This is a genomic window from Acetobacterium fimetarium, from assembly GCF_014284475.1.
GTDB lineage: Bacteria > Bacillota > Clostridia > Eubacteriales > Eubacteriaceae > Acetobacterium > Acetobacterium fimetarium.
In genome coordinates, this window is sequence record NZ_WJBC01000002.1 from 173,015 (window position 1) to 288,357 (window position 115,343).

At 46.7% G+C, this 115,343-nt stretch carries 104 protein-coding genes, 4 pseudogenes and 3 other annotated features (2 of these 111 running past the window's edge); of the genes and pseudogenes, 36 read left to right on the plus strand and 72 right to left on the minus strand.

All coding sequences use genetic code 11. The features are described from left to right. The 24 genes from GH808_RS02130 to GH808_RS02245 all read left to right on the plus strand — a co-directional run. Nucleotides 1-7: the end of a YhbY family RNA-binding protein gene (locus GH808_RS02130; RefSeq protein ID WP_186841159.1), read on the plus strand. The gene continues 353 nt to the left of window position 1, outside the view; only the last 7 of its 360 coding nucleotides appear in the window; its start codon lies beyond the left edge, outside the window; the stop codon is at nucleotides 5-7. 15 nt (nucleotides 8-22) lie between these two features. Then, nucleotides 23-637 carry a nicotinate-nucleotide adenylyltransferase gene (gene nadD, locus GH808_RS02135; RefSeq protein WP_186841160.1) on the plus strand — a complete coding sequence of 205 codons (615 nt, stop codon included), beginning with the start codon at nucleotides 23-25 and terminating at the stop codon, nucleotides 635-637. Between the two features lie 14 nt (nucleotides 638-651). Next, entirely contained in the window at nucleotides 652-1,242 is a 591-nt protein-coding gene (gene yqeK / locus GH808_RS02140) for a bis(5'-nucleosyl)-tetraphosphatase (symmetrical) YqeK (protein WP_186841161.1), read from the plus strand. Then, entirely contained in the window at nucleotides 1,239-1,583 is a 345-nt protein-coding gene (rsfS, locus tag GH808_RS02145; RefSeq protein ID WP_186841162.1) for a ribosome silencing factor, read from the plus strand. The genes yqeK and rsfS overlap by 4 nt, the downstream gene beginning before the upstream one ends. A 35-nt stretch (nucleotides 1,584-1,618) precedes the next feature. Beyond that, nucleotides 1,619-2,302 (plus strand): ABC transporter ATP-binding protein, encoded by a 684-nt coding sequence (locus GH808_RS02150; RefSeq protein ID WP_186841262.1) that lies wholly within the window; start codon nucleotides 1,619-1,621, stop codon nucleotides 2,300-2,302. A gap of 21 nt (nucleotides 2,303-2,323) precedes the next feature. Further along, nucleotides 2,324-3,175 carry a COG1361 S-layer family protein gene (locus GH808_RS02155; RefSeq protein ID WP_186841163.1) on the plus strand — a complete coding sequence of 284 codons (852 nt, stop codon included), beginning with the start codon at nucleotides 2,324-2,326 and terminating at the stop codon, nucleotides 3,173-3,175. A 12-nt stretch (nucleotides 3,176-3,187) separates the two neighbouring features. Beyond that, on the plus strand, nucleotides 3,188-4,480 hold the full coding sequence (locus tag GH808_RS02160; protein WP_186841164.1) for an ABC transporter permease: 1,293 nt from the start codon (nucleotides 3,188-3,190) through the stop codon (nucleotides 4,478-4,480). A 16-nt stretch (nucleotides 4,481-4,496) separates the two neighbouring features. Continuing rightward, a complete protein-coding gene (locus tag GH808_RS02165; RefSeq protein ID WP_186841165.1) occupies nucleotides 4,497-5,126 on the plus strand; it encodes a Yip1 family protein in 630 nt (209 codons plus the stop codon). Between the two features lie 97 nt (nucleotides 5,127-5,223). Further along, entirely contained in the window at nucleotides 5,224-6,321 is a 1,098-nt protein-coding gene (gene ychF, locus GH808_RS02170; RefSeq protein ID WP_186841166.1) for a redox-regulated ATPase YchF, read from the plus strand. A gap of 31 nt (nucleotides 6,322-6,352) precedes the next feature. Further along, entirely contained in the window at nucleotides 6,353-8,062 is a 1,710-nt protein-coding gene (locus tag GH808_RS15605; RefSeq protein WP_186841167.1) for a B12-binding domain-containing radical SAM protein, read from the plus strand. A gap of 58 nt (nucleotides 8,063-8,120) precedes the next feature. After that, nucleotides 8,121-8,333: a binding site (T-box leader), on the plus strand. 52 nt (nucleotides 8,334-8,385) lie between these two features. Beyond that, nucleotides 8,386-10,302 carry a threonine--tRNA ligase gene (thrS, locus tag GH808_RS02180; protein ID WP_186841168.1) on the plus strand — a complete coding sequence of 639 codons (1,917 nt, stop codon included), beginning with the start codon at nucleotides 8,386-8,388 and terminating at the stop codon, nucleotides 10,300-10,302. A gap of 55 nt (nucleotides 10,303-10,357) precedes the next feature. Further along, nucleotides 10,358-10,601, plus strand: a binding site (T-box leader). Nucleotides 10,602-10,682: 81 nt separating this feature from the next. Continuing rightward, nucleotides 10,683-11,669, plus strand: coding sequence for an ABC transporter substrate-binding protein (locus GH808_RS02185; protein WP_186841169.1), 987 nt, complete (start codon nucleotides 10,683-10,685; stop codon nucleotides 11,667-11,669). A 41-nt stretch (nucleotides 11,670-11,710) separates the two neighbouring features. Next, nucleotides 11,711-12,607 carry an ABC transporter permease gene (locus tag GH808_RS02190; protein ID WP_186841170.1) on the plus strand — a complete coding sequence of 299 codons (897 nt, stop codon included), beginning with the start codon at nucleotides 11,711-11,713 and terminating at the stop codon, nucleotides 12,605-12,607. 1 nt (nucleotide 12,608) lies between these two features. Continuing rightward, nucleotides 12,609-13,403, plus strand: coding sequence for an ABC transporter ATP-binding protein (locus GH808_RS02195; protein WP_186841171.1), 795 nt, complete (start codon nucleotides 12,609-12,611; stop codon nucleotides 13,401-13,403). 129 nt (nucleotides 13,404-13,532) lie between these two features. Next, nucleotides 13,533-14,129: a translation initiation factor IF-3 gene (gene infC, locus GH808_RS02200; protein WP_207722229.1), complete on the plus strand. Its 597-nt coding sequence runs from the start codon at nucleotides 13,533-13,535 to the stop codon at nucleotides 14,127-14,129. 113 nt (nucleotides 14,130-14,242) lie between these two features. Continuing rightward, nucleotides 14,243-14,437, plus strand: coding sequence for a 50S ribosomal protein L35 (rpmI, locus tag GH808_RS02205; RefSeq protein ID WP_186841172.1), 195 nt, complete (start codon nucleotides 14,243-14,245; stop codon nucleotides 14,435-14,437). Between the two features lie 24 nt (nucleotides 14,438-14,461). Continuing rightward, a complete protein-coding gene (gene rplT / locus GH808_RS02210) occupies nucleotides 14,462-14,815 on the plus strand; it encodes a 50S ribosomal protein L20 (protein ID WP_207722230.1) in 354 nt (117 codons plus the stop codon). Between the two features lie 147 nt (nucleotides 14,816-14,962). After that, a complete protein-coding gene (locus GH808_RS02215) occupies nucleotides 14,963-16,339 on the plus strand; it encodes a TrkH family potassium uptake protein (protein ID WP_186841173.1) in 1,377 nt (458 codons plus the stop codon). Between the two features lie 15 nt (nucleotides 16,340-16,354). Further along, nucleotides 16,355-17,023 (plus strand): potassium channel family protein, encoded by a 669-nt coding sequence (locus GH808_RS02220; RefSeq protein ID WP_186841174.1) that lies wholly within the window; start codon nucleotides 16,355-16,357, stop codon nucleotides 17,021-17,023. A gap of 2 nt (nucleotides 17,024-17,025) precedes the next feature. Then, complete coding sequence (locus tag GH808_RS02225; protein WP_186841175.1) at nucleotides 17,026-17,829, plus strand: TrmH family RNA methyltransferase; 804 nt, start codon at nucleotides 17,026-17,028, stop codon at nucleotides 17,827-17,829. A 76-nt stretch (nucleotides 17,830-17,905) separates the two neighbouring features. Beyond that, nucleotides 17,906-18,140, plus strand: a binding site (T-box leader). 44 nt (nucleotides 18,141-18,184) lie between these two features. Then, on the plus strand, nucleotides 18,185-19,207 hold the full coding sequence (pheS, locus tag GH808_RS02230) for a phenylalanine--tRNA ligase subunit alpha (protein ID WP_186841176.1): 1,023 nt from the start codon (nucleotides 18,185-18,187) through the stop codon (nucleotides 19,205-19,207). A gap of 12 nt (nucleotides 19,208-19,219) precedes the next feature. Further along, nucleotides 19,220-21,598 carry a phenylalanine--tRNA ligase subunit beta gene (pheT, locus tag GH808_RS02235; RefSeq protein WP_186841177.1) on the plus strand — a complete coding sequence of 793 codons (2,379 nt, stop codon included), beginning with the start codon at nucleotides 19,220-19,222 and terminating at the stop codon, nucleotides 21,596-21,598. Nucleotides 21,599-21,610: 12 nt separating this feature from the next. Then, on the plus strand, nucleotides 21,611-22,501 hold the full coding sequence (locus tag GH808_RS02240) for a DNA-processing protein DprA (RefSeq protein WP_186841178.1): 891 nt from the start codon (nucleotides 21,611-21,613) through the stop codon (nucleotides 22,499-22,501). Nucleotides 22,502-22,583: 82 nt separating this feature from the next. Then, nucleotides 22,584-23,144 carry a cell division protein ZapA gene (locus GH808_RS02245; RefSeq protein ID WP_243166065.1) on the plus strand — a complete coding sequence of 187 codons (561 nt, stop codon included), beginning with the start codon at nucleotides 22,584-22,586 and terminating at the stop codon, nucleotides 23,142-23,144. Nucleotides 23,145-23,251: 107 nt separating this feature from the next. Here GH808_RS02245 and lexA read toward each other — a convergent pair whose 3' ends face one another. The 5 genes from lexA to GH808_RS02270 form a co-directional block, all read right to left on the minus strand. After that, entirely contained in the window at nucleotides 23,252-23,896 is a 645-nt protein-coding gene (lexA, locus tag GH808_RS02250; RefSeq protein ID WP_186841179.1) for a transcriptional repressor LexA, read from the minus strand. 80 nt (nucleotides 23,897-23,976) lie between these two features. Further along, nucleotides 23,977-24,963, minus strand: a complete 987-nt coding sequence (locus GH808_RS02255; protein ID WP_186841180.1) for a tyrosine recombinase XerC — start codon at nucleotides 24,961-24,963, stop codon at nucleotides 23,977-23,979. A gap of 748 nt (nucleotides 24,964-25,711) precedes the next feature. Beyond that, nucleotides 25,712-27,031: a ribosome biogenesis GTPase Der gene (gene der, locus GH808_RS02260; RefSeq protein ID WP_186841181.1), complete on the minus strand. Its 1,320-nt coding sequence runs from the start codon at nucleotides 27,029-27,031 to the stop codon at nucleotides 25,712-25,714. Nucleotides 27,032-27,082: 51 nt separating this feature from the next. Next, a complete protein-coding gene (locus tag GH808_RS02265) occupies nucleotides 27,083-28,414 on the minus strand; it encodes a DUF512 domain-containing protein (protein WP_243166066.1) in 1,332 nt (443 codons plus the stop codon). A 141-nt stretch (nucleotides 28,415-28,555) separates the two neighbouring features. Next, nucleotides 28,556-29,275, minus strand: coding sequence for an epoxyqueuosine reductase (locus tag GH808_RS02270; RefSeq protein WP_186841182.1), 720 nt, complete (start codon nucleotides 29,273-29,275; stop codon nucleotides 28,556-28,558). Nucleotides 29,276-29,397: 122 nt separating this feature from the next. On the opposite strand from GH808_RS02270, the gene GH808_RS02275 reads away from it, so the two are divergent. Continuing rightward, nucleotides 29,398-29,919, plus strand: coding sequence for a DUF4364 family protein (locus tag GH808_RS02275; RefSeq protein WP_186841183.1), 522 nt, complete (start codon nucleotides 29,398-29,400; stop codon nucleotides 29,917-29,919). Between the two features lie 112 nt (nucleotides 29,920-30,031). Here the strand turns inward: GH808_RS02275 and GH808_RS02280 are convergent, their stop codons facing one another. The 15 genes from GH808_RS02280 to dxs form a co-directional block, all read right to left on the minus strand. Further along, nucleotides 30,032-32,695: a calcium-translocating P-type ATPase, PMCA-type gene (locus tag GH808_RS02280; protein ID WP_243166067.1), complete on the minus strand. Its 2,664-nt coding sequence runs from the start codon at nucleotides 32,693-32,695 to the stop codon at nucleotides 30,032-30,034. A 293-nt stretch (nucleotides 32,696-32,988) separates the two neighbouring features. Beyond that, complete coding sequence (locus GH808_RS02285) at nucleotides 32,989-35,637, minus strand: valine--tRNA ligase (RefSeq protein ID WP_186841184.1); 2,649 nt, start codon at nucleotides 35,635-35,637, stop codon at nucleotides 32,989-32,991. A 4-nt stretch (nucleotides 35,638-35,641) separates the two neighbouring features. Further along, nucleotides 35,642-36,781, minus strand: a complete 1,140-nt coding sequence (locus tag GH808_RS02290; RefSeq protein WP_186841185.1) for an MGDG synthase family glycosyltransferase — start codon at nucleotides 36,779-36,781, stop codon at nucleotides 35,642-35,644. A 7-nt stretch (nucleotides 36,782-36,788) separates the two neighbouring features. Further along, entirely contained in the window at nucleotides 36,789-36,944 is a 156-nt protein-coding gene (locus GH808_RS02295; RefSeq protein ID WP_186841186.1) for a stress-responsive transcriptional regulator PspC, read from the minus strand. 39 nt (nucleotides 36,945-36,983) lie between these two features. Further along, on the minus strand, nucleotides 36,984-37,793 hold the full coding sequence (proB, locus tag GH808_RS02300; protein WP_186841187.1) for a glutamate 5-kinase: 810 nt from the start codon (nucleotides 37,791-37,793) through the stop codon (nucleotides 36,984-36,986). Between the two features lie 258 nt (nucleotides 37,794-38,051). After that, a complete protein-coding gene (locus GH808_RS02305) occupies nucleotides 38,052-40,997 on the minus strand; it encodes a vitamin B12-dependent ribonucleotide reductase (RefSeq protein WP_243166068.1) in 2,946 nt (981 codons plus the stop codon). Nucleotides 40,998-41,182: 185 nt separating this feature from the next. After that, nucleotides 41,183-41,839 (minus strand): glycerol-3-phosphate 1-O-acyltransferase PlsY, encoded by a 657-nt coding sequence (gene plsY, locus GH808_RS02310; protein ID WP_186841189.1) that lies wholly within the window; start codon nucleotides 41,837-41,839, stop codon nucleotides 41,183-41,185. A gap of 28 nt (nucleotides 41,840-41,867) precedes the next feature. Further along, nucleotides 41,868-42,137, minus strand: a complete 270-nt coding sequence (locus tag GH808_RS02315) for a cysteine-rich small domain-containing protein (protein WP_186841190.1) — start codon at nucleotides 42,135-42,137, stop codon at nucleotides 41,868-41,870. Beyond that, the gene (locus GH808_RS02320) at nucleotides 42,138-42,710 is read right to left on the minus strand and encodes an indolepyruvate oxidoreductase subunit beta (RefSeq protein ID WP_186841191.1); all 573 of its coding nucleotides are present in this window, start codon (nucleotides 42,708-42,710) and stop codon (nucleotides 42,138-42,140) included. After that, nucleotides 42,711-44,492, minus strand: coding sequence for an indolepyruvate ferredoxin oxidoreductase subunit alpha (gene iorA, locus GH808_RS02325; protein ID WP_186841192.1), 1,782 nt, complete (start codon nucleotides 44,490-44,492; stop codon nucleotides 42,711-42,713). Then, the gene (locus GH808_RS02330) at nucleotides 44,489-45,436 is read right to left on the minus strand and encodes a phosphate acyltransferase (RefSeq protein WP_186841193.1); all 948 of its coding nucleotides are present in this window, start codon (nucleotides 45,434-45,436) and stop codon (nucleotides 44,489-44,491) included. Before GH808_RS02330 ends, iorA begins: the two co-directional genes overlap by 4 nt. 240 nt (nucleotides 45,437-45,676) lie before the next feature. After that, on the minus strand, nucleotides 45,677-47,044 hold the full coding sequence (locus tag GH808_RS02335) for a citrate/2-methylcitrate synthase (protein WP_186841194.1): 1,368 nt from the start codon (nucleotides 47,042-47,044) through the stop codon (nucleotides 45,677-45,679). A 352-nt stretch (nucleotides 47,045-47,396) separates the two neighbouring features. Further along, nucleotides 47,397-47,855, minus strand: a complete 459-nt coding sequence (locus GH808_RS02340) for a chemotaxis protein CheX (protein ID WP_186841195.1) — start codon at nucleotides 47,853-47,855, stop codon at nucleotides 47,397-47,399. Further along, on the minus strand, nucleotides 47,846-48,712 hold the full coding sequence (locus GH808_RS02345) for a response regulator (RefSeq protein ID WP_186841196.1): 867 nt from the start codon (nucleotides 48,710-48,712) through the stop codon (nucleotides 47,846-47,848). The genes GH808_RS02340 and GH808_RS02345 overlap by 10 nt, the downstream gene beginning before the upstream one ends. Nucleotides 48,713-48,806: 94 nt before the next feature. Beyond that, the gene (dxs, locus tag GH808_RS02350; protein WP_186841197.1) at nucleotides 48,807-50,681 is read right to left on the minus strand and encodes a 1-deoxy-D-xylulose-5-phosphate synthase; all 1,875 of its coding nucleotides are present in this window, start codon (nucleotides 50,679-50,681) and stop codon (nucleotides 48,807-48,809) included. A 276-nt stretch (nucleotides 50,682-50,957) separates the two neighbouring features. Here dxs and GH808_RS02355 point away from each other — a divergent pair, with 276 nt between their 5' ends. Then, nucleotides 50,958-51,413: a ferritin-like domain-containing protein gene (locus tag GH808_RS02355; RefSeq protein ID WP_186841198.1), complete on the plus strand. Its 456-nt coding sequence runs from the start codon at nucleotides 50,958-50,960 to the stop codon at nucleotides 51,411-51,413. A 27-nt stretch (nucleotides 51,414-51,440) separates the two neighbouring features. On the opposite strand, the gene GH808_RS02360 is transcribed toward GH808_RS02355, so the two are convergent. The 11 genes and pseudogenes from GH808_RS02360 to GH808_RS02410 form a co-directional block, all read right to left on the minus strand. Beyond that, complete coding sequence (locus tag GH808_RS02360; RefSeq protein WP_186841199.1) at nucleotides 51,441-52,145, minus strand: response regulator; 705 nt, start codon at nucleotides 52,143-52,145, stop codon at nucleotides 51,441-51,443. Further along, entirely contained in the window at nucleotides 52,135-54,849 is a 2,715-nt protein-coding gene (locus GH808_RS02365; RefSeq protein ID WP_186841200.1) for a sensor histidine kinase, read from the minus strand. The genes GH808_RS02360 and GH808_RS02365 overlap by 11 nt, the downstream gene beginning before the upstream one ends. Before the next feature lie 28 nt (nucleotides 54,850-54,877). Beyond that, nucleotides 54,878-55,438: a K(+)-transporting ATPase subunit C gene (kdpC, locus tag GH808_RS02370; RefSeq protein ID WP_186841201.1), complete on the minus strand. Its 561-nt coding sequence runs from the start codon at nucleotides 55,436-55,438 to the stop codon at nucleotides 54,878-54,880. A gap of 9 nt (nucleotides 55,439-55,447) precedes the next feature. Next, nucleotides 55,448-56,176, minus strand: a pseudogene (locus GH808_RS02375) (HAD-IC family P-type ATPase); the annotation flags it as partial. Nucleotides 56,177-56,342: 166 nt separating this feature from the next. After that, nucleotides 56,343-57,887, minus strand: coding sequence for an IS1182 family transposase (locus GH808_RS02380; protein ID WP_186841202.1), 1,545 nt, complete (start codon nucleotides 57,885-57,887; stop codon nucleotides 56,343-56,345). Between the two features lie 173 nt (nucleotides 57,888-58,060). After that, nucleotides 58,061-59,392, minus strand: a pseudogene (gene kdpB / locus GH808_RS02385) (potassium-transporting ATPase subunit KdpB); the annotation flags it as partial. Between the two features lie 10 nt (nucleotides 59,393-59,402). Continuing rightward, nucleotides 59,403-61,091 (minus strand): potassium-transporting ATPase subunit KdpA, encoded by a 1,689-nt coding sequence (kdpA, locus tag GH808_RS02390; RefSeq protein WP_186841204.1) that lies wholly within the window; start codon nucleotides 61,089-61,091, stop codon nucleotides 59,403-59,405. Nucleotides 61,092-61,405: 314 nt separating this feature from the next. After that, entirely contained in the window at nucleotides 61,406-63,301 is a 1,896-nt protein-coding gene (locus GH808_RS02395) for an APC family permease (RefSeq protein ID WP_186841205.1), read from the minus strand. A 291-nt stretch (nucleotides 63,302-63,592) separates the two neighbouring features. Next, nucleotides 63,593-66,097: a Lon protease family protein gene (locus GH808_RS02400; protein WP_186841206.1), complete on the minus strand. Its 2,505-nt coding sequence runs from the start codon at nucleotides 66,095-66,097 to the stop codon at nucleotides 63,593-63,595. A gap of 145 nt (nucleotides 66,098-66,242) precedes the next feature. After that, nucleotides 66,243-66,434: a YjfB family protein gene (locus GH808_RS02405; RefSeq protein WP_186841207.1), complete on the minus strand. Its 192-nt coding sequence runs from the start codon at nucleotides 66,432-66,434 to the stop codon at nucleotides 66,243-66,245. Nucleotides 66,435-66,619: 185 nt separating this feature from the next. After that, nucleotides 66,620-67,426: an MBL fold metallo-hydrolase gene (locus GH808_RS02410; protein ID WP_207722231.1), complete on the minus strand. Its 807-nt coding sequence runs from the start codon at nucleotides 67,424-67,426 to the stop codon at nucleotides 66,620-66,622. 174 nt (nucleotides 67,427-67,600) lie between these two features. Here GH808_RS02410 and GH808_RS02415 point away from each other — a divergent pair, with 174 nt between their 5' ends. Then, a complete protein-coding gene (locus GH808_RS02415; RefSeq protein WP_186841208.1) occupies nucleotides 67,601-68,041 on the plus strand; it encodes an Hsp20/alpha crystallin family protein in 441 nt (146 codons plus the stop codon). 176 nt (nucleotides 68,042-68,217) lie between these two features. Here GH808_RS02415 and GH808_RS02420 read toward each other — a convergent pair whose 3' ends face one another. The 4 genes and pseudogenes from GH808_RS02420 to GH808_RS02435 form a co-directional block, all read right to left on the minus strand. Beyond that, nucleotides 68,218-69,450: an NAD(P)/FAD-dependent oxidoreductase gene (locus GH808_RS02420; RefSeq protein ID WP_186841209.1), complete on the minus strand. Its 1,233-nt coding sequence runs from the start codon at nucleotides 69,448-69,450 to the stop codon at nucleotides 68,218-68,220. Further along, nucleotides 69,447-69,896, minus strand: a complete 450-nt coding sequence (locus GH808_RS02425) for a 4Fe-4S dicluster domain-containing protein (RefSeq protein WP_186841210.1) — start codon at nucleotides 69,894-69,896, stop codon at nucleotides 69,447-69,449. The genes GH808_RS02420 and GH808_RS02425 overlap by 4 nt, the downstream gene beginning before the upstream one ends. A gap of 19 nt (nucleotides 69,897-69,915) precedes the next feature. After that, nucleotides 69,916-71,786, minus strand: a pseudogene (cooS, locus tag GH808_RS02430) (anaerobic carbon-monoxide dehydrogenase catalytic subunit). Between the two features lie 243 nt (nucleotides 71,787-72,029). Then, on the minus strand, nucleotides 72,030-72,941 hold the full coding sequence (locus GH808_RS02435) for a ketopantoate reductase family protein (RefSeq protein WP_186841211.1): 912 nt from the start codon (nucleotides 72,939-72,941) through the stop codon (nucleotides 72,030-72,032). Nucleotides 72,942-73,271: 330 nt separating this feature from the next. On the opposite strand from GH808_RS02435, the gene GH808_RS02440 reads away from it, so the two are divergent. Then, a complete protein-coding gene (locus tag GH808_RS02440) occupies nucleotides 73,272-74,507 on the plus strand; it encodes an EAL domain-containing protein (protein ID WP_186841212.1) in 1,236 nt (411 codons plus the stop codon). 103 nt (nucleotides 74,508-74,610) lie between these two features. Here GH808_RS02440 and GH808_RS02445 read toward each other — a convergent pair whose 3' ends face one another. The 11 genes from GH808_RS02445 to GH808_RS02495 all read right to left on the minus strand — a co-directional run bounded on the left by GH808_RS02445 (nucleotide 74,611) and on the right by GH808_RS02495 (nucleotide 85,164). Further along, nucleotides 74,611-75,111: a hypothetical protein gene (locus tag GH808_RS02445; protein ID WP_186841213.1), complete on the minus strand. Its 501-nt coding sequence runs from the start codon at nucleotides 75,109-75,111 to the stop codon at nucleotides 74,611-74,613. Nucleotides 75,112-75,302: 191 nt separating this feature from the next. After that, nucleotides 75,303-75,977: an urease accessory protein UreH domain-containing protein gene (locus tag GH808_RS02450; RefSeq protein ID WP_186841214.1), complete on the minus strand. Its 675-nt coding sequence runs from the start codon at nucleotides 75,975-75,977 to the stop codon at nucleotides 75,303-75,305. A 1-nt stretch (nucleotide 75,978) separates the two neighbouring features. Next, a complete protein-coding gene (locus GH808_RS02455; RefSeq protein WP_186841215.1) occupies nucleotides 75,979-76,767 on the minus strand; it encodes an acyl-CoA dehydratase activase in 789 nt (262 codons plus the stop codon). Then, nucleotides 76,760-78,115 carry a 2-hydroxyacyl-CoA dehydratase subunit D gene (locus GH808_RS02460; RefSeq protein ID WP_186841216.1) on the minus strand — a complete coding sequence of 452 codons (1,356 nt, stop codon included), beginning with the start codon at nucleotides 78,113-78,115 and terminating at the stop codon, nucleotides 76,760-76,762. Before GH808_RS02460 ends, GH808_RS02455 begins: the two co-directional genes overlap by 8 nt. Then, nucleotides 78,087-79,340, minus strand: coding sequence for a 4Fe-4S binding protein (locus GH808_RS02465; protein WP_186841217.1), 1,254 nt, complete (start codon nucleotides 79,338-79,340; stop codon nucleotides 78,087-78,089). Before GH808_RS02465 ends, GH808_RS02460 begins: the two co-directional genes overlap by 29 nt. Continuing rightward, complete coding sequence (locus tag GH808_RS02470) at nucleotides 79,337-80,608, minus strand: 2-hydroxyacyl-CoA dehydratase subunit D (RefSeq protein ID WP_186841218.1); 1,272 nt, start codon at nucleotides 80,606-80,608, stop codon at nucleotides 79,337-79,339. Before GH808_RS02470 ends, GH808_RS02465 begins: the two co-directional genes overlap by 4 nt. Before the next feature lie 218 nt (nucleotides 80,609-80,826). Beyond that, on the minus strand, nucleotides 80,827-81,636 hold the full coding sequence (locus GH808_RS02475) for a nitroreductase family protein (RefSeq protein ID WP_186841219.1): 810 nt from the start codon (nucleotides 81,634-81,636) through the stop codon (nucleotides 80,827-80,829). A 21-nt stretch (nucleotides 81,637-81,657) separates the two neighbouring features. Further along, nucleotides 81,658-82,074, minus strand: a complete 417-nt coding sequence (locus GH808_RS02480; protein WP_186841220.1) for an MmcQ/YjbR family DNA-binding protein — start codon at nucleotides 82,072-82,074, stop codon at nucleotides 81,658-81,660. A 174-nt stretch (nucleotides 82,075-82,248) separates the two neighbouring features. Further along, a complete protein-coding gene (locus GH808_RS02485) occupies nucleotides 82,249-82,689 on the minus strand; it encodes a GNAT family N-acetyltransferase (protein ID WP_311135740.1) in 441 nt (146 codons plus the stop codon). Nucleotides 82,690-82,858: 169 nt separating this feature from the next. Beyond that, on the minus strand, nucleotides 82,859-84,325 hold the full coding sequence (locus GH808_RS02490; protein WP_186841221.1) for a helix-turn-helix domain-containing protein: 1,467 nt from the start codon (nucleotides 84,323-84,325) through the stop codon (nucleotides 82,859-82,861). 125 nt (nucleotides 84,326-84,450) lie between these two features. Next, entirely contained in the window at nucleotides 84,451-85,164 is a 714-nt protein-coding gene (locus tag GH808_RS02495; protein ID WP_186841222.1) for a flavodoxin family protein, read from the minus strand. A gap of 198 nt (nucleotides 85,165-85,362) precedes the next feature. On the opposite strand from GH808_RS02495, the gene GH808_RS02500 reads away from it, so the two are divergent. Both GH808_RS02500 and GH808_RS02505 read left to right on the plus strand, forming a co-directional pair. Further along, entirely contained in the window at nucleotides 85,363-86,256 is an 894-nt protein-coding gene (locus GH808_RS02500) for a PLP-dependent cysteine synthase family protein (protein ID WP_186841269.1), read from the plus strand. Nucleotides 86,257-86,880: 624 nt separating this feature from the next. Next, complete coding sequence (locus tag GH808_RS02505) at nucleotides 86,881-89,532, plus strand: methyl-accepting chemotaxis protein (protein ID WP_243166069.1); 2,652 nt, start codon at nucleotides 86,881-86,883, stop codon at nucleotides 89,530-89,532. Between the two features lie 108 nt (nucleotides 89,533-89,640). On the opposite strand, the gene msrB is transcribed toward GH808_RS02505, so the two are convergent. Continuing rightward, nucleotides 89,641-90,594, minus strand: coding sequence for a peptide-methionine (R)-S-oxide reductase MsrB (msrB, locus tag GH808_RS02510; protein ID WP_186841224.1), 954 nt, complete (start codon nucleotides 90,592-90,594; stop codon nucleotides 89,641-89,643). 257 nt (nucleotides 90,595-90,851) lie between these two features. Between msrB and GH808_RS02515 the strand changes: the two genes are divergently transcribed. Continuing rightward, a complete protein-coding gene (locus tag GH808_RS02515) occupies nucleotides 90,852-91,664 on the plus strand; it encodes a 4Fe-4S binding protein (RefSeq protein WP_186841225.1) in 813 nt (270 codons plus the stop codon). 71 nt (nucleotides 91,665-91,735) lie between these two features. Here the strand turns inward: GH808_RS02515 and GH808_RS02520 are convergent, their stop codons facing one another. From GH808_RS02520 to GH808_RS02535, 4 genes are all read right to left on the minus strand, one after another. Continuing rightward, nucleotides 91,736-92,701 (minus strand): aromatic ring-hydroxylating oxygenase subunit alpha, encoded by a 966-nt coding sequence (locus GH808_RS02520; protein ID WP_186841226.1) that lies wholly within the window; start codon nucleotides 92,699-92,701, stop codon nucleotides 91,736-91,738. Nucleotides 92,702-92,900: 199 nt separating this feature from the next. Continuing rightward, nucleotides 92,901-94,283 (minus strand): MATE family efflux transporter, encoded by a 1,383-nt coding sequence (locus GH808_RS02525; RefSeq protein ID WP_186841227.1) that lies wholly within the window; start codon nucleotides 94,281-94,283, stop codon nucleotides 92,901-92,903. A gap of 86 nt (nucleotides 94,284-94,369) precedes the next feature. Then, nucleotides 94,370-94,828, minus strand: a complete 459-nt coding sequence (locus GH808_RS02530; RefSeq protein WP_186841228.1) for a MarR family winged helix-turn-helix transcriptional regulator — start codon at nucleotides 94,826-94,828, stop codon at nucleotides 94,370-94,372. Nucleotides 94,829-94,905: 77 nt separating this feature from the next. Continuing rightward, nucleotides 94,906-95,241, minus strand: a complete 336-nt coding sequence (locus tag GH808_RS02535) for a YciI family protein (protein WP_186841229.1) — start codon at nucleotides 95,239-95,241, stop codon at nucleotides 94,906-94,908. 68 nt (nucleotides 95,242-95,309) lie between these two features. Between GH808_RS02535 and GH808_RS02540 the strand changes: the two genes are divergently transcribed. Beyond that, entirely contained in the window at nucleotides 95,310-95,591 is a 282-nt protein-coding gene (locus tag GH808_RS02540) for a hypothetical protein (protein ID WP_186841230.1), read from the plus strand. Nucleotides 95,592-95,674: 83 nt separating this feature from the next. Here the strand turns inward: GH808_RS02540 and GH808_RS02545 are convergent, their stop codons facing one another. Both GH808_RS02545 and GH808_RS02550 read right to left on the minus strand, forming a co-directional pair. Further along, complete coding sequence (locus GH808_RS02545) at nucleotides 95,675-96,442, minus strand: DUF2089 family protein (RefSeq protein WP_186841231.1); 768 nt, start codon at nucleotides 96,440-96,442, stop codon at nucleotides 95,675-95,677. Between the two features lie 322 nt (nucleotides 96,443-96,764). Further along, nucleotides 96,765-97,046, minus strand: a complete 282-nt coding sequence (locus tag GH808_RS02550) for an alpha-isopropylmalate synthase regulatory domain-containing protein (RefSeq protein WP_186841232.1) — start codon at nucleotides 97,044-97,046, stop codon at nucleotides 96,765-96,767. Between GH808_RS02550 and GH808_RS15280 the strand changes: the two are divergent. Further along, nucleotides 96,992-97,390: pseudogene (locus tag GH808_RS15280) on the plus strand (4Fe-4S binding protein); the annotation flags it as partial. The gene GH808_RS02550 and the pseudogene GH808_RS15280 overlap by 55 nt on opposite strands. A gap of 9 nt (nucleotides 97,391-97,399) precedes the next feature. Continuing rightward, entirely contained in the window at nucleotides 97,400-98,188 is a 789-nt protein-coding gene (locus GH808_RS15160; protein ID WP_338000860.1) for a UDP-2,3-diacylglucosamine diphosphatase, read from the plus strand. Between the two features lie 133 nt (nucleotides 98,189-98,321). Here the strand turns inward: GH808_RS15160 and GH808_RS02560 are convergent, their stop codons facing one another. Together GH808_RS02560 and GH808_RS02565 are read right to left on the minus strand one after the other, a co-directional pair. Continuing rightward, nucleotides 98,322-99,779: an amino acid permease gene (locus GH808_RS02560; protein ID WP_186841233.1), complete on the minus strand. Its 1,458-nt coding sequence runs from the start codon at nucleotides 99,777-99,779 to the stop codon at nucleotides 98,322-98,324. Nucleotides 99,780-99,879: 100 nt separating this feature from the next. Then, the gene (locus GH808_RS02565) at nucleotides 99,880-100,314 is read right to left on the minus strand and encodes a MarR family winged helix-turn-helix transcriptional regulator (RefSeq protein WP_186841234.1); all 435 of its coding nucleotides are present in this window, start codon (nucleotides 100,312-100,314) and stop codon (nucleotides 99,880-99,882) included. Nucleotides 100,315-100,461: 147 nt separating this feature from the next. Here GH808_RS02565 and GH808_RS02570 point away from each other — a divergent pair, with 147 nt between their 5' ends. After that, the gene (locus GH808_RS02570) at nucleotides 100,462-101,727 is read left to right on the plus strand and encodes an MFS transporter (protein WP_186841235.1); all 1,266 of its coding nucleotides are present in this window, start codon (nucleotides 100,462-100,464) and stop codon (nucleotides 101,725-101,727) included. Between the two features lie 20 nt (nucleotides 101,728-101,747). Here GH808_RS02570 and GH808_RS02575 read toward each other — a convergent pair whose 3' ends face one another. After that, nucleotides 101,748-103,268 (minus strand): methyl-accepting chemotaxis protein, encoded by a 1,521-nt coding sequence (locus GH808_RS02575; protein ID WP_186841236.1) that lies wholly within the window; start codon nucleotides 103,266-103,268, stop codon nucleotides 101,748-101,750. 245 nt (nucleotides 103,269-103,513) lie between these two features. On the opposite strand from GH808_RS02575, the gene GH808_RS02580 reads away from it, so the two are divergent. Continuing rightward, on the plus strand, nucleotides 103,514-104,803 hold the full coding sequence (locus GH808_RS02580) for a metallophosphoesterase (protein ID WP_186841237.1): 1,290 nt from the start codon (nucleotides 103,514-103,516) through the stop codon (nucleotides 104,801-104,803). A 122-nt stretch (nucleotides 104,804-104,925) separates the two neighbouring features. Here GH808_RS02580 and GH808_RS02585 read toward each other — a convergent pair whose 3' ends face one another. The 16 genes from GH808_RS02585 to GH808_RS02650 all read right to left on the minus strand — a co-directional run. Further along, complete coding sequence (locus tag GH808_RS02585; protein WP_186841238.1) at nucleotides 104,926-105,555, minus strand: hypothetical protein; 630 nt, start codon at nucleotides 105,553-105,555, stop codon at nucleotides 104,926-104,928. Between the two features lie 57 nt (nucleotides 105,556-105,612). Beyond that, nucleotides 105,613-107,037, minus strand: coding sequence for an RNA-binding domain-containing protein (locus GH808_RS02590; RefSeq protein WP_186841239.1), 1,425 nt, complete (start codon nucleotides 107,035-107,037; stop codon nucleotides 105,613-105,615). Nucleotides 107,038-107,090: 53 nt separating this feature from the next. After that, on the minus strand, nucleotides 107,091-107,240 hold the full coding sequence (locus GH808_RS02595; protein WP_186841240.1) for a virulence RhuM family protein: 150 nt from the start codon (nucleotides 107,238-107,240) through the stop codon (nucleotides 107,091-107,093). A gap of 156 nt (nucleotides 107,241-107,396) precedes the next feature. Then, on the minus strand, nucleotides 107,397-107,978 hold the full coding sequence (locus tag GH808_RS02600; protein ID WP_243166082.1) for a GDSL-type esterase/lipase family protein: 582 nt from the start codon (nucleotides 107,976-107,978) through the stop codon (nucleotides 107,397-107,399). A gap of 272 nt (nucleotides 107,979-108,250) precedes the next feature. Next, nucleotides 108,251-108,808, minus strand: a complete 558-nt coding sequence (locus tag GH808_RS02605; protein WP_186841242.1) for an NADPH-dependent FMN reductase — start codon at nucleotides 108,806-108,808, stop codon at nucleotides 108,251-108,253. Between the two features lie 120 nt (nucleotides 108,809-108,928). After that, nucleotides 108,929-109,702, minus strand: coding sequence for an EFR1 family ferrodoxin (locus tag GH808_RS02610; RefSeq protein WP_186841243.1), 774 nt, complete (start codon nucleotides 109,700-109,702; stop codon nucleotides 108,929-108,931). 69 nt (nucleotides 109,703-109,771) lie between these two features. Then, entirely contained in the window at nucleotides 109,772-110,173 is a 402-nt protein-coding gene (locus GH808_RS02615; protein ID WP_186841244.1) for a MerR family transcriptional regulator, read from the minus strand. 81 nt (nucleotides 110,174-110,254) lie between these two features. After that, entirely contained in the window at nucleotides 110,255-110,611 is a 357-nt protein-coding gene (locus tag GH808_RS02620) for a VOC family protein (RefSeq protein ID WP_186841245.1), read from the minus strand. Between the two features lie 79 nt (nucleotides 110,612-110,690). Next, entirely contained in the window at nucleotides 110,691-110,978 is a 288-nt protein-coding gene (locus GH808_RS02625) for a YciI family protein (RefSeq protein WP_186841246.1), read from the minus strand. 46 nt (nucleotides 110,979-111,024) lie between these two features. Beyond that, on the minus strand, nucleotides 111,025-111,393 hold the full coding sequence (locus GH808_RS15165) for a Fic family protein (RefSeq protein ID WP_207722234.1): 369 nt from the start codon (nucleotides 111,391-111,393) through the stop codon (nucleotides 111,025-111,027). Next, a complete protein-coding gene (locus tag GH808_RS15170; RefSeq protein WP_207722235.1) occupies nucleotides 111,353-111,739 on the minus strand; it encodes a Fic family protein in 387 nt (128 codons plus the stop codon). Before GH808_RS15170 ends, GH808_RS15165 begins: the two co-directional genes overlap by 41 nt. A gap of 332 nt (nucleotides 111,740-112,071) precedes the next feature. Further along, the gene (locus GH808_RS02635; RefSeq protein WP_186841247.1) at nucleotides 112,072-112,524 is read right to left on the minus strand and encodes a LytS/YhcK type 5TM receptor domain-containing protein; all 453 of its coding nucleotides are present in this window, start codon (nucleotides 112,522-112,524) and stop codon (nucleotides 112,072-112,074) included. Nucleotides 112,525-112,736: 212 nt separating this feature from the next. Then, the gene (locus GH808_RS02640) at nucleotides 112,737-113,207 is read right to left on the minus strand and encodes a GNAT family N-acetyltransferase (protein WP_186841248.1); all 471 of its coding nucleotides are present in this window, start codon (nucleotides 113,205-113,207) and stop codon (nucleotides 112,737-112,739) included. A 34-nt stretch (nucleotides 113,208-113,241) separates the two neighbouring features. Beyond that, the gene (locus tag GH808_RS15725; RefSeq protein ID WP_420797516.1) at nucleotides 113,242-113,496 is read right to left on the minus strand and encodes a Fic family protein; all 255 of its coding nucleotides are present in this window, start codon (nucleotides 113,494-113,496) and stop codon (nucleotides 113,242-113,244) included. Between the two features lie 2 nt (nucleotides 113,497-113,498). Then, the gene (locus GH808_RS02645) at nucleotides 113,499-114,608 is read right to left on the minus strand and encodes a glycosyltransferase (RefSeq protein WP_186841249.1); all 1,110 of its coding nucleotides are present in this window, start codon (nucleotides 114,606-114,608) and stop codon (nucleotides 113,499-113,501) included. A gap of 238 nt (nucleotides 114,609-114,846) precedes the next feature. Then, nucleotides 114,847-115,343, minus strand: the 3' portion of a protein-coding gene (locus tag GH808_RS02650; protein ID WP_186841250.1) for a macro domain-containing protein. The gene runs 244 nt beyond the window's last position; the window shows 497 of its 741 coding nt (coding positions 245-741); its start codon lies off the right edge, out of view — the gene reads right to left on this strand; the stop codon is at nucleotides 114,847-114,849.

Below are 115,343 nucleotides of genomic sequence, written 5' to 3' on the forward strand. Positions count from 1 at the left end.
TAATTAAAAGCAAAGGTTTGAGATGAAGAAAAAAATCGGTCTTCTGGGAGGAACATTTAATCCCATACATACTGGACATCTGCTGTTGGCAGAATCGGCCAGGGATCAATTTAAACTGGATAAGGTTTTGTTTATTCCGACAGGAAATAATCCGTTCAAACAGTCTCAGGAAGAAATTTCCAAGGAACATCGTCTGAAAATGGTTGAGCTTGCCATTGCCGGAAATCCCTATTTTGAGATCATGACCTATGAAATTGATCAAACTGGTCTTACCTATACGATTGACACGGTAAATAAAATTAAGGTGCTTTATCCTGACAGCGACTTGTACTTTATTGCCGGTGCTGATTTGATGTTTGAAATCAATCTCTGGAAGGGCGCGGATGAGCTCCTGAAGGCAGTGAATTTTATTACTACCTTTCGACCGGGTTACAGTCATAAAAAGCTCGATATCCGCATCAGAGAACTAAAGAAAATTTATGGTGCGTCAATTAGTAAATTACGCACGACAGAGATGGACATTGCATCATCTGATATTCGTTTGCGAATCAGAAACGGCAACTCCATTCGATATTTGTTGCCTGAAGCTGTGGAAAATTATATCTATATGCATCAGTTGTATTTATCAAAAACATGAGCAGAGAGTAAAAAATGAATTGGAATGAAATTGAATCAGATTTAAAAAGAAAATTGACAAAAAAGCGATATCAGCATACATTAAATGTAGTAGAAGCAGCCAGAGAACTGGCGTTGAAATATGGGTGTAATGTTGAGAATGCTGCTATTGCAGCAATGCTCCATGATTGTGCCAAGTGTTTTTCAAATGATGAATTGCTGGATTATGCAAAGAAACACAATATTGAAATAGATGCTGTGAGTTTAGAGGATCCCCAATTGCTGCATGGCCCAGTTGGAGCAATGGTAGCAGGAGAATTATACAGCGTGGAAGATCCGGAGATTCGGGATGCTATTTGTTATCATACAACCGGTCGAAAGGCAATGACAAAACTCGATAAGATTATTTATCTGGCTGATTTTATTGAGAAGGGCAGAACCTATCCTGGCGTGGAAAAGGCGCGAAGAAAAGCCTTGACTGATCTCGATGCGGCGACGATACAGGCGCTTACAAACAGCATCTGTCATGTGGCGCAGATGGGTGCACTTATTCATAAAAGATCGATCTGCGCCAGAAATGATCTGATTATAAAAAAATTAAAAAAAATTAAAAATGAAAGCGAGTGATTATTATTATTCCGGAAGAATTTGTTGAAAAAATTAAAGGCTGGATTGAAGATAAAAATGGGTTCGATATTGAAATTATCAATATTACTGAAATGTCTACAATTGCAAATTATTTTGTGATTGCCAGCGGAAGCTCAGAGCGACAGGTGAAAGCCATTGCTGACAATATCGAATATGAAACAAAAAATCTTGAAATCTTTCCCAAAGGCATTGAAGGACAACGGGAGGGTCGTTGGATTCTGTTGGATTACTACGATGTCATTGTTCATATTTTCCATGCTGATGAACGTGGATTTTATAATTTGGAAAAACTCTGGAAAGACAGTCCCGTTACACGATAAATGTAGTAGTTGAAAATTGAAAGGGGTAGAGCGCAATTTTTATTACTGTCAAAAACCTGCATAAGGACTTTAAAATCGGTAAAAATAGCATAAGCATACTCAAAGGAATTAACCTAAGCATTGAACAAGGCGAAATGGTGGCACTTCTTGGTCCTTCCGGATCAGGAAAATCCACCTTTTTGAACGTTCTAGGGGGACTTGTGCCACCAACATCAGGTGAAGTCATAATTAAAGACTATCGGATTAGTGATATGACTGAAAATGAACTTTGCCTTTTTAGAAGAGAACACCTTGGTTTTATTTTTCAATCTTATAATTTGATTTCCACCATGAATGCCATCGAGAATGTTGCTTTAGCCCTGACTTTTGCAGGTGTGAAAAAAGAAATTCGCCTAAAGCGAGCAAAAGAAGCACTTGAGATCGTCGGTCTTGTCGATCGCATGGAACATAAACCCAGTGAATTATCAGGAGGACAGCAGCAAAGAGTGAGTATTGCGCGGGCTTTGGTCAATCATCCGGAAATAATACTTGCTGATGAGCCCACTGGAAATTTGGATTCGAAAACGAGTTCTGATATCATGGAAATGATTACTAAGCTCAACCGTGAAGAAAAGCAGACATTTGTAATTGTCACCCATGATCCGGAAGCTGCAAAATATTGTACTAAGGTCATTCACATGCGAGATGGCCTTATTGAACGTTGGGAAGATCAACGATAATAATCGAAATGGAGTATTTTAATGAAAGAAAAAACGATTCTGCCTATCCTCATTCTGTCATTGTTCATATTATTTTGTTTCACACCATGCGTTTTTGCTGCTCCGGAACAACCGCTGCTCCAAATCAGTTCGGTGACTTATTCCCCGGAAACTGTTTCACCAGGTAAAGAATTCAAACTGACTGTCACGCTTGCCAACCACGGTGATTATGACGCTAAAAATGTTACCTTGGACGTGCTTTCAATTGCCGGCAGCCAGGACCTGGGTGTTTTTTCGATGGTTGGCAGCGGAAGTCATTTCTATGTCGAAAAGATTCCTTCGGGAGAAAGCTCGGCCATTGAAATTCCGATGGTTTCTTCTCCCAATGCGGAAGCAAAGAATTACAATTTAAACCTTCAAATCAATTGTGAAGACAGCGACGGCGATGACTATAGTTTTGCTGAAACGGTTGGTATTTTTGTAAATGAAAGTGATTCGATGTCCATTATCGTGCCGGATCGATATACCCTTACGGCCAATGATCAGGGTGTCACAAAACTTGATTTTGAAATTGCGAATTACGGTTCGAATCCTGTCAAAGGGGTGCAGTTGAATGTTTCCGGTGATGGCCTGAATTTCACCAGCAGCTCCCAGTATTACGGCACATTTGAAAAAGATGATAATGATGATTTTTCTACGGAAGTTACTGCAAATGGTCAAGGTGAGTATCCTGCAAAAATCACCCTTAAATATGTGGATAGCTTCAATAATGAACGCACGCTTGAAAAGAACGTCACAATTATTTCACAGGAAGCCACAGCTCAAAAAAACGATAACGCGGATGAAAATATATTCCAGAAATTTCTACGCGTTGTATTCGGAATTGGAGCATAGCGAGGTGATATTGTGAATAAGCAAGAACTCCTGCGGTTATCCTGGGAGAATCTCTGGCGCATGAAATTCAGAACCATTCTTACGATTATCGGCGTTGTGATTGGAACCGCTTCCATTATCGTGATGGTTTCCATTGGAAACGGCGCTCAAAAAAGTATCACCGATGAATTATCCGGCGCGGGATCAGTGACCACCATCCAGGTTTATAAGGATATTGGATCGACTGGAATGACCATGATGGCTGGTGGAAAAAAGGAAGACGAGAAAATCCTCAATGACGACGCGCTGAAAGATCTGAAAAGAATCGATGGGGTTGTGGCAGTCACACCGGTTGTCAATCTCAGTGGCGCGACCGTTGATTACGATCGGGAGCAGTACGGGGTTTCACTTATGGGCGTTGACTACAACGTGATGGAAGACATGCGTTATAATACAACCAGCGGGAAAAAGCCGGGGGCAAATGATCATAATTCCGTCATTTTAGGAAAAGAAGTATTGTCCAGCTACACATTAAGCTCGACCGGCGCCCAGGCTCAGGAAAACACAGTTGCTCCGGAAGATCTGATTGGTCAAAATATCAGCCTGGTGATATCGAAAACGAATGCGAACGGTGATGAAGAAACCCGAACTGAGAAAGTTAAAGTTACCGGTGTTCTGGAATCGACCGGCGGCTCGGAAGACTATTCCATCATTGCCGATTATAAACTGGTTACTGACCTCAATCAATGGCAAACCGGGACAAAAGTCAATGTGAAAAAGCAGGGCTATTCCGAAGCTTTGGTGACCGTTGAGGATTCGTCCGTTGTCAATACTGTTACCGCGCAAATTGAGGATTTCGGTTTCACTGTGTTTTCCATGCAGCAGATTTTGGAATCAATGGGAAGTGTTTTCCAGATGCTCCAAATACTTTTAGGCGGTATCGGAGGGGTAGCGCTCCTGGTCGCCTGTATCGGTATTGTCAACACCATGACGATGTCAATTTATGAACGGACAAAGGAAATTGGCATTATGAAAGTTATTGGCGCATCGATCTCTGATATCCGCAATATGTTCATTGCGGAATCCACCATGATCGGTCTGATCGGGGGGATTGTCGGTATCATTATCAGCTTTATTCTTTCAATCCTGATTAACCTGATAGCCGGTTTGTTCATCACGACGGGTAATGTGACAATTTCATACATTACGCCCGGTTTAGTTGTTTTCGCGCTGCTTTTCTCAGCCATTGTCGGTCTTTTATCTGGTGTTCGTCCAGCTATTAAAGCGGCTAATTTAAGCTCGCTGGATGCTATCAGAAGTGAATAATAGAAATGGAGTCAACATGAATTATTTAAATCTATTAATCCATCCGGTTCAATTTTTCAAACAATTAATGAGTAGAGAGAAAATATCACTGCTCGTTCCCATTATCATTCTGATCGTTATCGGTATTTTTTCAGGACTGATTGCCGGCAATGCGGTATCGACGATGGATATGGGGATTGCGGAAGACCAAATGTCAATGGTCAAATGGATTACCATCGGCACGGGTGTTTTTTCTGGGATCATCGGACTTGGCATTGCCGTTGTCGTCAAAGCGGGTATTTTCAATTTTGTGCTGAACAAAATGGGTGGCGCTGGAAACTTCAAAACAGCAGTCTATGTGGTTGGATTGTCCTATTTTCCGAAAATCATCCAGAGTATTTTAAGCCTGATCTTTCAGAAACCGATCGATTTAACCAAGGCGTATGAATTCGACTGGGTCGCTTTTCTGGGGGGCATTTTCAGCATCTTCAATATTTGGCAAATCATCATCGTCATCATTGGCCTAAGTGTAGTTTATGGCCTGTCATACAAGAAAACCGCAATCCCGGTGATTGGACTGGAATTGCTGGCAGCAGGACTGAGTCTGGGAACATCTTTGCTGACAGCAAGCTCAATGGCGGGCATTTCGACAACCGGCATTAAATAAAATTCAAGAAAAAGTGAGATTCAAAACGCAACATAACTGGCGGCGAAACGCTTGATGCTTCGCAATCGCCTGATCAAAAATATTTAGGAGATTATTTATGAAAATAGGAATCGTTGGTTTACCCAATGTCGGAAAAAGCACAATTTTTAATGCATTAACAAAGGCGGGCGCTGAATCCGCCAATTATCCATTTTGCACCATTGATCCCAATGTCGGGGTCGTCACCGTTCCGGATCCGCGATTAACAGTATTGGAAAAAATGTACACTTCAAAAAAAGTTGTTCCAACAACGATTGAATTCGTGGATATTGCAGGTCTCGTCAAGGGCGCCAGCAAAGGGGAAGGACTGGGAAATAAGTTTTTGTCCCATATCCGGGAAGTGGACGCGATCGCTCATGTCGTTCGTTGTTTTGAGGATGATAATGTCGTTCATGTTGAAGGAAAAATCGATCCCATCGATGATCTGGAAACCATTAATCTGGAACTGATTTTTGCAGATATTGAAATGCTGGATCGACGAATCGATAAAAATAAAAAGATTGCCAAGACGAATGCCCAGGAAAAAGCAAATCTGGAAATAGCCATGCGCCTGCGGGAAATCCTTGAAGGCGGCAAAATGCCGAATGAGAGCGATTTTAATGCTGATGAGTGGGATTTTATCCAGACCATCCAACTTATTTCAACCAAACCGGTACTGTACATCGCCAACGTATCGGAGGATGATTTGCTTGAAGACAATGAGATGGTCAAACGCCTGAAAGCGACGGTAGCAGAGAATTATTCGGGTGAACATAAAGAAATTATCAAAATATCGGCGAAAATTGAGGAGGAAATTGCGCAATTTGACGATGAGGAAAAAGCGGAATTTCTGGCAGAATTGGGCCTGGCATCCTCAGGTCTCGATCAGGTTATCCAGGCCGGCTATAAACTTTTGGGATTGATAACCTTTTTAACAGCCGGTCCGGATGAATGCCGAGCCTGGACTGTCACCGCAGGGACAAAAGCGCCTCAGGCGGCTGGGAAAATCCACAGTGATATTGAACGTGGTTTTATTCGTGCAGAAATTACCAGCTATGATCAACTGATCGCGGCTGGTTCAGATGTCAAGGCAAGAGAGACCGGCGTTACCCGGATTGAAGGAAAAGAGTATGTCATGAAAGACGGCGATGTCACGTTCTTTAGATTCAACGTTTAAAATCAAATAAGAAATATTACAGGAGGTTGCCGTGAAAGATCTTGTTCTTGTCGGTATCAATTCAAAGTATATCCATACGAATCTTGCAGTACGGTCTTTAAAGGCTCAACTTCCTGAATTTGATGTTCAGATCGTTGAGCTGTCCATCAACGATTCGCTGCATCGAATCGTGCAGCATTTATTATCATCAGAAACAAAAATATATGGCTTTTCCTGCTATATCTGGAACATGGAGTTGACTCTGAAACTGGCGGAAATCATCAAGAAAGCCAGACCTTTTTCTAAAATACTGTTTGGCGGTCCAGAAGTGAGTTATGATTCACCAGCTCTGTTGAAGAAGCATTCTTTTATCGATCTGATCATTCAGGGAGAAGGAGAGCTGAAATTAAAAAAGCTTCTTGAAACCGGGGAAAATGAAAGCAGCCTTGGTCAAATTCCCGGTCTTTGTTTTAGAAGTCAAATCGGCGGAATCATGACAATTCCGGATGAAAAACTAATTTCATTGGACCTCCTGGCATTTTCGTATAATCGGGACGCACTGGAAATGTATGGCAATAGGATTATCTATTATGAAACCATGCGGGGATGTCCGTTTTCCTGCTCCTATTGCCTGTCGTCGACCACTCACGGCATGCAGATGCTTTCTTTGGAACGGGTTTTAAGAGAAATGGACTGCTTCATCAAGGCAGAGGTCAAACAGGTAAAACTTGTGGATCGAACCTTTAACTGTGATATAAAACGGGCCAAAGCTATTTTCAGACATTTGATTTCGCGTGGGGGTAAGACAAATTTTCATTTTGAAATGACCGGGGATCTTATCGATGACGAGATGATTGAAATTTTAAAAGAAGCACCGCCAGGGCTGATTCAATTTGAGATTGGCGTCCAGAGCACAGAGACGAAGACGCTGGCAGCCATTGGACGAAAAATCAGTTTGACAAAGACTGAAGCGAATGTCCGAAGACTGCTGGCGGGTAAAAACATTCATATTCATCTGGACCTCATTGCCGGCTTGCCGTTTGAGAGCTATGATATTTTTAAAGCTTCCTTCAATCGCATCATTGCCCTCGCGCCGGATATGCTTCAGCTCGGTTTCCTCAAATGTTTGAAAGGAACCAGAATCCGCGGTGAAGAAGCTGTCCATGAATATGCCTATGCCCAATTTCCGCCCTATGAGATTATTTCCAGCAAGTATATCAGCAGTGATGAGCTCTATCGTCTACGCGATATTGAAATGCTGGTTGATCGGTATTATAACAGCGGCTATTTCAAAATGACAATCAATTATGTCATGGAGCTGGATTCCTTCAAAACACCGTTTGAATTTTTCGAGAAATTTTCTGACTTCTGGACAGTTCAGGGATACTTTGATGTTGGCAAATCAAGAGATCAACTTTTTGAAATTCTGTTGATGTTTTTAAAGCCGTATGATCAAACCAATCGTTTGACTGAATGGATCAAGTTTGATTTTCTCAGTCTGGGCGTGACGAGACTGCCGGAATATCTGAAAGACCATACCCCGGACAAGGAATGGATTTTTGAATTTCTCAAAGAACCGACGAATATTAGTCGGTATTTACCGGAATATAACCATTTAGCCGCCAAAAAGGTCTTTACCAAAGTAAAATTCCAGTATTTTTCAAGCGAATTTATGCATTGTCTAACTGGAAAATATCCATTGGAGAACAAAACTGAAGGCCTGATCGTTTTTGCAGAAAAAAAATATCGAATATTGAAATAAAAAGTTTTAAAAGTATTGATTCTTTATAAAAAAAGGGATATACTTTTAACCATTAAATAAAAAAATGTTGATGAGGACGAGTAAATCATTTGGATGGTTCAGAGAATAGGCAACTTGGCTGTAATTGCCGATACAGAAGATGATTGAAAACCACCTTGGAGTTGAAACCTGAAAGCAGTAAGGTTTTACGGAGCTGACCGTTATCCAGAACTTGAGTGGATTCATCATGATGAATCAAATTGGGTGGAACCGCGTTATTTACGTCCCTTTGTTTTACAAAGGGGCTTTTTTTATTTTAGAAGAAAATTGAAAAGGAGACAAAAATGATTACAATTACGTTAAAAGACGGATCCATAAAGACTTATGAACCCGGGATCACAGTGCTGGAGGTTGCAAATGACATCAGCACCGGACTTGCCAAAAATACACTGGCAGGTGAATTAAACGGTGAGGTGGTTGATGTTCGTCAGCCGATTACTGAAGATTCCTCGTTAAACTTACTGAAATTTGAAGATGAGGGCGGCAAGCATGCGTTCTGGCATACCGGTTCCCATCTGTTGGCTCAGGCTATCAAGCGGCTTTATCCACAAGCAAAACTGGCGATTGGTCCCGCCATCGACAACGGCTTCTACTACGACATTGATGTTGATGTGATTATTACACCAGAAATTATGGAAGCCATCGAAAAGGAAATGGGCAAAATAGTGAAAGAAGGCTTTGAACTGAAGCGCTTTGAACTCAGCCGCAATGAAGCCCTTGATAAGGTCAATAAAGAAGGCGAAATCTACAAGGCTGAGCTGATCGAAAACCTGCCGGAAGATGCCATCATCAGCTTCTATTCACAGGGAGAATTCAGCGATCTTTGCGCTGGACCGCATCTTCAGAATTTGAGCCCGATCAAAGCCATCAAACTTTTAAGTCTTGCCGGGGCCTACTGGCGCGGCGACGAAAAAAATAAAATGCTGCAACGAATCTATGGCATCACCTTTCCCAAGAAAAGCCAACTGGAAGAGTATTTAGTCCGACTGGAAGAAGCCAAAAAACGTGACCACCGTAAACTGGGCAAAGAGCTTGATCTCTTTTCTTTACACGAAGAAGGACCCGGATTTCCCTTCTTTCACCCCAAGGGTATGATCATCCGAAACGAACTGGAAAATTTCTGGCGCGAAGAACATCAAAGCCGCGGCTACCAGGAAATAAAAACGCCGACCATTCTGAATTCTGAACTCTGGAAACGTTCCGGTCATTGGGATCACTACCAGGAAAATATGTATTTCACTGAAATTGATGAAAGTGAATATGCGATCAAACCGATGAACTGTCCTGGGGGAATGCTGGTCTATAAAACAAAAGGCCACTCCTACCGTGATTTGCCATTAAAAATGGGTGAATTGGGTCTGGTCCACCGCCATGAACTGCATGGGGCGCTTCATGGGCTGATGCGGGTACGTGCGTTTACTCAGGATGATGCACATATTTTCATGACACCGGATCAGATTGAAAAAGAAGTCACCAACGTTATTGAATTAGCGGATGATATCTATAAAATATTCGGATTTAAATATAAAGTTGAGTTATCGACAAAACCGGAAAATTCGATTGGATCGGATGAAGTTTGGGAAATTGCGACTGAAGCGCTCCGAAAAACATTGGAGGATAAAAAAATCGATTACCGTATCAATCCTGGCGATGGCGCATTCTACGGTCCTAAGATCGACTTCCATTTAGAAGATAGCCTGGGTCGTACCTGGCAATGTGGAACCATTCAGCTTGATTTCCAGATGCCGGAACGTTTTGATCTGAATTATATTGGAGCCGATGGCGAAAAACATCGCCCGGTTATTATTCACCGGACGATTCTGGGAAGCATCGAACGATTCTTCGGAATCATCACTGAACACTTTGGTGGAAAATTCCCGGTTTGGCTGGCACCGGTTCAGGTGATGATCATTCCGGTTGCCGATGCGCACCATGACTTTGCAAAAGGCATCGCAAAAGAGCTTTCTGACATTGGGGTCCGGGCATCAGTTGATGTCCGCGACGAAAAACTGGGTTACCGCATCAGAGAAGCCCAGATGCAAAAAACACCTTACATGCTGGTAGTTGGTGATAAAGAGGCCCAAGGCGGTGATTTGGCGCTGCGAGTCCGTGACTGCGGAGATGTCGGCCAGATCAGTATTGATGATTTGAAAGAAAAATTAATCGAGAAGATTAAAACGAAATCCTTAGTATTGGATTAAACAAACAACGTAATAGTAGTTGACAAAAACGAAAAGGATAAATATAATGAAACTTGAAAAAGTTATGACCAGGAACAAGTAGCAGTATAATAATCCTTGTAGAGAGCTTTCGGCTGGTGTGAGAAAGCAGGGTTTGTACCGTGAATACATCCTGAGAGCTGCGTACTGAAAGGCGTGTGCCCGGTAGGCTATGTCGGATTCCATCCGTTACAATGGAAAAGCGATGTCTGTCGCTTGCTGAGATTGATGTGAAAACATTGAAGACTAGGTGGTACCGCGAAATTATATTCGTCCCTGTTATACAGGGACGTTTTTTTTATTTTAAACAATTCAACCGCTACCGGTTTGATTGAATATAATTAAAATAATGGAGGAAAGAAATGAAAAAGTATGGAAAAAGAATAATGGTTGTTTTTACGGCGATGCTGATTGTCGTTTTGGCTGCAGGCTGTTCCAGCAGTGGCAAGAGCTCCGATAAATCCGATCTCAAGATCGGTATTATTCAGTATATGGATCATGTTGCGCTGGATAATTCACGTGAAGGTTTCATTGCTGCATTGGCCGATAATGGTTATGTTGATGGGGACAATATTACAATTGATTTACAGAATGCACAGGGCGATCAGAGTAATCTGTCAACCATCAGTGACCGCTTTGTCAGCAACAAGGAGGATCTGATTCTGGCAATCGCTACGCCTGCCACCCAAGCTGTCGCAGGAAAAACGACTGAAATTCCAATTCTGGCAACTGCCGTTACCGATTATGAATCGGCGCGACTGGTGAATTCAAATGAAGCGCCGGGAGGAAATGTCACCGGAACTTCGGATATGAATCCCGTCAAAGAACAGATTGATTTATTGGTTAAATTAGTGCCAACGGCAAAAACGGTAGGTGTACTTTATACTTCAAGTGAAGTTAATTCTGTCACACAAGCTCAAATTGCGAAAAAAGCCATTGAAGCATTGGGCCTCAAATATGTCGAAGTAACCATATCAAATTCGAATGATGTTCAGCAGGCAACTCAGACACTTGTCGGACAGTGCGACGCTATTTACATTCCCACCGACAACGTGCTGGCTTCAGCGATGCCGCAGGTTCACAGTGTCACTGCTCAGTCTAAAACACCCGTTATCTGTGGAGAGTCCTCAATGCTTGACGGTGGCGGATTGGCTACGCTGGGAATCAATTACACAGATTTAGGATATCAGACAGGCTTAATGGCCGTAAAAATTCTTAAAGGCGAAGCAAAACCGGCTACAATGCCAATTGAAACAGCAACCAAGTTCGACTTTAAAATCAATGGCACAATCGCCGAAGAAATCGGTCTGACCATTCCAGCTGATCTGCAACAATACGTCACTAAATAAGTAACCATTTATCTAACCACTAACAGAAACGAGGAAAAACAATGTTACAGATTATACTAGGCGCCATTTCGCTCGGTCTTATATGGGCAATACTGACAATCGGCGTTTACATTACATTCAGAATACTTGATATTGCCGATATGACAGTTGAAGGAAGTATCGCCATGGGGGCTGCCATTGCAGCCACAGCCATCGTCAACGGCATGAATCCTTTTGCAGCGACAGTTCTAGCTTTTTTAGGAGGGATGGCGGCAGGGCTTATAACGGGGTTTCTTCATACAAAACTTAAAATTCCTGCGCTGCTGGCAGGGATCCTGACCATGATCGCGTTATATTCCATTAATCTGCATATCATGGGAAAAGCAAATGTTTCAATTCTTCGGATGCATACCATATATACCCCGATGGAAAATTTGGGGGTGAGTCCGACCAATTCAGTGATGCTGTTTGCTTTTATCAGTGTCATTGCGATCGTTGGCATTCTATACTGGTTCTTTGGCACGGAAGTGGGCTGTGCCATCCGTGCGACCGGTAACAATCCACAAATGGCGAGAGCCCAGGGAATCAATACCAACAACATGATCACGCTGGGTTTGATTATCAGTAACGGTTTAGTTGCTCTATGCGGAGCCCTGATTGCTCAGAGCCAGAGCTTTGCCGATGTGCAGATGGGGATTGGATCCATCGTCATCGGTTTGGCTTCAGTTATTATCGGGGAAGTTATTTTCGGCAAACGAAATTTTTTAAATTGCCTGATTTCATTGGTTCTTGGTGCCATCACTTATCGTATCATCATTGCGTTAGTATTGAAGATGGGTATGCCGGCGAACGATTTAAAACTGTTTACAGCCATAACCGTAGCCATTGCATTGTCCTTACCGGTGTTTAAGACCTATCTCCGTCCAATCAAAAAATCCATAAAAGGAGGAGATCTGTAAAATGTTGACAGTAAAAGGAATAACAAAAATATTCAACCAGGGAACCGTCAATGAAAATGTTGCGTTATCAGACTTCAGTCTCACTCTGGAAGAAGGGGATTTTGTGACTGTTATCGGAGGAAACGGGGCAGGCAAGTCCACTTTGCTAAACTGCGTAGCGGGTGTTTACACGATTGATCAGGGATCAATATTCATTGGTGATAAAGATGTTTCCAAGCTGCCTGAATATAAACGTGCCTCAGTGATTGGTCGGGTTTTTCAGGATCCGATGAAAGGCACTGCAGCCAATATGGGCATCGAAGAAAACCTGGCGCTAGCCTACCGTCGCGGTAAATTTCGGGGACTGAGATGGGGCATCAGCAATAAAGAACGTGAAATCTACAAAGAATATTTAAGTCATCTGGATTTGGGATTAGAGGACCGCTTAAGTGATCAGGTCGGACTTTTATCCGGCGGCCAAAGACAAGCGCTAACCCTTTTGATGGCGACTCTGAAAAAGCCGAAGCTTTTACTTTTAGATGAACACACCGCCGCACTTGATCCCAAAACGGCTGAAAAAGTATTGCAGTTAAGCGACCGATTTGTCAAGGAAGGCAATTTGACGACTTTGATGGTGACACACAATATGCGTCATGCGATTGAACATGGGAACCGCCTGATCATGATGCATGAAGGAAAAGTGATTCTGGATATCAAAGGCGAAGAAAAGCAGCAACTGACAGTCGAGGATCTTCTGAAACGGTTTGGCCAGGTTAGCGGAGAAGAATTTTCCAATGACCGCGCCCTGCTTTCCTAGAAGTTGGCCAGTTTTCAAAACTTAAAAAAGTAGTTGACAAAAGAATAAAACGAACGTATAATATTCAAGTAAACAAAGTAGAGTGAACACACTTCTCACCTCATTTCTTGGAGAAATAGGTAAATATGAATGAACATTGTTCGTAAGTATTTTTGCAGGTGGAGTTTCTCTACCTGCAATTTTTATATATGGAGGTATATTACTATTAGCAAAGATGTTCAACACGAAATTAATAACGAGATCCGTGATCGCGAAATCCGTGTAATTGATGAAGCTGGTGAAATGTTGGGAGTCATGAATACTAAAGATGCCCTGAAGTTAGCCGATGAAAAAAATTTGGATCTAGTAAAAGTTTCGCCAAATGCCAAACCGCCGGTTTGTAAGATTCTTGACTACGGAAAGTTTCGATATGAAGAAATTCAACGATTGAAGGAAGCTAAAAAAAATCAAAAAGCTGTGGTTATTAAAGAAATTCGTATGTCGGTTAGAGTTGAAGAACATGATATTATTGTCAAACTTAAAAATTGCATCAAATTTTTAGAACAAGGTAACCGAGTTAAAGTGGCTATTCGTTTCCGAGGGCGTGAAATGGCTTATACTGAACAGGGAAGAGGCGTATTGCTTGATTTCGCTGAACGTGTCGCCGATATCGCAGTTGTAGAAAAATCGCCTAAGATTGAAGGCCGAAATATGGTTATGTATTTAGCCCCCAAAAAAGATAAGTAAATAATGGTTGTTAATTGAGTATATCTGTTGTAAGGACTTGGATTACATAAACCTGGATTTCTCGGATATAGTTTATTATAAAAGATACCTTGTACAGGGAGGAGGAAATAGTTATGCCAAAGATGAAAACACACCGTGGAGCTGCAAAGCGTTTTAAAATAAAAAAATCGGGTTTTATTAAACGGTCAAAGGCTGGAAAAAGCCATATTCTAAACAAGAAAAGCCGTAAGAGAAAAAGAAATCTTAGAAAATCAACTGGTTTAGCGTCTGGTGATGCTAAAGTTGTAATGAAAATGATCAAACGATAATTTTGAAGATAGGAGGAAATAATAATGAGAATTAAAAAAGGCGTTAACGCCAAAAGAAGACATAAAAAAACACTTAAACTTGCAAAAGGCTATTATGGCGCAAAAAGTAAGTTGTACCGATCCGCAAATGAAGCCGTTATGCGAGCACTCAGATCTTCATATGTAGGTCGTAAAGAAAAGAAACGAAATTTCAGAAGACTCTGGATTACCAGAATCAATGCCGGAACCAGAATTTATGATTTAAGCTACAGCAAATTCATGTTTGGCTTGAAACAGGCTGGTGTCGAAATTGACCGTAAAATCCTGGCTGATTTAGCCATGAATGATGCGGATGCATTCAAAGACCTGGTTGACATTGCAAAGAAAAAATTAAGCTAATTAAGTAAATAAAACTTCTCAATGTAGGACCATACTTGGGAAGTTTTTTTATTGTAGATTATTCTTGCTTTTTTAATTTATAGTGTTAGAATTATGTATGGTCGCATAAGAATTAAGACATAAAATGTATTGTTTGGAGAAAATGCAATGATAGAAAAGAAACATCGGGGTTTTAAATATTTTTTGGGGCATCGATCGCCGACTGAGATCTTGATTTTTGGTTTTGCGCTGTTTATTTTATTTGGTGCATTTTTGCTGATGCTGCCCGTATCAGCGCAATCCGGTCAGGCAACCGGCTTTGTCAATGCCTTGTTTACTTCAACATCCTCGGTTTGTGTAACCGGACTGGTCGTAGTGGATACGGGAACTTATTGGAGTGTTTTTGGACAGGCAGTCATCTGCTTTTTGGTGGAAATCGGTGGTCTGGGTTTTATGTCCTTCGCAACGATGTTCTTTGTGCTGGCAGGCAAACGAATTACGATCAAGGATCGAATCCTGATTCAGTCATCCGTCAATATGGATTCGCTGTCAGGCATTGTCCGGTTTGTGAAGTATATTTTCTTTTCAGCAATTGCGATTCAAGCCATTGGAGCCATCCTACTGTCGTTTGTGTTCGTTCCGGACTTTGGATTGACAACCGGAATTGGCTTCAGCGTGTTTCATTCGGTCACATCCTTTTGTAATGCGGGCTTTGATTTAATGGGAGATTATAAAAGTTTAACCGGCTATGTCGATAATTTTATGGTCAATTTTGTCATTTGTACTTTGATTGTTTTAGGTGGATTGGGTTTTGCCGTTACCAGTGATCTGATTTATGTGCGAAAGTTCAGAAAAATGAGTATGCATTCAAAGGTCGTTCTTGTTTCCACTGGATTTTTGTTGATCGCCGGCTTTGTTTTATTTTTTATTTTTGAATTCAACAATCCCAAAACCATGGGAAACCTGTCCTGGCACGGAAAGTTTTTGGCATCGATGTTCCAATCGGTGACACCGAGAACGGCTGGCTGTAATACCATCGATGTTGCCGGGCTGACTAAACCATCGATATTTTTGACCATGCTGCTGATGTTTGTAGGGGCATCCCCCGGATCAACAGGCGGTGGTGTTAAAACAACGACGGTAGCCATTGTTTTAATGACGGTTGGTTCAGTTCTTTACGGAAAGAAAGACGTCATCGCTTTTAAGCGAACAATCCTGGGTCCGCTGATTCGCCGTGCTATTTCAATTCTCGTCATCGCATCAGGCCTGGTCTTTTTTATGATCTTTGTATTGTTATGTACTGAGCCACAAGCTTCGTTTGATGTTGTCGTATTCGAAGTGTTGTCCGCTTTTGGAACGGTTGGTTTGACAATGGGCTTGACACCGCATTTATCAATTGCCGGAAAGTTGGCTATTAGCCTTACCATGTTTATCGGCCGATTAGGGCCGCTGACGATTGCCTACGCTATTTCACGAAGTGAAAAACGGGCGCGTGAAAATGTAGGAACCATTAAGTTACCTGAAGGTAATATTATGATTGGTTAGAGGAGGAGTATTGTATTGAAAGAAAAACAGTTTGCCGTGCTGGGTTTAGGCCGTTTTGGGGAGGCTCTCGCGATCACGCTCAGTGAGTTGGGATGTAATGTTGTTGTTGTCGATAAAGACGAAGAGAAGATTCAGAATATTGCGGATTCGGTAACCTACGCTGTGCAGGCAGATGTTACGGATATCAACGCTTTAAAATCAATCGGCCTGAAAAATGTCGACGCAATCGTTGTTTCGATCACTTCCGACATCAACAGCAGCATCATGGGCATCGTCAATGCTCAGGAACTTGGAATTAAAGAAATATACGGCAAAGCAAATACTGCTCAGCATGAAAAAGTGCTTTTAAAGCTCGGCGTTAAGAAAGTTTTTTCGCCAGAGCGTGATATGGGTGAACGCGTTGCTCATAATTTATTTTCAGGCGATTCCATTGATATTCTGGAACTTGACACCACCCATTCCATTGTTGAAGTTGATATTTTGCATTCATGGGAAGGAAAAACATTGGAGCAGCTTGATTTGAGAACACAGTACGGCATGAATGTCATTGCAATTCGTTCTCAGGATGTGCTGAATGCCTCACCGCTTGCAACGGATATGATAAATCCCGGTGATAAGTTAATTGTAATGGGGGAAAACCGTTCAATCAATGAAATCAACAAGCTTTCGCGAAAAGATCGGTAACTATGTTCACTGAGATTAGTTCAAAAAACAATGAGCAACTTAAATACCTTCGTAAACTGAGTAATAAATCATTCCGAGATCATGAAAATGCTTTCTTTATTGAAGGAACCAAGCTTTTTGATGAGGCATTCTCGGAAGCTTCTCAAGGGAACCTGACTTTTCGTCATGTCTTTATGACTGAACAATGGTTTGAACTGCAAAGTCATTCAATCAGAGATGCATTGAAGATGCTCAATGAAAAAGGGATAACGGTTTCCATCATCAAAGAAGCCATTTTGAATTCAGTATCAACCATGGCACAGTCTGAAGGCATCATTTGTATCCTTAACAAAATGACGTATCCGGTCTCGGATTTTAAAAGCTACATCCTTCTTGAAGATGTTCAGGATCCGTACAATGTGGGTACAATTATCAGAACAGCTGATGCTGCAGGAATAGACTGCATCATCACGTCAATGAAAACAGCCGATATTTATAATGAAAAGGTATTGCGGGGATCAATGGGATCGGTTTTTCATTTGCCCGTCTATCAGGTTGAATCACTGACAGAATACACTGCCATACTTAAAGATAAAAAAGTTGTTATTATTGGAACGTCACTAAACGGCGAGTCCCTGTGGGAACGAAAGCCTGTCACTGAGCCGTATGCGATTGTAATGGGAAATGAATCCAGGGGAATGTCTGATGAGCTGATGAAGCAGTGTGATGTTTTATTGAAAATTCCGATTTTGGGAAAAGCTGAATCCCTGAATGTCTCAACGGCGGCAGGGATTATCATCTACGATATTTTAAAAGACATGAAATAATTTAGCGAATCATTCATTTTTTTAAAGACAATTGCTTAAAAAAAAGATATAATGAGAAATGTCAATTTCATACAGTCAAAGAACGATGAAAGAGAAAGTAAATAAATTTCAAACATTACAGAGAAAAAATCCCTGGCTGAAAGATTTTATATTTGAATTTATTGAAGTTCGCTCTGGAGTTTTAGAAATGAAAATCAGTTAAACTAAGCTTTTCTGATGTCTAGTTTCTAACGTTAATTGCGTTAAAATTTCGAGTGAATACAAACCAGTATTAATTTAAGGTGGTACCGCGGAATTATTTCGTCCTTTTCATAAGGGCGTTTTTTTATTTAATATATTAAAAAAGGAGATATAAATGGAACAGGAACTGAAACAATTAAGAGATCAGTGTTTGGCAGATCTCAATGAAGTTGAAGAATTAAAAACACTGGATAATGTTAGAATTAAATATTTAGGAAAAAAAGGCGCGTTGACCATCGCTCTCAAGGGAATGGGAAAGCTGTCCAATGAAGAGCGGCCAATCATCGGTAAACTCGCTAATGAAATCAGAGAAGAGATAGAAAAAAATATCATTCAACAAAAACAGGCGCTTGAGAAAAAGGCAATGGAAGCTCAAATAAGTCAGGAAGTGATTGATGTCTCGCTGCCGGGAAAAACGCATCGGGTCGGAAATCTGCATCCGTTGAATACGACCATCAATGAACTGAAGGAGATTTTCCTGGGGATGGGATTCACCATCGAAGAAGGTCCGGAAATTGAATGGACAAAATACAATTTTGATTATCTGAATGTGCCAAAAGAGCATTCGGCACGTGATTTGCAAGATACCTTTTATTATAAAGACGACATCGTGCTGCGCACCCAGACATCTCCGGTTCAGGTTCGGGTCATGCAGGACAGAAAGCCGCCACTGCGCATGATTTCGCCCGGCCGTGTCTATCGTACTGACGAAGTGGATGCCACCCACTCTCCCGTTTTCCACCAAATGGAAGGGCTCGTTATCGATAAGGGCATCACCATGGCAGATCTAAAAGGAACGCTGGATTTGTTTGCAAAAAAACTGTTTGGGGAGCAGACAAAAACAAAATTCCGTCCGCATCAGTTTTATTTTACGGAACCAAGCGCCGAAATGGACGTGACCTGTTATAAATGCGGCGGTGTCGGCTGCAAGGTTTGCAGCAATACCGGCTGGATTGAAGTGCTGGGATGCGGAATGGTTCACCCCAATGTACTGAAAGACTGCGGGATTGATCCGGATGTATACAGCGGCTTTGCTTTCGGAATGGGGCTTGATCGTATCACCATCATAAAATATGGGATCACTGACCTGCGTTTGTTATTCGAAAACGATTTGCGTTTTTTATCACAATTTAAATAGGAGGATCCATAAATGTTAGTTTCGCTCAATTGGTTAAAAGAATACGTTGATATAAATATTGCTCCCTATGATTTTGGTGAAATTCTCACCATGTCAGGAACAAAAGTTGAAACCTTGACGGTTGTTTCAGAGAATGTTGCAAACATTCTGACGGGAAAGATTAAAAAAATTGAACAGCACCCGAATGCAGACAAACTGGTTGTTTGCACGGTTGATATGGGAAGCGACGAACGCGTGATTGTCACGGCTGCAAAAAATGTTTTTGAAGGCGCTATTGTGCCGGTTGCAGTTGACGGGGCGGTTACAGCAAATGGCATGAATATCGGAACCAACGATTTTAGAGGAATATTATCCTACGGTATGTTCTGCTCCATTGAAGAGCTCGGCATGGATACCAATCTGTTTTCAAAGGAAATCATGGAAGGAATCTACATTCTGCCTGAAGATACCCCGTTGGGAATGGATGTCAAAGAGCTGCTTTGGCTGGATGATGTCATCATTGATGTTGAGCTCACGGCTAATCGTTCCGACTGTCAGTCCATCATCGGTATTGCAAAAGAATCGGCAGCGGCACTTGACCTGCCGATCAGAGATTTTGAAATCTATTCTACAGAAGAAAAGAATAATGATATTGCCGACTATTTATCCGTAAAAGTCAACAGCGATGCCTGTGAGCGTTATGTTGCAAAAGTACTCAAAGTCAAAAGAGTCGAACCATCACCCTTGTGGATGCAGATTAAGCTTCTGAACAGTGGCGTTCGTCCCATCAACAACATCGTCGATGTGACCAATTATGTCATGCTTGAGCTGGGCCAGCCTCTTCATGCTTTTGATTATAACAGTTTGAAGTCAAAGGAAATTGTGGTCAGGACAACCGATGATAAGAAGATGATCACGCTTGATGATAAAGAACGCGAAATCAATGCGTCCATGCTGATGATCACCAATGGGAGTGTTCCCGTTGCCATTGCGGGGGTTATGGGGGGAGTAAATTCTGAAATCACCGATCAGACAAGCCTGGTTGTGCTGGAATCTGCCTGTTTTTATAAAAACAGTGTCCGTCTGACCTCAAAACAACTGGGTCTGCGAACGGAAGCTTCAGCGCGATTTGAAAAAGGTGTGGATCCGGAATTGGCTGGAGTTGCCGCACTCAGAGCCACTTATCTGCTTGAAAAAATTGGCGCCTGCGAAGTCGTTGGGGGGCTGATCGATGTCTACCCTCAACCAGTAAAGACAACTAAATTGACGCTTGATACGAACTGGTTCAACGCGTTTATTGGCATTTCATTATCGGAAGCAGAAGTCGCCGGTTTTCTCAAACGGCTGTCTTTTACCGTTAAGAGCATTGGCGATGGCATCCTGGAAATTGAAGTACCGAGTTATCGACAGGATATCGAAGTGAGAGAAGATTTAGCGGAAGAAGTTGCCCGTATGTTTGGCTATGACAATATTCCAGGCACGATCATGGGTGGCGAAACCATGACTGGCGGGAAAACACCGATTCAGAAGTATGAAGACGCACTAAAAAATGTCTTAGTGGGACAGGGGTATTTTGAAACCCTCACCTCATCTTTTACCAGTGAAAAACGTCTGTCGGCACTTAATACTTCCTTGAGCGAAGAGCTCGTTCGCCTGGTCAATCCTCTCGGCGAGGAAAACAGCATCATGCGAAACACCCTGATTGGTCATCAGTTGGAAGTGATCTCATTAAATTATAACAGAAAAAATCCGTCAGGCCATTTCTTCGAAATTGCCAATACGTATTTTGCATCAGCTGCGCCTGAAGAACTTCCGGTTGAAGAAAAGAAGCTGGTCATCAGTACTTATGGAAATGACGATTATTTCGAATTGAAAGGCATGGTAGAGATATTATTAACCTATTCCGGCATTGACAACGCATCATTTGTCGCTGGCGGATCGGATATCCTGCATCCCGGACGAAAGGCAACGATTTATCTGGAAGATGTGAAACTGGGTGAAATCGGAGAAGTGCATCCGGCGGTCGTTAAAAACTACGATCTTCCCAAAAGATGTTATGTCTGCGAACTCTCTTTCAAAGCGCTATATGAATGCTGCGTCACGGATAAAAAATTCGTCGATCTGCCGAGATTCCCGGCATCAAACCGTGATTTGGCCATCCTGTTAAAGTCAGAAATACCGGCTGCATCAGTTGAAAACACCATTCGCATAAATGGCGGAGATATCCTTGAGAGCATTGAATTGTTTGATGTCTATACGGGAGAGCAGATTCCGGATGGTTATAAGAGCCTTGCCTATGCTTTGAATTTCAGACATTTTGAAAGAACGCTCAATGATGACGACATCAATCCCGTGATTGAAAAGATACTGGAGGAACTAAAAAGTTCTTTTGATGCTCAGCTTAGAGAATAATACGGGTGCACAGTGAAAGATATTGATTTCGATCGAAACCTGATTGCGCTTTTGCAGCTTAAAGGGGTGGGACGCCAAAAGATTAAAAATCTGATAGAGCTGGTAAATCAGCCACAACGCTTGTCTTTCAGCGAACTCGTTGAGTTTGGTCAGATGTTCCAGTTGATTCCTTTGAATGTCAATCTTCAAGATCAGGACAATGCAATTGCCTTTGCGGAAAAGATAATGGAATCTTGCATCAAGCATAAAATCGGGCTGGTTTCATACGGCAATGAAAAGTATCCGGCTTCAATGAATTTTACGGATGCTCCGGTGCTTCTGTATTATCAGGGGGATTTAGAGTGCTTGAATCACGATAAACGTGCGGCACTTATTGGCGGCCGAGAACCAACACAATCGGGAGCTGATTTTGCCTATGAGTCCGGCAGCGTTCTGGCCGAAGAAAATTATATTGTGATCAGTGGCCTGGCAACCGGATGTGATTTTTACGGACATATGGGCTGTTTGCGTGCTGGCGGGAAAGCGGTTGCTTTTCTGCCGGCAGGACTGATGAATGTCTATCCAGCTGAGAACAGACCCCTTGCTGGGAAGATAATTGAAAATGGCGGTTGTCTGCTATCGGAATATGCACCGATGGAGACTGTCAAGCCGTACCGATTTGTCGAGCGAGACCGTCTTCAAAGCGCAAGCAGTTTATTTGTTGTCGTATCAAGTTTTTCAGCGGCAAGCGGGACGATTCACACCTTGAATTACGCAAAAAAATACAACAAAAAAATATTTTCTACCACAACCATCTTTGAAGAGTCGCGGGATGGCTTTGACGAATTGGATAGAAACAAGGTTTTATTTGAAATTTATGAAAAAAATGAGCTTTATCATTTGATGCGGAATATTAATAAATAAATCATTTGTAATTTTTGAAGATATTACCTATAATAGAAGAGATAACATAGAAGATAATTTGATTTATTACAGGAGGAAAAAAATGCCTGAACATACTATAATGGAATTGCGAATATTAGATACGGACTTTAGTTTAAAGGCTAAAGGCAACGAGGAACATATCAAAGTTATTGCCGATTATGTCAATAGTGAACTTGAACATGTTAAAACAGCTAATCCTTTTACAAATCATATTCGTATTGCAATACTGGGCTGCATGAATATTACCGAAAAACTGTTAAATGCAGAAGAAGAAATAAAAAACAGTGAAGAAGCTAAAGAGAATGGGCTGAGCGAAGTCAATTCAGTTCGCGATGAACTGGAAACAGTCAAAAATCAATTGGCAGAAGAAAAAAACAATTATGCAGTTTTAGCTGAAGAAAAAGAGCTGCTTCAGAAAGAACTGGATGAAAAGGATGATTTGCTTGCTCAATACCGTGAGCATTTAAGACAGAGCAAAGTGGAAAGCGAGACAAGCCGAAAAACTATTCTGGATTTGCAGAATCAGCTTTTTGAAAGCCAGATTGAATTGGTAAAGGCGAACAAAACGCATATCGAAAAAGATATATTCAAAAGTATCGAAGATAAAATGAAAGTCGATTAGTCCGGCTTAAACAGCAGAACAATTAAAGTCAACTTTATCACGGCAAGTCCCGATAAAGTTGGCTTTTTTATTGTTCAGAGCAACAAATGTCCAGCAGGTGTTTTTTGTTACTGAATTTTTCGAATCAGACCGGTCACTTTGCCAAGGATTCGGATATCCCTTTCATTAAAAAAGAAAGGTTCCATCGTAGCATTTTCCGGTTGAAGCCGCACATGGTTGTTTTCATAAAATACTCTTTTGACTGTCGCTTCGCTATTTTCGAGGATTAACACAACGGCGATATCTCCGTTATTTGCATTTTCCTGCTTTCTGACGATGATTTTATCCCCATCCAGAATGCCGGCATCAATCATGCTTGTACCTTTGACTTCGAGCATAAAGGAGGGATCATTTCCGATAAAATCCAGAGGAAGGGGGAAGACATCATTGACGTTTTCCAGTGCCAGGATCGGTTCACCGGCTGTTACGGAGCCCAGGACAGGAAGAGAAATGATTGTTTTCTGTTCAAAACAATAGCTGAATGATTCATTGGGATCATGGCGCACCACTTCAATGGCTCGCGTTTTGGTCGAATCACGTTTGATATAACCTAATTCTTCCAATTTTTTCAAATAAGCATGAGCCGTTGAGGTCGATTTTAAATTAACCCCTGAACAAATTTCACGTACTGAAGGGGGATAGCTTTTTTGCCGCAATTGGTCTTCAATAAATTTTAATATTTCATATTGCCTTTTATTTAAATCCTCATACATCAGAGTGCCTCCAATATTTTATGGCTAATTATAACATACATGCCACAAAAAAAGCAAACATAAGTTCGGCCCAGTGATTTTTACTCATCCTCTTTTTCAAATTGAGCCAGCGGGTTGTGATTCAAAGTATCTCTGAGCGTTTCTTCATTGACATGTGTGTAAATTTGTGTGGTCGAGACATTTTCATGACCGAGAATTTCCTGAACGGATCTCAAGTCAGCATTACCATAACGAAACATCAAGGTTGCGGCCGTATGTCTTAGTTTATGCACGCTGATTTCATCTGTGTTAAGTCCGCATTCCGACAAATGTTTTTTTACCAGATGCTGAACGGCCCGGTTGCTGATCGGAAGGTTTTGCTGGCTGAGAAATAAATAGGGCGAATCTGATTCGGGACGGACCAGCAGATAGCTGTTGATCGCCTTTAAACAGGCGCGATTTAAATAAATCGTGCGCTCCTTGTTGCCTTTACCGATGATCCGGATGGTATCATTCTTAATGTCACTGATTTTTATTTGAGTCAGTTCGGAAAGCCGCATTCCGCAATTCAGAAAGAGGGTAATGATGGCAAAATCTCTCTCTTTGTGGCGCCCCTTAATTCCCTTTAACAGATCCACGGCTTCATCCCATTCCAGATAACGTGCGTTACGAGCTGGAAGTTTCGGCATTTCCAGATCGGTTACGGGATTTGGCAAAAAATATTTTTGCTTGTTGCAGACATAATTGAAAAAAGAACGCAGCGAGGAAACCTTCCGGCTACGGGCGTAATCTGAGTTATGACGTTCCTTGCTGGTAAAGGAAAGGTATGCATAGAGGATTCCTAAATTAACCGATTTTAAATCAGATACTGAAATATCATCGATGGGAATTTCATCAAAATCCAGGGATTGGGGAACCATCGCAAAATAACGTTTGATAAAGCGAAAAAATATAATCAAATCGTAACGGTAGGCTTGAGCGGATTTTTCTGAATAACCTTTGATGGTTAAAAGATAATTGAGATATTCGTCAATAATTTGATTGTTCGGGGTTGTTTTGTTATCAGAGGTGCTGCGGTCGTTAGGCATCGTGATTTCTCCTGGAATTGATTTCGGGCTGTCGGCGCAAATACTAGTACTGAGATGGACAGCTCTGAACCAATTCATAAAATAATTATTTTCAAGGTGCGAAGCTAAAGACAAGCTAGGTAAAAATCAGAAATGGCATTCTAATTTGAGAATACCTGTTGCAAACACGCCATCTTGCGACTAAGACCTTGATTAGTCTGATTATAGCATACTTTATGCATTTTGTCACGAAACTTACATTTCGCGACAAAACATTTCAGCTTTTTATTGATTTTTTTACAGTGATGTTTCCATTATAATTGTGCACGGTGCATTGTAGTATAAATCGCAAATAAAATTCACCTGCCGATTTCGTTTTTCCAGATCTTTCAGATACCCGATCATGATAGGTATTGATGAGATCGTCACCAATAGAATTATTAAGGATTCTCAGAACCATTCAGGTGCGGTGATTGTAAATCAACATCACAATCAGTTATTCATTTCGAGCATCTAAATGACTTCAAAATTACGTGTAATTTGACTGGAGTTAAAGTCAAAAAGGTTGTAAATGTTGTAAATATGGTGAATTTTAATATTAAAAGAAGTTTCCTTTATAAACTGAAAACTGTAGAATAATAGAAGCGAAACTCCCCCACCTTCTTCTGTCTGTTTACACGTCTATTATATTACATACTTTAAGCGAAATACTATAAAAAAAGCAAGAATCTCAGCATTTCTGCTGAAATTCTTGCATAATTCGCATTTTTTATTCAGTTCGTTCCCGGACAAAAAAACGAATCGGGGTACCAAAGAAATCAAAGGTTTCCCTTAATTTATTCTCCAGATAGCGTTGATATGAGAAATGAACCAACGTTGCATCATTGACGAAAACGACAAATGTCGGAGGATTGATGGCAACCTGAGAGGCGTAATACAGTTTCAAACGTCGGCCATGTTTAGACGGCGGTTGTTTCATGAGCGTAAACTCAGCCATTGCCTCATTGATCTTGCCGGTGGTGATGCGTTTCTCGCTCTGTGATCGAACATATTCAATGGTTTCAAATATTTTTCCCAATCGTTGTCCTGTTTTGGCGGAAATAAAAATGATCGGGGCATAGTCCATAAAAGACAGCGCATCGCGGATATCGTCTTCCATTTTTTTCATGGTCTTATTGTCTTTTTCGACTGCATCCCATTTATTGACGATAATAATCGATGGAATGGAGCGATTATGGGCGATGCCTGCGATTTTTGCATCCTGTTCGGTGACTCCCTGGGTGGCATCGATGAGCATCAAGACTACCTGACTTCGTTCCACAGCAGCAATCGCTCGAACTATACTGTAGCGTTCTATTTCTTCGTAGATTTTTTTCTTGCGTCGCAAACCGGCGGTATCAATCAGGACATAATCTTTGCCGTCGTAGCGTACATTTGTATCGATTGCGTCGCGTGTCGTACCGGGAACATTGCTGACAATCAGTCGCTCCTGGCCCAGGACTTTATTGATCAGGGTTGATTTTCCGACATTTGGTTTACCTACCACGGCGACTCTTAAACGGTCATCTTCCTCTTCTTCATCGTTGTAATAACGATTGATACGATCGATGACTTCATCCAATAGATCGCCCAGGCCGAGCCCCTGTTCGGCAGAAATAGCAATGGGCTGTCCGATTCCCAGATTATAAAATTCAAAGGCATTATTTTCAAGATTGAGGCTGTCAATTTTGTTGACGGCCAGCAAAACATCGCGATTGTGTTTTCGGATCATATTGGCAACTTCCAGATCAGATGCGGTCATGCCTTCGCGGCCGTCCACCATCAGGATAATCAGATCAGCCATATCGATGGCCACCTCGGCCTGAATCCTCATTTGCAGCATGATGTCATCTTTGGTATGGGGTTCAATCCCGCCGGTATCGATGAGCGTAAAATGGTGATTCTGCCATTCCGCATCGGCGATGATACGGTCCCTGGTTACACCGGGTGTATCCTCTACGATGGCAATTCTTTCTCCAACTAATTTATTAAACAGGGTGGACTTCCCCACATTCGGGCGTCCCACCACTGCGACGATTGGTTTTGACATAATTTAATTTCCTCACTTATATTTTTATATTCATATTGTTTATTTTCTGTTTCAGGTTCTGATTGTTTCAATCAGACTTGTTCCGTCAACCGGCACACCGACAATTTTGACGCTAAGGTGTTCACTCAGCAGTTCCAGTGTCCAGTCATCCAGTAAGAGCTCTGTGTCCTGTCGGAGTGCGTTTTCCGGAATAAGCAGCAGGTCCCGTGGATTTTCCTGAAGCACCGGTTTGACTTGTTCAATGATATCTCGACCTGTAATTAAACCGGAAACCGTTATTTTTTCGCCAAAATAATCATTTTTAATGGGATAGATGATCACATCAAGATCCGGCATCACTTTTTTGAGATCGTCCATCAGACTGGTCATAAAAGCGTGGGCAGCACGTCCAGTAATCAGGCCAATCCGATGATTATCTGAAACGGCATGATCATGATCATTGTGGTTTTTATAGTTTTCTGATGCAGTTTCAAGCGATGCTTTAAAATCAGCCATCATCCCTACCCCGTTTTCTATCTGGGGAAAGCCATTGTAATATGAAACGTCTGGGATTGGGACATCGGCCAGAAGGAAAAATTCGTCACTGGGATAAACAAAACCATCCCCGTATTTTTCTGTCATTTCCTGGTGCACGGTATTGATGATAGCTAGCGTTTTTAAGGCCTCCGTCTGATTAAAAGCGCGTATTTCAGCCAAACCCTGTCGATGTCTGGAAAGGCCCACCGGGACAACGGAAACAGACTGCAGGACGGGGTAAAAGGCCTTTAAATCCGCAAGTGTTTTCCGGAGTTCGTCACCATCGTTATAGTCAGGCACCAAAACGATTTGACCATTCATCTGGATGTGATGATCCCGAAATTTTTTCAGATAGGAGATCACATCGCCGGCAAACCGATTATTGAGCATTCGGCAGCGCAGCTCAGGATTGGTTGTATGTATGGATAAATTCATCGGCATGATCCGGTAGCGAATAATGCGGTTGAGTTCCTCCTCGGTGAGGTTGGTCATCGTGATGTAATTGCCGGTTAGAAATGACAGGCGTTCATCATCATCCTTAACATAAAGGCTTTCTCTCATGCCTTTCGGTAGCTGATCGATAAAGCAGAAGATGCAGTTGTTTTTACAGGTTTTTGTTTCAAGCATCTGTTCGGGAAATTCAATGCCTAAATCTTCTTCATAATCTTTCTCGATATCCAGTTCCCATACTTCGCCATCCGGCTTTTCGATTTCGACAACCAGTGTTTCATCGGCCGTCAGATAGCGGTAATCCATCACGTCGGCGACAGGCATGCCGTTAATTGAAAGCAACCGATCGCCGGCTGCAACTTCCATCTCATCCAGAATACTATTTTTTTGTATGCCATTAATAATAAAATTCTTCAATACTTCTCACTTGTTTCTTTACAATTTAAAAACTGCCAGCAAAACCAGCCGGCAGTTCTCCTCATCTATTATATATTATTTTTCGATAAAAAAAAACCTATTTAAGCATTTTCAGGACGATTAATTACCAGACCCTTTAATTTACAGTTTTGCCAAGGCATTATTTTGTCCCACCGGACAGGCGACCATGCAAAGTCCGCACACGGCGCCCCGGCCAATATGCTGATAAGCTTCCTTCATGTGATTGCTGCAACTGAAAGCATCATAGAGTTCATTTCGGGCAAGACCCGGTTCCCAGAGCCGGCCTTCGATGGCCATCGCCGGACAGGCCGTAACGCAAGCCCGGCAGAAACCACAGGCGCTTTGGGTAACAGGATTACCGGCTTGAATCGGGGCATTGGTCAGCACCGTCCCCATCCGCACGCGGGGACCGTAGCTCGGATGAATGAACAGAGCGCTTCGTCCAATCCATCCGAGTCCGGATAATACTGCCCCGGTTTTATGCTGAAAAGCGCCGGTAAAGGCATCATCAGGATCGCTCACAGACTGGGAAGCCGGAATGGCAACGCTGGGATAGCCGAGTTCTTCGAGAAATAAGATGATGCGCAGGGTGATCAGATCAATCAGACGATTGACGCTGCGATAATGACTGAAATAGGTTTGTGTGGGTTCCGCTTCAATCTGATTCAGAATGCCGTCTGACAGCCGGATGATCACCGTAATGCCGTGGTTGTACCCCATCCGTTTGTTTTCCGGCAGCACTGAAAGATCAGAAAAGCCGATCTGTGCGGCGCCCAGAGATTTTCCGAGTGCTTCGATTGAGAGATTTAAACTGTTGTCATCAGTTTTTAATTTTGCCATAGTTTCCTCCGGGAGCGCGGTATTTTCTTTTTCGTGTTTTTGCTTCTTTTTTCGATTGTCATAGCCCAATCACACTGTTAATATGGTACAATAATATTATCATAAGCAAAGGTGGTGGGTAGATGCTCTTCAATTCTGAACAACAAGCTGAGGACAAATTAATAATACTATATGTGCTGAAAAAAATCAAAACATCCTTGACGCGTGAACAGGTTGCACTCGTCATAATCGAGAACCTGCAAATCAGCTATTTTGATATCCAGTTATATGTCGATGATTTGATAAAGGACGAATTTCTTTCAACATTGGAATATGACGGAAAGTCAGTGCTCAGCCTCACACCCATGGGGAAAGAAACCCTCAAGGTTTTTCACGATAAAATTCCGGTATATATCATGGATATGATCGATTTGTATCTTAAAGAAAACCGAGACAAGATTTTTAAGGAAGTGAAAGTCACAGCAAACTATCAGAAAAAAGGTGAATCTGACTATATCGTTGAACTGAAACTGCATGAAAATAATGTCGTTCTGATGGAGATCTCGCTGAGTGCCCCTACTTTAAAACTTGCTTTGGACATCTGCAACCGCTGGAAAGAAAACACTCAGGAGCTTTACACTTCGGTATTAAAAGTGCTAACCTGATAACTACTTACGAAACGCAATTAATAACCCTTTCAGTTACCATGAAGGGCCTGAATGACGGCATCCTTACGGTGTTCGTCGCTGTGAGGCCGGTTGATAAATTGAAAGGGTTTCATTTTTTTGTTTGAATAAAATATTTCCGCATCACGTGCCCGATCAGTTTTGTCAGTTCCACGACCAGGATTGGGCAAACCGAACCGATAAATACAACAAACCATTGCGCTGTATTCATAGCTACCACATTAAAAACGGACTGGAAAGCCGGGACCAGCAGCACGGCTAACTGTAGAACGCAGGATATCCCCAGCGCCCCCCATAAATACGGATTGGTAAATAATCTGCTTGAAAAGATGGAGTTCTTCTGAGAACGCACATTGAGGGCATGCGTTATCTGAGAAAAGCCGAGTACCGCAAAACACATGGTTCTCGCCACTTCGACATTATAATTGGCAAATCCTGTTTGATAAACCATCAGGGTGATGGCCGCCAGTACCATTCCCTGAAAAACGATCCGTCCCCCCATGCCATGAGCGAAAATGCTCTCTTTGGGACTTCGTGGCTTTTCGTTCATGATCTCGGCGCTGTTTTTTTCCACCCCCAAAGCAAGGGCCGGTAAACTATCCGTAATGAGATTGATCCATAAAATATGGATGGGCAGTAATGGCTGCACCCATCCGATGATCGTTGCCATGAATAAAATCAGAATTTCAGCGATATTGCAGGATAAAAGAAAATGAACCGCTTTTTTTATATTGGCATAAATGCCGCGGCCTTCTCGGACCGCCGCTACGATGGTTGCGAAATTATCATCGGTCAGGATCATTTCGGCGGCTTCTTTTGAAACATCGGTTCCGGTAATCCCCATCGCGCATCCGATATCCGCTTTTTTCAGAGCCGGAGCATCGTTGACGCCGTCTCCTGTCATTGCGACAACGTGCCCTTTTCTTTGCCAGGCATTCACAATACGCACCTTGTGTTCCGGAGCCACCCGGGCAAAAACAGCAATGTTTTTAATTCGATCATGCAATTCCTTGTCGTTCATTTCAGAAAGTTCGGTACCCGTATAGGCCAGACTGTCTTTTTCAAAAAGATCAAGCTGTTTTGCGATGGCAACGGCCGTATTCTTATGGTCGCCGGTAATCATCACGGTTTTGATGCCCGCTCTTTTACAGATTTTAATGGCTTCTTTCACTTCTTCTCGTGGCGGATCAATCATGCCGGTCATGCCGCAGAAAATGAGATCATGTTCCAAATTTTCGGCTGAGACTTCCGGCATGGTGTCATACTGTCGGTAGGCATAGGCAATGACCCGATAGGCCTGGTCCGACAGGATATTAATTTTATCAGTGAGTCCGCGTGCCAGTTCATCATTCATCGGAATAATCTGATTGTCTCTGAAATAATAGCGCACCCGCTCCAGCATGATATCCGGCGCCCCTTTTGTAAAACTGTACCAGGTATCCCCGACCCGATGGATGGTTGTCATCATCTTGCGTTGGGAATCAAAGGGGAGCTCGCCGACCCGGGGAAGCTTCATTGCGACAGCAGATTGATTATAATCGAGACTTTCGGCCAGATCGATCATGGCTACCTCGGTTGGATCACCGATTTGCTGAACACCGTCTTTACTGGTGATGATTGAGGCATCATTGCAGAGCATACCGATTTCCACGATCATTTTTTCAGGACCATTCATGATTTTTGCTTTCAGGTCGGATGCGTTTTGGATCTGATCATTGGCAATGATTTTTTCTATCGTCATTCTGTTCTGGGTCAGGGTTCCGGTTTTATCGCAGCAGATAACGGAAGCGCATCCCAGAGTTTCGACAGCCGGCAGCTTTCGGATGAGCGCATTCTTTGATACGAGCTTCTGAACGCCGATCGCCAATACGACGGTGACAATTGCCGGCAACCCTTCCGGGATGGCGGCTACGGCCAGGCTGACGGCAGTCAAAAACAGCAGCAGTGGGTCACCGCCGCGAATCAGTCCAATTGCGAAAACGGCGACGCAGGCAAAGATTGCACCGCTTGCAAGGATGCGGCCAAGCTCATCCAGACGCTTTTGAAGCGGGGTTTGGATGGAATGGGTTCCCTGAATCATACCGGCTATTTTCCCGATTTCCGAGTTCATTCCGGTTGCGGTAACAATGAATTGGCCGCGGCCATAGTTGACGAGACTGGTCATATAGACGGAATTGCTGCGGTCTCCCAGTGCTGTTAAAGGATCAGTGATCGCAGTGGTATCCTTATCAACCGGGACTGACTCTCCGGTCAGGGAGGCTTCCGTTATTTTCAGAGAGGCTTCCTCAATTAAACGGCCGTCGGCCGGGACAAAATCACCGGCATCCAGATAGACGATATCGCCGGGAACCAGATCATCTGATTTGACGATGACACGCTTCCCATTTCTCAGGACCTTTGCTTCCGGTATGGTCAGCCGCTTCAAAGCTGCCATTGAAGTTTGGGCTTTCTTTTCCTGAACGGTGCCAATCAGTGCATTCATGATCACAATGACAATAATCAGCATCGCATCGCTGATTTCACCCGCGATGCCGGAAATAACGGCGGCAGCTAGGAGCACAAGAATCAGGAAGTCTTTGAACTGAGCAAAGAACAGACTCGCGAATGAAGGCGTTTTACCCTGATCCATCCGGTTCTTGCCATAAACCTGAATCCGCTTTGAGACGTCTTCGCTGCTCAATCCCATCCGAGGATCGACTTCATAAATAGCTTCTAGTTCTGAAGCAGTGGATAAAAAGCTTGCTTTGTTATTCAATCAAAATCCTCCTTAGGTTGTTGCTAAACCCGTACCAACCAATTGTTAATCAGTTGGTTGCTGCAGCTCGGACACTCTTCGAGATATCCGTTCTGATGCAACCAACACGATGTAACAATTGTCGATACTACATTAATACTGGCCTTCACTCAGGCTCATCGTATGAAATGTTATAAAAGCCCTTTATTTCAAAATATTTGTGTGTCAACAAAATTGATGAAATAAAGGGCTCATTATATTAATACCCATCAGAGATGAGTTTATTCAGCCTATGTAACTGATTGAAATAAATTCTATTGATTGAAATAATCCAGGCGTTCCAGAACTTTCTGCAGGGTCTCCTGGTAGCGACGCTGTTTTTCGCGTTCGCCTTCGACTACTTTTTCCGGTGCTTTATCGGTAAAACCTTTGTTTGACAGCTTTTTAATGACTCGGTTGATTTCTTCTTCAAGCTTCTTTTTCTCGGCGGACAGGCGGGCAATTTCTTTTTCCCGGTCGACCAGTTCATCCAGATTGATATAAAGTTCCAGGTCGTCCACTACTGCGGAAACGTAGTTCTCCTGGACCTCCTCTTTACTGATTGCCAGAATCGATGAGACGGATGCCAGTTTCTGGAAATAGAGCAGTGATGATTCCATCAATGACAGGTGTTTGCTGTTTTCTGAAATCATGAACAGCTGCGTTTTTTTCGAATTCGGCACATCCATCTCGGCTCGGATATTCCGGATGCTGCGAATGGCCTCCATCAGAAATACCACTTCTTTTTCATCTTCAGGGAAAACATCGGCTTCATTGAAATGCGGCCACTGAGCAATGATAATATCGCCGTCAGCGCCTGGTAAATAACTGTTGATTTCTTCGGTAATAAATGGCGTGAATGGGTGCAGTAGCCGCAGAATCGTATCCAGTACCACACGTAGTGTATACTGCGCAGAAATCTTTGTCTGTTCCTCATCACCATAGAGTCTCGGCTTCACCAGTTCGATATACCAATCGCAGTATTCGTTCCAGGCAAAATCATAGACTTTTGAAGCGGCGATCCCCAATTCATATTTTTCCATATTATGGTTGACTTCCTGGACCACTGTGTTCATGCGGCTTAGAATCCATTTGTCGGTGTTTTCAAGATGCGCCATAGCGGCATCTTTCTTTTCCATAATATCATCATCAAGATTCATCAGAACAAATCGGGCGGCATTCCAGATTTTATTCAGGAAATTACGGCTGGACTCAACTTTTTCATCCTGCCAGCGGATGTCATTTCCGGCGGAATTACCGGTGATGATGGTGAAGCGCAGGGCATCGGCACTGTAGGTTTCGATGAGTTCGAGGGGATCAATCCCGTTGCCAAGAGATTTGCTCATTTTCCGACCCTGGGAATCCCTTACCAGTCCGTGGATATAGACATCTTTGAAAGGGGTTTCTCCCATTTCGAGAAGTCCCATGAAAACCATCCGGGCGACCCAGAAGAAAATGATATCATAACCAGTGACAAGCACCGATGTGGGATAGAATTTCTTGAGATCAGCGGTGCTGTCAGGCCAACCCAAAGTAGAGAACGGCCAGAGTCCGGAGCTGAACCAGGTATCCAGTACATCCTCGTCCTGAGTGATCTGGGTACCACCGCATTTTGGGCAGGCTGCGGGCGCTTTTTTTGCCACAATCATCTCGCCGCAATCGCCGCAGTAGTAGGCGGGAATACGATGTCCCCACCACAACTGACGGGAAATACACCAATCGCGGATATTCTCCAGCCAATTGTAGTAAATTTTGCTGAAACGATCCGGGATGAATTCAGTCTGACGGTTTCTGACAGCTTCCAGCGCTGGTTTTGCAAGGGGTTCCATTTTTACAAACCATTGCTCCGATGTGAGGGTTTCGACGGTAGTTTTACAGCGGTAGCATTCCCCGACGTTATGCTGATGTTCTTCGATTTTTTCCAGCAGTCCCAAGTCTTCCAGATCTTTGACAACGGCCTTGCGGCATTCATAACGGTCCAGGTCTTTGTATTTTCCGGCCAGTTCATTCATGGTTCCGTCATCGCTGATGACGCGGATCTGTTCCAGATTATGACGCAGCCCGACCTCGTAGTCATTGGGATCATGGGCCGGTGTCATTTTAACCGCCCCGGTTCCGAATTTCATATCCACGTATTCATCGGCGACAATCGGTATTTCTTTATTCAGCAGCGGCAGAATAACAGTTTTCCCGACCAGATGGCGGTAACGTTCGTCTTCCGGATTGACGGCAACGCCGCTGTCCCCCAGCATCGTTTCAGGTCGCGTGGTGGCAACCACCAGATAGCCGTCTTCGCTGGCTAACGGGTAGCGGATGTGCCAGAGATGGCCTTGCTGTTCCGCATATTCAACTTCTGCCTCAGACAGAGCTGTCTTACAGGTTGGACACCAGTTGATGATGCGGCTGCCTTTGTAAATCAGTCCTTTTTCATAAAGATTGACAAACGCTTCATTGACCGCCTGATTGCAGCCTTCATCCATTGTAAAACGTTCCCGGCTCCAGTCGCAGGAAGCCCCCAGTTTTTTGAGTTGGCTTGTGATGCGGGTCTTGTAAGTCAGAGCCCAATCCCAGGCGCGTTCCAGATAGGCTTCGCGACCGATATCCTGCTTGGTTTTGCCTTCTTCCTCACGCAGCTTGTCCACCACTTTAACTTCGGTGGCGATGCTGGCATGGTCCGTTCCCGGCAGCCATAACGCAGAAAAACCATCCATGCGCTTATATCGGACAAGAACATCCTGAAGGGTTCCGTCAAATGCATGACCCATATGGAGCTGGCCGGTAATATTCGGCGGCGGCATCACAATGGTAAAAGGCGCTCCGTCGGGATGAATCTCCGGCTTGAAGTATCCTTTTTCATGCCAGTAAGCATAGGTTTTGTCTTCAACTTCTTTTGGATTATATGTTTTTGACATTTCTTTTTTCATTTCTTCACCTGCTGATCTTTTCTTTATGGTCTTGCTTTTCAATGAGACTTTGACACAGTTCAATGGTTTTGGTCATCGAACGGTTTTGCGCTTCTTCCGACATGTTTTCGGACATGCGCTTGATAATATACTTATTTTCAAATAAAAAATCAACCATTGAGGTTAAATCTTTGATTTTATCCACTTTGATTGCCATTCCCCCATCCACCAGATAATCGGCATTCTCTTCTTCCTGTCCGGGATAGTAAAATGGAATGATCATCGGAATATTTTTCACGATGGCCTCGGTTGTCGTCAGTCCACCCGGTTTGGAAATGATGGCATCCGACATGTCCATCAGCTCGGAAACATTATTGACGAAACCATGAATTTCCACGATTTTGTTTGAATTGATTTCGCGGCTATTGAGACTGTTAATTTCTTTTTCGATTCGGGCATTGTTTCCACAGACAACGATAATCCTGATTCTTTCTTTTACCTTCAACAGCGAAGAAAACGCTTTTTCCATTTGCTTGCTGCCCAGGCTTCCGGCCATCAAAAGAATCGTACCGGCCACATCCGCCGTCTCCTTTTTCTCAAGATGATTGTTTTCAAGAAAGGTCTGACGAATGGGAATGCCATAGGGGAAAATGATGTTTTCATCAACCCCTTTTTCTACCATGGTCTGCCTGGTATACTCGCTGCCGACCACATAGGCATCAATCATTTTTTTTAAATAAACGGTATGAATCTTATAATCAGTAACAATCGAAAGAACGGGGACATCAAAAGCGTGGTGTTCTTTGAGGGTGCCCAGCACATTGGTGACAAATGGATGGGTTGTAATGATTAAATCCGGTTTGCCGGATTTAATTAAAGGAACAATATCGGGGTTCATGATCCTTGTCAGGACCTGGAAGATACCCTGCTGAAAGCGATTCATGCTGTTGAACTGATTGTACATCTGCTCGTAGAGCTTTGGTACACTCATCACCATTTGCTGATAGCCTTTGCTGATGAGACGGTCAAGGGCTACATTTATTTCCTTAAAAGCATCGAAAACTTCTGTTTGATAACCCGCATCATCGAGTGATTCCTTTAATGATTGTGCTGCTAAATTATGACCAGCTCCTGTGGATGCTGTAAAAATAAATACCTTTGACATATTCAACCTAGTCTTCAAATTCTTTCGAGAATCGGTAATTAACCCGCATCAGTTTACCGCCGATGGCCTTTTCTCTCTTTTTTTCACAACAATAAATTCCACCAAAAACCATTAACATGCCTGCAGTGACTGCAGAAATTCCAACGATTATTTTTTTAAACATATTTTCCCTCCAATTTACATCAAGTATCAATCAATTATTTCAGTTATCTTCTGGTTCACTCAGAAAAACAGTTCCGACTTCTTCACCATCAAGTATATCATACAAAATACTGCAGTCGGTACCGGATGCGATCACCACATCGATGCCACAGTCGGTGGCATATTTTGCAGCCCCGATCTTTGTGATCATGCCGCCGGTACCTAAACTGGAACCGGAATTTCCGGCCGTTTTCATGATGTTGTTGTCAATCTTCACAACGGTTTTAATAAGTCTGGCCGCATCATTGACGTTGGGATTATCATCATACAAACCATCCACATCCGATAAAATGATTAAAAGATCAGCATTAACGATATCCGCCGTCATCGCGGATAGTATATCATTATCGCCAAAGCATTCTTCCTGAATTTCATCCGTCGCAATACAGTCGTTTTCGTTGACAATTGGGATAATGCCGCGTTCGATCAGCGCATTGAACGTATTCATGGCGTTATTGCGCTTGATCGAGTGTTTGAACACATCCTTTGTCAATAAAATCTGTCCGACATTCTGATGGAATTCATCAAAGAATTTATGATAAATCTGCATCAGCAGTCCCTGCCCGACCGATGCAGCGGCCTGTTTGTCTTTAAGTGTTTTGGGACGTTCTTTCATACCCATCCGGTTCTTTCCGGCACCAATCGCCCCGGATGATACCAGGACTATTTTCTTTCCGCTGTTTTCAAGATCGGTCAATACCTGGGCAAGACCGTTCAGTTTCTTGAAATCAAGTGTTCCATTTGGATGGGTGATTGAAGTGGTTCCCATTTTTACGACGATCGTCGTCGCTTTTCTAATTTTTTCTCGCATTAATAATCTCCTAAGTGATATAGCTCATCGGTAATTGCGAAATTCAAAAGAATCGAACAAAGGTTGTTTTGATGTCAGTTTACACAAACGATTTTGTAACGTGTAGGCGAACAGTTCGGAGAACTGTCCGCCGTACAGTATAAAGATTGTTTCGTGTAAACTGGCAGCGAAGCTCACGATCGCTTTATAATTACCTAAATTACATCCTAGTTAATTATTATATCAAACAATACTGAAACATCAAAATATTTTTTCATTTCAACTGCATCCGGTGGTGGTACCGCAGTCCAGGCAGATTTTGCAGGTGCCGTTTCGCATCATCCGGTCACTGCCGCAATGGCTGCAGGTTTCGCCGTATAAGACTTCACCCTGAATGTCTTTGATGTGGACCGCGGCTGGCGATTCATCCTGGATCACGCTGTTGACGAGGTTAGTTTTATTCATAACGGTGAAATTTTTCGGTTTAACCTGGCAGTTTGAGAAATCACCATGCTCGATATCAATGACCTTGCTGATGAGATCAGATATCGATGAAGCAAATTTAATATAGGGATGTCGGGAAACAAAACCCGATGGCTCATATTTCTGTCCCCGCAGCATTTTTGAGATCTGATCCGGTGGAATATGGTATTGTAGCATATTCGATATGGATTTGGAAAGGGATGCAAGCAGGCCTTTCACCACGGTTCCTTCTTTGTCCGTGGAAACAAAAATTTCAGCAATGCCCCCGTCTTCATAGAAACCGATGGTGATGTACAGTTCAATATCCCCTATTTTTGCAGCATGGGTTCGACTTAAACGCATACCCTCTGGTCTGACACGGTTAAGTGCCTTCGAGGACCCCTCCTTGACGAGAGCCAGCAGTTCGGCATAGGTATAATCATCAAGGGATTTTTCCTGGTAGTCATCCATACCGGAACTTAAAGGCTGAGAGGCTTTGCAGGCGTCACGATAAACAGCAATTGCCTTTGTTCCGGTGCGGTAGGCTAGTAAATGGATGTCTTGCACATCTTTGACAGTTGCATCATGAGGGAGATTGACCGTTTTGGAAACGGAACCGCTGATCATCGGCGTGATGGCGGACACCATTAAAACATGGCCCATGGGCGAAATGGTGTTGGCGGTATCAAAAACAGGCAGATGCTCGGCTTTGATATGAGGGGCGCCATTTACGCCTTCATGGATAAAATAGCCCCGGTCATCTTTTTCCAGAAGATAGGTTAAAATATCCCGGATCTCCGGATCGTTGTAGCCAAGATTATGCAGCGCGGTCTCCATGACCGGATTCACGATTTCCATCGATCCGCCACCGATGAGTTTCTTGAACACAACGTGATTGTAAAAAGGTTCTATTGAGGTTGACCCGCAATCCATAGCGAAAGAAATGGTGCCCGTCGGTGCGACAACCGAAACCTGGGCGTTGCGGTAACCGTAGGCTTCCCCGGCTTCTTCAGCCAGTTTCCATGAATTCTTCAGTTGGGTGCCGATTTCCTTGAAGCCCATTTTCTGTAAAAGCTGATGATTGATTTTGAGCGGTTCATAATGAAGTTCTTCATAATCGTCTTTTCTGGCCCCGGCAATCCGGCTGTGATTCCGGATCACGCGCTGCATGTAGGGTTCATTGATTTTATAGCTTGGGAAAGCACCAACCTTGCCAGCCATCAATCCGGAAACGTAGTATGAAGTACCCGTCATCAGTCCGGCGATCGCTGCGATTAAGGTGCGGCTTTCCGGTGAATCATAGGGATATCCCAAAGCAAGCAGCAGCGAGGCAGTATTGGCAACGCCCAGGCCGGTCGTTCGGAATAAATATGTTTTTCTGGCAACATCCGCGGTCGGAAACTGTCCATGGTAGATGGATGCTTCAAGGGCGCATTGAATGAGTCCGACCAGGTGCATATAATGCTCGGTCTCAAAACTGCTGTCCTCCGCATTATAAAAACGGAAAACGTTGATGGATGCCAGATTGCAGGAGGTATCATCCAAAAAGGCATATTCCGAGCAGGGATTGGTGGCATTGATGCGGTTTGCCTTTTCTTCGATATGGCCGTTTTCTCCGCCGGGACAGGTGTGCCATGCATTGAACCGGTCATCAAACTGGATGCCGGGATCGGCGCATTCCCAGGTTGCCTTGTTCAGTCGGTCCCATAATTCCTGAACAGACACTTCACGATCAACACAATTGTCGATCCGGCCTGTTAATTTGATTTTATGATCGGGTTCGTTTCGCAGATTCAGGACCGCCTTCATAAATTCGGCATTGAGACGGACGGAGTTATTGCTGTTCTGACCGCTGACGGTTTGATAGGCTTCGCCATCCATGGACAAATCGTATCCCATTTTGCCCAGTGCCCGAACTTTATGTTCCTCTTTAACCTTCCAGTCAATGAAATTCTCGATTTCGGGATGATCAATGTCGACGATGACCATTTTGGCGGCCCGTCTTGTGGTTCCGCCTGATTTGATGGCGCCGGCGTTCCGGTCCAGTCCCTGGAGAAAGCTCATCATCCCCGAGGATTGTCCACCGCTGGTGAGGCCTTCATTGGCGGCACGGAGATTGGAAAAGTTTGTGCCGACACCGGAGCCGCCTTTGAACAGTTTTGTTTCACTCACGTAGTGATCAGAGATGGAGTGTTCGCCAAGCAGTTTGTCCTGGATTGAGAGAATAAAACAGGCGCTTGCCTGAGTCCGCGTGTAACGATCTTCGGACTCGACCACCATTCCGGTTTTTTCATCGTAATAATAGAGATCATCTTTAGAGCCGCTGATCTGATAGTTGCGGTTGAGACCGGTATTGAACCACTGCGGAGAGTTAGGTGCCCACATCTGCATCAGCAAAGCATAAACGAGCTCATCATAGAAAATCTGCCATTCCTCAGCGGAGTCAATGATGCCTTCTTCACGCAATGCATCGGTCCAGAAACCGACCATCCGATCGGCCACCTGGCGCATACTGTTTTCATATCCGAGTTGATTGGGGATCCCTTTTCTTCTGAAATATTTGGTCGCAATGATGTTGCAGGCATTTTGCGAGTAATTTTCCGGAAATTCCAGATCCTTCATTTCGTAAATTATTTCACCGGTTTTGTAGTTCTTGAGAACAACATCGACAGTCTGCCACTGAAACAGATCGTAGACGGTCTTGTCCGAGTTCTCCAGTTCTTTTGTAAAAACACGCTTAAAAAGCTGATTTAGTTCGATCAATCTATCTATTCCTCCTTGAATGAAATACACGATATTGTGATGCATTTCTAATTATAAACATATATATAGTGCATATCAATGTATTTTTATGTATTTTTCATTTTAGATTTCTGCCACAAAGAAAAGGCTCTTTACGAGCCTTGAGGTTAATCATATTTGCGGTATGAAATTGTTGCCGGGATGCGTTAATCTTCATCCGGCTTTTCGGTTTTTTCTGGTTTTTTCTTGATGTTGACTTTTTGTCCAAGCTTGCTTTCGCGGCCCTGGATAATCCGACCGATGTTTTTTCGGTGCTGGAATACACTGAAGAAGCACAGGACAAAGGCAAAAACGATTTCGGTGGTATTTCGACCGGTCAGAAGTGTGAAGACGGGCAGCATGGTCATGCCGACCATCGAGGCCAAAGAAACCATTTTCCAGATCGCCAGAACAATGAGGCCGATCATGATTGCGATGATCGCCACTTCCCAATCCAGAGTCAGAAAGACACCCAGTGAAGTGGCGGTTCCTTTTCCACCGCGAAACTGCAGAAAGGCCGGCCAGTTGTGTCCGGCGACGACAGCAATGCCGCCCAGGGCAAGAAAAATACCATCGTAAACGGCGTCAAGTCCCAGCAGTCGACCGACCACCACCACCAGACAGCCTTTCAAGGCGTCCAGGATAAAAACCGGTAAGGCAAAATTCTTTCCCATAACACGGAGCACATTTGTCGTACCCGCATTACCGCTTCCATAATTACGGACATCTTCATTCTTGAAAAATTTCACAAGAATATATGCAAAGTTCAGATTCCCTATCAAATAGGCTGCAATAGTAAAAACAAGACCAATAATAATTGACATTTCCCTACCCCTCTAACACATTAAATTTTTAATCTATCTTGGTTCGTTCAATGAGTGTGGCTAGCTTTTCCAGCACACCGTCGTAGTTTTCTTTTTTATGGGGAAAATTGCAATGCGTGCAGTTTTTGACGCCTTTGTCAGTATAGACAAAGTTGCCGCCGCAATCCTTTCCTAAAGCATATAACGGACAATAGCAAAAAAGACAATTGAATTCGCTCAGATCGTCCGCATGATGACAAGGAAAATATTCACAGGCTGAATGCTGAAAAAATTTGAAATTTTTGCTCGCTTCGTTCATTTAAACGGCGTCCATTCCGGCCTTGAGTGCCTTGATGTTAAGATCGATAAACTGTTTCTTGACATTTTTTGAGATAATCGATTCCCAGTCGATTTCAGCAAGTCCCATCAGTTTAATGACAGATCCCAAAAGAATGACATTGGTCACTTTATTGTTACCTAGATCATCTGCCATTTTGGAGGCCTGCATGACGCGACAGTCCGACTTGCTTTTTATTTCTTCCAGAATGCCGTCCGGATAGGTACTGGTTCCGATAACGACCGACAGTGGAGAAATCTCGGTATCGTTGACGACTAATTTTCCGGTCGGTTTCAGATATTCCAGCGAGCGGAGCCCCTCCAGTTTTTCAAAAGCAACCACGATGTCCGCGCTGCCGGTTTCAATGACAGGAGACTGCACCGCGTCACCGTACCGAACCAATGAGGAGACGGAGCCGCCACGCTGGCTCATGCCGTGAATCTCACTCATTTTAACATCATAACCGGCTTCCATTAAACCGGTCGTCAGGAGTTTCGCCGCGGTAATCGTTCCCTGACCACCGACGCCAACTAATACTATATTTTTTGTTTCCATCTATCTTGCCTCCACTTCAATTGCCTGTTTGGGACAGATCTGAGCGCAAACGCCACAGCCGACGCAGACGTCTTTCAGAATTCCGGATTTTTTATTGGCGGTATCAAAAGCCAAAGCCGGGCAGCCAGATTTCAGGCATTTCTTGCAACCGACGCATTTTTCGACGTCAACGGTGCACACCTGTTTGAAAGCGGTTGGAAATTCATCCTTGTCCATCGATGATAGTTTCTTAAGCACACACGGCCAGCGCGTGATAATGACGGCCGGTCCGTCAACATTGAGTCCCCATTCGATCGCGTCCTTTGTCATCTGAAGGTTGTTCGGATCGATTGTAATCAGTTCTTTGATGCCACAGGCTTTGACCATCGCTTCGATATCGATAATCGGGGCTTCTTCGCCTTTTAAGTCGTAACCGCTACCCGGGTTCTGCTGGTGTCCGGTCATGCCGGTGATGCGGTTGTCCAGAATGATGGTCAGCGTATTGCTTTTATTATAGACAACATTCAGCAGACTGGTAATTCCGGAATGGAAGAAAGTTGAATCACCGATAACGGAAACCACCTTTTTCGAATGGTCACCCTTGATGTCAAATGCTTTTTGAACCCCATGACCGCCGCTGATGCTGGCACCCATGCAGATCATGGCGTCCGTCGCATTGTAAGGGGGCATCAGGCCCAGTGAATAGCATCCGATATCGCTGAAAATCATCAGGTCCTTGCGGCGTCCCAATTCGTAGAAAGCACCCCGGTGAGGACATCCGGCACACAGCGCCGGCGGTCTTGGCAGGATCATTTCAGGATTCGGGTGGATGGTTTCAACTGTTTCATTGAAGAGGGCCTTGCGGATCCGATCCGGCGTCAACTCACCCATGGTGGGGAGCTTTTCCTTGCCGATACAGTCGATTCCAGCGGCTTTGATTTCAGTTTCCATGACCGGATCATTTTCTTCAAACACGTAAAGAGTTTTCTTGTCTTTGGCGAAAGCCGCGATTTTTTCCATTGGCAGTGGATAGGTAAAACCGATTTTCAGATAGGAGGCCGTATCGCCGAAAACTTCTTTCGCGTAACGGTAGGCCACTCCGGAACCGATGATGCCGATTTCTGATTTATTGTCTTCAATATAGTTAAACGGGGTGGTGTTTGAGTAGGTTTCAAGACGTTTGAAATTATCGGCAAGTTTGACCTGCATGCCTTTTGCAAAGGCCGGCAGGGGACAGTATTTTTTAACGTCTTTTTCATAAGGCCGGTCGGTGACTTCCTGGCGGTCCTGGCATGCAACGATGGATTTGGAATGGCAGACACGGGTTGTCATTCGGAAAAGAACGGGCATATCATATTCCTCGCTGACAGCGAAAGCCTCTTTGACCATATCCTTTGCTTCCTGACTGTCGGATGGCTCGAACAGGCAGACTTTTGCATGGCGGGCATAATGACGGTTGTCCTGTTCGTTTTGGGATGAAAACATGCCCGGTTCGTCAGCCGTGATAATGACCGCACCGGCATTGACGCCCAGTCCGGCAAAAGTGAACAGCGGATCGGCTGCCACATTCAGCCCGACGTGTTTCATCGAGCAGAGGCTTCTCACCCCACCCATGCAGGCACCGGCGGTGGCTTCAACTGCTACTTTTTCATTCGGCGCCCACTCGGAGACAATTTCATCATAGGTAGCGACATTTTCTAATATTTCTGTACTGGGTGTTCCGGGGTAGGCTGTCGCAAATTTTACCCCGGCTTCCCAGGCCCCTCTTGCGACGGCCTCATTTCCCGTTAATAACTTCTTCATTTCTTTTGGTGCTCCTCTCTTGTTTCGTGACAATCACCCATATGTTGGGCCAGATAGGTACCCAGAGTGATGGAATTTAATTTGTTCTGATAAGAATCAGACCGGGAGGTTAAAATGATCGGAGCACAGGCTCCCATCACGATTCCAGCTGATTCGGCCCGGCCCAGATGGACCATGGCTTTAAATACTGCATTTCCTGTTTCAATGTTTGGAGCCAGAATCACATCGGCATCGCCGGCGACTTCTGAAATGACTCCTTTGATCTGAGCCGCTTTTTTTGAAACGATCAGATCCATCGCCAGCGGACCATCGATGATGACAGTTTCAGAAGCATAGTATGTTCTGCCCCATTCTCTGAGTGCGGCAGCGTCCACTGTTGCCGGCATTTTGGAATTGACTTTTTCTTTGGCGGCAAGACAGGCAATCTTGACCGGATGAATCCCCAACAGTTCGGCCAGACTGACTGCATTCTGGATGATTTCCTGTTTTTTTTCAAAATCCGGATCAATAACCATGCCGCCATCCGTCATTAATAAAAATTTGTGGTAGGAATCGATTTTCATAACCATGACGCTGCACAAAAGCCGTCCGGTCATCAGCCCCTTGGTTTTATCGATAACTGCCTTCAAAAAAATAGAGGTGTCCACAAGACCCTTCATGATAAAATCGGCTTGACCCTGACGCACCAGAGACACTGCTTTTTCACAGGCAGCTTCCGGATCATCGATGTCGATTATCTGAGCATCTCCCAGATCCAGTGCTTCACGGGATATGATATCACGGATTTTGTTCTGATTCCCGATCAGGATGAGCCCGGAGAGAACTGACTTTTGGGCGATTGAAACAGCCTTTAGCAACTCAGTTTCTGCCGCTTCCGCCACAACGAGTGACGGTTTGAAACCCGCCCTCACCGAATCTGAAATCGCATTAAAATCATTGAACATCCTTAAAACCTCACATTTTCGTATAAAATATTATACACTAATTTCATCGTTTAATAAAGCAGCAATTGCCGGGCCATTTCAGGATGTGACAAAGCTCTGTATCGACCAATTTACTTTCGTTTAAATTTCTGATGGATTTGCTTCCATGTTAGAATGATAAAAAAAGACCACTTTTATTATTTTATCACAAAAATAATGAAGGTGGCCTTAAGAATCAAAAATATGTTAAAAATCTGAATGCTATCGCTGCGACAAGGGATTGTATTCGCGTCGGTCACAGACATTCATGTAGGCGGGACGGATGATTTTGCCGGCGTTGATCAGCTCTTCCAACCGATGTGCACTCCAGCCGGAGATCCGGGCGATTGCAAAAATCGGGGTGAAGAGTTCAAGCGGCAATCCGAGCATGCTGTAGACAAAACCGCTGTAGAAGTCGACATTGGCGCTGACGCCCTTATACATTTTTCGTTCATCCCCGATCACCTCGGGAGCCAGTCGTTCCACCAGTGAGTACAGTTCGAATTCCTCATTCAAGCCTTTTTCTTCGGAAAGGCTCTTGACAAATCCGCGTAAAACTTTAGCACGGGGATCGGAAACAGAATAGATGGCATGACCCATTCCATAAATCAGTCCGGCATTATCAAAAGCTCGTTTATGAAGCAGATCGACAAGATAGCTTCGCACCTGACTTTCATCGGTCCAGTCTTTGATGTTTGCCTTCATGTCGTTGAACATTTCGACAACCTTGATGTTGGCTCCCCCATGTTTGGGGCCTTTGAGCGAGCCCAAAGAAGCGGCTACAACCGAATAGGTGTCCGTTCCCGATGACGTGACAACATGCGTCGTGAAGGTGGAGTTGTTTCCGCCGCCATGCTCCGCATGAAGCACCAGTGCAATATCGAGAATGCGCGCTTCAAGATCTGTGTAATTGCTGTCCGCCCGCAGCATATAAAGGATATTCTCAGCCGTCGAAAGTTCGGGCTGCGGCTGATGAATAAACAGACTCTGTCCATCATGATAATGGTTATAGGTCTGATAGCCATAAACAGCCAGCAGAGGAAACAGAGCGATCAGCTCGAGGCATTGTCTTAAAACATTAGGGATTGAAACATCGTTGGCATTGTCGTCATAGGCAAACAGGGTCAGAACGCTTCTGGCCAGTGTATTCATCATATCCCGACTGGGTGCTTTCATGATGATATCGCGCACGAAATGGGTGGGCAGATTGCGGTAATGACCCAGCAGCCTGGTGAAATTGTGAAGTTCGTCATGATCGGGAAGATCACCGAACAGCAGTAGATAGGATACTTCTTCAAAGCCAAAGCGTTTTTCTTTTACAAAACCGTCCACTAATTCTTCAACATTGATGCCGCGATAAAATAATTCACCTTTTTGGGGAATTCGTTTGCCAGTGTCATCATATGTATAGGCAATAATTTCTGAAATATCAGTTAATCCAGTTAAAACGCCGTTGCCATCTAAATCTCTCAGGCCTCTGTTAACCTGATATTTTGTGAATAATTCCGGTTCGATATAGCTGTTCTTTTTACATAACTCGCTGTATTTAATTATTTCAGGGGTAATTTCCGAAAAACTATGATTCATCATCAATCTCCTCTTCGTATCGTTAAGTATAATTTAGACTATTATACCGCAAAACTTCAGACAGATAAAGTTAAATTATTATTATTTTCAATATATTTTGAAAGTGCTTTTCAAAAAAACACATATTCAAGTTGTAATCATGCATTTAAACCGAATTTCAATTTGAATTATGAAAGATTCAATTTCAATCTTTCATTCCGGCTACTGCCAACATTCTCAATTTCTCAATCCGCCCGAACCGATGAAAGATCTGCTGCCAAATGGTCGTGAAATTGAAAAAAGACCCGCAAGTATGAATCCTGCGGGTTAAAAAATTTATCAGTGCTGCCAAGTTAGGGGGAAACCATCATCAGAACTAAACCAGCGCGACACAGACTTCCAGCTGAATGCCATCGACATCGAAGGCAACACAGGTGATTTGATCTTTGTTCAGGTTCAGTTCAATGTTCTCACCGAACAGCAGTGTCGGAACGGATATATCGACATTGACCGATTCTTTGGAAAAATTGATGCAGGCATTGGCGGTGAGCATGTTCGATAATTCCGAAAGGGCACTTTGTGCCATTTCGTCCAGTTCTTCAACCGGCATACCCATCATCATGGTTGAGGCAAACTGTTTGGCTCCGTCTTTATCGATCGTGTAAACCACATTTCCTTTTTTGTCCCCGACGATTCCCAGCGTCAGAACAACGCCGCTGGCAATAATTTTTTTTGATTTTTCGGTGAATTCTTTCTGCGTCAGGTTTGAAAAACCAAACTGGGGCAAAATCTCATTGATGGCCGCAACAAAGGGATTGATGTTTTTTAGCTCCATGATGAGTCCCCCTTCTGAATACCGACATTCATGAAGGCATCGCCCAGGTCCGTCTTGATGGCAAAGGACGTGTTTTTCATATCGCCGATGGATACGGTAATGTCCTCGCCGATAATGATCGTCGGCGGCGATACCCGCAGACCAAAGGATCGATTCAATCCGTTCAGCAGCGAACAGGCATTGCCGGCAATCACATTGGCAAATTCGCCCAGAAATTGAATGGCACTTTCTTGCGTCTGGTTGTCATCCTGCAGTATTTTTTTCACCATATTGAGTGCCGTATCGGCAGACATATCGATGATCAGCCGGCCATTGTGGCGGCCGATGATGCCGACTGACACTGAAACACCGGAGGATTTCCGGCCGGATTTGAACTTCAACTCGTAGTTTTGTATTGCCACTTCCCCGCCGATTTCTCTTTTCAGAAAATTGAAGGTGGATTCCTTAAACGCTTCTTCATAATGATCCTGTAAAAGCCGGTACAGATCTTCACCGGCAAACAGCTTTTCGATTGTCGCCTTCAATTCATCCTGATCCACGGGTTTCTGGAGATAGGCGCTGATCCCCACCTGTTTTGCGTGTTCAACAATTTCTTCGTCCATCATTGAACTGACGGCTACGATCTTTGTGTTTTTCAGATGTTTCAGTATTTCTTTTGAACATGCGATGCCATCACCATCCGGCAACGTCATATCCATTGTTATCAAATCAGGTTTTATTTCCTGAGCTTTTTCGATGGCATCACTCATATTGAGTGCTGTCGCGACGACATCAAGTCCAACTTGTTCCAGCATTTTTTTTAAAAAAGTGATTGAAAAAGCTGAATCATCTACTATCATAACTCTTGGATTTCCCATAAATCTACCGCCTTTTGATATAATAATTTGAATTCTACTTTTATTCTAATGGCTGAAAGGCTTCCGCGTCAAGCAATAATATCAGGATAGATGATTATATTGATTTGTGAATCAGATTATTCAGTTCAACAAAAATCTGTTCGGAAAGAAATCCGCAGCTTTCATATAAGGAAGTCAAATCGCCGTGCTCAATCAGCGGATCGTCTATGGCCCGGATCGACACCGTTTTATCGCCCATTTTCTCATTCTGAGCAATTCCGGCTGCCAGTTTTTCGGCAACTCCCCCGTTTTTTATTCCCTCTTCGACGATATAAATCTTCTTAGTCGCTTCAATCAGGGTGAACACCGATTCAAAATCAAGCGGATGGACTTTCACCAGCTTGATTAGACGAACAGAAATTTTGGCATTCAGCGAGGCTATGGCATCATGGACATTTTTGGTGATCCGTCCATAAGTAATGACAGCCACTTCACCGGGTGTTTTCCCAAAATCCTGATAGCTCACTTCGCCACAGGTTTGATACTGGCTGCGGTCGTACTCGGACTGTGCGCCTTTGGGATAGCGGATGACGGTCAGGCCATTGTGATGAAAGGCCTGGTTAAAGGACTGCTCCATCTCGGCATAGGTTTCCGGGCTGAAAATTGTAATTCCCGGAATGGAGCTCAAATAGGAGCAATCGTAAATACCCTGATGGGTGATGCCATCCCCGGGGACCAGTCCGCAGCGGTCCAGAGCCATGATCAGCGGGAGCTTCTGGATGGCAACGTCATGAATCAGCTGATCATAGACCCGTTGGGTAAATGTCGAATAAACCGCGCAGACGGGTAGTTTTCCATTGGCAGAAAGACCGGCGGCAAAAGTGACCGCGTGTTCTTCCGCAATTCCCACATCGAAAAAACGCTGGCGATGTTTTTTCCTGAATTCGCTGAGACCGGTGCCGCTGGTCATGGCGGCGGTAATGGCACAGACCGATGGGTTTTGCGCGGCTTCCCGGCAGAGAATATCGCCGAAAACCGATGAAAAATTCGTGCTCTGGTTCGTCGGGTCCACCCCTTTTTCCAAATCGAAGGAGCCGACGGAATGATAGATTTCGGGGTTGTCTTCGGCCGGTTGATAGCCTTTGCCCTTGACCGTATGGACATGGACCAGGCAGCATCTGTTTTTGTCTTTGGCTTCCCTCAGAACGGTTTCCAGTTTTTTCTGATCGGAGCCGTCAATCGGTCCCAGATAGTCGAGACCGAGATTTTCAAACAGGTTTTCGCTCATGACCCGTTTTTTAAAACGCTTTTTGAGCTTTCGCGTCTCCATGACCAGGTTTTCGCCGACCAGCGGGATTTTCCGGAAAAATCGCTGGGTTTGGTGTTTTAGGGTGAAGTATTTCTCACTCGTGCGGATTCTCGACAGATATTTGGAGAGGCCGCCGACATTTTCTGAAATCGACATCTCGTTGTCATTCAGAATAATGATCAGTTTCAAATTATTCTTGGTGCAGTTGTTCAGGGCTTCATAGATCATCCCGTTGGTGAAAGAGCCATCACCGACAACCGCAATGACGTAGTTCGGACTGCCGTTTAACAGATTGGCGGTGGCCAGTCCCAGTGCGGCTGATATGGATGTTCCGGAATGTCCGGCACCAAAAGGATCATATTCGCTTTCCTCGCGATTGGTGAAGCCGGAGATGCCGTTCCACTGCCGGAGGGTGTCAAAACGGCCCTGTCTTCCGGTCAGGAGTTTATGAACATAGCTTTGATGTCCCACATCCAGGACAATTTGATCCTCTGGTGAGTTGAAAATACGGTGGATTGAAATCATCGTTTCGACAATGCCTAAATTTGAGGCCAGATGTCCACCATTATTTGATACGGTATTGAGAATTTCATTTCTAAGTTCATCTGCAAGGATTTCAAGATCACGGTAAGACAATCCTTTTAGATCGTTTGGCGATGAAATGCTTTTTAATATACTCAATTCGGGTAGTCCTTTCTTTCATAATTACATAAGTCACGTATTATTATAGGATATTAGAGGAAACTAAAAAAGTCAATTATTTTAAATTATGAGCTAAGAATATGATAAGAAACGGCATCTTTTATTGGCAGCAAAAGATTTGTACGCGCTTCCTGATACATTAGCACGTTAAAATCAACAAGTTTCTTTCAAAATAGTTGAAATTTATTCCTAAATAGGATACAATTATCGTATGTTATGATATAACAAATACAATATCGGCTGGAGGTTAAGAACATGGAAAATGCGTCAATGTACGAAGTACTGCAGTTGGCTATTAATCTGGAAGAAGAAGGCACAAAATTTTATGAAAAGTGGGCTTCTAAAGCAAAAGGCAATGTCAAAGAAATGCTGAAAAAACTGGCAATGGATGAAACAAAACATGCAACCTATTTTAAAGGCCTGTTTGATGGTTTAAAAGACAAGCCGGAAGTTGATTATTTATTTGAAGAAGATGTAACGGCTTATTTTAAAACCTATGCAAACTCAGCAGCATTCAACCGAGAACAGGTAAAACTCAACTCGATTAAAGAAGCCGTTGAAGAAGGCATACAGACCGAGAAAAACTCCATTGAATATTACGAGTTTCTATTAAAACATTCAAAAGAGAGCACCAAAGCGATGCTTGATAAGATTATTAAAGAAGAACAGGGACATCTGGTTATTCTTGAAAAATTACTGCCCGAAGTATAAAAAGAAAAGCGCCTTGAGGCGCTTTTTTTAGTCCAGTTCTTCGACCATCCGGTAGCCGACTCCGACATGGGTCACGATGTATCGCGGCGCCGCCGGGTTCTTTTCGAGTTTTCTGCGGATGTTGGCCATATTGACGCGCAGCGCCTGGATCTCGTTGGTATAGGGTCCCCAGACTTCCTTGATGATGAAATCATGAGTCAGCACTTTGCCGATATGTCGGGACAGCAGCACGATGATTTTATATTCAATCGGGGTCAGATGAACCGGCTCGCCCGAAATGGAGACCAACCTTTTGTCGTAGTCAATTTCCAGTTCACCGACGGTGATTTTTTTGATCTCGGCAGAATTCACATCAGAATTCTTTTGGCTGTGGCGAAGGCCGGTCCGGATGCGGGCCAAAAGTTCGGATGTGCCAAACGGCTTGGTGATGTAGTCATCCGCCCCCAGATCAAGCGCTTCCACCTTTTCACGCTCATGTCCCCGCGCCGAAACCACAATAATCGGGATGGCTGACCATGCCCTAATTGTTTTCAACACATCCACGCCATCCATATCCGGCAGGCCCAGATCAAGTAGAACCAAATCCGGCGAATAGGATGCCGTCATTGCAATGGCTTCTTTTCCCTTGTCTGTTTTGATGATTTTGTATTCATTGGCTTTTAATACAGCTGATATAAAGTTGGCTATGCCCTCTTCGTCTTCAACGATGAGTATCACTGGTTTATTGTCCATTGTTTTCCCCTTCTTCTAACGGCAGTATGAATCGAAATACGGCACCACCGGATTTTTTGTTGACTGCTTCCATTTTCCCATGATGCGCATTGACGATGGATTTGCAGATTGACAAGCCGATGCCCATGCCCCTGGCAGTATCAGCGCTGCGTTTTTCATCCGGTACATAAGCCTCAAATAGATAGGGAAATTCCAGTTCACTGATCCCCGAACCGTCATCACTGATTTCAAATACGGCATTCCTGCCCTTTTTGGTTGCTTCAACACGAATGACCGAGTCTTCAGGGGAATGCTTGATGGCATTTTCGATCAGATTGATGATAACCTGTTCAATCAGGGTGCCCTCCATTGGGACCATTAAAAGCTCGTCCGGTACTTTCACTGAAATTTTCCAGTTGGAAAACCATTTGTGGATGCGGCTGACGGCTTCGGCAATAATTTCTTCGGCAGCTTCCGGCGTTTTGGTTACTTTCATCGGACCATCGCTGATGCGCGTCACGGACAGCAGGTTCTCAACCATCCGGATGAGCCATTGCGATTCGTCCTGAATATTCAAAAGCAGCGTTTTTCGTGTTTCGGCATCCAGAAAGTCGCCGTTTTCCAGAATAGTGGAGCTTGCTCCCAGTATCCCGGTGAGCGGAGTGCGCAGATCATGAGAGATCGCGCGCAGCAGATTGCTTCGCATTTTTTCTTTTTCCGCTTCAATGGTGACGCGCCGCTGTTCGTTTGAAAGATGATGACGCTCCAGTGCAATTTCAATCTGAGAAGCGATCACCCGTAAGAACAGGCGGCTGTCCTGACTGAGTTTTCCGTTGGTACAGGATAAACCGATGACCCCCAGTACATGACTTTGAGAAACAATCGGCATATAGAAGGCCCGCGCCCCCATCAGGGTATCCGAACCGGTGCCGGCTGATTTTTTATTCATAAACACCCAGTGGGCGACGGCGCGTTCATCCTCTGACAGCAGAAAGGCGGAATCGGGCTCCAGCGGCGATTGCCGAAAGGTTTCAGCTAAACTGGCGAAGGGATCCTGCGTATACAGAATAGCGGATCGTCCAAAAATTTTGACCAGGTATTCATTGACCAGTCTGACGGTTCCCTCAAGATCGTTGGATGCCAGCAGTTTTTTATTGATCTCATAGAGAATTTCGGTACGGTGCGCTCTTTCCACCGCAAACCGGGCCTGAGTTTTGATGCGGACGGTCAGGGCACTGGTTATCAGGGCAACGATCAGCATGATAAAAAAAGTGACCGGATAGTCTTTTTGGATGGCATGAAAGGTATAATAAGGAACGGTAAAAAAGAAATTAAAAACAAGAACACTGAGTACCGATGCGGCAACGCCGTAAACATACCCCATCGTCATTCTTGAAACGACCAGCACCGACAAAAGATAGACCATGATAATATTCGGTGTGCCGATACCCAGATTATGAATCACCAGTGAAAACAGGGTTGCAGCAATCAGTATTGCCGCCGTTTTTAGCGCATCCGTTCGGGAAAAGGACAGATTTCGACCGAGGCGTCGCCTTTGTTTTCGGTATTGTGCGGGTCGGTGATGAAGCGTGTTGCCCGGTATAATATGAACCTCGATACTTGAGAGCATGCCGATCAGACGGTCTTCGAGACTGGTTTTGAAAAGACTGAAGACTGTTTTGGGGGTTCGGCTTTTTCCGATGACGATATTGGTGATGCCGGAAAGCTTGGCATATTCGGCAATGACGGTGGCAACGTCAGAACCATTGAGGGTTACGATTTCAGCCCCCAATCGCTCTGCTAGTACTAAATTTTCCCGAAGGTTTTGCTTTTCCTGATCTGTCAGCTGTTCACTTTCCATTGTTTCGACGTAGACGGCTGTCCACGGCGCCTGAAAAGCTTCGGCGGTTCGCTCCGTCCAGCGGATGCATTTAGCCGAAAATGGTGAAGCGCCAACACAGACCAGGAGTTTGATATTGGCCATTTTTGGGGATAACCGCGGTTCATTCTGATTGTCATAACTGATCCGGTTAGCCACCTTGCGCATGGCAATTTCGCGTAGAAGACGCAGGTTTTCTTTCGTGAAGAAATTCTCGAGCGCTTTTTCAGTCCGTTCCTGACGGTAAACTTTTCCACTCGCGAATCGAATCAATAATTCCTCTGGCTCGATATCAATCAACTTGATTTTATCGGCATTGTTGAATATATAATCCGGAATGGTTTCCTGGACATTGACCAGGGTAATCTTTTCGACAATGTCATTGAGGCTTTCAATATGCTGGACGTTGACCGTTGTAAAGACATCGATGCCGGCATTGAGAAGCTCTTCGATATCCTGATAGCGTTTTTTGTTGCGCATCCCCGGCGCATTGGTATGGGCCAGTTCATCCACCAGAATCAGCTCCGGTTTTCTTTTGAGGGCCGCATCCAGATCAAATTCCTTGAGCTGCATATTTCGATACTCAACAATCTTTGGTGCCAACATGGGCAGATCGCCCATCAGCTGGATGGTCTCAGGCCGGGTATGCTGTTCAATATAGCCGACCAGGACGTCGACGCCGCATTTCATTTGCTCCTGAGCATCATCTAGCATAGCGTATGTTTTTCCCACGCCGGCAGCGTAGCCAAAAAAGATTTCGAGTCGACCTTTTTTATTTACTGAATCTGCAGACAGATCTTCTAAAATATCATCGGGATTGGGTCGGTTATCACCGAAATCTACCATAAGTTTACCACCTTTTGCATTTGTTGTGTCAGATTAATCCATCAAGTGCCAAATTCACTTTCAGCACATTCACCGCGGGCTCCCCCCAAAATCCCAGCAGGCGCCGGGAGGTATAGCGGCTGATGATTTGCTTTACTTCATTTTCGGTCATATTTCTTGCTCTTGCAATGCGTGTCACCTGATAGTCGGCGGCTTCAGGAGAGATGTTGGGATCGGCAGCGGTTCCGGATGTCGTGACGAGATCCAACGGAATAACGGCACTGTTTTCAGCATCAAAGTCATACCACCATTTTATGCGTTGCTGCACCGCTTTGTTCTGTTCATCGTTTACCGGCGACAGATTGGCGGTTCCGAACGGCCTGCCGATGAGATATCGGGATGATGTGAATTCCTGCGCAATGAATGCAGAACCGATCTCTTTTTCGGTTCCATCATGAGAGCTTACGGTAATGATACTACCATTTGCCTGTTTTGGAAATGCAATTTGTGCAATTCCTGTTATAACAGTAGGATATATAACGCCCAGCAGCAACGTCATGATCATAAAGCACCATAATGCCGGTCTTAACACCGCCCATATTTTTTTCATCGTATCACCTCACACCAACCCGCAGAAGGTCAGAAACATATCAATCAGTTTGATTGCAAAAAAGGGTGCGACAAGTCCGCCCAGACCATAGATGAGCAGATTTCGTTGCAGCAGTTTTCCGGCCGGCATTTCCTGATATTTGACACCTTTCAGGGCCAATGGGATCAGGGCAACAATAATCAGCGCATTGTAAATAATGGCCGATAGAATCGCACTTTTTGCACTGGTCAGTCCCATCAGGTTAAGCGAAATCAGCTCCGGATAAATGCCGAAAAACAGAACCGGAATAATCGCAAAATATTTGGAAACATCATTGGCGATGCTGAAGGTCGTGAGCGCGCCTCTCGTCATCAGCAGCTGTTTTCCGATTCGCACAATGTCGATCAGCTTGGTTGGATTTGAATCCAGGTCGACCATGTTTCCGGCTTCCTTAGCCGCCTGGGTGCCGGTATTCATCGCCACTGCGACATCAGCCTGAGCAAGGGCTGGCGCATCGTTGGTGCCGTCGCCGGTCATGGCCACAAGATGTCCCTTGGCCTGGTAATCCCGGATCAGGGAAAGCTTGGCTTCCGGGGTTGCCTCCGCCAGAAAATCGTCCACGCCGGCTTCGGCGGCAATTGCGGCAGCGGTCATGGGATTATCGCCGGTGATCATAATTGTTTTGATCCCCATCTTGCGCAAATCATCAAAACGCTCTTTGACACCGTTTTTCACAATATCCTTCAGATAGATAACGCCTGTGAAACCTCCGAAAAACGGCCATAAAAAAGCATGATTTTATAAATCATGAATGAATATTCGTTGATATAAAGCTAATAGAAACCTGACGATTCAATTTTTATAAAAGGTTTGAAAATGACTGAGGAATTAGCGGCTGCAGATGCTTTTGCTTCCGCAGATTTCATCAGATTTTCACACTTTTTGTTGGAGGGAATAACAAAGAAACCATCCTTACAATATTGCAGGCTAGATTGGCCATGGTAATATGAATTTTTGCCCCACGGAGTCTGATATATCGGCACCGACGCAAACCGTGATTTCTGACCATTGTAGCAAAACGTCTCTCGATTTTGTAACGCTTATTGTAAGCAATGGTGAATTCTGGGGTTGAAACTCTGGATTTATCCGTTAACACCGCATCATGCCGTAAATAAACAGTGACTCGTTTGTTTTTATAGCGATACTTACCATTTTTATAACGATAAATACATTGCTCAATGAGTGGACACTGACTGCAATCTTTAGCATCGAACTGAAACTCCTTCATATCCCGATTGTGAACTTTTTCATGTTTGATCTTAAAAAATTCGGTAATCTTGCCGTTTGGACAAGTAACTGTTTTGAAATCATCAGAAAAAACAAAATCTTTCATTTTGAAATAGTTATTTTCTTGGTTGGATTCCTCGTAAAATGCGATATTGCTGATGATGGTATTATCTTTAAGAAAGGCTCTGTTTTCTGTTTCGCCATAAACCTTATCCGCTGACAGTTCTTTTGGTTTTAAACCAACTTGTGTTTCCGTCTTTTGGAGCAGCTCCTTCAGTTTTTTTCCATCACCGACGTTAAATGGTGTCTGGGATGATGCCAAGATGATCTCACTGTCTTCATCGATGATGATATGATCTTTGTAGCCCTTCTTAACATTTCCAGGTGATTTATGAGCGACTCGTGCATCCGGATCAACAATGCTCACGATCTTATCCTTTTTGTTATTGGTATATTGATCCAGTAAGTCATAGCAGAGACCAAAAGCATCTAGATATTTCTGGTTATATTGCAACTCATCATAGGTTTTGATATAGAGTTTATCCAAATACTTTTGGGTGATTTCAAAATGTTCCCGCCAGCTGACTTTTACTGATTTTTCATAAGCAAGATCCAGTTCTGATTCAATCGCTGCTGCTATTTCAGCGGCCAGCGATTCATTGAATTCTGCCACTGCCTGTATTACTTTATTGAAAGCAATTCTTGCCAGCTTTTTTATTGAAGGATAATTGACATTGGCTGCCACATCGGTTGAATCAATGATGAAACGATTCGTCCGGATGAGGTCTTTTTCAATGCATTTTTTCACAATTTCAGTGAAAAAAGCTTCGAAATGCTTTTCTGTCAAGCGCTGAACGCGAAAGAAACTAAGCGTGGTGTCATCGGGAACAGTATCGTTAATACCTAGATTTAAAAACCATCGGAACACAATATCTGTTTGAATTCGTTTTACGACTTCTACATCAGAAAGTCGATACAAGTATTCCAGCAGAAAAATTTTAACCAGCATGACCGGATCTTTGGATCCCCGGCCAATTGAGCTATACTGATCTTTTACTAGGTCATAAATGAATGAAAAATCAATAATTGAATCGATTTTAATCAACAGATGATCTTTAGGAACCAACTTCTCAAATATGATATGATCAAACATATCTAATTGCGGTCTATTTTTCTTTAGCATGGTCTGAAACCCCCTTGTATCAACGTTTTACATGATTTCTTTATACCCGTTATTGGCTGTTTTACTTGCTATTCCGGGGTAGTTGATCAATAAAGTTTGTTGTGAGATTAGAGCGAGCATATTTATTCGTCTAATTGTATAGATTTACAGGTGCTTTCGTTTTTCGGAGGTTTCCCAAGCACCTGTTTGTTTTCGGCAACGACCAGAGGCGTTCCCCCGTCTTCGGCGACTTGTTTGACAATCTGGCTGCATTCTTCGGGATAATCACCGTTCTGCTCTTCGACAAACGCTTTTATGGCGCTGGCAGCGCCTTTTCGGATTTCGTTACCCTGATAATCAATGCCGCTCATTTTTGTTTTGGCAGAAAACGCGATGAATTTCGCATCGAGATCGGAGAGATCACGTCCTCTCAAGCCAAAACGGTTTTTAGCCAGGATGACAATACTTCTTCCTTCTGCGGTTTCGTCGGCTAATGAAGAAAGCTGGGCCGCATCGGCAAGTTTCTTCTCGGTCACGCCCGTCAGGGGCAGAAAAACACTTGCCTGCCTGTTTCCGAGGGTTATGGTGCCTGTTTTGTCCAGCAGCAGCACGTCCACATCACCGGCAGCTTCAATGGCCCGTCCGCTCATGGCCATCACATTGGCCTGATTGAGGCGGCTCATGCCAGCGATGCCGATCGATGAGAGCAATGCGCCGATGGTGGTTGGCGCCAAACATACCAGCAATGCGATGGCATTTGTGATCGAAATCGGGGCCCCTGTTTGAGCCTGCTGACTGGCAAAATCGGAAAAAGGCAGCAACGTTACGGTAACTACAAGAAAAATAATGGTCAGAGCAACCAGCAGTATCTGAAGCGCGATCTCATTCGGCGTTTTTTTCCGGGAAGCGCCTTCAACCATGGCAATCATTTTATCAAGAAAGCTTTCACCCGCCTCGGCTGTTACTTCGATGATCAGCCAGTCGGACAGGAGCGTTGTACCGCCGGTAACAGCGCTGCGATCGCCGCCGGATTCGCGGATGACCGGCGCCGATTCACCGGTAATGGCACTTTCATCAACCGACGCCGCGCCGTCGATGATCTCACCATCCATTGGGATCTGTTCGCCGGCCAAAACGTAGATCACGTCGCCCTTTTTTAATGCATTCGAGACGACTTCCGTATAGTCTTCAACAGCCGTCGCTTTTTTCAACTTTCTGGCCGTAACATCTTTTCGCGCGCTCCGCAAACTGTCTGCCTGTGCACGCCCTCTCCCCTCCGCGATGGCTTCAGCAAAATTTGCAAATAAAACGGTGAACCAGAGAATGCAGGCGATGGCCAGAATGTAACCGCTATGCTCATCTTTGATCCCCAAGAAACTGAGCATAAAAAGTGCAGTCGTCAATAGTGCCCCGATATAAACGACCAGCATAACGGGGTTTTTAATCTGAACAGCAGGCGAAAGCTTTTTTAGAGACTGGTAAACGGCATCGATAAAGATTTTTTTGTTTGAAAATTCACGACTCATTGTTGTCACCTCAACTCAAGGATGTGTAGAAATCGGCAATCGGACCCAGCACCAGCGCAGGCAAAAAGCTCAGCGCTCCGAGCAGCAGAATGACGCAAATCAGGAGCCCGACAAAGAGACTGTTGTTCGTTCTGAGGGTTCCTTCGGTTGATGCGACAAACTTCTTTTTCGACAAATTTCCGGCCAGAAACAGAGTGGCTGCCATTGGCACAAAACGGACGATCAGCATAATGATGCCCCCGGCCACATTGGTGAACACGGTATTGGCCTGAAAGCCTGAAAAAGCGCTGCCGTTATTGTTTCCCATTGACGAGAAGGCGTAGAGGATTTCCGAAAAACCGTGCGCTCCGGTATTTAACGTCCAGGCACTAGCCTGCGGCAGTAAAACGGTAAAAGCCGTGCCGGACAAGGTGCAAAGCAATGGCGTTAGTACGATCAGACAGACCATTTTCATGTCGAATGGCTCAATCTTCTTGCCCAGATATTCGGGTGTGCGTCCAACCATCAGCCCGGCAATAAAAACAGTCAGGATCACAAAAGCAAGCATGCCGGATAGGCCGCTTCCGACACCGCCAAATACGACTTCGCCAATTTGCATCAGAAACATAAAAATCAATCCGCTTAGCGGGGTGAAGCTGTCAAGCATCGCGTTGACGGAACCGTTTGAAGCGGCTGTCGTCGCAGTCCCCCACAATGCGGAGGTACCGACACCATGGATAATCTGTTTGCCCTCCATATTTCCAGTGGTGGCGACGCCGGAAAAAACAGGTGCGGTCAGCGCTTCGCTGAGTGTGACACCAGCCAGCGCAAGGACGAATAAGAGAATCATGGCGACATAGATGGCCCGGCCCTGCTTGCTGTCTTTTACCGCTTGTCCGAATGCGACACAAAGTGCAGCGGGTATCAGCAGAATCGACAACAACTGCAAAAAATTCGTCAGGGGGGTCGGGTTTTCCAGCGAAAAAGCTGAGTTTGCGCCAAAGAATCCGCCACCATTGGTTCCCAGCTGTTTGATGGCGATCTGGCTTGCCGCCGGACCTAACGGGATGGTCTGAGTCATCCCGTTTTCCAGCATCGTCACATCCTGGTACGGGCTAAAAGACTGAACAACGCCCTGGGAAACGTAGGCAATCGCAAAAATCACGGACAGCGGAACCAGAACATACAGCGTGATCCGTGTGATGTCCTGCCAGAAATTTCCGATGGTCAGCTGTTTCGGCGCCGTGAAGCCTCTGATGAGTGCGAACAATACAGCGATTCCGGTTGCAGCCGACAAAAAATTCTGGACGCATAATCCGATGGTCTGAGTCAGATAAGACAGACTGGATTCACCAGAATAGGCCTGCCAGTTGGTATTGGAGACAAAGCTGGCGGCGGTATTAAAGGCGAGATCCCAGCTTGGTGCTTTTAAATGCTCGGGATTCAGCGGCAGGATATACTGCAGCATTTGAACGCTAAAAACAAAGATGAGCCCAATCGCACAAAACGATAAAACGGAATAAATGTATTTTTGCGGACTCATCGCCTCATCATCCGGTACGCGAAGCACCCGGTAGATCCTGTTTTCCACTGGTGAGATCAGCCGGGTCAGGAATACTTTTTGCCCAGCCATCACTTGATGGATGTAAATGCCAAGCGGAACTGAAAGGCCGATCACGATGATCAGAAACAGCAGATCCTGTACGATTATCATACTCATCGGTTTTCTCCATTAAATAAAATATAGAACAGATAAACAAGTAAAGCCATCGCAACGATTCCAGTTATGATTAAAACAACACGCATTGACTCACTACTTCCTTTCCTATTTTAATTAAATCAGGCACTGATGTGAGCCGCGGTATCGGTTTGTACAAATTGGTTGTACAAACCGATACCGCGGTTAAAGCTGTTTGTGTTTAAGTGGTTGGCAACGGTCGTTTATATTATGTACACCTGAGGAATGAACACAAGCATTTTTGAGTTATTTTCTTTGCCGCTTTTTCGCATCATGTCATGATGAAGCAGCTTCTTTCACTCGCTGTCGATATCCTCTTTGCTTTCAACAACGGTGTTGAGGGAGTAATGATAAGGGATCAGAATGGTGGTCACATTTTTGAAACGGCTGAGGCTCTGTTCCAGGAAGTAAGTGGTTTGATTGTGTAGAACACGATCGTACCAGTGGTTTGCGATATATTTGATCATGATGACCGTCAGATTCTCGCCATGTCCCAGATTTTTTGCTCGTTTGTAGACGTAGCACTTGAGAATTCGGGAAGTATCCCGATACGGGTTTTCGATGATCTCGAGCTTCAGGGGGATCTGCAGTTCTGCCCATTGTGCCCGCAATTGTTTGGCATGCTCCGGATAGCGGCAGATATGCAGCACGGTGATGTCATCAGAAATGGAATTGGCATAATTGAGGGCTTTCAACGTGGCCTTGTTGATGGATTGAAGCAGGACTACACAGGGTGTTCCCTGCGCACCGGTCAGCCGTGGGTAATACGGCGCAAATTCCTTCAGTTCCACCTGATTCTGGACTTCCGCATAGTGATTTCGGATGTAGATCATCACAAAGATGATAACTGGCATGGCAATGGCCAGCATCCAGGCGCCTTCAAGGAACTTCGAGTAAAAAATGATGACCGAGCCGACCCCGGTTACAATGGCGCCGAAGATATTGATCAGGGATTTGTACTGCCAGCCCTTGTCTTTTTCGCGCAGCCATTTTCTGAACATGCCGTACTGTGACAGCGTAAAAGAAATGAAAACACCAACTGAATAGAGCGGAATCAGGTTGTGGGGATCGCTGTCAAAGACGATCACCAGAAACATCGCAATGACCATAATGAACAGGATGCCGTTGGAAAAGCTGAGTTTCGCGCCACGCTGGGAGAACTGCTTGGGTACGTAACGGTCCTGCGCCAGCAGATAAAGCAGCAGCGGCAGGCCGTTGTAGGCGGTGTTGGCAGCCAGGATCAGAATCAGTGATGTCGTGATCTGAATCACGTAGTAAAAGAAACCACGGCCGAAGATCGATTGGGCGATTTGCGCGACGACGGTGGTGCCGGGGATGTGAACTACCTGAAGGCTCACGGCCAGAACCGTGGTGCCGCCAAAAATCAGGACGATAATGACCGCGAGCATATACAGGACATGTCGGGCATTGTGCTGCGACGGATCCCGGAAAGCCGGCACGGCGTTGCTGACTGCTTCAACCCCGGTCAGTGCTGAACATCCGGATGAAAACGCCCGCAGCACTACAACAACCAGCATCCCGCTGAATACTTCCTGAGGCAGTACTCCGCTGAGCTGGTCTGGCGTATAGACGATGGGCGTGAGGGTGGCGGAAAACAGACGGAACAAGCCGATGACAATCATAATCCCCATTGATAGGATAAATGCATAGGTCGGAACCCCGAATATCTTTGATGATTCCCGCATCCCCCGCAGATTGATCAGGGTAATCAGAAAAATGCAGAAAACGGAAATCAGCACCCGGTGCGGGGCCAGAGCGGGCACGGCCGCCACGATAGCCATGGTGGAGGCTGAAATACTGACGGCCACGGTCAGGATATAATCAACGATCAGGGCCGCCGCGGAAATCAGGGCCGGTTTCCTGCCGAGGTTTTCTTTTGAAACAATATAGGCGCCGCCGCCGTTGGGATAATGGGAAATTATCTGAGAATACGAGAAACACAGGATCAGCAACAGCAGGATGATGGCAGCAACCACGCCGGGTACGTACCCGAAGGAGGCAAACCCCAGCAGCGGAACCAGTACCAGCAGGATTTCCTCCACTGCATAGGCGACGGAGGATACGGCATCGCTGGCAAGAATGGGCAAACCCCAGAGTCTCGACAATCTTTCTTTTTTAATTTCATCTGTTCGTAATGACTTTCCAAGAAGAACTTCTTTTGCTTTTGACAAATCAAATCACCTTTTTCCTTTAGATTCCAAATTATGTCTGGATTCAATGAACAGTTTTTGCAACCATTTCATTGAATATTTATAAAATAACATAATCCGTATAAAGTTTGTATAAAGGAAATAAGGCGGGATATAAATTTAATATTAATGGCGGGATCATTGTCGAAAATATGAAAAAAAGCAAAGCCGATTCAGTCTTTATAGCGGCTAAATCGGCTTTTTTATTGGTTTTCTGCGGCTTTTTACAATAACCGGTTTAATCCTGGCGGCGGATCACATCAGGTCTGGAATTTAAGTCGGTGGATCCTCTTCCACGGTAATCCAGACCGGTTCCTCCGATGAATTTCCCAGTGCTTGATTGTATTGCTGGAGTTTTTGATCCACGTTGTAGAAGACACTGCCTTCGGGGTAAGTCCCGTCTGCACCAAGCTCGCCGGCGGGCAGGCCGCTCAGCAGCTCGATGCCTTCGTCGACGTTATCGATTGCATAAATGTGAAAGCGGTTGTTCTTGACGGCATCGAGCACTTCGTCTTTGAGCATCAGGTTGTCAATATTGCGCGAAGGAATCATGACGCCTTGTTCTCCGGTCAGGCCGGTGGCGTTGCAGATATCGAAGAAGCCTTCGATTTTTTCGTTGACGCCGCCGATGGGTTGAATACCGCCCCGCTGATCCACCGAGCCGGTCACGGCAATCCCCTGCTTCAGTTCAATGCCGGCCAGGCTTGAAATGACGGCGAAAAGTTCGGAACTGGAGGCGCTATCCCCTTCCACATCTTCATAAAGCTGTTCAAAGGTAATCTGGGCGGTAAATCCCAGCGGTTTATCCTGCGCCAGCTTCCCGCCGAGATATCCGGCGAGTGTGAAGACGCCTTTGGAATGAATATTGCCGCTCATTTCGGTCTCCCGTTCAATGTCGATGACACCGCCGCGGCCGACATGGGTGATGGCTGTAATCCGGGCCGGCAGCCCGAATGAATAGCCGCCGGTCTGAATGACAAACAGGCCGTTGACCTGACCGACCGCTGTTCCGTCCGTATCGATGATGATCTTCTTGCTGAGTATTTCCTCCTGGATTTTTTCTTCGAGATTGTTGAAGCGGTATTTGCGTTCCATCAGCGCCTTTTTCACATGCGGCATCGTCGCGAACTCCGAATTTTCCCGTTTGGCCCAGGTGATCGACTCATAGACGATTTCTCTCACATCGCCGAAATTGGTGGACAGTTTATTCTGATCGCCCGATAGCCTGGAACCGTATTCGATGATGCCGGCCAGACCGGAGCGGTCAAAATGGTTCAGGCCTTCTTCATGACAGATCGAGCTGACGATTGAGACGTACTTGCGCAGATTTTCCGGATTGCGCGGCATCTCGTAGTCAAAATCGACTTTTACCTTGAACAGCTCGCGGAAATCTTCATCACCAGACAGAATCAGATAGAAGATCGGACTGCCGATCAGAATCACTTTGACATCCAGCGGAATTGGCTCCGGCCGCAGGGTCAAAGTCGGCACCGTCCGGTATTGCTCGCCGATGTTTTCGACAACGGCCTGGCGGTATTTGAGAATTTTTTTCAGGGCACTCCAGACATAGGGATCGGTCAGCAGATCCTTGGCCTGCAGAACGAGATAACCGCCGTTGGCAAGATGAACGGCACCGGGTTTGACCATCGTGAAGTCCGTATTCATCACCAGGATCTGGCTCTTGTATTCAATTTTTCCAAAAAGATTGTAGTAATAGGGATTGGCTTCGATCACAACCGGTGCGCCGTGCTGTTTTTCGTTGTTAACAAACAGGTTGACCTTATAACGCGTGAAGGCATTGGCCTCCTCCTGGCCGGTAAAATAACTGGCTTCATAGGGATTGGCGTCATGGCTGTCGGGCGGGGTATTTTCATCCGGCCGCGCCGGCGAAGCGGAACGCCCCGAAAATGGCTCGGACTTTTTGAAAATGGCATGCCGATCCGCAACATCCGTCAGCACCTTGTCAAGATAGTCGGCGATTAAAGGAATATGGCGGTACTTTTCTTTGAGTGCGCGAATGGAAGGCTCGGCGGTGAGAAAAGCTATTTCCCGATCCAGTTCAAAAAGCCGCTCCGAGGTCTTTTTCTCAAACAGTTGACCCTCGAGCAGTATTTTATCGAGCTTGTTGACGAGACTGTAGCGTTTTTCAGTGATTTCATGACGCTGTTCATCGGTCAGCTTGTTGTACTCCTCCGGCTGCATCGGACGGCCTTCGAGCAGCGGGATGAAGATAAATTTCATGGCGACCGGCTTGACACTGAAGCCTTCTTCCCGCGCTTTCTGCTCGATAATCTGAAAAAGCTCACCCATTTTCAACTGAAAGTCATTGAAGATCCGATCCCGTTTCAAGTCATAATCACTGCTTTCAAAGGCTTTCCGGATGACGGTTCGGAGTTCAGCTATCAGTTTGTCCATATCTTGCTGGAATTCACGGCCCTGACCGGCTGGCAGTGACACGGCCAGCGGATTGTCCTTGTTGATGAAATTATGGATGTAACACCAGTCGTCGGGTACCGGGCGACCGGCGGCGACCCGTGATACCGCTTCTTTGGTATACTGGTTCTTGCCGGTTCCGGAAGGGCCCACAACAAAGATATGATAGCCGTCTGTATTCATGGCAAGCCCGAACTCCATGGATTTGACAGCCCGGTCCTGGCCGACAACCACATCAAGTGGTGATACATCCAGCGAGGTGTTGCAGAAATTGAGCTCGTTTTCATAATCGCAAACTTTTTTGAGCTTTTCCAGAGGAACAGCATACGCGTCTTTTGGTTTCATAGTCAGACCCCCTTTACCTTTTAGCAGTGGATTTTCTCTGTTTTTTATGCATACCCTGATGGCAGTTAAATAAACAAAGAAAAAAACGATGGGATCATTAGGCAATGATCCCATCGTTTTTGATTATTATTGAATTCAATCATGCTTAAACGGTCAGATCCAAATTCTGGCCGACATAAGGGTTTGGCGAAACGGGTGCCGAACTGGTTGCTGCCATTTCGACGACACTGTCCATTTGCACTTCACCGGTTTCCATCGCCATTTTCATCACCGACATGCTCGCCTGCTGTGAAACCTGCATTTGGCTGAGACTCATTGACGCAGCTGCAATATCCATATCATTTCCACCTTTCTTGTTGTTTCATCCATTTGAAGGCTGGAGAATCACAAAATTCAATTGCCATCAGAAAAAATAATAGCATTATTATACGACAAAATGAAGAAAGATACCTTAAAGGCTGAAACGGTAGACAGAGCACTCATGTCATATCGACAATCTGATCTTAAGGGCCGGTGCCGCTGCTAGAGATCGATGACGTCAAGATCATCGGGAATCAGCAGATTTCCGGAAAAACAGGGTTTGCCTTCCGCATAGTAAAGGGCTTGTCTGTCATTCAGGTTTTTATCCTCTGTATGATAGAGAATGAGATTTACCGCTGCCAGTTTTTCGGCGATTTCACAGGCATCTTTCACGGTGGTATGATCCTTTTCGTAAGGCAAAAACTGCTCTCGGTCCCGATAGAGACAAAACGCTTCATGGAGCAGCCAGTCCGCCTGGAAGGCATGGGCATACTCATTGTCGCGGTAGGGCTCATCCCCCAGAAAGGTCAGCTTTTTTCCTGATTTCAGCCGCAGAGTAAAACCGAACTGCTTCGCTTTGGTGGACAGAATGTCAAAAAATGTCACCTCCCAGCCCAGTATTTCCCGGATTGTTCCGTCTTCCACGATATGAAACAGGATGCGTTTTCCGATCAGTTTCAAAAATTTTTCATGGATCGTCAGTTTCACGATCGTCAAGATAGTTTTTTTGAGTTTGGCATGACAGTAGATATGCAGCTTGCCTTCATAGTTGCCGTTTTTCATCCCGGCGGAAATCATTCGAATCAGCCAGACCAGCCCCAGCAGGTGATCGGTATGTTCGTGGCTGATGAAGATCTCATGAATCTGACCCAGTGGTATTTCGGCCTTTTCCAGCTGGGTTAGAATGCCGTTTCCGCCGCCGGTATCGACCAGAAAAAATTCGTCTGCTTGCTGAATCGCAAAACAGGTATTGTAGCATTTGGTAACGGATGCGTTCCCCGTTCCCAGTATGATTAATCGTTCTTCCAAGGTAATCCCTCCTTTTGGCTATTATACTGCATTGCCGGCGCTTTTGCATCCTTTACGGAGCAGCGGGATTAAAAAAATCAGGGTTGTTGTTATTTTTCGGAAAAATTGGATAGTATTATTATAATCGGTCTTTCTTTATGGATGGCTGATATATTATTAAAGGAGGGTTTTCAAATGTTTGATTTGACACCTTTTAAAAAGAATCAAGTGGCACGGACGGATGATGCGATCGATTTCTATAATATGGTTGAGAATTTCTTCAGTGACAATCAGGCACCATTTAAGAGTTTCAACGACAAATTCAAACTTGACATCAAGGAAAATGACAAAGAGTACATTGTCGATGCGGAAGTCCCCGGATACAGCAAGGATGACATTCATATCAAGTTTGATAACGATCGTCTGACGATTTCCGTTTCCAAAAAAGAGGAAAAATCGGAAGAAGGTGAAAAGTACATTCATAAAGAACGTTCATATCAGTCGATGCAGCGCTCGATCTATCTGCCCAATATCGATGAGAGCAACATCAAAGCCGGTTTCGAAAACGGAATTCTGAAAATCACGGCCCCGAAATCCGCAGAAGCTGCCAAGAAAACTGAAATCAAGATCGACTGATCCCACATTCGGCATCAATTGAGATGATCATTAAACAGAATCAGCGTACCGGCCAATTGTTCAAAACAAATGGTCGCTACGCTGATGGGTAGACCACCATGAATTGCGGGTGGTCTATTTTTTATGCTTTTAAGCGGATCGCGTCAGTCGAACCCAAGAGCAATACTGCCCGTGGTTTAAACGGCGTAGTGGTATTCCCCGTTTTCCGGATCCACCGCATAGAAATCCGAATACTCGAGATCGCAAACATCCTTGTCCAGGCCGCTCAAGTCGATCTGTTGCTTGATCAGATGCTGGAGGAAGCCGGTACCGCCGATATCCCCCTGGATGATCACACCGCTGATGTGACCGTCTTTCATGATGATTTTCCGGTAGCTGCTGTGGTCTTCCCGCACGATGACATCAAAGTTTTCTTCCGGCTGAGGGTTGATGTTACCCAGAGAAAGGGTGGTCAGCCCGTAGAAATTGACTGTGTTTTTGATAGCAAACCGGTCGTTATAGAGCAGTCGTTCGCCCAGCATGTTGATGGCGGCGATTCGTCCCTGTTTCATCGCGTTGGGCCAGATTCCGGAGAGGCCGGTCACATCACCGGCGGCGTAGATGTCCGCGACGTTTGTCTGCAGATCGTCGCCCACCAGAATCGCCTTCTCAGTGGCAATTCCGGTTTTGTCCAGAAAATCGAAGGACGGCCGCACTCCGGCGGCAATGACGATGACATCGGCGGGAATGGATTTCCCGCTGGCAAGCTGGATGGTCACTCCCCGGCCCGTTTCATCGAGATCCACGGCAACGACTTTCTCCGACAGCAGAAAGTCTGCCCCGTGGGCTGCAAAGTGCTGCTGGTAAGGCCTGGCTGATTTTTCGTCGAGCTGCAGCCCCAGGGTGTGATCCATCATTTCGATGACCGTCACTTTCAGGCCGCGTTTGAGCAGGGCTGACGCCGCGTCCATGCCGACCAGACCGGCACCGATGACGACGGCGTTTTTCGCCGTCTCGCACTCCGCATCAAGCAGTCGGGCATCCTTCAGGTCTCTGAACCCGTAGACGTTTGTGGCCTCTCTCAGGCCGGGTATCGGTGGTACAAAATAGGAAGCGCCCGTCGCAATCAGCAACTTGTCGAAAAAGAGCTCCTGTCCGTCGTCGGTTGTTACCGCTTTGGCAGCGGTATTCAGACCAACCACCGCCGTGTTTTTGAGCCAGGTAATGTGGTTGTCGGCAAAGAAATGCCCGTCGACAAAACTGATGCCGGCTTCATCCCGTTCATGTCCCAGAAAATGATGCAGCATGCAGCGGGAATGGACGCAATCATCCCGGGAAATTACCGTAACCTGAGTATTCGGTTCCACTTCCTTGATTGTTCTGGCCGCGCTGATTCCAGCCGCGCTGGCTCCGATAATGATGATTTTCATCGGCTGACCTCCTTCACTTCAATGGCCTGTTTGGGACAGGCTCTGACACAGCTGGGACCGTCAGGCTGGTCTTCGCAGAAATCGCATCGTATCACCTTCGTGCGCGTCTGGCGGTCCGGCGTAAGAACCCCGAAGGGGCAGTTCATTACGCACATGTAGCACGCCGCGCATTTGGCTTCGTCATAGCTCACATGACCGCTAACCGGGTCCTTCTGCATGGCTCCGCTCATGCAGGACAGCACGCATTCAGGTTCGTCGCAGTGGCGGCAGAAGATCGGGGTGTAGCCGGTTTTCGGATCGAATTTGATGAAGTTGCGGGATTGAGAATCGGCACTGCCGAGGTTGACGGTATAAAAATTGCTGCCCTCCTGATGGGCACTGATGCAGGCGACATTGCAGTTCAGGCAACCGTCGCATTGTTCACGATCGATGATGATTCGTTTCATGACTGCCCCCCCTAGATGTTTAATTCTTTGCGTTTTTTTCGATGATGTCATTGAGTGTCGCGGCGGCAGATTTCGCCTGATCGTCGATAATCAGTTGACCGCCGGTGAGACTCAGCATATCCTGCGTGAAAACTTGAACGGCCACCGGGCTTCCGGTCACAAAAGGTGGCAGTCCCAGATGCAGCGGCAGGCCGAGCGATAAACCGAAGGCGCCGTCGGCCAGGGCCTGTTCTTCCAGCCATTGCGGGGCTGACAGCACCAGCGGCAGCTGCGGCAAATCGACACCGATGGCTTCAGCCAGCTCAGTGGCGACCATTTCCAGACGGCCGATGGCCAGACAGGGACCGAAGTTGAGGACCGGCGGAATGCCAGACTTTCGCAGACCGCCCGCAGTTTGGTGCCAGCCTGGGAGGCTGCCGATGGCGACATCAGACCGACATTTTCCAGTCCGCCGGACGAACAGCCAGCTGACAGCACGAGAATGTCTTTGCAATCAGTTCCTTGACCAGACCGACGGTGAGCACATCATGCCCGCCAGCTGTCAGGCTGGAGCAGCCCACGACCCCCGCGATGCCTTTGATCTGGCCGGAGACGATCAGATCGATCAGCGGTTTCCAGTTTCCGCCCAGGAAGGATTTCAGCGAACCTTCGCTGACACCGGTCAGGGTATCGTCATTGCCGTGTTCCGACAGCAGATTCAGTGGCACGTTCCCCCGACGCGTCTGGTAGGCGTTGATGACGGCGTCGATGATGTCGGTGCTCTGGGCTTCCTTTTCTTCGAAGACGAAGGGTTTCAGCTCGGCATTGGCTTTTTTGGCGACATCGTCCAGACAGATCTGTTTGATTTTAAGTTCGTCGCAGATCGGTTCAATCCCCGGTAGCGTGCAGTTAAATTCAGACAGCACGGCATCGATGGCGCCGGTGGCCAGGATCGCTTCGCTGGTGTAGTTGTTGCCGGCATGTCCGTCAAAGACCGTCTGATAGCGTTCCCCGCGCAGCTGCAGATCCTGTCCCACGCAAGTGCAGCCGACCAGCTTGAAGCCTTTGGCGCCGACAGCTTTCGCTTTGGCGACGACGTCATCTTCAATCAGACGATCCTGAAGATAGGCGAACAGGGCATGCTGATGACCGGTGATCATGATATTGATATAATCGCTGTCGATCACCCGTAGTCCGACTGGAGCCAGACGGATCGACGGTTCGCCGAGCATCACATCGTTTAACAGATTGGTCAGCGTCAGACCGTAGAGCCCGGTGGAAATACCCAGTTTCAGACAGTTCAGATACATGTCGACGGGATCGGAATTGAGGTTGGTCGATGTTTTGACAACCCCGGCAAACACTTCGGATTTTGCTCCGCCCGGCAGAATACCCAGTTCTTTCCATCGGTCAAACCGCGGTTTGTAGGCCAGCTTTTCAACCAGTTCCATCTTTTCAAAGTCCGGTTTATAGAGATCAGCCAGCACCATGTCGGCTATTTTTTCAGCCAGGATGTGTTCATCCGATTCATCGATTTCAAAAATACCGGCCAGCTTGGTCAGCGCCTGTTTCCCTTTGAGCAGGCCGCCTGTCTGTGCGGTTTTTTTCAGCAGCCGTGCGGTGTTTTCCACGATGTGGATGTAACAGCCGGAACCGGCCGAAACCGCTCTGAGAAAATTCCGGGCGACGATGGTGAGCCGTGGCGCCGCAAACCCCTTTGGGGCCCTTCGGTGTGATCCGACAGGGACCGTTTGAACAGAGTCGGCAGCAGATCCCCTGCAATCCGAAACCGCATTTGACGCTCTGGCCTTCCATTCGGTGATGGGACGTTTCCATACTTAAATCGGCAATAAACAATTCCAGTTTCTTATCAGCACTTTCACAGGTTTTACAGTTAAATTTAGAATTCATTTGATACCCTCCAGCAATAAAATTTCATTGGGATCATTATAAGACTATAAATGCTATTTGACATGAATGATTCTAAATAAAAATAAACACTGTCGGAAGATTGACCAGTTGTTTTAAATTCAGACCGCAACATCGCAAAGTAAAATAAAAAAAAACGGCTATAATCAGCCGCTTTCTGTTTTTATTCCAATATCATTTTGGTTGAGACATAAGCAAACAATCAATTACCTTTGACAGTGGGTATTAATACCCCGCTTCCAGGGTTTTAATCTGCTCATAAAGCATGGCATTTACTGGCGAGATAATATCGTGCTTTTTACCCAAAGCAAGAATAGTGCCGGAAAATAGTTCGACCTCGCTAGGGCGTCGGGCCTCCACATCCTGCCGCATCGAGGGTTTCCCGCTGGCGCTGAGAGAATCCACCACGCCCAGCCAGTAGGTGATGTCAGCCTCATTCAAATCAACCCCTTCTTTTCTGGCGATGGGGATTACCTCCGCCATGGCCGCGATCATCAGTTCCCGGGGCTCACCGGGGCGCTGAACGCTGCCGTAGTTTTCTCCGAATGTTGAAACCACCTGGTTGACGCCAACGTTCAGCATGAACTTGGACCAGATTTTCCGGTCCATCCGGTTGTCGATCTGATAGGCGATGCCCATCCGGTTGAAAAAGCGCTGCACCCGCGCCACCTTTTCTGAGGGCTCATCCCTATTCCGGTTGCCGAAGCAGATCATGCCGGGATTCTTGTACTGGAGCCGGTTGGCTTCTTTGACGGCATCCATTCCCTGGGCCACTGCCCAGATCAGATTCACTTCTCCGAATGCCGCGCCGATGATGACCTCGCTGGTGATGCCGTTGAGCAGCGACATCAGAATGGTATCCGGCCCGACATGACTTTTGACGGAACTGATGGCGTCGTTGAGGCCGCTGATTTTGACGGAGAACAGAATCAGGTCAGCAATACCGTGATCATCCGGTGTCTGGTAGTGAAAATCACAGGGTTTCCCGTTGCAGAATATCCCCTGATTTTGATATTTTTCGATACGGCTTTCATCTGCAATAACGGTGAGATTCGATCCTGATCTCTCTGAAATCTGTTGGCCGAAAAGAATACCCAGGGCCCCCAGGCCGATGATTGAGACGTTTTTGATATCCATATGCTTCCTCGTTTTTTAGATTTATCCACTGCAGGATACGGTTTGTATGATTTATTCTATCATTTCCGATCCGGATTTTCAAAAAAAATGGTCACGCGTCATCTGATTTTTTCATTTTTGTTGGGCCCCGAATGGTTCAGGGCAGAATTGCCGGAGAATCCAGCCGGGATGACTGATGGGATACGAAAAAGATTGAATTAGCCGGCAATAATAAGTATAATGATAATCTAAGCGCAAACCGGAAGCAAAGAAGCTTCTGTTTGCGCTTTCCGTGTTTCATAAACACGATAAAACCGATCATTAGGGATCGTTGGAATTTGGAGAGAAAAAGTGGAATTATTGCAGAGAGAAACCTTATCACCGGAAGATGAAATAGATATCGCCGAAATCATCCGGCAGAAAAGACTGATGGCTTACTTTCAGCCCATAGTATCCGTGACCGGCAGAAAAACAATCGGCCTGGAAGGGCTGATCCGCGGGATCAAACCGGGCACCGCTGAGATCATTCCGCCGCAGCTGTTGTTTGAAAAAGCTGACGATGCGGGCTTGACGACGGAGCTTGACCGGGCCTGCCGGGACACGGTTTTACAGGCATTTAAACCGCTGTTGGAGTCAGACCCGGAGCTGCTGCTGTTTTTGAATCTGGATACCGCCATCATCGACGGCGTGGGCGGATCCAATTATCTGAACAATCAGGTCAACCGGAGTGGCATCAGGGCCAGAAACATCGTCATTGAAATCAATGAATCCAAGGCGCTGGACGCGCTGGCGCTGTTGCGGTTTGTCGCGACCTACAAGAAATACGGCTATCTGATTGCGCTGGATGATGTGGGCGCCGGTTTTTCGAATATGGACCGGGTCGCGGAGTTAAAACCGGACATCATCAAAATTGACCGCTCGATCATTGAGCGGATGGATCGTGTCTATCACAAGCAGGAGGTTTTCAAATCACTGGTCAATCTGAGCAACAAAATCGGGGCCTTGATCATTGCGGAAGGGGTTGAAACAGAGTGCGAGGCGATTCAGGGCTTCTACTTCTCGCGACCGATGAAGGAAGTTGTGTTTTCGGATGAACTGATTCAAAAAACCGGCACTGTCGTTGCGGAATACAAAAAGCGGCTGCTCGGTGAGCTGGAGGATTACAACCAGAAATGCCGGAACTACACGCACACCGTGGATCAGATGATTGCCGCCATCGCCACGAATGAGGCGCCGGGATTCAGTGGCCCGCTGTGTCACTACGTCAACGATTCGCAACTGATTGACTGCGCCTATGTGCTGGATGAAGCGGGGATTCAATGCAGCGATACGGTGGGCGTTAAAAAAACGGCCACCAGCGAAAAACTCGTTTTCCATTCCGCCAAGATTGGCGTGGATCATTCGATCAAGAACTTCTATTACAATCTGATCAGAAGAAAACAGACCAGCTTCATTACCGATCCGTATGTGTCGATGGCCACCGGCAGCCTCTGTATCACCTATTCCAAGGTTTTCCGGCGGGCGGATAAAAAATATATTCTGTGTGTGGATTTTCTGGAAAACCGGCCACCGGCATCGGCTGGCTGATCCGCTTCAAATTGCGGCAACCGGTGCCGGCGCTGGGGCGTGTTTGCCCTCACGCCGGCATTTTTTGTAAAGCACCGAGGCTGGCTGTTACAGCTGAGTCGTTTTAGCTGTAGGTGGCATCGTACTGGGCTTCGGCCTGCTGGGCCTTACGGCTGCCGGTGGCGCAGCGCGGACTGGCCAGCGAACAGTTCTTGCCGCAGCCACCGCAGCGCAGCTGCGACAGAAACTCATTCAGGGTCGGTACCACCGGGACTGCGGCGGCCATGGCCTGGCTCTGGGCTGATGTGGTGGTGTCGGCAACGGCCACGAGCTCTTCCTGTTTGGTGACGGTTGGTGTCTCGGCGGTGACGCTCTCGGTCTGGGTGCTGGCGGCAGTCGACGTGCCGGACGTTTCCGTCGTCGTTGCGGGGGTCTGTGTTGCGGTGGAAGCGTCTGTTTCCGCGGCGGCTGCGGTGGTTTCTTCCTTGACTGCGATGGCCAGGGGAATTTCGGCCTGGGCGGCCAGCACGTTTTTGTAGCTGGTGTAGGTCGTGGCCACCGAACCGTAGATGATGCACACCGCCGCGAAGGCGGCAAAAAACTGTTTGATGATCTTGATCTTCATTTCAAATTCTCCTTAAATTACGGGCTGGCGAAACTGCCGTGAGCTTCGCTGCCGGTTTGCGCGAACCAATTTGTACACTGTACGGCGGACAGTCTATCGACTGTTCGCCTACACGTTACCAAATTGGTTGCGGAAACCGACATCAAAGCTATTATTGTTCGATTATTGTGAATAAAACAGACGTCTTTTTACTAAAGGTTGACGAGCGCGGCGGCTGAGAAGAGAGTGATCAGGACGTAGCTGCCGAGTTGGAACCACGGCAGCTGCCGGGGGATTTCGCGGGCGATTTTTCCCGACAGCACACCGGAGAGCATCAGCATCAGCAGGACCGGTGTCAGGGTGCTGGCGGCGGCAAAGACAGTGCTCACGAGGATGGCTGTGGTCAGCGGCAATGTGGCGCAGACCCCGATGATCATCACCAGCGACGAGCAGGGCGACGCGCCGTAGGCGAATCCTGCCGCGAACAGGGGCAGAAAGCCTTTGGCCGGCACGCTTTTTTCGCCGGTGCAGCCCGCGCAGTGGGCGTCCGGCTGGCGGTAATGGACAAGCCAGCGGCCGATCAGCCAAAGCCCCATGGCGGTCATGGCAAGCTCCAGGATCAGACGCAAGTTGAAACTGCCGATCATGCCGGCAGCGCTGATGAACTGGTTGCCGATCAGTGATGCCAGGGCGCACAACAGCACCACGGCGGTCACCTTCCCGATGAAAAAAATCAGGAACGACCACAGCGACCGTTTCATGCCGCCGGCATGGGCGATGATGTAGGTCGACAGGAAGAGGCTGACCGCGGGGCTGCAGCAGGTGCCGCAGCCCAGACCGATGGAAAGTGCCGTAGCGAGCACCGGCAGAAGCAGTGTCAGATCCATCTCAGGCCCTTTCGCTGGCGATCAGCGCCGCGCCGATGGCGCCGTTGAACTGCGGGAACCGGGCCACGTAGACGTCCCGCATCATTTCTTCTTCAAAGGCGCGATGGACGCCGATATTGAGGGCGCCGCCGCCGGTCATCAGAATGTCCCCGCCCTTCTCGGATTTTTTCATCATCTTGATGATCCGTTTGGCCATCGACAGGTGCATACCGGCCAGGATATCCCGCCGGTCGTATTTTCGGGCCACCAGCGACACCACTTCCGATTGGGCAAACACCACGCAGGTGCTGTTGATGTCGCAGGGCGCCTTGCTTTCCAGGGACAGCGGCCCAACCTGATCGATGGTAGTCTCCAGGATCTGGGCGATGACTTCCATGAACTTGCCGGTGCCGGCGGCGCACTTGTCGTTCATCGAAAAATTCTTGACGGCGTAATGCTTGTCCAGATAGATGATTTTGCTGTCCTGACCGCCGATGTCGATGATCATGCCCGGGCGGTATTCTTTGGGGGCGGTCACGCGCACGCCGTAGGCATGGGCGGTAATTTCCGAGATGTCGTCGTCGGCGATATCAAAAACCTTGCGGCTGTAGCCGGTGGCCATCGTATAGCGCACCTCGGAGCGGCTGATCCCGCGGCGCTGGCACATTTTTTCAATCAGACTGCTGGCGGCGGCATTATTGTCGATGCCGGTGTTGGTCACCATCGCATCCACCACCTGATTGTCGCCAATCAACGCCGCCTTAGTATAGGTCGAGCCGCCGTCCAGTCCCGCATAATATTTCTTACTCATTTGCTTTCTCCTGTTTCTGTTTTTTGATTGCCAGATCTTTCAGTTTGATCAGTTCGATAAAGGCCTCGATGCGGATGCGCAGTTGTTCGATGTCCTCCTCGTTGTAGTCACTTTCGACCCGGATCACCGGGATACCGAGTTGCCCCAGTTCCTCCTCCAGCGTCTGGTATTCGAAGTCGTAAACCAGACAGCCGCGCAGCACGTGATAGACGACGCCCTGGACCTGATGGTCGGCAATCATCTGTTTGATGCGGTAAATCCGCTGGCTGTTGTCGACGAAAGTCGGACAGGTGCAGGGCCGGGTATAGCGGTTGGCCAGGGATCGCAGCAGGCCGTCAAAACTCTGATCGACCACCACGGTGGGATCGTAAAGAGCACGCTCCCCCATGCAGGTTTCATCCCCCACCAGAATCCCGCCCATCTCTTCAATCAGCAGCGGAATTTTGATGTTGGGAAAAATGATCGGCGATCCCGTCACCATGATCCGGGGCTGTTTGTCCATGCTGACGAACTGCTTTTCTTTTTGGCGCCGGCCCAGCTCCTGATTCAGCCGGTGGAGCTGCTCGCTGAAGCGGTCCACGGGCATGTAGGAAAAGGCATTCATCAGTGCCATTGCATGGGTGCCCTGGATCAGTGCCGGTACATGCTTTTTGTAGGCAGCAAACTGCGACATCTGATACTGGGCAAAACCCATCCCGTCGATGCTCCGCGCCAGGCTGTCGCAGGTGATGGCTTGGCCGGTGACCGCCTCCAGCGCCGGAATCAGCTGGTAGAATTCGGAAACCACCTGCTCCATGTCGTCGTCATCACTTTTTGACGTCGGCACATGCAGCGAATAGGTTGGCACCCGCTCGGCCAGCATGCCGGCCATTTTCTTTTTGCAGTCGCAGGTGATGGGTACGACCATCAGGGAACAATCCTCGTAAACGGGCATTACTCCCATGGCCTGAAACCCCATCACCGATTTGACCAGCGGACAGGCATCCCGCGGCACCAGATCGTCGCCGATGGCGAAGGCCGAGTAGCTGCCGCTGCACAGTTTGACCGGCTGGGCGCCGGCGGCGTAAATCAGTTCCTGGGGCACCATCACGCAGTAGGTCCCGACGATTTTGGTGTCCGTCGGCTGCTCCACGTTTTTCATGTTCACATGAATGTCCTCCAGCACCTGGAAGAAGGGCTTCATGGCTTGCGGCGCCCCCTTAAGTTCCGTCAGCCGCCGCAGATATTTGGCGGCCACCCGGGCGGATTTCCCGACAAAGCGCTCCCGCTGGCGCACTTCCATGGGCGAGGGTTCTTTTTTGGGGGGCCGGCTATTCTTTTTAATGTTTTCTTGATTGTTCAGGTTCATTTTTTTCTCTTTTCCTTATTCGTCGAATCAGTTTCTTTTCCGTTTTACGATGACCGGACATGAACGTTTTCCGGGAAGCCCGGTAGAATTTAATGCCGCCGAAGCTCATCGAAAGGGCATTGTTTTCCGGGCATTTATCGATGCATGCGCCGCACATAATGCAGTCGGCAGTGGTCACATCGGTCTTTTCCCGCTCGGTATAAATTTCCTTGATGCCCATCGGACAGGCTTCGTAGCAGGCACCGCACTCGGTGCAGGACTGGCAGTCCTTTTTGATTTTAAACAGCGAAATCCTGTGAAACAGCCCCATCAGATAACCCAGCGGACAGATGTTACAGAAGAACCGGCGTTTGAAAAAGCCGCTGACGAGCACCAGAATCATCATGAACCCGCTTAAAAAGACCGAGACCCTGAATCCGGCGAAGGCCGGTGAAACCGTCAGGGCCGGGCAGAAATTACAGAAGTTTCCGCCAACAAAGGACATGCCCAGAAATAACAGCAGCATCGTCCATTTGATCGGTTTCAGACGGCTGTAGAGTTTTTCATTCAGGGACAGCCCTTCAATCTTGAGCCCCTGGCGCATCGCATGGGCCAGGTCCTGAAGCAGCCCCATTGGGCAGAGAAAACCGCAGATCAGCCGGCCCAGTACCACCAGGGAAACCATCAGGGAGACGAAAAAGATCGCGATATCCTGCCAGGCCAGCGCAAAAAGGGAACTCAGATGGGCCAGATAATAGCAGCTGCTGCCGATCAGCTGCTGCTGATTGTAGGGGCAGGCAAAAATCGGAATGGTGAGGTTGCTGTACCACTGACCCAGCAGCTTCCCGCCGTAAATCAGGGCCAGAAAGCTGCCAATCATGATCAGCCACCGGATCGTCATGAATCCGAATTTCCGCTGTCCGGTGACGGCTGCGGTTCCGGACAGCCCGGTGCGTTCAGAAACAAAGCGGCCCATCACCGGGTCTTTTTTGATGATCCGCTTCCGGAGCCACAGGCACAACAGAATGCAGAGGATGGAAAGTGCGATGATGATTAAAAAGGGCGTCATCGCCCACAGAAACTGCATCGAGAACAGCGGCGTGTCCACCACCTGATCGCTCAGGGAGAAGCTGCTTGCACCGGCGCCGTAGTCATAAAAAACGAGGTTGTAGGCAAAGTAAGCCAGCGCCGCAAGCCCCACGCAGATCAGCACAACGACGGGTGTCAGGTATTTTTTCAGTTTCATATGGCGGCTTTTTCCAGATGACAGGCATCGCGCAAGCGGCTTTGGGTCAGCATCTCCATGAAGGCTTCCATTCTGATGCGGAGCTGTTCGACGTCCTGGTACTGATAGTCGGTCTCCAGACGGAAGACCGGGATCTCCTTCGTGGCGAAAAGCTGTTCAAAACGTTCCAGTTCAAAGTCGTATTCGATCTGACCCTTGAGCACGTGAAAGACGACGCCTTCGATTGTTCCCTGTTTCAGATGTCCGAGAGCGCTGGCATAGAGCCGGTCGTTTTTCGAGTAAGCGGCGGAACAGTCGTAGCGGTAATGCGCGAAGATGATCTCATCAAAGGGATCGTTCGTTTGATGGCTGTCATTGCTGCTGGCCATCATCTTCGGTGTGGTTGTGTCCAGGACGGCGCCGATTTTCAGGCCGATGTCTTCAATCAGAAAGGGAATTTTATAATTCGGGAAGGTGACCGGCGAGCCCATCAGCAGAATGGTGGGTTTGTTCGTCTCCCCGGCCGGGATGACTTTCCGGTTTTTTAACAGCGCCAGGTTCAGCTTTCGCAGCTGGTTGCACCAGAGCTTCAGATCATTGGTGTGATAATACGAATTGAGTACCGCCATGCGCACTGAGCCGGTAATCAGACCGTCTTGTTTCTGACCGACCGTGATGAAATCCCGCATCAGCTTGCGCGCCGTTTCTACTAGCCGGGACGCCTGGGTCAGGCTTTTTCTGGTTATTCGGCTGCCGGTATGGTCGGTGAGTTTTTCCGCGAGCAGCTCCATCTGCTTTTTCCATTTGATGCCGGCCAGTGGATCTTTTTTATCGGGCGGGATATCCACGGTGACCACCTGCTTGCCCGCGTTTTTCAGCAGACCGGCTATTTTGCGGTGGCTGTCGCAGGTGATCGGCACGATGATCAGGGCTTCCCTGCCCAGATCGAAGTGGTCATTGTGCAGGAATCCCAGCATCGACCGGCTGACCGGATCGGTGTCTCGCGGCACCAGATCGTCGGACCAGGCGACGGTGCCGAGGCTGCCGCCCAGAATCCAGAATGGTTTGGCGCCTGCCGCGTAAATCAGCTCTTCGGGAATGCTGGTTCCCAGGACGATGACTTTCGGTTGGCGTCGGGCCATTTTTTCCCGGTTGAAATAGAGATAACTGGTGTTGAGAAAGTAGCGCAGTTCTTCGATCTGGCTGTTTTCTTTATATAAGGTTTTTAACGTATCCATATATTCGCTTTCATAGGTCATGGCCGTGTGGTTGTTTTTTGTTGCTGTCATAATCTTTTCCTCCTCAGTCATTCAGCTTTATGATTTATCCAAATTGTAACAATCCAATATGAGTATAACTTGATATTTATATGAACTTTGGGTGAACGTGACAAAAAAAGAGCCGGTACGGTTAAACCGTATCGGCTCTTTGGAGTGTTGTGGTGGACTATCGTCCAGAGCTTTCGCTGTCGCTTATCAGCTGGAATAATTTCCCTCTTTCAGATATTTTATCGCCAGTTTATTTTGGCTTCTTTTCTCGGCACGGTCCGCTGATATTTGACGCCCGGGTAGCCGATTACCAGACAGGCGTGGACGTTTTGACCCGGATCAAGCTTTAAATAGTCTTTGATCTCTTTAGAATGGGCCACTGCCCGGGTAAAGAACCCGCTGTAGAGCATGCCCAAGCCCTGGGCATACACCATCGTTTCCATATGCGCGGCGGCGATGCAGGCGCTTTGGACGGACTCGGATATCACCAGAATCACGGTTTCGGCATCAAAGAACAAGCCATCTATTTTCTGATCATGAAAATCCCGGTACATCTGCTGCCACATTTCCCCGTACCAGGATATGTTCAGCTTTGCTTTTTCGGCTGTGGAAAGGCTGGCTATTTTATTCAGTTCATCAAGCGCCATCGCTCTTAATGGGCCGATGTCATCTTTCACAACACAATAGGATACGTTCTGCTGATTGCCGCCGGTGGGCGAATATCTTCCGGCTTCAATAATTGTTTCGATTTGACCGGCTGCTACCGGTTTTTTTGAAAACTGCCGGATGGTTCGGCGGAATTTCAGTGCCCGTAGGTACTGATTTTCATCCAATTCAAACTGGCCCTGCTGATATTCCAGAATATCGGACATCGGATAGTTTTCTAGGCTGACTGCGCTTTCAGGACAGACGGCAATGCAATGGCCGCACTCGATGCAGCGAATTCTTTTAGACTTTGCTTTTTTCTCAATCACTTCGATATCATGTGTGAAACAATCTTTTGCGCATAGACCGCAGCCGATGCATTTGTTTTCATCAATGGTAATCATTTTAGTGCTCCTTCGTTATTTTTATTTCGCGGGTGAGTTCGCTTGCTCATTCCCCGGAACCTGTATGCTTGCTTCGATTTCCCGCTGTTTCTTTTTAGTCAGTTTGACAAATACGGTGTGGTGTGCCAGTTTGATGCAGTCGACCAGCACCTGCTCGGGCACGTCGCCGTCGAGGATGATCGAATTCCAGTGCTGTTTGTTCATATAATATCCGGGAATGATATCCGGGTACCGCAAACGGAGGATTTCACCGTCGCCAATCGGCAGCTTGACGGTCAGCAGCGAGTCGCCTTCTTTGTTTTCACCGCGCATGGCAAACATCACATCACCGACAAAGTACCGGATGGCATCCCATTCCGGTTTATAGTCCCGGGCTGTTCCTGGCAGTGTTTCAACCGTTTTTTCAATCAGTTCGTCCCATTTTTCACAAGGTTTCATTTTCGTTCTCCTTCCATATGTGCAGGTGATCAGGTCATTGCGAAACGCAGCAAGTGTAAGTAGTTATCGCTTCGCTAGCGGTTTGCACAATCAGTATGGTGTGCTTTTTCAGGTTTCAAGTCGCGTCCGCTGATAAATGACAGATCATCAGGTATTCCTGTTCCAGTTCGGCAATCACCGAAAACCGACCGCCTGATACATTTTCAGGGCGTAATTGTCTTTCTGCACGGCCAGCGAAGCCCGTGGGTATCCCATTGTTTTGAGCCGTTGAAGCATTTGTTTCATGAGTGCGGCGCCGATGCCGCGGTTGCGGTAATCCGGATAGAGCGAGATGGCAAATTCCGGCGTTTCAGCATTCACATTCCCGAATCCCCTGATGTCTCTGGCGATTATGCGGGTCCAGACCGCATCGACGATTATCCCGTCGCATTCGGCGACCAGGCAATGATCATCTTTTCTTCCGAACGCTTCGATGTACACCTGAAGTTCCGGCTGCTTGATCACATCCCGTGGCAGCAACTGCGCTTCGCCCCGCTGAAAAATGGCCTCGTATAAAAAATCGGAGAGCAGCGGTATTTCTGTTTGTTTCATTTCCCGAATGATACAATCTTCCATTTTATACCTCTTTCCCTTCTGAATAAACATGTTTGTTTTCGGCCGGCCTTGCAGTTCATTTTAGTGATGGCAACCATTCTGTTGCAAATACTAAGGAGGGCAGTTGATCCGTCAAGGGCTGGCCCAGCCGGAAAGGCCGGGACCATGACAATTTCAGCATCCCCGATGATCAGCTTTCATTCCCGTCATAATCCCGGATGATGGCTTCGATCCCGGCGATGGTTTCGGCCGTAGTGAGGACATAGTCGCTCGTCGGCAGGCTGTTAAAGAACTCTTCAAAGGCATGGATGATATTGACTTCGTTAATGGCCAGGTGCTTAAAGATGGTTTCGCCATTTTGCGGATAGTGGAGAATCAGCCGGAGGGTGGGGTCTTCATTGGAGAACTCCACTGCCGAGTTCATGAACAGTCGGTCCTCGTTGATGGCAAAGCACTTTCTTTCATTACTAATCAGATCGGCATGCAGCTGTTTAATCAGGTTCAGTCGTTCACCAGCGGCAAAAGGGTGAACCATCTCTTCGGGCAGATAGACGTAGCCATCATCCATGAATTGCCGCAAGTATTTCAGGGAAAAAACATCTACCATCCCCTTGTTATCAGCCCGGAATTTATCATAAAATGGAATCACCGTCGCAAGCAGGGCGTCAAAATAAGGAAAATCCCGGTTTAGCTGTTTTTCGATCATCTCATCGGTGAAATAGCGGGAAAAACAAGGTATGGCCTGCATCACAAGTTTTGTGGGAAGCGCGTCTTCCAGGGCGTAGATCTCAAAGAGATCACGGCTGCCATGAATAAAAGCAGCACTATTGTTTAAGCGCTCTGAAAAGCAGGCATCGTATACCTGATAAAGAGTCACATCCCAATACACCACCGCGGTGGCGAGATTCTGTGACAAGGTGATCAGACGATCGGAGGTTAACAGATAATATGGAAAAACCTCGCCATCGAGCTGGGATTCGTCAGCGGAGCGGTAGTAAAAATGGGACTGATAGTCCACATTGTTGAGCAGCGACAGCGCCGTCAGTTTTTTAAAGGCCAGCAGACTTTGATCGGCCTCGGATTCACTGCAATTGCGGGGAAAGCTGACGATATCCTGTAAAGTCAGGTTTTTCACCGCGCCCATCATTTGCTGAAAAATGTAGTCGTAGACGGCATCCCAGTCATACGGGATCACCTGCCGGATTTGCGGCGTTGCGCTGGAAAAAAGCTCGTCGTCAATGGCGTTTTCAATCAATCGCAGCACCTTGGTTTGCCCCCTGACAATCTCCATGCCATCGGTTGGGATGGGCTTTAAGGCTTCCCCACTTTTCAAACTGATTTCTTTTGAAAAAGGGATGGTGTGTTCGGTCAGTTCCGAAATCGTTTCGATGAGGCCGATGATGGCTTTTCGGTTATAATAATTCCGGGGGCCAATGGTTTCCATTTCAAGGATGATTTTGAGTTCCGCTTCTTCCGCCGCCGACAGCCGCAAAGCTTTGCACATGCCGCGAAAGAAGGCCTTCGATGGCAGCCGCTCGCCGGATTTTACCCGCTGCAGGGTCGAACGGCTGATTTTGCCGATCTCCGCCAGGGACTGCACCGTTTCGCCGTTTTCATCAATCAGTTCTTCAATTTTTTTAGCAAATAATGACATCATTAATCCTCTTTCTATCACTTCTAAGTTGAGATTTTTCTGGCACCGGCAGTCCGACACACCTTTTTAAACGATACCGGCGTTTCGGAAACCATCCGATGCTGAATCATTCAGTAGCGAGCTTCCTTTTATCGTTGCTGCCACGGTTTAGTGTGCGCAGTCCAGCCCTGGCTGATCCACCAGTCGCTGTCGGTCGGATTCCACGCCGACTGCGCCCCGGTCTGCATCCACCGAAACACGCTAAACGCGATTCTGGCACGCAGGCTCGGATGCGGGTGATTGACCCGACGGCGCGCTTTTTTTGCGACTTTAGCCGCTTTTTTCTCAAGCTCCGCGCGCTTTTTCGGTTTTAAATCGTGGATACCCATGGCGTTGCTGATCAGAGGAAACCCATACACTTTTGAGACGCAGAGCCATTTGAGCTGCTTGGCCATGGAGTTGATCACATGATTCGGCGGCGCCCCGGCGGAGGAGGAAACGGTGATCCCGACTTTACAAAACATGCTGCCATGGGGGCGGTGGGTTACCCAGCGGTAGGCCAGATGGTCCATCAGATTCTTCATCGCGCCGCTCATCTCCATGACATAGTTCGGACTATCGAGGATGATCACGTCAGCCCATTCCAGCGCCAGCGCGATCGGCTGGACCGTGTCGGCATCGGGGCAATGCGTTTCCCCCTTTAAAAAGCAGGCGTTGCAGCCCACACAAAAACCAGGACCGTCCTGGGGCAGAAAAAACTCCCGCACCTCGTCGTCGGCCGCTTTCAGTTGCTTCAATACCGCCTCGGTCATGGTGTAGGTTACGCCATGGTGCGTTTGACCATGGATGATGGTGATGTTCATTTTAGCTCCCCGCTTTCTTGCTGATTTTGCCCGAGTTTCCCCGGTTTTGGTTTGTTTGACTGGTTAAGTTTCCCGGCACCGTCAGCGCCGGTACCAGGGCTATTTTTGTTAATGGTTGTTTTTTACTTTATTTTTGTACTATAATAAAGGTATACACTGATACTATTCACAGAAAGGATTACGCAATTGCAGACATTCATTCAAAACAATATTTTAGAAACCATCGGCCATACGCCGATGGTTCGGATCAATCATTTGAATCCCAACCCCAAGGTGGAAATCCTGGCGAAGGTTGAAGGCTTTAATCCAACCGGCAGCATCAAGGACCGGATTGCTCTTAAAATGCTGGAGCAGGCCGAGGCGGAAGGTGTTTTAACCAAAGACAAGATCATCATCGAACCGACCAGCGGCAATACCGGGATTGGTTTGGCCATGATTGCGGCCGTCAAGGGTTATCAGCTGGAAATCGTCATGAGCGAAGCTGTCTCGATCGAACGCCGTAAAATGATTCAGGCCTTTGGTGCGACCGTCACGCTGACCTCCCCCACCGAAGGCACCGATGGCGCGATCCGCAAGGTTCGGCAATTGACTGCTGAGTATCCGGAGCGTTATTTCAATCCGGATCAGTTCAGCAACAAATACAACAAGCTCGCCCATTATTCCACCACGGCCGAGGAAATCTGGGAACAGACCCAGGGAAAAGTCACCCACATCGTTTCCGCTTTAGGGACTTCCGGCACCATTATGGGAGTCGGTATGGGACTTCGCCATCACAATCCCGAAGTGAAAATTGTGGAAGCTCAGCCGGTCCTAAATCATTATATCCAGGGCCTTAAAAACATGGAAGAAGCGATTGTTCCGGCGCTGTATCAACCCGAAGCCATTGATGAACATATCATGGTTGAATCGGAAATCGCTTTTGATTTTGCCCGTCAAATTGTCAAAAAAGAAGGGATCTTTGTCGGCATGAGCAGCGGCGCGGCGATGTATGCCGCGGCCGAAGTGGCCCAAAAAATTGATGCCGGAGTGATTGTGGTGATCTTCCCTGACCGCGGCGAAAAATATCTCAGCACCGATTTATTCAAGCTGTAAACCGTCACCGGCAAGTCAGACCGGGTCCGCTTGCGAAAGCGATGCAGGGCCCGGCGGTCGCCAAAACAGATTATTTTCACAATTATCTGCTAAGTTTTGTTGCAACTGGCACCGCCAGCTGCCGTCTGCTTGACATTTACGCGTTTGCATTTTCCTGCGATCCTTGATATCAGTTTAGCAGTTTTATCATGATCTGCCAATAATTATTTATCAATCGCAGGAGGCCGAACCGATCAATAAACAAACGTTGTTGATGCATGCCACCGGCTTTCTTAACAGCCTTGCTGTCGGCGACGTTGGTCAAGCGCATTTTTTGAAGTGGCAAATTTTCTTTTAAAAAATTCCCCTCATTGCCCCTAATCCCCGAAGCCCCTCTGTCTTAAATTGATAAATTATTGTCACGTGAATCCCCCGATTAGTTGAGCCAGGTCGTAGCGACGTCGCCGTTGAACCGAGAATTTATCATGGTTTTCGGGATGCAATAGTGCTATAATCAGAAAGGATGGATCGGCTATTGATCCATGCAGGCATTTATTCTTATGTAATAGCCCGAATCGTCGTTTCAGTTTTCTGCGAATGGCATGGTCTGGGTGAATGAAAATTATATTTAAGGGGGAATTATTGATGAACGAAAACCAGGAACCGACGGTGGAACAAGCTGGCGCTGGGCCGACTGAGCCCCAGCGCCGAGGGCGAATCGCCACCAAACTGCTGCTATTTACGGTAGCGATGATCGCTTTGGCGGTACTGACACTGGGAATTATTTCTTTTAATTTGGGTACATCCGTTTTGTCAAACCTGGCCGGAATGCATGTTACGGGCGCTTCTGACGCCGCCGTGCTTAATGCAATCGCCACTTTGAGAAACCAGATTCTGCTGGTCTCCGTGCTGATTCTCATCGTTGGCGGCATCGCGGCTTATGTGATGGCGCAGAAGTTTGTCAAACCCCTGATCCGGCTCAAGGAAGTGGCCGATCAGGTGGCGCTGGGCAAAGTGGATGTGAACATCGAACTGACCACCAATGATGAAATTGGCGATCTGCTGCTGAGCTTGAAGACGCTGAACGAAAATAACCGGCAGAAGGCGGAAGCGGCCCGGTCGATGGCCAATGGAGATTTTGCGGTTGAAATCATTCCGCAGTCGGAGGACGATCTGCTGGCCTATTCCCTGATCGATGTGCTCAAGGAAATGAACAAGGTTCACAACGGCGTCGTCCGACTGGGAAATGCGGCCCTGGAAGGGCGACTGAATGAGCGGGGCAACACCAATGAGTACCGCGGGGCCTACAAGGACCTGATCATTGCCCTGAACAATGTCATCAATACTTTTGTCAAGCCCCTGAAAGTTGCCAACAAAGCCATTGAGCGCATCGGCAACGGGGTTATTCCACCCAAAATCACCACCGAATACAAGGGTGATTTCAACGATCTCAAAACCCATATCAACGCCTGTATCGACGGCCTCGGCGCCCTGACTGAAACCGGCGACGTGATGCATCGACTTTGCGGCAATGATTTTTCGGCCCGGGTCGAAGGCCATTATTTGGGCATCTTTGGCGATCTGGCCGCCTCGGTCAATGCGGTCCAGGGGAACTTTACCCAGATTCATGCGCTTGTCAATAACGTTGCCAATGGCGATTTGCACAATTACGATGAGCTGGTGGCGGCTGGCAAACGCAGTGATGCGGATGAATTTATTCCGAGTCTGATCCAGATGATTGAAAATATCCACGCTCTGGTTGCCGAAGCCGATGAAATGACCCGACTGGCTGTCGCCGGGGAGCTCGACCATCGCGGCGACCCTTCCCGCTTCCATGGCGAATACGCCTTGGTTGTTTCCGGCTTCAACCGCACCCTGGATGCCATCATCGAACCGATCCAGGCCACTTCAGTGGCTTTGGATGAACTGTCAAAGGGAAATCTCAGCGTTTCGATGGATGGCGATTATCAGGGCCAGCACGGGCGGATCAAGGAAACCATGAACCGGACCATCAGCTTCCTGAAAAACTATGTCTCGGATATCACCACCGTCCTTGAGCGCATCGGCGCGGGAGATCTCAATCAGGAGATCCGCGCCTATTACCATGGGGATTATAATGCGGCCAAGCTGGTCATAAACAGTATCACCACCAATTTGAGCGAGGTGATGGCGGACATCGATATCGGTGCCGGGCAGGTGGAATCTGGGGCCGTTCAAATTGCCAACGCTGCTCAGGCCTTATCCCAGGGCACCACGGAACAGGCCAGTTCGATTCAGGAACTCACCGCTTCCATCGAAGAAGTGGCTGCGGAAACCAAGCGCAACGCCGCCAATGCCAACGAGGCCAATGAACGGGCGCTTGAAGTGCGGGCCAACGCGGAAGTCGGCAATGAGCAAATGTCGAAGATGGTTGCAGCCATGGTCGAAATCAACGAGTCATCCAATAATATTTCCAAGATCATCAAGGTCATTGACGACATCGCTTTCCAGACCAATATTCTGGCCTTGAACGCGGCCGTGGAAGCAGCCCGGGCCGGACAGCACGGCAAGGGTTTTGCCGTGGTGGCGGAAGAAGTCCGCACCCTGGCGGCCCGCAGTGCCGAAGCCGCCAAGGAAACCACAGGCCTGATTGAAGGATCGATCGACAAGGTGACGGTCGGTACCAAAATTGCCGACGAAACCGCTCAAAGTCTGGTGGGCATTCTGAATGAAATTGAAAAAGTGACGACCCTGGTCGGCAACATTGCCCGGGCCTCCAATGATCAGGCTGCCGAGATTGCGCAAGTTACCGTGGGCATCGAGCAGGTCTCAAATGTGGTTCAAACCAACGCGGCGACGTCCGAAGAAAGCGCCGCTTCCAGCGAAGAGCTTTCCAGCCAGGCCGAAATGCTTAAACAGATGATCAGCACCTTTAAACTGAAAACCGAAAGCAAGGCCAACAAAGAAACCACCAGCAAAGCGCTTGTCTTACTGGAAGAAATGGCGGGACGGCCCGCTGTGGTCACGATGGACTGGCAAACCCAGGTCGATCTGATTGCCGGCGAGGTTGATAAGATGGGCTATCAGGATATCGCGGTCATGGACCTGGCCGGTCATGCCAGGTATCTCAAAGAAAGCGGTGAGTTTGATGCCTGGGGTGAATACTGGTATGAAGCCGGCTTTAACGGCGAAACGGCCATTTCTGAAGAAACGATCAGTAAAGTCAGCAATGAAGCGGTAATTTTTGATGTGGCTCCCATAAAAGCCAATGGCCGGGTGTTGGCTCTGCTGGTCGGCCGACGGGCCCCGGCCTGCTAGGCAATGACGTAATAAACAGCACTGCCTTGATAAAAAAACATCCCGTCGTGGAAAACGACGGGATGTTTTTTATTGGCGGCCACACCCCCCAGACCTTCATCGAATGCGTTACTTTACAAGGGGCAGATATTCCCCATAACCGGCCGCTGCCATCTCTTCTTTCGGGATGAATTTTAAAGCGGCACTGTTGATGCAATAGCGCAGACCGCCCTTTTCTTTTGGCCCATCATCAAAAACGTGGCCCAGATGGGCATCCCCTATTTTGCTTCGGACCTCGGTCCGTGCCATTTGCAGACTCTTGTCCGTAACTTCCACAAGCATCGCTGCCTCAATCGGCCGGGCAAAACTAGGCCAGCCGCATCCCGATTCAAACTTGTCGGTTGAGACAAAAAGCGGTTGTCCGGTTGTGATATCGACATAAATGCCGGCTTTGAATTCATCGAAATAGGCATTATCAAACGGCGGCTCCGTCGCATTGTGCTGAGTCACATCATACTGCAGATCGGTCAGTGCTTCTTTGAGCTGAGCGTTTGTTTTTTTAGAATACTGATGGCTTAAATCAACGGCGGTCCTGGCCTGCTCAAACTTGCCCGATCCGATATGACAATAGCCATGCGGATTTTTATCCAGATACTTCTGGTGCTCGGTTTCCGCCCGGTAATAATTGCGCAGCGGCTTGACTTCAATGGCAATTTTTTCCCGGTACTGCTTTTGCAGCTGCGCAATCGCATCATCGATGACGGCTTGATCGCGCGGATCGGTGAAGTAGATGCCGGTCCGGTATTGCGTGCCGGTGTCACCGCCCTGGCGGTTGAGGCTGACCGGATTGATGACATCAAAATACAGCTTCAGGATAAAGGGTAATCGGATGCTGCTGTCATCATAAATAACTTTGACTGTTTCCGCATGACCGGTATTGTGATGGCAGACTTGTGCGTATGTCGGTTTTTCAGTCTTTCCATTGGCGTAACCGACCTCCGTTTCCAGCACACCGGCAATATTTTCAAAATACTTTTCGGTCCCCCAGAAACAGCCGCCGGCCAGATAAATTTCTTTTTGCATTGTTATTTCCTCCGTTCATTTGTGGATAATATCCAGCTGATTTTCAAGGCGCCGCGCACGAACCATTCCGCTAATCAGATTCAGCGGCAGGGGTTCATCCATTGGAAATTGAACCGAACCCTTTCCCTGTTTGTAAACCGCAAGCTACTGTCGGCCTGACATTTACTCTTTTGCATTTTCCTGCTATACTTAATATCAGATTAGCAGTTTTATCATGATCCGCCAATCAATATTTTCAAAATCAGGAGGCCGAACCAATGAATAAACAAGAGTTGTTGATGCATGCCACAAGCTTTCTGGAAAGCCTTCCAGACAATACCATCGCAGCCGAGTTTGCGATGTCAAAAAAAGTGGTGGGATTAAAAATTTATGATGCGCCGATTCTGGCAATTGGAAATGCAAATGATCCCTACTTCAGATCGTTCAAAGATAAAATGATCATCGGAAATCATTTTATTTTACCGGCGGAATGGCTGCCGGAAGCGCAAACGGTGATTTCTTTCTTCCTACCCTACACCAGTGACGTCCGGGCCGGCAACAAAAGGGAGCCATTCTGGCCCGCCGAAGAGTGGCTGCATGCCCGGGTTGAAGGACAGACCGTCGTCACAAAAATGGCTCAGTATATACAGGCCGAACTGGCGAAAGCCGGTTATCAGAGTGTCATCCCGACGCTGGATCCGCGGTTTGAAATCCGCAAAAGCACGGATCCGGGTGAACAACCATTTGCCAGCAACTGGTCGGAACGGCACGTGGCCTTTGTCTGCGGTCTGGGCACTTTTGGCCTGTCCAAGGGGCTGATCACCGCCAGGGGAATGGCCGGCAGACTCGGGAGTCTGATCACAAACCTGCCGCTGACGGCGGATGAACGGCCGTACACTGAGATATATCAATACTGCAGCCAATGCGGCGCCTGCGTCAAACAGTGTCCGGCGGCGGCCATCTCAATTGAAGCCGGTAAAAATCATCGGCGCTGTTCCGACTTTCTCGACGCGACCGCTGAAAAGTTCAAGCCCCGTTATGGCTGTGGCAAATGCCAGGTAAACGTCCCCTGCGAGAGCCGCATTCCCTGATCGCCGGTTTCAAAGCCTCCATTCTAATTTTGTGGCAATCGGAGTTTAAATTTTATCACCTCACGATTCCGTTAGCGGTTTTTTAGTTCATCCCGGATTCTGCGGTACTGGATAACGGGCCCGTCACCGGATAGCAGATTTTCCGCGGATCGATAGGCAGAGGGTTTCGGCTTTTGGGTGATGACAACCCGCTTGTCCTGACGTTCGATGATGCGGTTCCCAAATTTTCCCAACCAGGCAATCAGGGCATTGAGCGGCTTGAATCCTGTCGCCCGGCAATAAAAGCGAATGTAGAGAATTGTGTTCTGATCATCGACGGGGGCAAAGTAAATCATCACTTTAATCGTATCGCTGATGTGGTTCATCCAGATATTGGGGAACAGAAATTTCAAATAGGTCGGTTTGATCACGCATTCGGAAGCGGGTTTGGGCTGCTGGCCGAGATCCACCTCATTATTGGCGCTTGTCACAATCCCCCCGGGCACGAATACCACCTTAGGGCCATTGACCAGCGTTTTGTTTCCCCGGCCGATGGTGTTATGATGAACAAAGGGCAGATGGACAACATCCAGCTGATTTTCAATGCAGCGGGAATAATGCGCGTGCCAGTGATCCTCGATCTCACTGCAGGCATCGGAATCGTTTACATCATCTTCAAAAAACGGCAGTTCATCGGTCATTTTGTCCGGATCCCCAAACCATAAATAGATGATGCCGTTGCTTTCCCGGACGGGAAACGATCGGACGTTATAGCGGCTGAGGTCGTCGGTCGCGCCTTTCCCATTTGCCGGAATGAAGACGCAGCGACCTGATCGGTCAAACTCCAGGCCGTGAAAAGGGCATGAAAGACAGTCCCCCTTCATCTTCCCATGACTGAGCGCCGCGCCCCGGTGCGTGCACTGGTCAACAACACAGCCGACTTCCCCGGCACGGTTGCGAAACAGCGCCAGTTCCTGATTCAAGCGCTTGACGCTAACGATCTGATGCTTTTTTACAGCCCTGGATGGCAGGATGGCGTACCACTGATTTGATATCATCTGAACCTCTCCTTTCGAATTTTTAAACCGGCACTGCTTACCTGGCAGTGTCAGAGCACTTCAATATAGGCAGTGCTTGGACTAGCACCGACCGTCGCAATGATTCCAGTTTTCACTAACTTCGCCACAGCCGATCGCCTTCATTTTCGTTTTATCGCAATCATTATAGCATGAAATGGTGCGGAACCGCGCCGTTTTGTTAAAAACGGCGGGTGGGTTTCTCCAGAATGGCGATTTCGGACGGTACTAACTGCCGCTTTTCTTTTTGCACCAGGATGACGACCATCACGATGGAGCAGATATCGGCCAGCGGTTGGGCGGCGATCAGGCCGTTAAGCCCAAAGGCGAGGGTCAAGATGAATACCAGCGGCAAAAAGAATGCGCCCTGGCGACCAATGCTGATGAGGCCGCCTTCTTTTCCCTTCCCCATGGCCAGAAAGCGGGTGCCGTGGATAACCTGATATGCCATCCCCAGAAAAACCACGGCATTGGCAATCAGGGCTTTTGTAGCGATCCTTAACACCTGCGCATCATTCTGACTGAAGCTTGTCAGAATCGGGTTATGCAACAGAATCAGCAGCGTCGAACTCAGCAGACAAAAGACCATCCCCCAGACCAGGACCGTGCGGGTCGCCGACTCGGCGCGCTCCTGATTGCCGGCGCTGACATTGAAGCCGATGAAAGGCTGATAACCTTTGAGAAAACCAAAAATCATCATGCTGCCCAGTGACATGATCCGGTTGACAATGCCCAGGGCGGCCACGGTGCTGTCGCCAAATCCTGAAGCCAGAAAATTGGTGATCCCCATGGTCAGACTGTTGAGCAGCTGAAAAACCAGCATTGGAATGCCGACTTTGAGAATTTCCTGATATAACGGCCAGGATGGTTTGAAGGCCGACAGCTGAAAACGCAGCAGGCTTTTGCCACTGGCCAGATAATAACAATAGATGCCAAATGAAACCAGTCTGGCGACCAGGGTCGCATAGGCGACGCCTTTAACGCCGCTGTTGAAGATGAAGATAAAAACGGGATCAAGCATCATATTGATCACCCCGCCCGCCAGCATTGCCATCATGCTTTGCATGGCGGCGCCTTCGGCCGTGATGATATTGTTGACCGCGATATTAAAGACATTGAAGACCATGCTGATGATGATAATGAGGGCATATTCCCGGGCATAGGGCAGAATCGTCGGAGTTGCGCCCAGGGCCATCAGAATCGGATTGAGAAACAGCGTGATGCCCAGCAACAGCAGTGCACCGGTTAAAACCGCACTGATGATCGCGGTGGTGGCACACTGGCTGGCTTCGTCATAGGCTTTGATGCCCAACAGCCGGGCAATGAAGGAAGACGCCCCGGCGCCGAACAAAAGTCCGATTCCCAACAGAATCATCTCCAGGGGATAGACGATCGATACCGCGCCGATTTGCGCTGTCCCCAGTTGGCCCACAAAGAAGACATCGACCAGATTGTAGAGCGCCGAAACCATCATCCCAATCATCGTGGGAATCCCCAATTTCAACAGCGCTTTAGAAACTTTTTCTTGTTCCAGTAAATTGATACGGGAATGACTACTTTTCATAAATTACCTCTCTTGTATTGATTCTATAATGTATAGCAGCTATACTATTGTGGCATAAAAAAACGGCTGCAACCACAGCCGCGGCTTTATTTGGGATCTTTCATCTGAATATCGAGAATTTTGTCAAATTCAGTCAGCAGCTTTTCCATCTCGCGCATGGTTTCTTCGGGCATTTCCCGCAGGGTCGTAAAAAACAGGTTGTTGGTTTGCGCGTGGTAACGCTGGTGAGCCTCATAAGCGGCCTGTCCCGCTTCCGTCAGGGTCAAACAGACTTCCGTGTCGGAGACCGGCGAGACCTCTTTGCGAATCAGGCCTTTATCGACCAGTTTGTAAATCATCTGGGAAGCCGCTCCTTTGGTGATGCCCTTTCTTTGAGCCAGGGACGTGATGTTCAAACCGGAATGATCGCCCACTTCGACCACCGTATGAATTTCTGTCCGCGACAGCAGCAGATCCGTACCGTAATAACGTTTCCGGTTTTCGGCCTGGTTGTATTTGTGGACGATGCGTTCCATCAGTGAAGAGATATGTTTATAATCCGCCATCGACTTACCTGCTTTCATATAGTATAGCAACTATACAGTATAGTACAATATTCATGCCGGTTTGTCAACTGATTTTTTTAAAGTTCGATAATATTTGGTGCTGGTTGTTCCACCAAATAATTAGAACCTTCTACAAAACTCTTAAAGTCCGGCGCATATTTGGTCGGATAAAACTCGATCAGCGCATAGCTGGCGATTTGCTGCTGATTAAAGGGATCTTCAGCGATAATTGCCTTCATTTCCTGTTCGTCTTTGGCATTACACAAAATGATGCCGCCGTCCCGGGGATTTTTCCGGCCGGAACAGATGAATTTTCCCAGTTTGTAATATTTATCCAAAAAAGCGATGTGCTTTTCCAGATAGGCTTCCACTTCGGTCAACGGTTTGATGTAGGTGAGATTTGCAATATACATGTGTATCCTCCAAAATATAACTGTCCCCTGCTAAAATATCATTTTTCAGGCCTGTGAATCGAGAATGCATGAATAACCGCCTGAAAATTAAATATACTTCTTCAGCCGATCAATGTCAAACCTTTACCGTGCAATTGGCAGATAATGGGGATCTTGCACCGTCAGTGCTTGTCCCTGAACTATCGGCCGCTGCCACCGACCCGCCGTTGGTTCCGGTTGTCGGTGGCTGTCCTGGTGATGCCTTCGTAATTGCGATGTCATCCGTCAGGGTGAACGTTAAGCTTTCCCCAGTCAGCGTCAGCATTTCCGGCATTGCTCCCGATGTTTCGCCTGGCGTAGCGGTATTCTGATTCAGGGTCCCGATACTAATGGCTACCTCGTTTCCATCGACCTTCGTTACTTTGCCGTAAACATAAAATCAGAGAGGTTGTCACTATGATTTAAGTTGAGCCATGAAACTTGGAACAATCGTCAAATAGCCTCTTTCGTTTCGACAGATACCAGCCCAATCCAGCACTGCACAAATAACGAATCCGGGACCAAAGGCCGTCATGCCTATTTCTACACCATGAACTTTATGGGCGATGTACCCTTCAACTGAATCAAGAGGCAGTTTATCACTCCCAAGCTTGCCACCAGATTGTGCGTTACCTTTTTTGGCTTTACCACCATTTTGAACTACTACTTCAACTGCTGCATCAAAGGCTTTCCATGACAACTGATTTGCAGGTGGAATCTTTGGAGAAATCAGTCCTTTTCCATTGGGATCATAAGCAATTTTACAAAGATCCCTTTGGAATAAGGGAATGAAGGCTTCCCCGCTATGTTCATTTAATTTTTCTTTGATCCGAACAACAACTGGACTATCGGTTGTATTGATTGATTGAATTTCTTTATTCCCCATTGCATCGTCCTCAGCTTCTTCAATTTTTATTGGTGTTAAATTTAATTTCTCAAGGATATCACTAAATTTCTTTTTTACGGCTGGGTAAGACATCTCCATTTCAAATTGGATCGTTTTAAAATTACCTTGGGCTTTTAAAAAGCTTTCCACAAATTCAAGTTCATCTTGAGTGAGATAAGCAAAATTTCCTAATTGAAACTCCCCATTTAACTCTAATTCACAGTTCTTACAGTGTAGTTTCGTCGCAATCAGATTGTGATTACATCTTGGACAGGTTGTTACTAAATCTTTTCTCATGACATCACTCCTTTCAAGGACTAGATTACACCTTTTGATTGTAATTGTCAAACTAGATATTAATAATTTCAACAACTAGTTTAACAACTAGTATAAATTGAACCGAACCCTTTCCCTGTTTGTAAACCGCAAGCTGCTTTTTAAACTGTTCGATGGCTGAGGGCGTTGGATAAAACCCGATATGGTTTTATCCAACGCAGCGAAATGGACCAAATTGCCATTCAGGTAAAAGGTGGGCATGCGGTAACTTATTTTTTCAGTGGCTTTCGGGGCAGCCCTCCGGTGACTATGGCTTTTTGGCGTTCTATCGGATTGATTCAGCTCACGGTTGTTTGACGAGGGTGGCTTCATCCAGCACCATTTTATTGACCGCGTTAATCAAAGCCAGGGCACTGGCCCGCATGACATCCGTCTCAATGGCTTTTCCCTGGTAGCGTTTGTCATGGACGCAGATCTGGGTGGTGACCTTACCAAGACTGCCTTTACCGCGGCTCAAGCTGTTGATGCGGTATTCAACGAGCTCAATGGGGGTGCCAATGGCAGCGGTGATCGCTAGATCCGCGATTCCAAATCCGCAGAAGCACAGATCCGGTTGAGCAACCATTTACCAGCAACTGGTCGGAAAGACACGTGGCCTTTGTCTGCGGTCTGGGCACTTTTGGCCTGTCCAAGGGGCTGATTACCGCCAGAGGAAGGGCCGGCAGACTGGGGAGTCTGGTCACAAACCTGCCGCTGACGGCGGATGAACGGCCGTATTCTGAAATATATGAATACTGCACCCAATGCGGCGCTTGTGTCAAACAGTGCCCGGTGGCGGCCATCACAATTGAAGCCGGCAAAAATCATCAGCGCTGTTCCGCTTTTCTGGACGAGACCACTGAAAAGTTCAAGCCCCGCTATGGCTGTGGCAAATGCCAGGTCAACGTCCCCTGCGAGAGCCACATTCCCCTGTCGCCGGTGGCCAAGCCGACCACAACTTCAAACACCACGGCCAAAGGGCTGAACTTGTGGAGCGGTGATTCAACCAAGGACAGCGACCGGATTGTTGTGATCAGCGACCTGCATCTCGGGTTAGACGACAGTTTTTCTGAAACGGTCAAGAACAAGGCGTACATTGTCTCGTTTCTGAATCAGCTGACGGCCAGTGATGTCGATGAACTGGTCATCGACGGCGATCTGCTCGACGAATGGTTTATTCCCACCGGCAATTCCCAGCCGGCTGATCTGCAGGAATTCTTCACCAAGGATGCCGACAACAACAGAACCGTGATTGATGCGATCAAAAGTGTCATGAAAAGCGGCATCAAGGTCACCTATATCCCCGGTAACCACGATATGCTGCTGAATCAGGCCATCCTCAGCGCTATTCTCTATGCTAATGTGCAGAGGCGTTGGGATGCCCTCCAGGATGCCAATGGCGTCGCGGTAAAACTACCGTATGCAACTGCCACAGCCGCCGCACAGGATGCTACCTTTTGTGATCAACAGGCGGTCACCCAGTATTTCAACGTTGATCCTTCGGTCGACGTCGTGGTATTCGGTCATACCCATGTTCCGGTCATCAACCGCTATCCCGAAGGCTACAATCGCGAAAAAGTGTACGCCAACAGTGGCACCTGGATCGACAGGAATCTTCTCGGTGCCGATATGACCTTTGTCGCGATCGAATCCGGCAAAGATACTACCGATGTCCGGCTGATGCAGTATCAGCCGGATGGCACCGTCACCAATCTGGAACAGCAGTAAGCTTCTGATTGGTACAAATAAAACGTCCCGGATTCTTAATGAATCCGGGACGTTTTGCATGGCCGATTATCGCCACCGGGCAGGGGCGTTTTTCGGGGTTTCACAGGTGTCAATAACAAATATGAACGGTTTTTTATAACATCTCATTGGCATCATTGACGGCCGGGACGGGATTGGCTATTTTTTCAAATTCCGGGACATGTGCTTTCACCGTCGCATTGGCGCGTTTATGAATGCCGTTACCATAATAATAAGCAACCAGGACGCCTAACCACAGCGGTCCGACAATCACGGCCACGCGCGTATCGGGGCTCATGAACATGATGATGACCAGAATGGCTAAAAAGACAATGCTGATGTAATTGGTATACGGGTAGCCTTTCAGCGGAAATTTTAGTTTTTTGACCTGTTCCGGGGTCAGGGTTTTACGATACTTCATCTGCGCGAGCAAAATCATAAACCATGAAAAAACACCCGCGAAGGTGGCCACACTGGTGACATAAGCAAACACTTTAGCCGGGACAACATAATTAAGTAAAACACCAATTAGCATGAAACCAGCCGAAATCAGGATGGCGGTGCTGGGAACCTGAGTTTTGCTCAGTTTACCGAACATTTTGGGTGCCGAACCCTGCAGCGAAAGGTTATAGAGCATCCGTCCGGTCGTGAAAATGCCGCTGTTGCAGGAAGACAAGGCGGCCGTCAGGACGACGAAATTGACAATCCCGGCGGCCGCACCGATGCCAAATTTAACAAAGGTCGTCACAAAGGGACTGCCGTTCGTTCCAATTGTCGCCCAGGGGTAAAGGGCCAGGATGACAAACATGGAACCGACATAGAAAATCAGAATCCGGACTAAAACCTTGTTGATCGCCGAGGGGATGACTTTATCCGGGTTTTTGGCTTCACCGGCGGTCACGCCGATCAGCTCAATGCCGACAAAAGCAAAGGCCACCATGACCATCGCCAGAGCCGGTCCTTGCAGGCCATTGGGAAAGAAACCGCCATTATTCCATAAGTTTGAAATCCCAATCGGGACGCCGCCGTTACCGAATCCGGTGGTAATCATCACAATCCCCAGGATAATCATCGCAATAATGGTCGTCACTTTGATCAGGGCAAACCAGAATTCAAACTCGCCGAAAGCTTTGACGGCGACTAAGTTGACTAGCGTCAGGAACACCACGGCCGCCAGTGCGGAAACCCATTGTGGCACACTGGGGAGCCAGAAATTAACATAGATACCGACAGCCGTCACCTCGGCCATGCACGTGACAATCCACATGAACCAATAAGTCCAGCCGGTTAAGTAACCGGCCAGCGGACCGATAAACTCACTGGCGTAGGCACTGAATGATCCGGCAACCGGATTTTCAACCGCCATTTCGCCCAGCGCGCGCATAATAAAAAACAAAAAAACGCCGGCTACGGCATAACAAAATAGAATCGCTGGCCCCGCTGTCTTGATGGCCATCGCGGATCCTAAAAACAGACCCACCCCAATTGCGCCACCGATTGCCATCATCTGAATATGTCGTTCTTCCAGGCCACGATGCAGATCTTCATTCGAGACATTTTCTTTTTCACTCATGTAAAAATTCCCCCATTCAAGTTGTTGTCTGTGGGTATTTTATCACGTCTCCTGCTGAATGCCAATCGGATTCACGCTTTTTTCGTTTTGGCGCGGCTGATCAATCATCCGCTGCAATCGCTCCTTCTGCCGCCAATAATAGAAGTCGGGCAAATTCAGCGCGTTCGCTATCCGTCATTGGCTGAGTCATCCGCTGAAAACACAGATCCACTTGCTCCTTCACAAGCGCATAGACGTCCCAGGCCTTTTGGGTGGGGCGGATATCATAGGTGCGTTTGTCCTTGGCATTGGTCGTCCGAACTAAAAATCCGATTTCTTCCAGTTTTGACACCGTCTTGGCAATGACACTTTTGTCAAGCCCGAGCCGCTTGGTAATCGTATCCTGGGTCAGCATCTCGAAATCGCAGACAATTAAGATGACAACAGCCTGCGCACCGGTAAGGGCATACTGGGCGCAACCCTCATTGAGCCAGATGTGTGATTTCCGGTACAAAATAGAAATGGATTTAAAGGCATTATCCGTGATGTTTGACATATCCTGAGCCTCCTTTTATGTGATGAGAATATTCTACTCCAATTTAGTGGCACTTGCAACCAGATATTGACACGCGCTAGTTCATGTGCTATATTGAAAAGGTGGCAATTGCCACCTAATTCATATTGACAGAGGAGTGTCGTATTCATGGAAAAAACCGAAAAAATATGGAACAAAAATTTTATTCTTCTTTTTATCACCAACCTGCTGGTGCTGGCTGCGTTTTACGCATCGATTCCAATTATCCCGATTTACTGTCAGCAGATCGGAATCACCGGATCCAAAATAGGAATCGTCCTGACGGCAATGTCGGTCGCAACGGTCCTGTTTCGCCCGGTTGCCGGATACCTGCTGGATAATTTCAATCGTTATCGCGTGTACTTACTGTTTTTAGGCTTGTTCTGTCTGGCCTTTCCAGGCTTTATTTTATTCCCTACTTTTGGTCTGTTAATCCTGATCCGTCTGTTCATGGGTGCCGTCTATTCGGTGTGCGGCTCGGCGACAATGACGCTCGCTGGCGATGTTCTGCCGCGGACTAAAATCACCCCGGGCATCAGCCGGTTTGCCTTTACCATATCAATCGGTATGGCGGTTGGACCGTATGTTGGCATTCAGGTCCAGAACCACATGAGCAGCAAAGCATCTTTTCTGATGATTTTTGCGATTACGGTGGTGGCCCTGATTTGCGTAGCCGGCTGCAAAATCAGTTATCCCAAAGTGGCGCGAAAGAAGTTCTCGCTCCGGGAAGCGATCTACAATCCGGCGCTGCCATTCATGTTCAACATGATGTTTCTGATGATTCCTTACGGCGCGGTAATCGCCTATTCTTCGATGCTGGCACAGGGAAAGCAGCTGATGTCGGTGATCCCTTATTTCTATATCTTTCTTGTCGCCGGCATGCTGGTTTCGAAATTATCAACCCAGAAAATGATTGATGCCGGAAAGCACCGCATTCTGGTCTATGCCAGTCTGGCAATTTTAATTGTTACCATGGCCAGTTACGCATTTCTGACAACCGGCCTGCATCTGCTGGTTGCCGGTTTCTTTTTTGGACTGGGATATGGCATTTTGCAGCCGCTTTTTCAATCTTTTGTGACGGGAACAGCCCCGGCCGCCAAACGCGGCGTGGCGAATGCCACCTATTTGCTGTCTTATGATATCGGCATTGGAATCGGTGCGCTCCTGATGGGCTGCATTCAGGAAACGATCGGGCTGCCGTTAGGATTTGCGTTGACGGCCGTATCATATGTGATCGGAGGGATCGTTTATGCCGCTTATGTGGATCGTTACTATTGTCAGTTGAGAAGCAATTCCGCCGTTCGCAGTGATGATGCAAATTTATTGACACCGCATCTGAAACCGGAGGGATTTGCATTATCGGAAGACGCAACCGTGCGTGATGCCATAAGTTAAGCGGTAACGGCTACCGCCAGTTAGTGAAGTTTGAATTGATTGGTCTGTTTTTCAAGTATCTCGGCCTGGCTAAAGAGTACTTCACTGGCGGCCGCGGTTTCTTCTGCCGTGGCCGAATTGGTATGGACCACATTGGCAATGGTGCTGATTCCGGAATTGATTTCATGAATGCTCTGAGTTTGCTGCGCTGATGCCAAGCCCACGGCTGCAATCCGGCTTTCCACTGCCTTGATACTGGTTTTGATTTCTTCCAGGGCTGCCGACATCCGATTTGCCACGTCGATACCGAGTTTGACATTCTTGCCGGACGCCTCAATCAAACTGCTGGTTTGTTTCACGGCAGCGGTAGTGCGAATGGAAAGGTTTCTGACTTCTTCCGCAACCACCGCAAAACCCTTGCCGTATTCGCCGGCTTTGGCGGCCTCGACACCGGCATTTAATGCCAGCACATTAGTTTGGAAGGCGATCTCATCAATTACTTTGATAATATTTCCAATATTCTGGGATGATTCGTCGATATCATCCATACACGCAAGCATTTTATGCATCTCCTGATCGCCGTTGTTAACTTTAGCCTGGGCGTCGCCGACCAATTCCACCGCTTCACTGACACTCTCGCCGTTGATGGTGATCTGTTCGTCAATCTGCTTGATGGAGGCGGTCAGCTCTTCAATCGAACTGGCCTGTTCCGTTCCGCCCACCGACAACGATGCGCTGGCGGTGGAAATATTCTGGGCCCCCATCGCCACCGCGTCCGAGGACGCGGCTATTTTCTGCAAAGCCGACCGCATATTTTCGATCATCCGCGCCAGCGCCACGGTCAAGGCGGCGATCTCGTCTTTGCTTTTGACCGCCGCGACTTGTTGGGTTAAATCCCCCTGGGCGACCTTATTGGTGACTTTTTCCAGCATCACCAAGGGCCGGGTCATCCGGTTTGTCATGAACCAGATGACGATGCCCGCCAGCGCCACGGCAACAATTGAAAAGAGAATCAGCATGTTTCTGAAGTCCGCGGCCAATTGATCGTAAGTGGTATTGGGAATTCCCACGTACCAGATGCCGATAACCTCGCCCTTCGCACTGGTAATCGGTTGATAGACAGTTTGGTTCCAGACGCCGACCACATTAGCCTTGCCAATATAGCTTTCGCCCTGATCAAGAACGGTCTGTTTGACCACATCGGTGGCCTGGGTATTCACCGCGCGGTTGCCCTCGGCGTCCTTGACATTGGTGGCCACCCGGGTATCGCCCTGAAAAACGGTGACCGTATCCCCGGTCAGCGCCCCGATTTTGTCAACCACATCAAAATTATCGTTCATTCTGACGGTCCCTTTGTATAGATCACCCTCTTTAATGATCCACTCTCCGGGTATCTGTTGATCTAAAAAAGCCCCGCCCAGCGCGGCATCGCTCAAAAGCTTAGCGCGGGCGGCATCAAGCACTTTGTTCTGCATGCTGTTAACTGCATAAATACCGATTCCAAGGTTGATCAAAACAATGGCCGTCACAAACAGAACTACGATCTTATTCTTAAATTTCATCAATATCGGTTCGCTAAAATAGTTTTTCTATCTTATCATTCTATCCAATAAATTGACGGCTAAACAAAAAACTATGATGAGCTGATTGATTATTCTATTTTCACGCAGCAGCAAAAACAATCCTTTATCCCAGCTCTGTAATCTGTTATAATCATCTGAATACGGTTGCAGCTTTTTTCCCGGACGGCTGATGTTTGGCAAGTCCCGCAAAATGCCTGCAAGCAGAGAGAAAAGGAGCGACTATTATGAAACTACTCAAAAAAAGCCTCATCATCGCACTCATTCCCATGCTGATTCTGTCACTGGTGGCCTGTTCCAAGCCGACCACCACAGCCAAAGGGCTAAATTTGTGGACTGGTGATGCCACCACGGACAGCGACCGGATTGTCGTGATCAGCGACCTGCATCTCGGGATCGACGACAGTTTTGCCGAAACCGTCACAAACAAGGCGGCCATCGTCTCGTTTCTGAATCAGCTGACGGCCAGTGACGTCGATGAACTGGTCATCGACGGCGATCTGCTCGACGAATGGTTTGTGCCGACCAGTTATTCCCAGCCGGCTGATCTGAAGGAATTCTTCACCAAGACCGCTGACAACAACAAAACTGTGATCGATGCGGTTAAAAGTGTCATCAAAAGCGGCGTCAAGGTCACCTATGTTCCCGGCAACCACGATATGCTGCTATCTGATGCCATCCTCAGCGCGCTGATTCCGGGGATCAATCAGGCCCGCGATGTCAACGGCCTGGGCACCTACCGCACCGGCCTGCGTTCGGAAATTGCGATTGAACATGGCCACCGCTACAACACCTTCTGTGCGCCGGATACGCTGTCCAACAAAGACATCACCGGCGCAGTTCCATCGATTCTGCCCCCGGGCTATTTCTTTACCCGCGTGGCGGCCACTTCCGTTGTGGAAGGCAAATCGGCCCCACAAAAGGATCTGCCTGTTGTTCCGGCACCGGCGGCAGACAATCTCGACCAGCTGGGCGCCTATGCTTACTATCAGACGTGGATGGGGACGATCCAAACCTTCCCGATCAACGCCGCTTTCACGGACAAGACGATCAACTGCGCCGCCGATGGTTACAACACCAGTTTTGCCCTCAGTGATCTGCTGCCCACCGTTCAGCCGGACGGCAGCATCAGCGCGGTTCTGTATGCCGATGTGCAGCGGCGTTGGGATGCCCTCCAGGATGTCAATGGCGTCGCGGTAAAACTGCCCTATGCGACCGCCACCGCTGGCGCCCAGGATGCCACCTTCTGTGATCAGCAGGCACTCACCCAGTATTTCAACGTCGATCCTGCGGTCGATGTCGTGGTCTTCGGTCATACCCATGTGCCGGTGATCAACCATTATACTGACGGTTACAACCGCGAAAAAGTGTATGCCAACAGCGGCACCTGGATCGACAAGAATCTCCAGGGCGCCGATATGACCTTTGTCGTGATTGAATCCGGCAAGGATCAAACCGATGTCCGCCTGATGCAGTATCAGCCGGACGGCAGTGTCACCAATCTGGAACCGCAGTAACAACGGCCTGGTGCGACAGAAAGTCCCGGATTCATGATGAATCCGGGACTTTTTATTGGCCGTTTGCCGCCAGTGGGCCGTAAGTTAAGTGTGCCGGGCACCGGCAGCACTTTTTTTCTCCCTTAAATGGTAATATTTGATTTTACTTTGGCAATAGTCGCTGGGGAAATCGGATTATCAAATCCATTTGAAGTATAGCGTGTCATAATGTTATTGGCTGCGATTCGCTCTTTTGAAAAATATTCAATGTTATACTTAATGATTGGGATCTTCATCAGTTCAAGCCAACCATTATAAACACCATCGATAAAGGCCTGGCGCCACTCTGAGTTGCGTCCAATCAGTACACAGCCATGAATCTGCTCTTTTTCAATCACAAGCGAGAAGGCACCATTTTCGAGATGAGGTTCAAAGGGGTAGGTTCGGCATTGAATGGGACGATGGTCTCTCAGGCAACCTTCGGTCAGATGGCAATAGATATAATAAGATTTTTTAATTTTAGGGGGCAGATTGTACTGCCGACGACTGTGCAGATCGTAATCGGTCACGACCGCACATTGCATATATTCATATTCAAGGGGCAATAAATACATGCCCAATTGCTTACCATCGACGTCGTTACGGCGGCAACAATGATAGCCACATAGTTCACCACAATTACCCGCTATAATCGCTTCATCCATCAAATGATAGGCTTTTTCAAAAATTGCCTGATAGTCCCCTCTCATTGATTTTTTATTTTTATCTGTCACTTGTGCTCCTATCTTTTAAATCATAATAAGTTAAGTGTGTCTGGCCCCGGGGCCACCTTATGAATAATACTTCTGATTGGGACTGGTCGGTTTGTCGGGTATGGTCAGTTTGAGGAGGCCGCCTTTAATTAGCGGGTTGAGAATGTTTTCCCGAAAATATCGTCTGCTTTTTATGCCAATAAACTTCTGTATTTCACTACCCGGTCTTGCCGTTTTACAGAATTCCAAAATATTTCTGGTCTGATCATTATCATCGATAGCTTGCTCACTAGCTTGGTCACTTGCTTGGTCACTAGCTTGGGGAGGAGTTTGCACGGTCAATGGTATAATCGTTCGGAACACATCCCCCTCTGTAAAAACGGGGTCAGCTCCGGAATAGATTTTGCTGTATTTATAGGTATTTCGGATGCCGGATCCCAGTTCGTCCACCAGTCCGATTTCCTTGAAAAACCGGGCAATGGTGGGATTCTTGGGAAATGGTGAAAAATTATCGGGATCAATCAACCCGTTGCCGTGGGGCTTGTTACTATTTTCCGCCACCACCCGATTTTTCTCGATGATCAGCTTGGCCGGGAACGGGTTGGCAAATTCCCGATGAATCAGCAGATTGGAGACCACCTCTCTGAAAATCTTATCCCGTAGGCTGATGCGCCGGTCGCCTTCCAGATAAAAAGTGTCGTTGAGGTGCTTATTAATAAACTGCATCAGCCGTTCATAACTCTCCAGCAGATTCACCCGGATATCATCGCGGTCGTCGTAACGATCCAGATTGACTTTGCGCAGCAGCGCATCGGTGCGGTGATGAGGCAAAGCGGCCAGAATCAGCTCTTGTTTTCCGAAGATCAGAATCCCAGCCAGGGTTATCCCCTCTTTGTTGCTTTGGGGATCTTTCAGATAAAGGCCGGCGCTTTTCAGCAGTTCCAGATCATTCATGGTTTTCCAGGGATGATTGGCCCGCTCATTGGCAGCCATCTTTCTTGCCCGCATCAGCAGATCTGAGTTGAGCTCAGACAGTTCTGCAAAAGGAAAAATGCGATTTTCGGTGTAACTCCCCTGCTTGCGGTTGTACAAGCCGGCAACAAGGTTGGTGTTGTCGGTGATATCCAGATCGCCATCCTCGTTGCGGTCATAAATCCGGCCATTGCACCGGTGGACCTGGGAGCTCTCTGGAACCAGAACATGAAAGATAGTGCTGGTTTCAATCTCAACAGTTTCGATAGCTAGATAAAAGGTTGGGCAGATTTTGAGCGGATTATTCATGGCGGTGACAAAATCCATTTTCACCTTTTCGATGGATTCGGGTTCAATCCCGACAATCCCACCCTGATCATCGACACCCAGAAAGAGATGTCCGCCGTTGCGGTTGAGAAAAGCACAGACGGTTTCGAAAACATCCCGATTCAATTTGGTTCGACTTTGTTTGAACTCCACGGTCAGGCCTTCGCCGCCGCTGATGATTTCTCTTAGTTTTTCAGGTTTCATCGGATTTTTCTCCTTAAGTTAAATGTACCTCGCACCGCCAGCCAACATTACCATTAATCGACATACAGTACGCCGATCATTTTCTGCGATAACCAAACATCTTCATCGGCATAGATCGCATTGGCGTCACTTTCGCCGGTGGCGGTAATGAATGTCAGATATTCTGCAGCGGAACTGCGGATCATGTTATTCGTTTTATCCATTTTAGCTCCTTTCTTTTTTTATCGATTCGATGGTCAATGACTCGAGCTTTTTCTGATCGTTCATTTTCTTCACCTGTTTTCATTGATGCAATGATTATACCGTTTGGATAGCATAAAAGAAACAACCGTCTCGATTTTTCTCTCCGCTATTTGATTTTAAGTTAAGTGTGCCTGGCACCGAAGTCTAGGAACCAGCAACGCGATCAGCCGATCGGCCATGCGCTGATGGCCGGCCGGGCTCTGGTGGATCCCGTCCAGATACAGATCTTCATCGGCCCAGTCGATGTCCGTTCTGAAGTCCACGGTTGGGATCCGGTTTGCTGCGGTGAATGCTCTTAACCACTGGCAGTAGGCTTCGATCATCACAGCCGATTTTTCGAAATCGATCAGCTCGCCCCCTTCTTTAAAGGCCACCGGCAGATGAATCGGCGGGGGGATGGCGACAAAAACTTGAATGTTGTTGGCTCTGGACTGGTCGACCATGGTCCGCATATTCTGAGCGGCTCGATCCCAGCTGCGGTTAAAGAAGATATCATTATAGCCGCCCATCAGGATTACCCCGTCAGGCTTGGCATCAAACACCTGTTGCTTGATCCGGCTCAGCATACCCTCGGTTGTATCCCCATTGACACCCCGATTAACCATCTGGATTCCTGTCTTTTTTTCGGCGATCACATGCCATTTTTCTGCTCGGGTCACCTGGTAACCAAAGGTCAGGCTGTCGCCAAAACATATCATTTTCACAGTCTTCTCCTTTTAATACATTAAGTTAAGTGTGTCAGGCACCGGGGCCTCTCTACCGCCAGCGCCCTCTTTTCCAGAAAATATTCTTGTTTTTGATTTGAGTTCACCGTCCTTCTATTATACGCTTTGCCGGATAAAAAAACGACAAAAAAACCAGAATCCAAGTTGTTAGTCGCGAATTCTGGTTTTTATAGTCATTTTACTTTCAAACAACCAAACCGTTGTCAATTGACCGGTCGGTTCCGCTTTCTAAAAATGATCGGCGCTTAAACGCGTAAGGTCTTTAACGCTCCACTCCAGGCAATGACCTGATCAAACACGTCATTCAGAGCACTTTCGTTGCGTGGATCTGGTGTGAACACGCTCATGTTCTGGAAATCAGTAAAAAGGCTGAGCATCACCTGGGCCCGAACATCGGCCATATGGAGTTCAGCGACCACCAGTCGGAGCGCTTCAACCGACCGGGTCCCGCCGGCACTGCCATAAGCGACAAATCCAACGGCTTTGTTTTGCCATTCCACATTCAAAAAATCAATAGCATTTTTTAAGGCCCCGGGAATGCTGTGGTTATATTCAGCGGTGACAAAGATAAATCCGTCAAATTCGCTAATTTTCTTTGACCAGACTTTGGTATGTTCTTTGGTATACTGCTGCATCATGGCCGGATTCGGCTCATCAAGAAGGGGCAGATTGTAATCCGCCACATCCACTAACTCAAATGTGGCATCGGTTCGTTTCTGGGCCAGTCCGTTAACCCATTTTGCCACCGCTTCCCCATTCCGTCCCGGTCGGGTACTGCCTAATATTATCCCAATATTTGTCATTGTAATCCTCCTCGATTTTTAAAGATTAGATCAATCTTAAATCAATCTAATACTAATATACCTTATTAAACGGAAGATAAACTCAGAAAATAAATAAAGCAAGTTAAGTTACCGCTTTCACTAACCCCGATCCATATCACCGACTGATATTTCCGGATGATGATATTGGTGTCTTTGGGAGAATACTTTTCCAACCGATACTGCTTTTACCGGACACCAATGAAAACAAGCCAGGCATCGGACACAATGATCCTGCCACACGGGTCGGCCATCATTAATTGCGATATTATTTACTGGGCATACCCTTTTGCATATCCCACATCCGACACATTCATGAGTGGCTGCAAAACTTTTTTTTCTAAACAGAATATTTTTACCCAGTTGACTGAAGAGAAGACTTTGCAGATGGGATGACCAGCCATCACTACCATCGAAATAATTCCTGTGTTGGGCATTGATCTGTCTAGCTATTTCCGCGACGATCTGCTCTGATTTATTCAGTCTCGCTGCTTCCATTTCCGGGGGTGTGACGATTGCATTCCCGGGCATATCAAGAGCAACTCCTAAAGAAAGCGTTTTTCCTTTTTTTTGCAAACACTTGGAAAGTGTGAACAAACAATGTCCCGGCGTGCCATTACAGGTTGCCACAGCAAAAATATAGGGGTCCTTTATAAAATTTAGTTTTTCAATAAATGACACAACTACCGCAGGAATCGTCATGAAATAAACTGGAAAAACAAAACCCAGTACCTCTGTATCGACATCAATTGTTTCGTAATTTTCGTATTGTACCATGGATACAACGCTGCCTTTGGCTGTCAAACTTTCTGCAAGTTTTCTTGAAACAGCCAGAGAATTCCCAGTACCAGAAAAATAATAAATTTTTGAACGCATACTAATACCACCTTTATAAATTTATCTCAATTATAATCCCTGTACGTAAGTACAAGGTCAAGGTGTTTTTTATATTTCTGAACAGTTGATAAACGCATTCCGCAACGGACAATCATGTGGTTGATACAGATTTTCTTTGATCTTCCACAAGTTTTCCTGTAGGTTTTTCAGTTCATTCATTTTTTTATCGATTTCTAGAATTTTCTGACTGAGCAGCTCTTCAAGATATTTCAAATCAATATTTTCACCCTCAACAACTGTAAAAATGGTTCGAATCTGATCCAGAGTAAAGCCTGCGCTCTTGGCGCTTTTAATAAACGCCAGAATTTCTAGGGTATCTTCCGAATATAGCCGATATCCATTCTCCGACCGGTTGGGTATTGGTATCAATTGATTTTTCTCATAATATCTGAGAGTCTCCATATTGATACCAGCCATCTTGGCAAGTTCTCCCCTTAAATAATACCCCATCGTTCCTCCCCCCTTAATTTGGAACGAAAGACACAAATGAATGCTCCTTTCGTTTCAAGTCATAAATGCTAATCTTTTACCTTAATTATGATGTTCAACATATTCAACAATCGTCCCATCCAAATGTTTTACCGTCATATTCATGCCCGTTGGAACGGTCTTCAAATCGCGAATAACAGTAGCTCCATTATTCAATAAAAAATTTTTGAAATCAATGATGGAATCAACTAAAAATGTCGCTTTAGTATCCCGAAATGGCTTTAACGCTTCATTCGATCCTGCCAAGATTAAAATATTGCCGATCTGTGCCAATTCCAGATCTTCATGAGGATACTTAAATCTCAACTTGCATTCCTGATTCAGTATTTTTTCATAAAAGTCAATGGCCGCCTCGATATCCGCTACATAAAATCGGTTTAACGTTTGTTTTATTTTCATGATACACCTTTCTGATTTTGAATAAGTTAAGTGTGCCTGGCACCGGGGCCTACCAAGTGACAGGCACGACGAAATCCGCTCAATCTGCAAAGCTTTTAAAGTCCGACGCATATTTGGTTGGAAAAAATTCGATCAGCGAATAGCTGGCGATTTGCTGCTGATTAAAGGGATCTTCGGCAATAATTGCCTTCATTTCCTGCTCGTCTTTGGCATTAAACAAAATGATGCCGCCGTCACGGGGATTTTTCCGGCCGGAACAGATGAATTTTCCCAGTTTGTAATATTTATCCAAAAAAGCAATATGTTCTTCCAGATAGGCTTCCACTTCGGTCAATGGTTTGATGTAGGTGAGATTTGCAATATACATTTGTATCCTCCTAAAATAAGTTAAGTGTGCCTGGCACCGCCAGCCACTATTGCCTGTTCTCTGCGATGGTTGATTTACCGCTATCCGTTAGCCTGTACTTTTGCAAGCGGCTGTTAGGTTTATCTGGGACAGTCATCTCAATGAGGTCTGCCACTATGAGCGGTTCTATGTGTCGTTTAAACGAGCGGGAGTCGCCGTTCATTCCGATTGCTGCAAAGATTTCTTTACGCGACAACGTTCTATCTTGAAGCGATTTCAAAACGTCTATCTGTGTGCCTGTTAAATCGACTTGGTGCTTTACTTGGTGCTTGTCCTGTTCGACGATGGTATCTAAAACAGCGGATAACGTGAATTCGATAAACACGCCGGAATCATTAGATTTTCTTGCCGCTTCGAAACTTTCCAGATTCCTCAACCAAGCCCTGTGTCATTAACTCGTGGGCTTTCAAAAAGTCTTTTACGTCATAGGGGTTGAAGTTTATAATTCTGTCATAGGCTTCGTATGCATTTTTTACTTCTTTTATCTCCATTTGCTTTCCTGCAATTATCTTGCCTTCAATGACGGCAGTCACTTCCCCGAGCGAGAGGGAGTTACCTTCAATAGCGAGGGATGAGTAAATTGTCCGAAATCGATTTAATCGATGTAGACGAATATTCCGATTGAAATCTGTTGCGTATTCCAGTTTTGTTACGGTCTCTACTATTTTGGCCAGGTAATCGGCAGATTTTTCCGTTATCGTATACGGCGGTTTATTAGTCATTTCATCATCTCCTGTGTGAACTCCTTTTAGAATGATTATTTTCGCTAAGTTTTGCGAGGTATCGATCATCGTGCAATCAGTTGAGTCTGGCACCGAGTGCGAAAAATTACCTCAGTAAATTAAGTTGTGCCTGGCACCGGGGATAACGAAACCATGGAAACACTTGAAACCATTGTTAATGCTGCAAAAAAACTGGCCAGCGAAATTTCGGTCATCGATTTTCATCACGCAGTAGCATGATAAGAATACAGCCCGATCGCCCTCCTGTTGATTCGGCGGGGCGACTGACATCATTTGATTTCACGCTTTTTCCGAGGATAGCATAAGTTAAGTCAATAAGTTAAGTGTGCCTGGCACCGCCAGCCATACAGCTCCGGCCAGACCATCTTTGGCTTTTTGAGAATTTTCTGGAGCTGATATTTGTAACAGATCAGACCAATCACCGCGGAAGTCACGGTCACCAGCACGCCGGTGAGCGCCCCCGCACCACCTAAAGAAATTCGATAGGCACTGATTATGACGGTCGCAATGATGGTCGGAAGATAGCCCAGAAACAGGCCCGTAACACTGATTAAAATCGATCGCGTGTCAAAAATAATGCCGTTTGAAAAGCTGACCGTGTTCAGCATCAACAGCATGCCCATACCGCCGACAAAAACCCCGATGATGCCTTCAAGCCACTTTTTCTGGCGGTCGAAGTGGATGAAAAACAGATTATAGACGATGCTGATTGCCAGCAGCAGGGATGTATTGGTTACCAGGTCTTTAAGTAGTTGGGTTGACATGCTCTCACCTCTTTTTGTTGCGACCGTTTTGGCGATACCCGGGTTTTCGTCCATTCCCGACCAAATAAGTCACGCATTTAAAATTTTCATAAACATCGCATCATCCTGATGCCAGCGAGGGGATCGCTCAGTTGGGCAGATTACGCTGCGCCAAATTCTAAAGAGCGTAAACCCGATCGTGCAACGACCCTATCAAGGTCAAAACGCCATTATTATTGCACCAGTCTTTTCATCGGCGTAAAGCGGATACCATTTTTAACCTGCTCGTTGTCGGTTGCCCGAAAACCAAGGTGTTCATAAATCTTTACCGCATAGGGCGAAGAATTCACGGTCAGCTCAAAGTGCTCGCTGTTTTCATCTGCTTTTAAGGAATTCACAACCGTTGTAAAAAGTTTGGTGGCAATCTTTCTCTTTTGATGATCTTTGGAAACAAACAGCAGTGAAATGTGGAAACGATCGCGAGTCCCGATCACGCCAACAATCGTTTCGTTTTCATAAAATCCCCACATTTTTTTATGACCGTTATCTAAATCCTGGGATAGTTCGGCTAGTTTGAATTCTAAATAATCACTGAAAGTCTTTTGTCCTTCCGGCGAATAATCACCGGCTACAAATTCATTAAAAACGGTATTAACCAAATTGACTGCTGCTTTTAAATCCTGCTGTTCAATTTCTCTAATCATTTTTCACCTCGAAAATTCTTGAATCATTAAATGCTTATGCTGAATAATACTTCTGATTGGGACTGGTCGGTTTGTCGGGTATGGTCAGTTTGAGGAGGCCGCCTTTGATTAGCGGGTTGAGAATCCTCGATCTGAAATGTTTTAAGTCTTTAATTTCAACAAACGCTTGAATTTCTTGTCTGCTTTTTGGCGTTTTGCAAAACTCCAATATATTTCTTGTTCGTTTCTGTTCTTCCTCGCTATAAGCTTGAGGGGTAGCTTGAGGGGTAGCTTGGTCACCGGCTTGCACGGTCAATGGTATAATCGTTCGGAAGACATCCCCCTCCTAAAAAATGGGGTCAGCTCCGGAATAGATTTTGTTGTATTTATAGGTATTTCGGATGCGGATCCCAGTTCGTCCACCAGTCCGGCTTTGAGCTGCTCAATGGAAGCAGCATTGTATTGTCGCTCAAAAATATTTCCCGGAAAGATTATTTGCGGCACACCGTAGATCAGCCCGGTCATGACACTGTTTTGTCCGCCATGATTCAGATAAACCAATGCTTGCGGCATCAGCTCGGCAAAATCGAAGCGACTGGCCACAAAGATGTTTTGATCATGACAGGGCTTGACCTGACTGGTGGCGATATAAACCTCGGTTTCGGTTTCACCAAAGGCTTCGGTGAGGGTCTTGACCACCTTTTTGGCCGAAATCGTGCCGGTGCCGAAATAGGCAATGATTTTGTTTCTTTGCTGAGGCGCGGCCGCAGTTAAAATGGGTTTGGAAAACGGGCCCGTAAAAACCACGCGGTTATCCTTAATCGGCTCCAGTTCATACGAGCTGGGGACGATTTTCAGATCGGCCCAGTCAAAAATATCCAAAACCGAATTGACGGGTGGCAAGCCATCGGCTTTCAGAACCTGTTTAACGTCGCCGGCAAATTCGGGGCTGGCCGCATAGTTCGGCTGAACCGGATAGCTGTAGCCGGTCACCCTTTTGACCTTCTCAAGCCGGGCCGCCACCAGCGCAGCCGGGCGAAACTCGGCATAGACAAGATCAGGCTGGTAGGCAGCAATGGCTTTGCGCAGGCAATTTACATCTTTGCGAAAAAAGCCGGCTTTCAATGCGCCGGTGAAAAACAGCACTTGCTCAAAGCTTTTGACATCCGCTTTTTCCTGCAGACCAAGCTGCTGGACCATTTTGATAAACAAAAGACCCAGCGCTTTGGGCAGGCCCAGCGGCGCGGGAAGCGGTGCTTCATAGTTGTAGACGCCGTCCAGGGGCCGGTAGTTAACATCGACGGCGGCGCATAGCGCCACCTCATGACCGGCATCACGCAGCGCCTGGCAAAGCGCTGCTGTTCTGCTAAAAGGCCCATTGGTTGGAGCCATTGCGGCCATGGGTGCAATTAATACTTTCATGATCGGGCTTCCTTTCACTTTACTAACGATATCAACCTGGTTTTTAAATAAAATCATCCATCCCTTTTTATGACGCGAAGAAGATTTTATATCGCACTGGGGGGGAGGTTTCCCGGAACTTGAAGGGATCACCGTCATCGGTGACTTCCTGAATGATCACAATCGGATCGGAAATCAGGCCGTACTTTTTAAGTTAAGTGTGGCTGGCACTAACGTTAAAGGTATCTGGCACCGGCAGCTATTTCATTTTCTTAACAGTTTTGATTGCTAACTTTGCTATGAAAATCCCACCTTCAATCATCTTTTTGCGATTTTCAGGATCATCAAGGTATTTCTTAGCCATCTGCAATCCATCCTCTAAAAACTTAGCTGCAAAATCTTTTCCATCATTAATTACTTGTTGTGCTGGCAATTTCTGTCTTTGATCTTCTGCGAGAATATACCGGTCATCAATTATTTCCTCAATTGAAATCCCCTGATCTCGAGCGATCGCCATCGATCTTGCATCGTACAATACAATAATCACTTTCTTTAATTTATTCGAAGACTCAAACGATTGAACGCTCTCTTTTGCTATTTCAAAAGCAACTTGCAAATCAAATCCATTATTTCCAGAAGCCAAAAGTGGAAAAGCGATCGATTCACAACTCATAACATCTGCCAATTTCAAAGCTGATAAATATGCTGCACTTAGATTTTCATATTCCCGATGTTCACCATCAACCCATTTTGGAA

Excerpts from the sequence above, each read along its gene's own strand:
- GH808_RS02570 (WP_186841235.1), top strand. The coding sequence starts at position 100,462 with ATGGAAAAAACCGAAAAAATATGGAACAAAAATTTTATTCTTCTTTTT.
- lexA (WP_186841179.1), bottom strand. The coding sequence starts at position 23,896 with ATGTATGAGGATTTAAATAAAAGGCAATATGAAATATTAAAATTTATT.
- nadD (WP_186841160.1), top strand. The coding sequence starts at position 23 with ATGAAGAAAAAAATCGGTCTTCTGGGAGGAACATTTAATCCCATACAT.
- GH808_RS02505 (WP_243166069.1), top strand. The coding sequence starts at position 86,881 with ATGAACGAAAACCAGGAACCGACGGTGGAACAAGCTGGCGCTGGGCCG.
- GH808_RS02530 (WP_186841228.1), bottom strand. The coding sequence starts at position 94,828 with ATGGCGGATTATAAACATATCTCTTCACTGATGGAACGCATCGTCCAC.
- GH808_RS02155 (WP_186841163.1), top strand. The coding sequence starts at position 2,324 with ATGAAAGAAAAAACGATTCTGCCTATCCTCATTCTGTCATTGTTCATA.
- GH808_RS15170 (WP_207722235.1), bottom strand. The coding sequence starts at position 111,739 with ATGACTAATAAACCGCCGTATACGATAACGGAAAAATCTGCCGATTAC.
- GH808_RS02215 (WP_186841173.1), top strand. The coding sequence starts at position 14,963 with ATGATAGAAAAGAAACATCGGGGTTTTAAATATTTTTTGGGGCATCGA.
- thrS (WP_186841168.1), top strand. The coding sequence starts at position 8,386 with ATGATTACAATTACGTTAAAAGACGGATCCATAAAGACTTATGAACCC.
- GH808_RS02595 (WP_186841240.1), bottom strand. The coding sequence starts at position 107,240 with ATGGATAAAACGAATAACATGATCCGCAGTTCCGCTGCAGAATATCTG.
- GH808_RS02605 (WP_186841242.1), bottom strand. The coding sequence starts at position 108,808 with ATGACAAATATTGGGATAATATTAGGCAGTACCCGACCGGGACGGAAT.
- GH808_RS02360 (WP_186841199.1), bottom strand. The coding sequence starts at position 52,145 with ATGGACAATAAACCAGTGATACTCATCGTTGAAGACGAAGAGGGCATA.
- GH808_RS02320 (WP_186841191.1), bottom strand. The coding sequence starts at position 42,710 with ATGGAAACAAAAAATATAGTATTAGTTGGCGTCGGTGGTCAGGGAACG.
- GH808_RS02165 (WP_186841165.1), top strand. The coding sequence starts at position 4,497 with ATGAATTATTTAAATCTATTAATCCATCCGGTTCAATTTTTCAAACAA.
- kdpA (WP_186841204.1), bottom strand. The coding sequence starts at position 61,091 with ATGAGTATGATAATCGTACAGGATCTGCTGTTTCTGATCATCGTGATC.
- GH808_RS02190 (WP_186841170.1), top strand. The coding sequence starts at position 11,711 with ATGTTACAGATTATACTAGGCGCCATTTCGCTCGGTCTTATATGGGCA.
- GH808_RS02580 (WP_186841237.1), top strand. The coding sequence starts at position 103,514 with ATGAAACTACTCAAAAAAAGCCTCATCATCGCACTCATTCCCATGCTG.
- GH808_RS02485 (WP_311135740.1), bottom strand. The coding sequence starts at position 82,689 with ATGGAAGATTGTATCATTCGGGAAATGAAACAAACAGAAATACCGCTG.
- GH808_RS02515 (WP_186841225.1), top strand. The coding sequence starts at position 90,852 with ATGAATAAACAAGAGTTGTTGATGCATGCCACAAGCTTTCTGGAAAGC.
- GH808_RS02380 (WP_186841202.1), bottom strand. The coding sequence starts at position 57,887 with ATGCTAAAGAAAAATAGACCGCAATTAGATATGTTTGATCATATCATA.
- GH808_RS02625 (WP_186841246.1), bottom strand. The coding sequence starts at position 110,978 with ATGTATATTGCAAATCTCACCTACATCAAACCATTGACCGAAGTGGAA.
- msrB (WP_186841224.1), bottom strand. The coding sequence starts at position 90,594 with ATGCAAAAAGAAATTTATCTGGCCGGCGGCTGTTTCTGGGGGACCGAA.
- GH808_RS02490 (WP_186841221.1), bottom strand. The coding sequence starts at position 84,325 with ATGATGTCATTATTTGCTAAAAAAATTGAAGAACTGATTGATGAAAAC.
- GH808_RS02400 (WP_186841206.1), bottom strand. The coding sequence starts at position 66,097 with ATGAAACCAAAAGACGCGTATGCTGTTCCTCTGGAAAAGCTCAAAAAA.
- GH808_RS02600 (WP_243166082.1), bottom strand. The coding sequence starts at position 107,978 with ATGATATGTTTTGGCGACAGCCTGACCTTTGGTTACCAGGTGACCCGA.
- yqeK (WP_186841161.1), top strand. The coding sequence starts at position 652 with ATGAATTGGAATGAAATTGAATCAGATTTAAAAAGAAAATTGACAAAA.
- GH808_RS02345 (WP_186841196.1), bottom strand. The coding sequence starts at position 48,712 with ATGGGAAATCCAAGAGTTATGATAGTAGATGATTCAGCTTTTTCAATC.
- GH808_RS02405 (WP_186841207.1), bottom strand. The coding sequence starts at position 66,434 with ATGGATATTGCAGCTGCGTCAATGAGTCTCAGCCAAATGCAGGTTTCA.
- GH808_RS02465 (WP_186841217.1), bottom strand. The coding sequence starts at position 79,340 with ATGAAACTGAAAAAATACCTGACACCCGTCGTTGTGCTGATCTGCGTG.
- GH808_RS02560 (WP_186841233.1), bottom strand. The coding sequence starts at position 99,779 with ATGAGTGAAAAAGAAAATGTCTCGAATGAAGATCTGCATCGTGGCCTG.
- GH808_RS02495 (WP_186841222.1), bottom strand. The coding sequence starts at position 85,164 with ATGAACATCACCATCATCCATGGTCAAACGCACCATGGCGTAACCTAC.
- GH808_RS02420 (WP_186841209.1), bottom strand. The coding sequence starts at position 69,450 with ATGAAAATCATCATTATCGGAGCCAGCGCGGCTGGAATCAGCGCGGCC.
- GH808_RS02335 (WP_186841194.1), bottom strand. The coding sequence starts at position 47,044 with ATGATGAATCATAGTTTTTCGGAAATTACCCCTGAAATAATTAAATAC.
- GH808_RS02610 (WP_186841243.1), bottom strand. The coding sequence starts at position 109,702 with ATGCGTTCAAAAATTTATTATTTTTCTGGTACTGGGAATTCTCTGGCT.
- infC (WP_207722229.1), top strand. The coding sequence starts at position 13,533 with ATGAACATTGTTCGTAAGTATTTTTGCAGGTGGAGTTTCTCTACCTGC.
- GH808_RS02435 (WP_186841211.1), bottom strand. The coding sequence starts at position 72,941 with ATGGATATCAAAAACGTCTCAATCATCGGCCTGGGGGCCCTGGGTATT.
- GH808_RS02330 (WP_186841193.1), bottom strand. The coding sequence starts at position 45,436 with ATGTTCAATGATTTTAATGCGATTTCAGATTCGGTGAGGGCGGGTTTC.
- GH808_RS02460 (WP_186841216.1), bottom strand. The coding sequence starts at position 78,115 with ATGAACCTGAACAATCAAGAAAACATTAAAAAGAATAGCCGGCCCCCC.
- GH808_RS02540 (WP_186841230.1), top strand. The coding sequence starts at position 95,310 with ATGAATAACCGCCTGAAAATTAAATATACTTCTTCAGCCGATCAATGT.
- GH808_RS02195 (WP_186841171.1), top strand. The coding sequence starts at position 12,609 with ATGTTGACAGTAAAAGGAATAACAAAAATATTCAACCAGGGAACCGTC.
- GH808_RS02545 (WP_186841231.1), bottom strand. The coding sequence starts at position 96,442 with ATGAGAAAAGATTTAGTAACAACCTGTCCAAGATGTAATCACAATCTG.
- GH808_RS02290 (WP_186841185.1), bottom strand. The coding sequence starts at position 36,781 with ATGTCAAAGGTATTTATTTTTACAGCATCCACAGGAGCTGGTCATAAT.
- GH808_RS02185 (WP_186841169.1), top strand. The coding sequence starts at position 10,683 with ATGAAAAAGTATGGAAAAAGAATAATGGTTGTTTTTACGGCGATGCTG.
- GH808_RS02520 (WP_186841226.1), bottom strand. The coding sequence starts at position 92,701 with ATGATATCAAATCAGTGGTACGCCATCCTGCCATCCAGGGCTGTAAAA.
- pheS (WP_186841176.1), top strand. The coding sequence starts at position 18,185 with ATGGAACAGGAACTGAAACAATTAAGAGATCAGTGTTTGGCAGATCTC.
- GH808_RS02425 (WP_186841210.1), bottom strand. The coding sequence starts at position 69,896 with ATGAAACGAATCATCATCGATCGTGAACAATGCGACGGTTGCCTGAAC.
- rpmI (WP_186841172.1), top strand. The coding sequence starts at position 14,243 with ATGCCAAAGATGAAAACACACCGTGGAGCTGCAAAGCGTTTTAAAATA.
- GH808_RS02295 (WP_186841186.1), bottom strand. The coding sequence starts at position 36,944 with ATGTTTAAAAAAATAATCGTTGGAATTTCTGCAGTCACTGCAGGCATG.
- GH808_RS02590 (WP_186841239.1), bottom strand. The coding sequence starts at position 107,037 with ATGAAACCTGAAAAACTAAGAGAAATCATCAGCGGCGGCGAAGGCCTG.
- GH808_RS02470 (WP_186841218.1), bottom strand. The coding sequence starts at position 80,608 with ATGACAGCAACAAAAAACAACCACACGGCCATGACCTATGAAAGCGAA.
- proB (WP_186841187.1), bottom strand. The coding sequence starts at position 37,793 with ATGCGAGAAAAAATTAGAAAAGCGACGACGATCGTCGTAAAAATGGGA.
- GH808_RS02270 (WP_186841182.1), bottom strand. The coding sequence starts at position 29,275 with ATGGCAAAATTAAAAACTGATGACAACAGTTTAAATCTCTCAATCGAA.
- GH808_RS02365 (WP_186841200.1), bottom strand. The coding sequence starts at position 54,849 with ATGGTAGATTTCGGTGATAACCGACCCAATCCCGATGATATTTTAGAA.
- der (WP_186841181.1), bottom strand. The coding sequence starts at position 27,031 with ATGTCAAAACCAATCGTCGCAGTGGTGGGACGCCCGAATGTGGGGAAG.
- pheT (WP_186841177.1), top strand. The coding sequence starts at position 19,220 with ATGTTAGTTTCGCTCAATTGGTTAAAAGAATACGTTGATATAAATATT.
- GH808_RS02450 (WP_186841214.1), bottom strand. The coding sequence starts at position 75,977 with ATGGATCTGACACTGCTTCTGCCGGTGCTCGCTACGGCACTTTCCATC.
- GH808_RS02535 (WP_186841229.1), bottom strand. The coding sequence starts at position 95,241 with ATGTATATTGCAAATCTCACCTACATCAAACCGTTGACCGAAGTGGAA.
- rplT (WP_207722230.1), top strand. The coding sequence starts at position 14,462 with ATGAGAATTAAAAAAGGCGTTAACGCCAAAAGAAGACATAAAAAAACA.
- GH808_RS02455 (WP_186841215.1), bottom strand. The coding sequence starts at position 76,767 with ATGAGTAAGAAATATTATGCGGGACTGGACGGCGGCTCGACCTATACT.
- GH808_RS02550 (WP_186841232.1), bottom strand. The coding sequence starts at position 97,046 with ATGGTTGCTCAACCGGATCTGTGCTTCTGCGGATTTGGAATCGCGGAT.
- GH808_RS02615 (WP_186841244.1), bottom strand. The coding sequence starts at position 110,173 with ATGGGGTATTATTTAAGGGGAGAACTTGCCAAGATGGCTGGTATCAAT.
- GH808_RS02415 (WP_186841208.1), top strand. The coding sequence starts at position 67,601 with ATGTTTGATTTGACACCTTTTAAAAAGAATCAAGTGGCACGGACGGAT.
- GH808_RS02340 (WP_186841195.1), bottom strand. The coding sequence starts at position 47,855 with ATGGAGCTAAAAAACATCAATCCCTTTGTTGCGGCCATCAATGAGATT.
- GH808_RS02480 (WP_186841220.1), bottom strand. The coding sequence starts at position 82,074 with ATGAAACCTTGTGAAAAATGGGACGAACTGATTGAAAAAACGGTTGAA.
- kdpC (WP_186841201.1), bottom strand. The coding sequence starts at position 55,438 with ATGAAAAAAATATGGGCGGTGTTAAGACCGGCATTATGGTGCTTTATG.
- GH808_RS02645 (WP_186841249.1), bottom strand. The coding sequence starts at position 114,608 with ATGAAAGTATTAATTGCACCCATGGCCGCAATGGCTCCAACCAATGGG.
- GH808_RS02575 (WP_186841236.1), bottom strand. The coding sequence starts at position 103,268 with ATGAAATTTAAGAATAAGATCGTAGTTCTGTTTGTGACGGCCATTGTT.
- GH808_RS02445 (WP_186841213.1), bottom strand. The coding sequence starts at position 75,111 with ATGAAGATCAAGATCATCAAACAGTTTTTTGCCGCCTTCGCGGCGGTG.
- GH808_RS02640 (WP_186841248.1), bottom strand. The coding sequence starts at position 113,207 with ATGATTAGAGAAATTGAACAGCAGGATTTAAAAGCAGCAGTCAATTTG.
- GH808_RS02355 (WP_186841198.1), top strand. The coding sequence starts at position 50,958 with ATGGAAAATGCGTCAATGTACGAAGTACTGCAGTTGGCTATTAATCTG.
- GH808_RS02225 (WP_186841175.1), top strand. The coding sequence starts at position 17,026 with ATGTTCACTGAGATTAGTTCAAAAAACAATGAGCAACTTAAATACCTT.
- GH808_RS02620 (WP_186841245.1), bottom strand. The coding sequence starts at position 110,611 with ATGAAAATAAAACAAACGTTAAACCGATTTTATGTAGCGGATATCGAG.
- GH808_RS02315 (WP_186841190.1), bottom strand. The coding sequence starts at position 42,137 with ATGAACGAAGCGAGCAAAAATTTCAAATTTTTTCAGCATTCAGCCTGT.
- GH808_RS02475 (WP_186841219.1), bottom strand. The coding sequence starts at position 81,636 with ATGATTACCATTGATGAAAACAAATGCATCGGCTGCGGTCTATGCGCA.
- GH808_RS02635 (WP_186841247.1), bottom strand. The coding sequence starts at position 112,524 with ATGTCAACCCAACTACTTAAAGACCTGGTAACCAATACATCCCTGCTG.
- ychF (WP_186841166.1), top strand. The coding sequence starts at position 5,224 with ATGAAAATAGGAATCGTTGGTTTACCCAATGTCGGAAAAAGCACAATT.
- GH808_RS02245 (WP_243166065.1), top strand. The coding sequence starts at position 22,584 with ATGCCTGAACATACTATAATGGAATTGCGAATATTAGATACGGACTTT.
- GH808_RS02565 (WP_186841234.1), bottom strand. The coding sequence starts at position 100,314 with ATGTCAAACATCACGGATAATGCCTTTAAATCCATTTCTATTTTGTAC.
- GH808_RS02525 (WP_186841227.1), bottom strand. The coding sequence starts at position 94,283 with ATGAAAAGTAGTCATTCCCGTATCAATTTACTGGAACAAGAAAAAGTT.
- GH808_RS02255 (WP_186841180.1), bottom strand. The coding sequence starts at position 24,963 with ATGCCTAACGACCGCAGCACCTCTGATAACAAAACAACCCCGAACAAT.
- GH808_RS02285 (WP_186841184.1), bottom strand. The coding sequence starts at position 35,637 with ATGAAAAAAGAAATGTCAAAAACATATAATCCAAAAGAAGTTGAAGAC.
- plsY (WP_186841189.1), bottom strand. The coding sequence starts at position 41,839 with ATGTCAATTATTATTGGTCTTGTTTTTACTATTGCAGCCTATTTGATA.
- GH808_RS02275 (WP_186841183.1), top strand. The coding sequence starts at position 29,398 with ATGCTCTTCAATTCTGAACAACAAGCTGAGGACAAATTAATAATACTA.
- iorA (WP_186841192.1), bottom strand. The coding sequence starts at position 44,492 with ATGAAGAAGTTATTAACGGGAAATGAGGCCGTCGCAAGAGGGGCCTGG.